Source organism: Streptomyces sp. NPDC006208 (assembly GCF_040613775.1).
Classification (GTDB): domain Bacteria; phylum Actinomycetota; class Actinomycetes; order Streptomycetales; family Streptomycetaceae; genus Streptomyces.
In genome coordinates, this window is record NZ_JBEXSW010000003.1 from 114924 (window position 1) to 213671 (window position 98748).

Annotated in this window: 77 protein-coding genes, 1 tRNA gene and 2 pseudogenes (1 of these 80 cut by a window edge); 49 read left to right on the top strand and 31 right to left on the bottom strand. The window is 70.3% G+C overall.

The features are described 5' to 3' along the window. Positions 1-437 carry the 5' portion of a GNAT family protein gene (locus tag ABZ208_RS03195; RefSeq protein WP_356907838.1) on the bottom strand. Its footprint begins 88 nt before the window's first position, so 437 of the gene's 525 nt are visible here — the first part of the coding sequence; it begins with the start codon at positions 435-437; its stop codon lies off the left edge, out of view. A 295-nt stretch (positions 438-732) separates the two neighbouring features. On the opposite strand from ABZ208_RS03195, the gene ddaH reads away from it, so the two are divergent. The 6 genes from ddaH to ABZ208_RS03225 all read left to right on the top strand — a co-directional run bounded on the left by ddaH (position 733) and on the right by ABZ208_RS03225 (position 8059). Then, on the top strand, positions 733-1545 hold the full coding sequence (gene ddaH, locus ABZ208_RS03200; protein ID WP_356907839.1) for a dimethylargininase: 813 nt from the start codon (positions 733-735) through the stop codon (positions 1543-1545). Further along, a complete protein-coding gene (gene rocD / locus ABZ208_RS03205) occupies positions 1542-2765 on the top strand; it encodes an ornithine--oxo-acid transaminase (protein WP_356907840.1) in 1224 nt (407 codons plus the stop codon). Before ddaH ends, rocD begins: the two co-directional genes overlap by 4 nt. A gap of 142 nt (positions 2766-2907) precedes the next feature. Beyond that, entirely contained in the window at positions 2908-3744 is an 837-nt protein-coding gene (locus ABZ208_RS03210; RefSeq protein WP_356907841.1) for a M55 family metallopeptidase, read from the top strand. Then, positions 3737-5074, top strand: a complete 1338-nt coding sequence (locus tag ABZ208_RS03215) for a M20/M25/M40 family metallo-hydrolase (RefSeq protein WP_356907842.1) — start codon at positions 3737-3739, stop codon at positions 5072-5074. Before ABZ208_RS03210 ends, ABZ208_RS03215 begins: the two co-directional genes overlap by 8 nt. 10 nt (positions 5075-5084) lie before the next feature. Continuing rightward, on the top strand, positions 5085-7121 hold the full coding sequence (locus ABZ208_RS03220; RefSeq protein WP_356907843.1) for a prolyl oligopeptidase family serine peptidase: 2037 nt from the start codon (positions 5085-5087) through the stop codon (positions 7119-7121). Then, on the top strand, positions 7118-8059 hold the full coding sequence (locus tag ABZ208_RS03225; RefSeq protein ID WP_356907844.1) for an LD-carboxypeptidase: 942 nt from the start codon (positions 7118-7120) through the stop codon (positions 8057-8059). Before ABZ208_RS03220 ends, ABZ208_RS03225 begins: the two co-directional genes overlap by 4 nt. 209 nt (positions 8060-8268) lie before the next feature. Here ABZ208_RS03225 and ABZ208_RS03230 read toward each other — a convergent pair whose 3' ends face one another. Together ABZ208_RS03230 and ABZ208_RS03235 are read right to left on the bottom strand one after the other, a co-directional pair. Then, on the bottom strand, positions 8269-9336 hold the full coding sequence (locus ABZ208_RS03230) for an adenosine deaminase (RefSeq protein WP_356907845.1): 1068 nt from the start codon (positions 9334-9336) through the stop codon (positions 8269-8271). A gap of 76 nt (positions 9337-9412) precedes the next feature. Continuing rightward, positions 9413-10159, bottom strand: coding sequence for a GntR family transcriptional regulator (locus tag ABZ208_RS03235; RefSeq protein WP_356907846.1), 747 nt, complete (start codon positions 10157-10159; stop codon positions 9413-9415). Between the two features lie 138 nt (positions 10160-10297). On the opposite strand from ABZ208_RS03235, the gene ABZ208_RS03240 reads away from it, so the two are divergent. From ABZ208_RS03240 to ABZ208_RS03255, 4 genes and pseudogenes are all read left to right on the top strand, one after another. Further along, a complete protein-coding gene (locus ABZ208_RS03240; protein WP_356907847.1) occupies positions 10298-10546 on the top strand; it encodes a LapA family protein in 249 nt (82 codons plus the stop codon). Between the two features lie 41 nt (positions 10547-10587). Beyond that, a complete protein-coding gene (locus ABZ208_RS03245; protein WP_356907848.1) occupies positions 10588-11139 on the top strand; it encodes a GNAT family protein in 552 nt (183 codons plus the stop codon). 151 nt (positions 11140-11290) lie between these two features. Beyond that, a pseudogene (locus tag ABZ208_RS03250) lies at positions 11291-11693 on the top strand (arginase family protein); the annotation flags it as partial. Between the two features lie 104 nt (positions 11694-11797). Then, positions 11798-13801: a DUF5107 domain-containing protein gene (locus ABZ208_RS03255; protein WP_356907849.1), complete on the top strand. Its 2004-nt coding sequence runs from the start codon at positions 11798-11800 to the stop codon at positions 13799-13801. Between the two features lie 420 nt (positions 13802-14221). Here the strand turns inward: ABZ208_RS03255 and ABZ208_RS03260 are convergent, their stop codons facing one another. The 3 genes from ABZ208_RS03260 to ABZ208_RS03270 form a co-directional block, all read right to left on the bottom strand. After that, the gene (locus ABZ208_RS03260; protein WP_356907850.1) at positions 14222-14575 is read right to left on the bottom strand and encodes a VOC family protein; all 354 of its coding nucleotides are present in this window, start codon (positions 14573-14575) and stop codon (positions 14222-14224) included. Positions 14576-14636: 61 nt separating this feature from the next. Continuing rightward, positions 14637-15446 carry a methyltransferase domain-containing protein gene (locus tag ABZ208_RS03265; RefSeq protein WP_356907851.1) on the bottom strand — a complete coding sequence of 270 codons (810 nt, stop codon included), beginning with the start codon at positions 15444-15446 and terminating at the stop codon, positions 14637-14639. Between the two features lie 340 nt (positions 15447-15786). Then, complete coding sequence (locus tag ABZ208_RS03270) at positions 15787-17292, bottom strand: phosphatase PAP2 family protein (protein ID WP_356907852.1); 1506 nt, start codon at positions 17290-17292, stop codon at positions 15787-15789. Positions 17293-17760: 468 nt separating this feature from the next. Between ABZ208_RS03270 and ABZ208_RS03275 the strand changes: the two genes are divergently transcribed. Beyond that, entirely contained in the window at positions 17761-18978 is a 1218-nt protein-coding gene (locus tag ABZ208_RS03275; protein WP_356907853.1) for an aminotransferase class I/II-fold pyridoxal phosphate-dependent enzyme, read from the top strand. An 82-nt stretch (positions 18979-19060) separates the two neighbouring features. Beyond that, positions 19061-20128, top strand: a complete 1068-nt coding sequence (locus tag ABZ208_RS03280; RefSeq protein WP_356907854.1) for an MBL fold metallo-hydrolase — start codon at positions 19061-19063, stop codon at positions 20126-20128. A 77-nt stretch (positions 20129-20205) separates the two neighbouring features. Here ABZ208_RS03280 and ABZ208_RS03285 read toward each other — a convergent pair whose 3' ends face one another. Both ABZ208_RS03285 and ABZ208_RS03290 read right to left on the bottom strand, forming a co-directional pair. Next, the gene (locus tag ABZ208_RS03285; RefSeq protein ID WP_356907855.1) at positions 20206-20868 is read right to left on the bottom strand and encodes a VTT domain-containing protein; all 663 of its coding nucleotides are present in this window, start codon (positions 20866-20868) and stop codon (positions 20206-20208) included. Beyond that, positions 20865-21647: an MBL fold metallo-hydrolase gene (locus tag ABZ208_RS03290; protein ID WP_356907856.1), complete on the bottom strand. Its 783-nt coding sequence runs from the start codon at positions 21645-21647 to the stop codon at positions 20865-20867. The genes ABZ208_RS03285 and ABZ208_RS03290 overlap by 4 nt, the downstream gene beginning before the upstream one ends. A 247-nt stretch (positions 21648-21894) precedes the next feature. Between ABZ208_RS03290 and ABZ208_RS03295 the strand changes: the two genes are divergently transcribed. Next, entirely contained in the window at positions 21895-24030 is a 2136-nt protein-coding gene (locus tag ABZ208_RS03295) for a phage holin family protein (RefSeq protein ID WP_356907857.1), read from the top strand. Positions 24031-24144: 114 nt separating this feature from the next. After that, complete coding sequence (locus ABZ208_RS03300) at positions 24145-25206, top strand: zinc-dependent alcohol dehydrogenase family protein (RefSeq protein WP_356907858.1); 1062 nt, start codon at positions 24145-24147, stop codon at positions 25204-25206. Positions 25207-25287: 81 nt separating this feature from the next. On the opposite strand, the gene ABZ208_RS03305 is transcribed toward ABZ208_RS03300, so the two are convergent. Next, positions 25288-26031 carry a class F sortase gene (locus ABZ208_RS03305; RefSeq protein ID WP_356907859.1) on the bottom strand — a complete coding sequence of 248 codons (744 nt, stop codon included), beginning with the start codon at positions 26029-26031 and terminating at the stop codon, positions 25288-25290. 74 nt (positions 26032-26105) lie between these two features. Continuing rightward, positions 26106-26606, bottom strand: a complete 501-nt coding sequence (locus ABZ208_RS03310) for a hypothetical protein (RefSeq protein WP_356907860.1) — start codon at positions 26604-26606, stop codon at positions 26106-26108. A 487-nt stretch (positions 26607-27093) separates the two neighbouring features. On the opposite strand from ABZ208_RS03310, the gene ABZ208_RS03315 reads away from it, so the two are divergent. The 3 genes from ABZ208_RS03315 to ABZ208_RS03325 all read left to right on the top strand — a co-directional run bounded on the left by ABZ208_RS03315 (position 27094) and on the right by ABZ208_RS03325 (position 29849). Next, positions 27094-27831 (top strand): class I SAM-dependent methyltransferase, encoded by a 738-nt coding sequence (locus tag ABZ208_RS03315; protein WP_356907861.1) that lies wholly within the window; start codon positions 27094-27096, stop codon positions 27829-27831. Positions 27832-28202: 371 nt separating this feature from the next. Next, positions 28203-29081, top strand: coding sequence for an enoyl-CoA hydratase/isomerase family protein (locus ABZ208_RS03320; protein ID WP_356907862.1), 879 nt, complete (start codon positions 28203-28205; stop codon positions 29079-29081). 336 nt (positions 29082-29417) lie between these two features. Further along, on the top strand, positions 29418-29849 hold the full coding sequence (locus ABZ208_RS03325; RefSeq protein ID WP_356907863.1) for a hypothetical protein: 432 nt from the start codon (positions 29418-29420) through the stop codon (positions 29847-29849). A gap of 24 nt (positions 29850-29873) precedes the next feature. Here the strand turns inward: ABZ208_RS03325 and ABZ208_RS03330 are convergent, their stop codons facing one another. The 4 genes from ABZ208_RS03330 to ABZ208_RS03345 form a co-directional block, all read right to left on the bottom strand. Then, positions 29874-30107 carry a hypothetical protein gene (locus ABZ208_RS03330; protein WP_356907864.1) on the bottom strand — a complete coding sequence of 78 codons (234 nt, stop codon included), beginning with the start codon at positions 30105-30107 and terminating at the stop codon, positions 29874-29876. 4 nt (positions 30108-30111) lie between these two features. Continuing rightward, a complete protein-coding gene (locus tag ABZ208_RS03335; protein WP_356907865.1) occupies positions 30112-30924 on the bottom strand; it encodes a helix-turn-helix transcriptional regulator in 813 nt (270 codons plus the stop codon). An 88-nt stretch (positions 30925-31012) separates the two neighbouring features. Then, positions 31013-31432, bottom strand: a complete 420-nt coding sequence (locus ABZ208_RS03340; RefSeq protein WP_356907866.1) for an SsgA family sporulation/cell division regulator — start codon at positions 31430-31432, stop codon at positions 31013-31015. 444 nt (positions 31433-31876) lie between these two features. Further along, complete coding sequence (locus tag ABZ208_RS03345; protein WP_356907867.1) at positions 31877-32938, bottom strand: phosphatidylinositol-specific phospholipase C domain-containing protein; 1062 nt, start codon at positions 32936-32938, stop codon at positions 31877-31879. A 209-nt stretch (positions 32939-33147) separates the two neighbouring features. Between ABZ208_RS03345 and ABZ208_RS03350 the strand changes: the two genes are divergently transcribed. Next, a complete protein-coding gene (locus ABZ208_RS03350; RefSeq protein ID WP_356907868.1) occupies positions 33148-34686 on the top strand; it encodes an ATP-dependent DNA ligase in 1539 nt (512 codons plus the stop codon). 54 nt (positions 34687-34740) lie between these two features. On the opposite strand, the gene ABZ208_RS03355 is transcribed toward ABZ208_RS03350, so the two are convergent. Further along, positions 34741-35247 (bottom strand): FBP domain-containing protein, encoded by a 507-nt coding sequence (locus tag ABZ208_RS03355; RefSeq protein WP_356907869.1) that lies wholly within the window; start codon positions 35245-35247, stop codon positions 34741-34743. A gap of 103 nt (positions 35248-35350) precedes the next feature. Between ABZ208_RS03355 and ABZ208_RS03360 the strand changes: the two genes are divergently transcribed. Both ABZ208_RS03360 and ABZ208_RS03365 read left to right on the top strand, forming a co-directional pair. After that, positions 35351-35653 (top strand): 4a-hydroxytetrahydrobiopterin dehydratase, encoded by a 303-nt coding sequence (locus tag ABZ208_RS03360; protein ID WP_356907870.1) that lies wholly within the window; start codon positions 35351-35353, stop codon positions 35651-35653. 21 nt (positions 35654-35674) lie between these two features. Further along, a complete protein-coding gene (locus ABZ208_RS03365) occupies positions 35675-36409 on the top strand; it encodes a class I SAM-dependent methyltransferase (protein WP_356907871.1) in 735 nt (244 codons plus the stop codon). Between the two features lie 299 nt (positions 36410-36708). Here ABZ208_RS03365 and ABZ208_RS03370 read toward each other — a convergent pair whose 3' ends face one another. Further along, a complete protein-coding gene (locus ABZ208_RS03370; RefSeq protein ID WP_356907872.1) occupies positions 36709-37161 on the bottom strand; it encodes a lamin tail domain-containing protein in 453 nt (150 codons plus the stop codon). Between the two features lie 153 nt (positions 37162-37314). Then, positions 37315-38151 (bottom strand): NmrA family NAD(P)-binding protein, encoded by an 837-nt coding sequence (locus ABZ208_RS03375; RefSeq protein ID WP_356907873.1) that lies wholly within the window; start codon positions 38149-38151, stop codon positions 37315-37317. 81 nt (positions 38152-38232) lie between these two features. Here ABZ208_RS03375 and ABZ208_RS03380 point away from each other — a divergent pair, with 81 nt between their 5' ends. Further along, complete coding sequence (locus ABZ208_RS03380) at positions 38233-39213, top strand: AraC family transcriptional regulator (RefSeq protein WP_356907874.1); 981 nt, start codon at positions 38233-38235, stop codon at positions 39211-39213. Between the two features lie 179 nt (positions 39214-39392). On the opposite strand, the gene ABZ208_RS03385 is transcribed toward ABZ208_RS03380, so the two are convergent. Continuing rightward, complete coding sequence (locus ABZ208_RS03385) at positions 39393-39812, bottom strand: DUF3592 domain-containing protein (protein ID WP_356907875.1); 420 nt, start codon at positions 39810-39812, stop codon at positions 39393-39395. Between the two features lie 189 nt (positions 39813-40001). Here ABZ208_RS03385 and ABZ208_RS03390 point away from each other — a divergent pair, with 189 nt between their 5' ends. Continuing rightward, a complete protein-coding gene (locus ABZ208_RS03390) occupies positions 40002-41117 on the top strand; it encodes a PP2C family protein-serine/threonine phosphatase (protein WP_356907876.1) in 1116 nt (371 codons plus the stop codon). Between the two features lie 225 nt (positions 41118-41342). On the opposite strand, the gene ABZ208_RS03395 is transcribed toward ABZ208_RS03390, so the two are convergent. The 4 genes from ABZ208_RS03395 to ABZ208_RS03410 form a co-directional block, all read right to left on the bottom strand. Beyond that, positions 41343-41801: a hypothetical protein gene (locus ABZ208_RS03395; RefSeq protein WP_356907877.1), complete on the bottom strand. Its 459-nt coding sequence runs from the start codon at positions 41799-41801 to the stop codon at positions 41343-41345. Positions 41802-41903: 102 nt separating this feature from the next. Next, entirely contained in the window at positions 41904-42737 is an 834-nt protein-coding gene (locus tag ABZ208_RS03400; RefSeq protein ID WP_356907878.1) for an aldo/keto reductase, read from the bottom strand. A 174-nt stretch (positions 42738-42911) separates the two neighbouring features. Next, a complete protein-coding gene (locus ABZ208_RS03405; RefSeq protein ID WP_356907879.1) occupies positions 42912-44711 on the bottom strand; it encodes a long-chain fatty acid--CoA ligase in 1800 nt (599 codons plus the stop codon). Between the two features lie 310 nt (positions 44712-45021). Next, positions 45022-45894 carry a LysR substrate-binding domain-containing protein gene (locus tag ABZ208_RS03410; protein ID WP_356907880.1) on the bottom strand — a complete coding sequence of 291 codons (873 nt, stop codon included), beginning with the start codon at positions 45892-45894 and terminating at the stop codon, positions 45022-45024. A gap of 126 nt (positions 45895-46020) precedes the next feature. Here ABZ208_RS03410 and ABZ208_RS03415 point away from each other — a divergent pair, with 126 nt between their 5' ends. Together ABZ208_RS03415 and ABZ208_RS03420 are read left to right on the top strand one after the other, a co-directional pair. Next, positions 46021-47073, top strand: coding sequence for a bile acid:sodium symporter family protein (locus ABZ208_RS03415; RefSeq protein ID WP_356907881.1), 1053 nt, complete (start codon positions 46021-46023; stop codon positions 47071-47073). Positions 47074-47541: 468 nt separating this feature from the next. Further along, the gene (locus ABZ208_RS03420) at positions 47542-47946 is read left to right on the top strand and encodes a (2Fe-2S) ferredoxin domain-containing protein (protein WP_356907882.1); all 405 of its coding nucleotides are present in this window, start codon (positions 47542-47544) and stop codon (positions 47944-47946) included. Between the two features lie 36 nt (positions 47947-47982). Here the strand turns inward: ABZ208_RS03420 and fdhD are convergent, their stop codons facing one another. Further along, a complete protein-coding gene (gene fdhD / locus ABZ208_RS03425) occupies positions 47983-48822 on the bottom strand; it encodes a formate dehydrogenase accessory sulfurtransferase FdhD (RefSeq protein ID WP_356907883.1) in 840 nt (279 codons plus the stop codon). Positions 48823-48827: 5 nt separating this feature from the next. After that, positions 48828-49013: pseudogene (locus ABZ208_RS03430) on the bottom strand (Fe-S-binding domain-containing protein); the annotation flags it as partial. A 199-nt stretch (positions 49014-49212) separates the two neighbouring features. Here ABZ208_RS03430 and ABZ208_RS03435 point away from each other — a divergent pair. From ABZ208_RS03435 to ABZ208_RS03515, 17 genes are all read left to right on the top strand, one after another. Continuing rightward, positions 49213-50160 carry a beta-ketoacyl-ACP synthase III gene (locus ABZ208_RS03435; protein ID WP_356907884.1) on the top strand — a complete coding sequence of 316 codons (948 nt, stop codon included), beginning with the start codon at positions 49213-49215 and terminating at the stop codon, positions 50158-50160. Between the two features lie 77 nt (positions 50161-50237). After that, positions 50238-50699, top strand: a complete 462-nt coding sequence (locus ABZ208_RS03440; protein WP_356907885.1) for an NUDIX domain-containing protein — start codon at positions 50238-50240, stop codon at positions 50697-50699. 251 nt (positions 50700-50950) lie between these two features. After that, positions 50951-52132: an ROK family transcriptional regulator gene (locus ABZ208_RS03445; RefSeq protein ID WP_356907886.1), complete on the top strand. Its 1182-nt coding sequence runs from the start codon at positions 50951-50953 to the stop codon at positions 52130-52132. A 122-nt stretch (positions 52133-52254) separates the two neighbouring features. Then, a complete protein-coding gene (locus ABZ208_RS03450) occupies positions 52255-53778 on the top strand; it encodes a sugar ABC transporter ATP-binding protein (protein WP_356907887.1) in 1524 nt (507 codons plus the stop codon). Further along, positions 53775-54806 (top strand): ABC transporter permease, encoded by a 1032-nt coding sequence (locus ABZ208_RS03455; protein ID WP_356907888.1) that lies wholly within the window; start codon positions 53775-53777, stop codon positions 54804-54806. Before ABZ208_RS03450 ends, ABZ208_RS03455 begins: the two co-directional genes overlap by 4 nt. Positions 54807-54871: 65 nt before the next feature. Continuing rightward, a complete protein-coding gene (locus ABZ208_RS03460; protein ID WP_356907889.1) occupies positions 54872-55918 on the top strand; it encodes a substrate-binding domain-containing protein in 1047 nt (348 codons plus the stop codon). A gap of 46 nt (positions 55919-55964) precedes the next feature. Next, a complete protein-coding gene (locus tag ABZ208_RS03465) occupies positions 55965-57182 on the top strand; it encodes a Gfo/Idh/MocA family oxidoreductase (protein WP_356907890.1) in 1218 nt (405 codons plus the stop codon). 23 nt (positions 57183-57205) lie between these two features. After that, entirely contained in the window at positions 57206-58213 is a 1008-nt protein-coding gene (locus ABZ208_RS03470) for a sugar phosphate isomerase/epimerase family protein (protein WP_356907891.1), read from the top strand. A 334-nt stretch (positions 58214-58547) separates the two neighbouring features. After that, complete coding sequence (locus ABZ208_RS03475; RefSeq protein ID WP_356907892.1) at positions 58548-62237, top strand: ThuA domain-containing protein; 3690 nt, start codon at positions 58548-58550, stop codon at positions 62235-62237. Between the two features lie 130 nt (positions 62238-62367). Beyond that, the gene (locus tag ABZ208_RS03480) at positions 62368-63513 is read left to right on the top strand and encodes an inositol-3-phosphate synthase (RefSeq protein WP_356907957.1); all 1146 of its coding nucleotides are present in this window, start codon (positions 62368-62370) and stop codon (positions 63511-63513) included. Then, positions 63510-65297 (top strand): UbiA family prenyltransferase, encoded by a 1788-nt coding sequence (locus ABZ208_RS03485; RefSeq protein WP_356907893.1) that lies wholly within the window; start codon positions 63510-63512, stop codon positions 65295-65297. The genes ABZ208_RS03480 and ABZ208_RS03485 overlap by 4 nt, the downstream gene beginning before the upstream one ends. Further along, on the top strand, positions 65294-66166 hold the full coding sequence (locus tag ABZ208_RS03490; protein WP_356907894.1) for a sugar phosphate isomerase/epimerase family protein: 873 nt from the start codon (positions 65294-65296) through the stop codon (positions 66164-66166). Before ABZ208_RS03485 ends, ABZ208_RS03490 begins: the two co-directional genes overlap by 4 nt. Further along, on the top strand, positions 66163-66813 hold the full coding sequence (locus tag ABZ208_RS03495; RefSeq protein WP_356907895.1) for an EboA domain-containing protein: 651 nt from the start codon (positions 66163-66165) through the stop codon (positions 66811-66813). The genes ABZ208_RS03490 and ABZ208_RS03495 overlap by 4 nt, the downstream gene beginning before the upstream one ends. Then, positions 66813-67661: a TatD family hydrolase gene (locus ABZ208_RS03500; protein WP_356907896.1), complete on the top strand. Its 849-nt coding sequence runs from the start codon at positions 66813-66815 to the stop codon at positions 67659-67661. Before ABZ208_RS03495 ends, ABZ208_RS03500 begins: the two co-directional genes overlap by 1 nt. A gap of 12 nt (positions 67662-67673) precedes the next feature. Next, positions 67674-68843 (top strand): metabolite traffic protein EboE, encoded by a 1170-nt coding sequence (eboE, locus tag ABZ208_RS03505; RefSeq protein WP_356907897.1) that lies wholly within the window; start codon positions 67674-67676, stop codon positions 68841-68843. Continuing rightward, complete coding sequence (locus tag ABZ208_RS03510) at positions 68840-70228, top strand: nucleotide pyrophosphatase/phosphodiesterase family protein (RefSeq protein ID WP_356907898.1); 1389 nt, start codon at positions 68840-68842, stop codon at positions 70226-70228. The genes eboE and ABZ208_RS03510 overlap by 4 nt, the downstream gene beginning before the upstream one ends. A 34-nt stretch (positions 70229-70262) precedes the next feature. Continuing rightward, positions 70263-71294 (top strand): sugar phosphate isomerase/epimerase, encoded by a 1032-nt coding sequence (locus ABZ208_RS03515; protein WP_356907899.1) that lies wholly within the window; start codon positions 70263-70265, stop codon positions 71292-71294. 303 nt (positions 71295-71597) lie between these two features. On the opposite strand, the gene ABZ208_RS03520 is transcribed toward ABZ208_RS03515, so the two are convergent. Beyond that, entirely contained in the window at positions 71598-75410 is a 3813-nt protein-coding gene (locus tag ABZ208_RS03520; protein ID WP_356907900.1) for a helix-turn-helix domain-containing protein, read from the bottom strand. 290 nt (positions 75411-75700) lie between these two features. Between ABZ208_RS03520 and ABZ208_RS03525 the strand changes: the two genes are divergently transcribed. The 4 genes from ABZ208_RS03525 to ABZ208_RS03540 all read left to right on the top strand — a co-directional run bounded on the left by ABZ208_RS03525 (position 75701) and on the right by ABZ208_RS03540 (position 79231). Then, positions 75701-75838 (top strand): hypothetical protein, encoded by a 138-nt coding sequence (locus ABZ208_RS03525; protein WP_356907901.1) that lies wholly within the window; start codon positions 75701-75703, stop codon positions 75836-75838. Between the two features lie 306 nt (positions 75839-76144). After that, positions 76145-76786, top strand: a complete 642-nt coding sequence (locus tag ABZ208_RS03530) for an HAD family acid phosphatase (protein ID WP_356907902.1) — start codon at positions 76145-76147, stop codon at positions 76784-76786. A 356-nt stretch (positions 76787-77142) separates the two neighbouring features. Continuing rightward, positions 77143-77568: a hypothetical protein gene (locus ABZ208_RS03535; RefSeq protein WP_356907903.1), complete on the top strand. Its 426-nt coding sequence runs from the start codon at positions 77143-77145 to the stop codon at positions 77566-77568. A gap of 121 nt (positions 77569-77689) precedes the next feature. Then, a complete protein-coding gene (locus ABZ208_RS03540) occupies positions 77690-79231 on the top strand; it encodes an aldehyde dehydrogenase family protein (protein ID WP_356907904.1) in 1542 nt (513 codons plus the stop codon). 48 nt (positions 79232-79279) lie between these two features. On the opposite strand, the gene ABZ208_RS03545 is transcribed toward ABZ208_RS03540, so the two are convergent. Then, on the bottom strand, positions 79280-80590 hold the full coding sequence (locus tag ABZ208_RS03545; RefSeq protein WP_356907905.1) for a DUF2254 domain-containing protein: 1311 nt from the start codon (positions 80588-80590) through the stop codon (positions 79280-79282). 177 nt (positions 80591-80767) lie between these two features. Between ABZ208_RS03545 and ABZ208_RS03550 the strand changes: the two genes are divergently transcribed. Beyond that, positions 80768-80855: transfer RNA gene (locus ABZ208_RS03550), tRNA-Leu, on the top strand. On the opposite strand, the gene ABZ208_RS03555 is transcribed toward ABZ208_RS03550, so the two are convergent. Beyond that, entirely contained in the window at positions 80817-82526 is a 1710-nt protein-coding gene (locus ABZ208_RS03555; RefSeq protein WP_356907906.1) for a recombinase family protein, read from the bottom strand. The two genes, ABZ208_RS03550 and ABZ208_RS03555, sit on opposite strands and share 39 nt — an antisense overlap. 1200 nt (positions 82527-83726) lie before the next feature. Here ABZ208_RS03555 and ABZ208_RS03560 point away from each other — a divergent pair. Together ABZ208_RS03560 and ABZ208_RS03565 are read left to right on the top strand one after the other, a co-directional pair. Continuing rightward, a complete protein-coding gene (locus ABZ208_RS03560; RefSeq protein ID WP_356907907.1) occupies positions 83727-90014 on the top strand; it encodes a hypothetical protein in 6288 nt (2095 codons plus the stop codon). Beyond that, on the top strand, positions 89986-90696 hold the full coding sequence (locus ABZ208_RS03565) for a hypothetical protein (protein WP_356907908.1): 711 nt from the start codon (positions 89986-89988) through the stop codon (positions 90694-90696). The genes ABZ208_RS03560 and ABZ208_RS03565 overlap by 29 nt, the downstream gene beginning before the upstream one ends. A 329-nt stretch (positions 90697-91025) precedes the next feature. Here the strand turns inward: ABZ208_RS03565 and ABZ208_RS03570 are convergent, their stop codons facing one another. From ABZ208_RS03570 to ABZ208_RS03585, 4 genes are all read right to left on the bottom strand, one after another. Further along, positions 91026-93275: a hypothetical protein gene (locus ABZ208_RS03570; RefSeq protein ID WP_356907909.1), complete on the bottom strand. Its 2250-nt coding sequence runs from the start codon at positions 93273-93275 to the stop codon at positions 91026-91028. Continuing rightward, a complete protein-coding gene (locus ABZ208_RS03575) occupies positions 93275-94129 on the bottom strand; it encodes a hypothetical protein (protein ID WP_356907910.1) in 855 nt (284 codons plus the stop codon). Before ABZ208_RS03575 ends, ABZ208_RS03570 begins: the two co-directional genes overlap by 1 nt. 25 nt (positions 94130-94154) lie before the next feature. Beyond that, the gene (locus ABZ208_RS03580; RefSeq protein ID WP_356907911.1) at positions 94155-94997 is read right to left on the bottom strand and encodes a vWA domain-containing protein; all 843 of its coding nucleotides are present in this window, start codon (positions 94995-94997) and stop codon (positions 94155-94157) included. Between the two features lie 287 nt (positions 94998-95284). Further along, a complete protein-coding gene (locus ABZ208_RS03585; protein ID WP_356907912.1) occupies positions 95285-96124 on the bottom strand; it encodes an IS5 family transposase in 840 nt (279 codons plus the stop codon). Between the two features lie 455 nt (positions 96125-96579). On the opposite strand from ABZ208_RS03585, the gene ABZ208_RS03590 reads away from it, so the two are divergent. Then, the coding region (locus tag ABZ208_RS03590; protein WP_356907913.1) for an NB-ARC domain-containing protein at positions 96580-98748 on the top strand (2169 nt) is incomplete at its 3' end.

A 98748-nucleotide genomic window follows, 5' to 3' on the forward strand; every position in this document is an offset into this window, starting at 1 on the left:
TCGACGAAGCCGACCTTCTCGTAGACGCGGTGAGCGGCGTGGTTCTCGGTGACCACGGTCAGTGTGATCTTGTGCAGCCGCATGTCGTCGAAGCCGTAGCGGCATGCCGTCCGCATGGCGTCGGTGGCGTAGCCGCCTCCCCAGGAATCCTTTTCGCCGAGGTAGATGTCGAGCTCGGCGCAGCCCTTCTCCGGTTCCGCGCCGTGCAGTGCGACGAGACCTATGAGCTTGCCGTCGCCGAGCACCTCGATGCCGAACAGCACGTCTGCGTACGTGTTCCGCGCCCGCTCGGTCATCCACTTCTCGACCTGGGCGAGTGACTGCGGGTAGGTGTCGTCCATCCAGCGCATCACATCCGGATCGTGGTTCCAGCGCCAGAGCGCTTCGGCATCCGAAGGCCCCATCGCCCGCAGCTTCACCAGGTCCCCAAGCGCCATGTCGTCCAGCCCTTCGCGTGCATCATGATCGGCATCCGTAAACCCGGTAGTGGTAGCACGGGCCGGACCCCGTGCTCAATCCGATAATCGGTTCACCGGGGCCGCTCGGCGGGTCCCTGAGCCGCACCGGCGAAACGATCCATCGCCGAGGGCCCGTTTCACGCAGCATTCCTGCGCACATGCGCAGGATCTGATTCTTGTCGCAGGTCAGCCCCGCTTTCTACCGTGGATGACGTCCGGGTCGTCCCCGGTCGTACCCCTTGAGCCGTCCCCTGGAAGTGGGAGGAAACACTCGGTGCCAGACAGCCGTCTGTCTCGCGCACGGCGCTATCTCGTGTGCGAGCCCCGGTACTTCGACGTGCAGTACGCCATCAACCCATGGATGAGCGAGAACGTGGAAGTCGATCTCGACCTCGCGCTCTCCCAGTGGAACACCCTCGTGGGCACCTACCGCGAGCTCGGCCACACGGTGGAGACAGTGGAGCCCGAAGCAGGCCTGCCCGACATGGTGTTCGCGGCCAATTCGGTACTCGTCGCCGAGGGCAAGGTGTTCGGCTCCCGCTTCCACGCACCGCAGCGCCGGCCGGAGGAGGCGCTGTACGCCGCGTGGTTCAAGGCCGCCGGCTTCGACGTCCACCAGTCGGAAACGGTCTGCGAAGGCGAGGGCGACCTCGTCCCCGTCGGCGGCCACATCCTGGCCGGCACCGGGTTCCGTACGACCCCCGACGCACACCGAGAGGTGCAGGAGTTCTTCGGCATGCCGACGGTCGGCCTGCAACTGGTGGACCCGTACTTCTACCACCTCGACACCGCGCTGTTCGTCCTCGACGACGAGAACATCGCGTACTACCCGGACGCGTTCTCCCCGGGCAGCCGGGAGGTACTTCAGCGGCTCTTCCCGCAGGCCGTGATCGCCACCCGGGAGGACGCCATGGCCTTCGGCCTCAACTCCGTCTCCGACGGACGGCACGTCCTCGTCGCCCCGCGTGCCGAAGCCCTCATCGAGCAGCTCGTCACCCACGGATACGTACCCGTCCCCGTCGACATGTCCGAGTTCCACAAGGCCGGCGGCGGCATCAAGTGCTGCACTCAGGAGATCCGCGCATGACCCTCACGCCCGTACGCACCGAGCGCTCCTCCGCCGAGCTGATCAGCGCCGAGGACACCGCACTGGCGCACAACTACCACCCGCTGCCCGTGGTCGTCGCCCGCGCCGAGGGCGTCTGGGTCGAGGACGTCGAAGGCCGCCGCTACCTCGACATGCTGGCCGGATACTCGGCACTCAACTTCGGCCACCGCCACCCCGAGCTCATCGCCGCCGCCCACCGCCAGCTCGACGAGGTCACCCTCACCTCGCGTGCCTTCCACAACGACCGGCTCGCCGGCTTCGCCGAGGGCCTCACCCGGCTCACCGGCCTCGACACCGTCCTGCCGATGAACACCGGCGCCGAGGCCGTCGAGAGCGCGATCAAGATCGCGCGCAAATGGGCGTACGAGGTCAAGGGCGTCGCACCCGACCGGGCCACCATCGTCGTCGCGGACGGCAACTTCCACGGCCGGACCACCACCATCGTCGGCTTCTCCAGTGACCCGGTGGCCCGCACCGGCTTCGGCCCGTTCGCGCCCGGCTTCCGTGTGGTCCCTTACAACGACCTGGACGCGATCGAGGCCGCCGTGGACGAGACGACGGCCGCGGTGCTGATCGAGCCCATCCAGGGCGAGGCAGGCGTCATCATCCCCGACGACGGCTATCTGACCGGCGTACGTGAGCTCACCAGCCGTACCGGCTGCCTGTTCATCGCCGACGAGATCCAGTCCGGCCTCGGCCGCACCGGTACCACCCTGGCCGTCGACCACGAATCGGTCCTCCCGGACATGCTGCTGCTCGGAAAGGCGCTCGGCGGCGGCATCGTGCCCGTCTCCGCGGTGGTCGCCCGGCGCGAGGTCATGGCCGTGCTGCGCCCCGGCGAGCACGGCTCCACCTTCGGTGGCAACCCCTTGTCCGCCGCGGTCGGTTCGGCCGTCGTCGACCTGCTCGCGACCGGCGAGTACCAGCGCAGGGCCACCGCCCTCGGCGACGTACTGAGCGAGGGTCTCACCGCCCTGACCGGCAAGGGCGTCGTGGGCTTCCGCTCCCGCGGCCTGTGGGCCGGCGTCGACGTCGACCCGCGGATCGGGACCGGCCGGGAGATCAGCGAGCGCCTGATGCGCGAGGGTGTCCTCGTCAAGGACACCCACGGGTCCACCATCCGGATCGCCCCGCCGCTGACCATCACGCCGGAGGAACTCCGGTCGGCCCTCGCCTCGCTGGAGAAGGTGCTCGGCTAGACGGCGGATTCCGGCGAAGCGACGCCCCTGGCATCACCGCCAGGGGCGAACCGCACAGTTGAGCAGCTGCCCTCCGGTCTACACTCACGCTCTGCGCTTCCGGCGCGCTTGGGCGGTGCGGCCGATGGGAACGGAGACAGCTGTGAAGATCCTGATCAGCGCCGACATGGAAGGCGCCACCGGCGTGACCTGGCCCGCCGACGTACTGCCGGGCACACCGCAGTGGGAGCGCTGCCGGGCCCTGTTCACCTCCGATGTGAACGCGGCGGTTCTCGGCTTCTTCGACGGCGGCGCCGATGAGGTACTCATCAACGAGGCGCACTGGAGCATGCGCAACCTGCTGCTGGAGCAGCTCGACGAGCGCGCCGAGATGCTCACCGGACGCCACAAGACCCTGTCCATGGTCGAGGGCGTGCAGCACGGCGACGTCGACGGCATCGCCTTCGTCGGCTACCACACCGGTGCGGGCACGGAGGGCGTGCTCGCCCACACCTATCTCGCCAACTCCATCACCGGCGTCTGGCTCAACGGCGTCAGGGCGAGCGAGGGCCTGCTCAACGCCCATGTCGTCGCCGAGTGCGGAGTCCCCGTCATTCTGGTCACCGGCGACGACCTGACCTGCGAGGACGCCCTCGGATACGCGCCCGGGGCACACAAGGTCGCCGTCAAGGACCATGTCTCACGGTACGCGGCGGTCTGCCGCACCCCGGCCCGTACGGCAGCCGACATCCGGGCCGCCGCCGCGTCGGCCGCGGCGCTCGCGGTCCGTCACGAGCCGGTCCGGGGCGGGCCGTTCACCGTGGAGCTGGAATTCGATGCCGAGCATCTCGCCGCCGCCGCCACGGTGGTGCCCGGAGTGGAACGCTCGGCCGCCGAGCGGCGCGTCGCGTACACCAGCGGGACGATGTATGAGGGCATTCGCACGTTCAAGGCGGTCACGACGATCGTCTCCGCAGCGGTGGAGGAGCAGTATGGCTGACGTGACGACGACCCCCATCGACAGCCGTGCGCTCGACGAAGTGGTGACCTTCACCTCCGAGCTCATCCGGATCGACACCACCAACCGTGGCGGCGGTGACTGCCGGGAGCGGCCCGCCGCCGAATACGTCGCCGAGCGGCTCGCCGACGCGGGACTCGAACCAGCCCTGCTGGAGCGCACCCCGGGCCGTACGAATGTGGTGGCCCGCATCGAAGGCACCGACCCGTCGGCCGACGCCCTGCTGGTCCACGGCCATCTGGACGTGGTGCCGGCCGAACCCGACGACTGGAGCGTCCACCCGTTCTCCGGCGAGGTCCGGGACGGCGTGGTGTGGGGCCGCGGCGCCGTCGACATGAAGAACATGGACGCGATGGTCCTCGCCGTCGCACGCGCCTGGAAGCGCGCCGGAGTCAAGCCCCGCCGGGACATCGTCATCGCCTACACGGCCGACGAGGAGGCGAGCGCGATCGACGGGTCCGACTTCCTCGCGAGCACGCACGCCGGACTGTTCGACGGCTGCACCGAAGGCATCAGCGAATCCGGAGCGTTCACCTTCCACGCCGGCCCCGGAATGGCTCTCTACCCGATCGCGGCGGGAGAGCGCGGCACCGCCTGGCTGAAGCTCACCGCTCACGGCAGGGCGGGACACGGATCGAAGGTCAACCGCTCCAACGCGGTGACCAGGCTGGCCGAGGCCGTCAGCAGGATCGGCGGGCACGAGTGGCCCGTGCGGCTGGTACCGACCGTGCGGGCCGCCCTGTCCGAGCTGGCCGCACTGCACGGAATCGACGCCGGCGTGGATGCCCCGGATTTCGACGTGGACGCCCTGATGAGCAAGCTCGGCCGGGCCGCCGCGCTCGTCGAGCCCGTCGTACGCAACAGCGCCAACCCGACCATGCTGGACGCCGGCTACAAGCTGAATGTGATCCCCGGCCATGCCACCGCGTACGTCGACGGGAGGACGGTGCCCGGCGGCGAGGACGAGTTCCGCGAGACCATGGACCGCCTCACCGGCCCCGACGTCGAGTGGGAGTACCACCACCAGGAGATCGCCCTTCAGGCGCCCGTCGATTCCCCGACCTTCGCCAAGCTGCGGGCCGCCATCGAACGCTTCGACCCCGACGGCCACGTCGTACCGTTCTGCATGTCGGGCGGTACCGATGCCAAGCAGTTCTCCCGGCTCGGCATCACCGGCTACGGCTTCTCGCCGCTGAAACTGCCGCCCGGCTTCGACTACGCGGCCATGTTCCACGGCGTCGACGAACGCGTCCCGGTCGACGCGCTGCACTTCGGGGTCAACGTCCTCGACCACTATCTGCGGTCCGCATAGGGGGTTCGGCATGGTTCCCACGGGTCCCTACGGAACGTGGCCTTCGCCGATCGACGCGGCCCTCGCGGCCTCGCACGACGGACGCCCCGACGGTCTCGGCACGGTCGGCGACGAAGTGTGGTGGACCGCTCCCCGGCCGGCCGAGGGCGGCCGGCGGGCGCTGATGCGCAGACGGGCCGACGGCACCGAGGAATCGGTTCTCCCCGCGCCGTGGAACGTCCGCAGCCGGGTCATCGAGTACGGCGGCATGTCCTGGGCCGGCGCGCAGCGCGCTCCGGACGGCGGCGGGCCGCTCATCGTCTTCGTCCACTTCCCCGACCAGCGGCTGTACGCCTACGAGCCCGATGTGCCCGGTTCCGAGCCGCGGCCGCTCACGCCCCTGTCCCCGGTGGGCGGCGGGCTGCGCTGGGTCGACCCGCAGCTGCGCGTCGAACAGGGGGAAGTGTGGTGCGTGCTCGAGGAGTTCACCGGCGAGGCACCCACCGACGTACGCCGCGTCGTCGCCGCCGTGCCACTGGACGGCGCGGCCGCCGAGGACCGCGGCGCGGTACGGGAACTGAGCGACGACCGGCACCGGTTCGTCACCGGGCCGCGGATCTCCCCCGACGGGCGGCTGGCGGCCTGGATCGCCTGGGACCACCCGCAGATGCCCTGGGACGGCACGGTCGTCATGATCGGCGACGTGACCGAGGGCGGCCCCTTCGGCGCCGTGCGGCCGGTCGCCGGGGGCATGGACGAGTCCGTCGCCCAGGTCGAGTGGGCCCCGGACGGCTCGCTGCTCTTCGTCTCGGACCGCACCGACTGGTGGGAAGTGCAGCGGATCCGGCTCGACGCATCCGTTCCGGACAGCGGTCCGGGTACGAGCCTGTGCCCCGGCCGCGCCGAGGAGTTCGGCGGGCCGCTGTGGCAGATCGGCCGTCAGTGGTTCCAGCCCCTCGACAACGGGCTGATCGCCGTCATCCATGGAACGGGCACCACCACGCTCGGGATCCTGGACCCGGAGTCCGGTGAACTCGTCGACGCGGCGGGACCGTGGAGCGAGTGGGCCCCCACCCTCGTCGTGCACGGCGACCGGGTGTTCGGTGTCGCCGCCAGCCCGCGCAGCGCGTACGAGATCGTGGAGCTCGACACGTCCACCGGCCGGGCCCGGGTGATCGGCTGCGCGCACGACGACCCCGTGGACCCCGCGTACTACCCCGAGCCGCAGATCCGCACCTTCACCGGCCCGGACAACCGCGAGATCCACGCCCATGTCTATCCGCCGCACAACCCCGACCGGATCGCACCCGACGACGAGCTGCCGCCGTTCGTCGTCTGGGCGCACGGCGGCCCCACCAGCCGGGTGCCGCTCGTCCTCGATCTGGAGATCGCCTACTTCACCTCGCGCGGCATCGGCGTCGCCGAGGTCAACTACGGCGGCTCCACCGGCTACGGCAGGCAGTACCGCAACCGGCTGCGCGAGCAGTGGGGCGTCGTCGACGTCGAGGACTGCGCGGCCGTCGCCGAGTCGCTGGCCGCCGAAGGTACCGCCGACCCGGCCCGCCTGGCGATCCGCGGCGGCAGCGCCGGCGGTTGGACCGCCGCCGCCTCCCTCGCCGCCACCGATGTGTACGCCTGCGGCACGGTCATCTACCCCATCCTCGATCTGCTCGGCTGGGCCACCGGCGAGACACACGACTTCGAGTCGCGGTACCTGGAGTCGCTGGTCGGCCCCTTGTCCCCCAAGACTCCGCATGGGAGGGACCCCCAAGTACCCGCCCGCTACCGTGAACGCTCACCGCTGAACAACGCCGAGCGGATCACCGCGCCCTTCCTGCTGCTGCAGGGCCTGGACGACGTCATCTGCCCGCCCGTGCAGTGCGAGCGCTTCCTCGCCGAGATGGCCGGGCGTGGCATCGCACACGCCTACATCGCCTTCGAGGGCGAGGGACACGGCTTCCGCCTGGCCGACACCATGGTCCGCGCCCTGGAGGCAGAACTGTCGCTGTACGCCCAGACCTTCGGCATCACCCGCCCCGACGTCCCGCAGCTGGAGCTCAAGCAGTGACCCTCACACCGCTCGCACCCCTGCTCCGCCCGGCCCGGCTGAGGCCCGGTGCCCGGGTCGCCGTCGTCGCGCCGAGCGGTCCGGTACCGGGGGAGCGGCTGGACGCCGGACTGGAGATCCTGCGCGGCTGGGACCTGGAGCCGGTGGTGATGCCCCATGTCCGAGAGCAGCACCCGCACTTGTGGTACCTCTCGGCGACGGACCACGACCGGGCCCGGGACCTGACCGAGGCCTGGTGCGACCCGACGGTCTCGGCGGTGATCTGCGCGCGCGGCGGGTACGGCGCCCAGCGCATGGCCGACCTGATCGACTGGGCCGCGATTCGGGCCGCCGGCCCCAAGATCTTCGTCGGCTACAGCGATGTCACCGCCCTGCACGAGGCCTTCGCCGTCCGCATGGGCCTGGCCACCCTGCACGGACCCATGGTCGGCGCCGTGACCTTCCTCAAGGATCTCGCCACCCAGGAATCGCTGCGGGCCACGCTGTTCGCACCCGAATCGGTCCGCACTCTCGGCCTCGACACGGCGCGCACGATGGCGCCGGGCAGGGCCCGGGGCATCACGCTCGGCGGCTGCGTCAGCCTGCTCGCCGCGGACCTGGGCACCCCTGCGGCCCGGCCGTCCGCCCGCGGCGGGCTGCTGCTCATCGAGGACGTGGGGGAGGAGGACTACCGCCTGGACCGCATCCTCACCCAACTCCTGCGCTCCGGCTGGCTGGACGGTGTCGCCGGCATCGCCCTCGGGTCATGGGCGGAGTGCGGGCCCTACGAGCAGGTACGTGCGGTACTGCTCGACCGGCTCGGGGGACTCGGTGTCCCCGTGATCGAGGAACTGGGCTTCGGACACTGCGAGAGCACGCTGACCATGCCACTGGGCGTCGGGGCGGTGCTGGACGCGGAGGCGCGGACCCTGACGCTGGACGAGCCGGCCCTGCGCTGAGGTGGCGCACGGGCCGGTTCCGGTGCCGGCGGCTGCGGGCCGGCCCGGATCCCCCGCTGTGGGTGCACTTCGATCTCGTGCCGCACCGGCGTGGTGCGGGCTGCCCGCACACCGCGATCGCCGTGGAGGCGGCCGGTCCTTGACGCGGGACGAGACGTGCACGCTCGCCGGCGGCCCGGATCTCCTGGTGCCGGCCGCGGGCGGGCCGGTCAGCGGGCGAGCGCCGCGTACCCCGGCCGTACCACCTCGCGGATCAGCCGCTGCCGTTCCGGCAGGGGCAGGAACGCCGACTCGATCGCCGCGACCGTGAACTCCTCGAAGACCTCGGGGCCGTACCCGAAGGCGTCCACCATGTGCTGGAACTCCTGGCTCATCGTGGTGCCGGAGACCAGGCGGTTGTCCGTGTTGAGCGTGATGCGGAAGCCGAGGCGGCGCAGCAGATCGATCGGGTGCGTTGCGTAGTCCTTGGCCGCGCCCGTCTGGAGGTTGGAGGTCGGGCAGACCTCCAGCGCGATGCCGTTGTCGCGGACGTACGAGGCGAGGTGTCCGAGCCGTGCCGTGCCGTCGTCATGCACCGTGATGTCGTCGGTGATGCGCACGCCGTGCCCGATCCGCTCGGCGCCGCAGATCTGCACGGCCTCGTGGATGGACTCGGCGCCGACCGCCTCGCCGGCGTGGATCGTGAAGTGGCAGTTGTGCCGCTTCAGATGCTGGAAGGCCGGCAGATGGCGGGCCGGCGGGTTGCCGATCTCGCCTCCCGCGATGTCGAATCCGGCGACCCCGCGCTCACGGTGGGCCACGGTCAACTCGGCTATCTCCAGGGAGCGTTCGGTGTGCCGCATGCCCGTGAGCAGCGCCCGGACCGTGATCCGTCCCCCGGCGCGGCGCTCGCCCTCGCGGAAGCCCGCGTTGACCGCGTCCACGACCTCGTCGAGGGTCAGCCCGCGCTCCTGGTGCTGCTCGGGCGCGTACCGCACCTCGGCGTACACGACACCGTCCGCCGCCAGGTCCTCGGCGCACTCCGCCGCGATGCGCTCCAGCGCCTCGCGGGTCTGCATCACCGCGCAGGTGTGGGCGAAGGTCTCCAGGTAACGCTCCAGCGAGCCGGAGTCCGCGGCGTCCCGGAACCAGACCGCGAGCGCGGCGGGGTCCTCGGTGGGCAGATCGCGGTAGCCGCACTCGCGGGCCAGCTCGATGATCGTGGCCGGACGCAGTCCACCGTCGAGGTGGTCATGAAGGACGGCCTTGGGCGCGCGAAGGATGTCAGACAAGTGCATCCCGGGAGTGTACGGCACGGGGCGGCGGGAGACGCACCGCGCGGGCCGGGCAACGACCGTGCCGGCCCGCGCTCTCTCAGTTCGACTGGAGCACCGGCAGTGCCGGTGCTCCCGTCGGGAGCATGTGCTTCGCCGCCAGGATCGGGGTGTCGCCCACCCGGACCACCTGTGTGACCAGTACCGCCGGGGTGTCCGCCGGCCGGTCCAGCAGGTCGCCGCGGCGCCTGCCCAGGAGGGTCGCGCTCACCGCGCTGTGGGCGGTCAGGGCCACGCCCTTCGAGGAAGCCGTCAGGACCGACAGCATCGACACCGGCGCGTCCTGCGCCGCCTCCAGGGCCTGCGCGAAGGCCGGGTGCCTGGCCTGCAGTGTCGCGTCCTGCGCCGCCCACTCGTGGCTGAGTGCCGTCGCCGCATCCTCGCCGACCAGCAATGATTCCCAGAAACGCAGCTCCGCCCGGGCCGGGGCCAGCAGGTGCTGCGTGGTGAAGTCGGTCGGCTCCTCCATCGCGCGCAGCAGCGGCCGCACCCGCAGCGGCGATCCCGAGGACAGCAGTTCCTCCAGCGGCTGGATGTGCTCGTAGCCGCGCCGCGGCGGCCGGTCGCTGACGGTCCGGCCCACGCCCCGGCGCACCGAGAGCAGTCCGTCCTCCTGGAGCAGCAGCAGCGCCTCGCGCAGGGCCGGCCGGCCGACCCCCAGCTCGGCGGCGAGCCGGGGCTCCGACGGCAGCGTCGATCCGGGCGGATAGGTGCCGTCGTGGATGGCGTCCGCGATCCGCTCGTACAGGACGACGACCGGTCTGCGTTGCTGCCCGCTGGCTGCCACTGATCCTCCTCGGCTCATGTGTCGACAGCAAACCTAACTTGTCTGACAAGGACGAGGGTGCAGCGCACGACCCCTTCGACTCACCCGTTCGGCCCGCCTGCGACGGTCATGCGACCGGGAACTCGCCATCCTGGTCGCATGACCGCCAAGAAAGCACCATCGGGCAGCGCGAGGAGAAGCGGCACGCGTGAGTGGCTCACGCCCTCCAGGATCGCCGTGATCGTGCTCACGGCCCTGGCGATCGTCTTCATCTTCGAGAACACCGACCAGGTCGAGATCCGGCTACTGGTCCCCCTCGTCACCATGCCGCTCTATCTGGCCCTGCTCGCGATGTTCGTGATCGGGGCCCTGTGCGGCGGCCTCTTCTTCCGGTGGCGGGAGCGGTGAGCGGATCTGCGGCTCGCGTACGGCGCCGATAGCCTGATCAGGTGTCCGAGACCTCGTCCGCTGTCCCTTTCGCCGCCACCGGCGCACGCGTCGGCATACGCCCCTTCACCTACGACGACGGCGAGGAGTTCACCGCCCTCGCGCGGCAGAGCACGCAGCACCACCACCCCTGGCTGTTCCCGCCGCTGACCGCCGAGGCCTATACCGCCTACGCCCAGCGGCTGATCGAGCGCCCGTCCAGCGCCGGTTTCCTCGTCTGCGAACGCCCGTCGGGCCGGATGGCCGGCTTCATCACCATCAACAACATCGTCCTCGGGGCGTTCCAGTGCGGGGCGGTCGGTTACGGGGCCTTTGCGCACGCGGCCGGCCGCGGACTGATGCGGGAGGGCCTCGGGCTGCTCATCGGCCACGCCTTCGGTCCGCTCGGACTGCACCGCCTGGAGGCCAACATCCAGCCCGGCAATGCCGCTTCCCTGGGGCTCGTACGCAGCGCGGGCTTCCGGCTCGAAGGCTTCTCGCCCGACTTCCTCTACATCGACGGTGCCTGGCGTGATCACGAACGCTGGGCCATCACCCGCGAGATGACGCGATGACCTCACAGGTCGCGGCGGCGGACGGCGGCCATGGCGATGATGGCTGCGGCGAGTGGCCAGGCCGCGTACACGATCCACGAACCGCCGATGGTCGCCGGGCATGTCCGGGACCCCCGACATCGACGTTGTGGCAGAGGCCGGAACCGGCGCGGAAGCGGTCCAGCTGGTCCGGGACGCCGAGCCCGACGTGGCGGTGACGGACATCCGCATGCCCGGCATGGACGGCACCGAGGCCACAGGGCTGATCACGTCGGGCCCTGGGGAGACGCGACCTCGCCGCCGCCACCGTGCGGTCCCTCGACGCACCCGAACTCGACGGCTTCTGGGTGCATCTGGACGCGGATGTGCTCGACCCCTCCGTGATGCCTGCCGTCGACAGCCCCGACCCGGACGGGCTGCTTCCGGACGAACTGACCGCGCTGCTCAAGGTGTTGGTCCACTCCGAGCGGTGCGTCGGCCTCAACGTCACCATCTATGACCCCGATCTCGACCCCGACGGCAGCGCGGGGGCTTTGCTCGCCGATCTGATCGTGGCGGCCTTTGCCGAAGACTGACGCACGGAACCCCTGGTCAGTGCGGCCTCCACCGTGTTCCATGGTCGCGGTGGGCGCCGGCCGACAGGAGCCGCCGGCGGCCGTGCGAGCGAAGCGAGGTTGACTTGGCCACCACTGTGCGCCGTGCTGTACTGACCCTGCCCGCAGCCCCGTTGGGCGCGCCGAACCCACTGCCGGCGCTGCGTCCGCTCGACGAAATGCACGTCATCGACGAGCGGAGCAAACAGGACCTGCCGAGGGACATGGCACGCCAGATCGGGTACCAGCCGCTGCGTGCGCTGCTGCCGGTGCCGGTGCTCGACGGGTACGGGCGCGAGCGCACCCCGACGGATCTCGACACCATCGTGATCGAGAACGAGAGGCTGCGGGTCACCGTGCTGCCCGGTCTCGGTGGCCGTGTCCACTCGCTGCACCACAAGCCGACCGACCGCGAACTGCTCTACCGCAACCCCGTCCTCCAGCCCGCCGACTTCGCCCTCAACGGCGCGTGGTACTCCGGCGGGATCGAGTGGAACATCGGGGCCACCGGGCACACCACGCTGTCCTGCGCCCCACTGCACGCAGCGGTCGTGCCCGCGCCCGACGGCGGTCGGATGGTGCGGCTGTGGGAGTGGGAGCGGCTGAGAGACCTGCCCTTCCAGGTCGATCTGTGGCTGCCCGCCGACTCCGACTTCCTCCACGTCGGCGTACGGATACGCAATCCGCACGATCGGCCCGCGCCCGTCTACTGGTGGTCCAACATCGCCGTCGAGGAGCACGCGACGACCCGCGTGCTCGCACCGGCCGACGAGGCCTGGCACTTCGGCTACGAGCGCAGCCTGCGCCGCGTGCCGGTGCCGGAATACAACGGCGCGGACCGCACCTACCCGCTGCGCAGCGAGTACCCGGCGGACTACTTCTACGAAGTGCCCGAGCACGCCCGCAAGTGGATCGCCTCGCTGGACGGCGCGGGAGCCGGTCTCGTGCAGACGTCGACCGATGTGCTGCGCGGCCGCAAGCTCTTCCTGTGGGGATCGATGCGCGGCGGGCGGCGCTGGCAGCAGTGGCTGACCGAGCCGGGCACGGTCGGGTACGCCGAGATCCAGGCCGGACTCGCCCGCACCCAGCTCGAGCATGTGCGCCTGGAAGCGGAAGGCGAGTTCAGCTGGCTGGAGTCGTACGGGCCGCTGGCCGCAGACCCCGCGGCCGTGCACGGCGACGACTGGGACGCGGCCCGCGCTGCGGTCGAGGCGCGGCTGTCCGAGGTGCTGCCGCGCGCGGACGTGGATGCCGCGTACGAGGCGTGGCGGCCGTACGCGGACACCGAACCGGGGGAGCGGCTCGCGACCGGTTCCGGATGGGGCGCGCTCGAGGTGCTGCGTGCCGGGTACAAGCTGCCTGGTACCCCGTTCGACGAGTCGACGCTCGGTGAGGAGCAAGCACCCTGGCGGGAGTTGCTGAGTACCGGCGTCATGCCCGCCCCGCCGGGCGCCACCCCGCCGGGACCCTCGCTCGTCGCCCCGCACTGGCGCGACATGCTCGAGACCGCGCCCGCCGAACCGCTGACCGAGTATCACCTCGGCATCGCCCAGTGGCACGGGGGCGACCTGGCCCAGGCCGTCCGCAGCTGGGAACGCGGCCTCGCCGCCTCTGTCTCGGGCCCGGCCACCCGGCCCGAGGCAGCTCCGTCCCGCTGGCCGATGCTGCGCTGCCTGGCAGTCGCGGACCAGGAGGGCGGCCACGCGGCCCGGGCGGCCGAACGGTACGAAGAGGCCTTTGACGACCTGTGCGCGCAGCGCCGCGACGACGGCGAGGCATGGACCGCGGCGACGGCGGCGCTCGGCAGGGAGGCCGTCGAGGCCCTGCTGGCCGCGGACCGGGTCGCCTCGGCCCGCGCCGTCTGGGACCGTCTGCTGCCCACGGTGCGCGCCCGTGGCCGCTTCCGCCTGCTCGACGCCCGCCTGCTCATCGCCGAGGGCCGCCCGGACGCGGCGCGCGCGGTCTTCGACGAGGGCTTCGAGGTGGCGGACCTGCGCGAGGGCGCGGAGATCCTGGAGGAGGTCTGGCGCTCACTGACGGACGACCCGCTCCCGGACGCGTACGACTACCGGATGCGGCCCCTGGGCTGAGTCGGGCGCGTGCCGGGGCCGGCTGCCCCGGCACGAACCTGTCCTGCGGACGGGCGTACTGTGGGTATCAGGTTGCGGCCCACCGGCGTTGCCACCGGGCCCGCGGCGATTGTCGCGCCGAGCGCGGTGAGTGTGGCGTACGCGCGTACGACTACCGGTGCGGCTCCAGGGCTGAGTCGGGCGTGTGCCGGGGCCGGCTGCTCCGGCACGAACCCGTCCCCCGGACGAGCGTGCTGCCGGTGCTGCGGGTTGCGGGCGGGCGCGGTCAGGCCGCGGTGCCCTCGTCTCCGCGCAGGGTAGGGCGGTACGGGCGTGGTGCCGGCGGGGGCGTGACGAGCCTGTGACGTTGGCGCGGGCGCGAGCGTCTGTCGGGCGCTCGGCGAGCACCGCGGTGCCGGCGGCCCGCGGCATGCTCGGCCGTCAGGCCGCCGGTTTGCGGTCGACGTACTCGAAGACCGCGCCGTCCGGGTGCACCGCGATCAGATTGCGGCCCACCGGCGTTGCCACCGGGCCCGCGACGATCGTCGCGCCGACCGCGGTGAGCGTGGCGTACGCGTCGTCCACGTCCTTGACCGCGATGGTCGCCGACACCTTGCGCAGGACCTCCAGCTCCGACTCCGGTCCGCTCATCAACAGGAAACAGCCGACCGCCGCCACCGACACCCCGCCGCGCTCGAAGCGCAACGGGGGCGCGCCGGTGAGGCGTTCGTAGAAGGCCACCGATGCCTCCAGATCGTCGACGCAGATACGGAGGGTGGTTCCCAGAATCTCCATACGGGCGAGCCTAGTTCGTGCGCACGACGGACGGCACCGGTTGTCGCGCACCGGGCGCCGGTCACACCCGGCACAGCACCTCGCCGTGCGGGACCATGAACCACGCGTCCTCGTCCGCGCCCCACGCACGCCAGGCGTCCGCGACGGCCGACAGCCTCTCCCGCGTGGTGTGGCCCCCCTCGACCGCAAGTCTCGCGTACACCGAGGCGACCGTGCGGTCCGCCCACAGACCGCTCCACCACGCGCGGTCCGCGGGGGTGGCGAAGCACCAGGCAGCGGCCGACGGGGTGATGTCGGTGAAGCCCGCGCCACGGGCCCAGGACAGCAGCCGGCGCCCGGCATCAGGCTCGCCGCCGTTCGCGCGGGCCACCCGTCCGTACAGCTCCTGCCACTCGGTGAGCGCCGGGAGTTCGGGGAACCAGGTGAACGCCCCGTAGTCGCTCTCGCGTGCCGCGACGACACCGCCGGGGCGGCAGACCCGCCGCATCTCACGCAGAGCCTGCACCGGGTCGCCGACATGCTGCAGCACCTGGTGCGCGTGGACGACGTCGAACGAGTCGTCGGGAAAGTCCAGCGCGTGGACGTCCGCGACAGCGAAGTGGACATTGTCCAGGCCTCGTTCGGCGGCATGGGCGCGGGCCTGGTGCAGTACGCCCTCGGCGGCGTCGACCGCAGTGACCCGGCCCGGCGCGACCAGGGCGGCCAGGTCGGCGGTGATCGTGCCGGGGCCGCAGCCGACGTCCAGCACGTCCAGGCCGGGGCGGAGCTCGCCGAGCAGATAGGCCGCGGAGTTCTCGGCGGTGCGCCAGGTGTGCGAGCGCAGTACCGACTCGTGGTGGCCGTGGGTGTAGACGGCGGTCTCTTCGGGCAAGGCCGGACTCCTTCTGCTGATGCTCCTTCAGCGGGTACGGCCAACGCTACGCGCACATCTCGTACCGCGAGACTTCTGTCTTGCGATACGGACACCGCCTGCCGTACGGGAGCCACACTCCATGTCGGCCTCGGCGACCGGCACCCCCGTGTCCGGCCGCCGAGGCGCGGTGAGCCGACCCGTGCCTTCGGTGCCTCGCGGCCGGGCCGACGGCACCGGACTCGTGCCGCGACGGCACCCGCCCGCCGCAACCTGCACCCGACACCGCGGGTCTGCGTGCGTTCATGGTGGAGGAGGCACCAGGAGTCCGTCGATCCGATTTTTCCAGCCGCCGCGGGGACTACAGGAGGGTCTGCGGACGGTAGACCGTGAGCGCCGCCACCTTCTTGTCGACCACCAACTCGCCCGAGATTTTGGTGACTTCACCGTCGTACGCCAGCGGTGTCCCGTCCGCGATCCCGGTGATGCGCAGGCGGTGCACGGGCCGCGCGGCATGAACCGGCGAGCGGCTCAGCGGCCCGGCCAGGGCCGCGGCCAGCAGCCGCAGACCGGGGAGACGGCCCGCGTGCACCACCCGGACGTCCAGCAGTCCGTCGGCCAGATTCTCCCGGTGACCGGGTGTCGGTCCGACCCCCCGGTACATGCAGTTCCCCGCGAACAGCAGCCACATCGGGCGCCTTTGGCCGTGCACGTCGACCTCCAGCGGGTGCTCACCCCGCAGGACGCGCGTCGCGGCCAGCACGCCGGCCGGCCAGCTGCCGATCCGTGCTTCCCAGCGTTCGCGGATGCGGACCAGCTCCGGATAGACGCCCAGGCTCAGGGTGTTGAGGAAATGACCGGACCGGGCACCGCCGTCCGGGCCGGGCGTGAAACGCCCGAGGTCGACCCGGACGGCGTCGCCCTCCGCGAGAGCCCGGCAGGTGTCCTGGACCGACTCGATGCCCAGGTCATAGGCGAAGTGATTGAACGTGCCGCCGGGGAAGACGGCGAGCGGGAGACCGTGGGCCGTGGCCACCGTCGCCGCGAGGTTGACCGTCCCGTCACCGCCGACGACGCCGAGGGCCCGTGCGTGACCCGCCGCGCTCTCCAGCGCACTCGTCAGCTCCTCGGGCGCGCACTCCACGACCTCGGCGAGCGGGAGTGCGTCGCGCACGGCATCCGCGGCGTCGGCCGTGCCGGACCGCGGGTTGACCACGACCACGAGACCGTCCCCGTCCGGCAGCGCGGGCGCCACCGCCGCCGAAGGGCTGGGCGGGGGCAGTTGCGACCTCGTCGGCACCAGCCCACGGACCGCGAACGCGGCACCCACGCCCAGCGCGGCGCCGACGAGCACATCGCTCGGATAGTGCACACCCGTGTAGACCCGGGAGAAGGCGACCGAGGCGGCCACGGGCGCGACCGCCGCGCCCCAGCCCTTGGACTCCATCGCGACCCCGGTCGCGAACGCCGCAGCCGACGCCGCATGCCCGGAGGGGAACGACGTGGTGAACGGCTGCCGCTTCAACTGCCGTATCACCGGCACCGCGTCCAGCAGCGGCCGCGACCTGCGCACGCTCCGCTTGGCGACCGTGTTGATGACGGCCGACGCCAGCGCGAGCGAAGCGACGCCTCGCACGGCCGCCCGCCGCGAGCGGGCACCGCGTCCGAGCGTGGCGATGGCAGCGGCCGTGCCGAACCAGAGCACCCCGTGGTTGGCGCTACGGCTCAGCCGCGGCAGCACGGGCTCGGAGCCGGGCCACTTCCGCGCGTGCACGGAATGCAGGACCTGCCGGTCCCAGCCACTGAGGAGCGCGCGGATGTGCCGCCGTAGGTTCGGGGTCGTGGTCGCCGCATGAGGGTGGGTCATGCATCGCGGGTACCCCGAGGGACCGCTCGCCACGCCGGACAGCCGCGCGACCGCGGGCGGGCCGGGGCTCGCGCTCGCGTCACAGCGGGACCGGCGGGCGCCGGGCGCGGCTGTCCGGGGGAGGGGGAGCCCTGTCTCCGGGGCCGGGGCGCCCCGGTCCGGGAGCATGCGCTGCCGGGGGCCGCTCAGGCGGGGGCGTCCGTGCGCGCCGGGCCCGGTGGCACCCGGACCCGTACCGCTTCGGACCACGGCGCGGCTCCCGGCGCGCACCTTCCGGTCCGTCTTCCCGGCCCGCGGAACGTGCCCGGCGCGCCCACGTGTAGCCCGGTCGGGTGGGGGCAGCGGCCCCGGTACGTCAGGGGGCGGGGCGGTGCAGGGCGTTCCCGCGGGGCGAGGTGGCGCAAACCTTCGTATAAAGGGCTCGTGGGCCGGCCTCGGCCCACAAGCGAGCGCGGTGGAGGTGACGGCATGCAGCGCACGGCTCCGGAAGGGCGCGGCCCCGTCCGATACGGGCCGCATGCTCCCGAACCCGGCCTGCCCGTACCGGACGAACTCGGTGCCGTGCTCTCGGCAGCCGCCGGACTCGTCGGGCCCGAGCCAACGGGCGGCGGGCCCGTGCTTCGGGAGGCGGCCGTCGGCTACTGGTGGCGCCGCGGACTGCACAGCCGGGCGAGCGACATCGTCGCCGCATCCGGAGCGCAGCCCCTCCTGTTCGCGCTGCTCGGCGCGTACGCCGGGGACGTGCTGATGCCCCGCCCCTGCCCCGCCTGGTGGACTCCGCAGGTCCGGCTGCTGGGGCGGCCCGCCTACCATGTGCCGACCCCGGCGGAGTGCGGCGGCGTACCGGACCCGTTCGCACTGCTGGAGACCGTACGCAGGGTGCGTGCCGAGGGTGGCAGACCCCGGCTGCTCCTGATCTCCGTCGCCGACGACCCGACCGCCACCGTCGCCCCGCCGGAGACCGTGCGCGAGGCGTGCGAGGCCGCCGTCGGCGAAGGGCTGCACATCATCAGCGACGAGACCTGGCGCGACACCCTGCACCGGCGGCACGACACGGTGCTGGTCAGCCCCGCCGAGATGTGCCCCGACGACGTCACCGTCCTCAGCGACCTCGCGGGCGCACTCGCCCCCGCCGCCTGGCCCGTGGCCGTCGCCCGCTTCCCGGCCACCGGTGCGGGCGCCGCCCGGCGGGCGCGGACCCTCGACATCCTCAACGCCCTCGGCGCGGTGGTGGCGGCCCCGATCGCCGCTGCCGCCGCGCACGCACTCGACGAACCCCCTGTCGTGGCCGACCGGGCCGAGAAGGCCGCCGCGCTGCACGGGCACGTGGCGGCCGCCGCGCACCGCGCGGTGCTCGTGTCCGGCGCGCTCGCCAGGCCGCCGCAGGCCGGCTGCCACCTCTACGCCGACCTCGGCCCGCTGCGCGCCCGCCTCGCCGAGCGTGGCGTCACCGACTCCATGGAACTCGAGGACCATCTCACCGACCGGCTCCAGGCACCCGCACCCGGCGGTCACCGGTTCGGCGACGAACTGGGGGCACTGCGGGTGCGGTTGTCCACCGGTCCGCTGCTGGGGGAGACCGAAGAGCAGCGGTTGGAGTCACTCGCCGCGCCGCAGCCCCTGGAACTGCCCCATGTCGCCGAGGCGTTGAGGAAATTCGCCTCGGCCTTCGACGAACTGCGCTGAAACGAGGCCTCGGCGCCCCGGACCTGCCGGACGTGCTGAAACCAACTGCGTGGAAAAGAAAAGCCGTTGATCGGAGACCCGGATGACGGAACAGACGGAGCGGACCGAACAGCAGCCCGAACAGCAGCCCGAGCAGCAGACGCAGCAGCGTCGGACAGCGAAAGCGAACTCCCACCCACGCACCACGACCACCCGCCGCCTCGGCGAGCGCCGCAGTTGGCCCCCGTCCTTCGCCGACCGGCTGACCGCCCCGCTTCCCGGCGTGCGCGCCATGGCACGGCTCGCCCGCGAGGGCGCCGTCCGCCCCGGGCCCGACGGTCTGTACGACATTCCGCTGCTGCCGTTCGAACCGGGTCCCCTGCCCGACGTGGACGCTGCCACCGTCGCCCTCACCTGGGCCGGGCACGCCAGCTGGGTGGTGCGCATCGGCGGGCTCACCGTGCTCACCGACCCCGTCTGGTCCCGCCGTATCCTCGGCACACCGGCCAGGATCACCCCGGTCGGCGTCCGCTGGGACGATCTGCCGCCCGTCGACGCGGTCGTCATCAGCCACAATCACTTCGACCATCTGGACGCGCCCACCCTCAAACGGCTGCCGCGCCACACCCCGTTCTTCGTCCCCGCGGGCCTGGGCCGCTGGTTCCGGCGCCGCCGGTTCGCCAGGGTGACCGAACTGGACTGGTGGGAGGGTGCGGAGCTGGGCGGCGTACGGTTCGACTTCGTACCGGCGCACCACTGGTCCAAGCGGACCCTCACCGACACCTGCCGCTCGCTGTGGGGCGGCTGGGTGCTCACCGACGAGGGCGGGCAGTCGGTGTACTTCGCCGGAGACACCGGATACGGGCACTGGTTCAAGGAGATCGGCCGCCGCCACCCCGATCTCGATCTGGCGCTGCTGCCGATCGGCGCGTACGCCCCGCGCTGGTGGCTCCGCGATGTGCACACCGACCCGGAGGAGGCCGTGTGCGCCTTCGACGACCTCGGGGCGCGGATCATGGTCCCGATGCACTGGGCGACATTCGTACTTTCCTCGGAGCCGGTGCTGGAACCGCTGCTGCGGCTGCGGGCCGCGTGGGAGCGCACCGGCCGCCCGCACGAGCAGCTGTGGGACCTGCCGGTCGGGGCCTCGCGCGTGCTGACCGCAGGCTGACCGCACCGGGAGGTGGCCGGCGGTGCACCCGACCGTGGCCGCCGGAGCCGCGGCCATGTCGCGCGAATCGCGGCCGCTCAGGCGTGCTGTCCGCCCGCCCATCCCCGCCGCAGCCGGCGCCACAGCGCCGGCGCTCCGCTGATCACCACCGTCAGTGCCACCGCCGCGAGCACGCCCTGCCACGGCTCCGCGAAGAGCGAGCCGCCCACAATGCCGATCAACCCGTACGTCGCCGCCCACGCGAGGCACGCCGGGAGGTCCCCGCGTATGAAGCGCCGCATCGGCATCGTGGCCAGCAGACAGGCCAGCATCACGGGAATCCGGCCGGCCGGCACCAGCCGCGAGAGCACCAGCACCAGCACCCCGTGCTCATCGAGCTTGCGCTGGGCCTGGTCGAGCCGGTCCGGTGCGGCACGCTCGCTCAGGGCGGCCAGCCCGCGCGAACCGTTCTTCGACCGCAGGCCGCGCTGCCCGAGCCAGTACAGGGCGACATCACCGAGGAACGCGGCGAGCGAGGCCACGAGGAACACGAACAGCAGCGCCGGCGGGGCCGTGTGATGGAAGGCAACCACGGCCGCCGAGCTGACCACCGCCCCGGTCGGCACCACGGGCACCAGCGCTCCCACGAAAACCAGCAGGAACAGCGACGGATAGCCCACGGCCTGCTGCGTCGACTCCGGGGGCAGCCGCCGCACCACTTCCGAAAGCTGCCCGAGCGCCTCGGTGAGCTGCGCTCTCACTGTGTGGCCCCCGGCCTGACCCGTTCGCCGTGGCCGAGCCTGTGCACCGTCACCTTCGGCGCCAGCCGCGCCGCCTTGCGCGCGAACTCGTCACCGGGGGCGTAGAACTCGTGCGGGCGGATCGCGTCCATCCCGATCGGCCAGTACGTGCCGTAGTGCACGGGTACGGCCGCGCGCGGCGCGAGCGCGGCAAGCGCCTGGGCGGCCCGGCCCGCGTCCAGATGCCCGTGTCCCAGATAGGGCCCCCAGCCGCCGACCGGCAGCAGCGCCACATCGACCGGTCCGACCTCGTCGGCCATCGAGTCGAACAGGCCTGTGTCCCCCGCGAAGTACGTGCGCTCCTCACCGCTGACGACATAGCCGAGCGCCGGCGACCGGTGCGGGCCGAGCGGCAGGCGGCGCCCGTCGTGCGCGGCCGGTACGGCCCGTACCACCAGCTCCTCCACCCGCACCTCGTCGCCCGGGGTGACCTCGGTGATCGGCAGCCCGGCCCCGGCGGCGAGCCGCCGCAGCGCCGGTACAGAGCGTGCCGCGCCGCACGGCACGATCAGACGCGTGCCGGGCGCGAGAAGGGCCAGCGAGGCGAGATGGAGGTGGTCGGAGTGCAGATGGGAGACGAGGACGGCCGAGGCGACCCTGGCCTCGACGGGTGGTAGTTTCCCGCGCCGTCTGCGCAGATGTGCCAGCCGCCGTACGAACAGCGGGTCGGTGAGCACCCGGACGCCGGAATCCTCGATCGTGCAAGTGGCATGCCCCCACCAGGTGACCTCGACCGGCACGTGATGCCTCCCTCGGTTCCCGCTCCCCGTACGTTCCTGCTCAGTATTCTCCGCCCGCGGGGACCCATGCCGGTCCGTCCGGCGACCGGGGCCAGGGCCGACGGCCGTACCCGCGCAGCACCGCCGATCCTCACGCCCCCGCCTCGCCCCAGGTCACCCGGACGGCTCCCCAGGGCGCGCGGGCCGTGTTGTGCCAGGCTGGAGGCCGAAGGGCGGGTGCCCCGGGGCGACGGCGAGGTGAGGCGGCGTGGGCGACGGTCGGTGGCGGGCCGGCGGGCGGGCCCTGTTCCGCGTGATCGCGGTGTGGGCCGTGTCGACGCTGACGATGCTCACGCTTGCCGGGCTGCTGCCCGAGTTCCAGCTGCAGTCCGACGACGGCGACAGTTTCACCAGGACCGCCCTCACCGCAGCCTGGGGCGCGGGAGTCTTCGGACTGCTGACCGCGCTCGTGTGGCCCGTCGTCGTACGCGCCCTGCTGCTCGTACCGGCCCTGATACTGGGCCTGTTGGTCTTCTTCCTCAACGGCTCGCTGCTGCTCATCGCGCTCTGGCTGACCCCGGATGGGCGCGGGGCCGCCGATCCCGAGACTGCCGTGGTCGTCGCCGCCGTCATGTCCGCGGTCGCCTCCGCGACCTCCACCGCACTCGCCGTCCGGGACGACAACGCCTACCGGCGCAGACTCTCGCGGCTCGCCGACCGCCGCAGACGCAGACGGGGTGACGACGGAGGGCGCTCGGGCCCGCCCGGCACCGTGTTCCTGCAGCTCGACGGCGTCGGCCACGACGTGCTGCGGCACGCCGCCGACCGTGGGGTGATGCCGACCGTCGCCTCCTGGGTCGGCGCCACCCACCGGCTCACCCCCTGGCGCACCGACTGGTCGAGCCAGACCGGCTCCAGCCAGCTCGGCATCCTGCACGGCTCCAACCACGATGTCCCCGCGTTCCGCTGGTACGAGAAGGAGCGAGGCCGCGTGGTCGTCAGCAACCGGCCGTCCTCCGCGGTCGAACTGCAGCGGCGCGCCATCGAGCGGACCGGGGACGGGGGGCTGCTCACCGTGGACGGTGCGAGCCGCGGCAATCTCTTCAGCGGCGGAGCGGACCAGCTCGCCCTGGTGCTGTCCATGGCGGCACGGCGCGGGCGGGCCAATCGCTCGCGGGCGGGCTACTTCGCGTACTTCTCCGACCCGGCCAACGCGGTCCGTACCGCGATGTCCTTCGTCGCCGAAGTCGGCCGTGAGATCGGCCAGTCGACCCGGGCGCGCCTGCGCGGCGACCGTCCGCGGGTCGGGCGCGGCGGGCTCTACCCGTTCATCAGGGCGTTCGCGACCGTTGTCGAGCGCGATGTGGTGGTCGCCGCGGTGATCGGTGACATGCTCGCCGGGCGCACCGCCGTCTACGCCGACCTGGTCGCCTACGACGAGGTGGCGCACCACTCCGGGCCGCACAGCAAGGACGCGGAACGCGTGCTGGAACGACTTGACCGCTCCCTCGCGCTGATCGCCAAGGTCGCCGAACACGCCCCGCGTACCTACCGGATCGTGCTGCTGTCGGACCACGGCCAGAGCCCGGGAGAGACCTTCGCGGGCGCGTACGGGCTCACGCTGAAGGATCTCGTACGCGCGGGTTGCGGCCTGCCGGTCTCCCGTCGCGCCGGGCGTTCCAGGAGCGGTGCGGAGGCACGCGACGCGGCCCGTCACGCGCTGCGCACGGTGCTGCATGTGCCGCTCGACGAGGAGGGCGGCGAAGAGCGCCCTCCGCACGGCTCCGACCCGATCGTGCTGGCGTCCGGCAATCTCGCCCTGATCTCGTTCCCCGACGTGCCCGGGCGGATGAGCCGCGAGGAGATCGACCGCCGCCACCCCGCGCTGCTGAGCACCCTCGCCAACCACCCCGGCATCGGCTTCCTGCTGGTCCACAGCGAGCAGCACGGCTCGGTCGTGATGGGGCGGGACGGTGCCCTCACGCCGGTGCCGGACCTGAAGGACGGGGACGGCGGACCGCTCGCCGACTTCGGCCCGGGCGCTGCCGACGCGGTACGCCGTACCGACACCTTCCCGCATGTCGCCGACATCATGGTCAATTCCATGCACGATCCGAAGGACGGTTCGGTGCATGCCTTCGAGGAGCAGATCGGTTCGCACGGGGGGCTGGGCGGCGAACAGTCCCAGCCGTTCCTGCTCTCGCCGTTCGACGTCACGCCGCCGGTCGGTGTCGGCCAGGAGCTGATCGGCGCCGAGCAGGTGCACCGGGTGCTGCGGCGCTGGCTGCGCGAGTGCCAGGGGCCGCAGGTGCCGATCCGGACACCGGAGATCACCCGGCCGGGCGGACAGGAGCAGGAGGGGACGCCCGCCTCCGGGCACCCCTTGCCGGACCCGCACGTGTGACGCCGCCCCCGGGCCGTCCATCAGGGCATGCCCTTCCCTTGTTCCAGAGCGCTGGTGTACGTCTGGGGTCTGCCCGGAGCATCCGGGGCCGCGGAGAGCAAGGAGCGTGTGCCGGTGCGTGCGGTGGTGTTCGAGGAGTTCGGCCAGAGGCCCGAGGTGCGTGAGGTTCCCGACCCCGTGGCGGCGGGCGACGGCGTGGTCGTACGGGTCGAGGCGACCGGGCTGTGCCGCAGCGACTGGCACGGCTGGATGGGGCACGACTCCGACATCACCCTGCCGCACGTCCCCGGGCACGAGCTGGCCGGCGTGATCGAGTCCCTCGGCGGCGACGTCACCGGTTGGCGTGCCGGCGACCGGGTCACCGTGCCGTTCATCTGCGCCTGCGGCCGGTGCGCCGCCTGCGCTCGTGGCGCCCAGCAGGTGTGCGAGCGCCAGGAACAGCCCGGGTTCACCCACTGGGGCTCCTTCGCCGAGTACGTTGCCGTACGCCACGCGGACACCAATCTGGTGGCGCTGCCCGACACCATGGCGTTCGCCACGGCCGCGAGTCTCGGCTGCCGGTTCGCCACCGCCTTCCGGGCCGTCGTCGGGCAGGGCCGGGTGCGCCCGGGGGAGTGGGTCGCGGTGCACGGCTGCGGCGGAGTGGGCCTGTCCGCGGTGATGATCGCCGCGGCGTGCGGGGCCCGCGTCATCGCCGTCGACGTCTCCCCGGCATCGCTCGAGCTCGCGAAGTCGTTCGGCGCGACGGTGTGCCTGGATGCGTCCTCGGTGCCCGACGGCGGGGTCGCCGATGCGGTCCGCGACGCCACGGGCGGCGGCGCGCACCTGTCTTTGGACGCGCTGGGCGCCCCCGTGACCTGCGTCAACTCCGTGCAGAGCCTGCGCCGCCAGGGCCGTCATGTGCAGGTCGGCCTGCTCCCGGACGGGGTGCATCTGCCCATGGACCGGGTCGTCCCGCTGGAACTGGAGATCCTCGGCAGCCACGGCATGGCCGCGCACGACTACCCGCAGATGATGGCGATGCTCTCCTCCGGCGCCCTGCGCCCCGACCTGCTCGTGACGTCGCAGATCGGCCTGGACGCCGTACCGGACGCCCTCATGGCGCTGGGTACGGCCTCGGGCACGGGGGTCACCGTGATCACTCCGCAGCCGACCGCCGCACCCGTCGGCCGCTGACGGGCCGCGGAAGGCGTGCAGTGGCGGCCCCGCCGCGTGTCCACCAGCGGGCCGACCCGAGCGGACTCTCCGACAGGACGGTCAGCCGGCCTTCGGAAGGCGAGGCGGTGTGCCCCGGGGCGGGGCCGGAGTCGTGCGGACCAGGGACGCGTAGACGACGACGTTGCCGCGGTAGCCGGTGGCCTTGGTGTAGCCGCCACCGCATGTGATGATCCGCAACTGAGGCTTGGCGGAGCTGCCGTAGACCTTCTGGTCCGGGAACTTGTTCTTCTGGTACATCTCGACTGCGTCGACGGAGAAGACCGAGGTGTGCCCGTCGCGGCGGGTGATCTCGATGGTGCTCCGCTTGGGGAGGACGCCGAGCAGGAAGAAGACGGCACGACCGGTCGGCGAGTCGACATGACCGGTCACGACGGCCGTGCCGCTCTCTCCGGGGACGGGCCCCTTGCTGTACCAGCCCGCGACGCCGGCCTTGGCAGCCGGCGGCGGTTCGAGCGCGCCGGACGAATTCAGCGCGAGCTTCACCATGGATGCGTTCACCCCGATGGCTCGGATGCGCATCCGGGCGGGATCGGAGACGGGCTGCGGTGCAGGGCGCACAGCGGGGCGCGGGCGTGGGGCGGTGGTCTGCGACGGCGGCTGGAGTTCGCCGGCCGGGCGCACCGGGTCCGGCGGCCGGGCAGCGGGCGTCGAATGGGCCTGGGCGGCGGACGGCTGCGGGGCCGTCTCGCCGCTCAGCCCCTGGTACAGGATCCAGATACCGGCGATCAGCATGACGACCAGCATCCTGGCCCGCAGGACAGGTCGGGGTTGCGTGGGTCCCATGGTGGTCCTGAGCTTCGGTCCGGGGTGTGCGGTGGGAGAGACGACCGGTCCCGCGCGGCCGTTTCGGCCGGCCGTCAGGCGGGATCGCCGGCTGCCCGACGCCTCATCATGACGAGACCGCCGGCGGCTGCACCGGCGATCAGCGCGGAGCCGATGGCGATCTGCGTGAAGTTCGTCCCCGTCGCTCCGCCGAAGCCGCTGTGCACAGCTCCGCTCGGCCGGTGGGCGACCTCGATGGTGGTCTCGACACGGGTCCTCGGCGGGCACTTGACCGTGATGTTGTAGATGCCGCCCTTGGTGTCGTCGGGGACGGTGAACTCGCCCGCCAGCTCGCCCTCGCGGTCGCTTTCGAGGAGATTGATCTGCCCACCGGCCTCCGCCTGTCCCTTGGCGTATCCGACGTCCGGACCACAGACGGCCGTGCTGACCCTGACCGTCGAGCCCGGGTACGCCACCTCGGGGCTGACGCTGACCTCGGACTCCTCGGCGGCGGCGGCGGTGGTGGCAGCCGAGGTGCAGAAAGCCATCATGGCCAGTGCGCCACCGGCCAGAACATGTGCAGTACGAGTGCGCATTTTCACCCTCCGACGGGCGCGGGGCAGGACTAGCTGTCCCGACGAGGGCGCCGCGCTCCACAGCCCAGACAACCAGCTCGCGCGGCCCGACGACCTGTCACGGACGGGCCGCCGGACGCTGCGACGGATTCTCCTGGCGAAAATTCATACAGGTCGCACGGCCTGCGATAGGCCCAATGACGGAATGTCAGAAGATCATGCCGAACGGGTGATGGGACGCCGCGCGGGCGCGTACGCCATAACGCCGCCGGCCGTGGGGACCCTGTCCTGCGGATCACTCAGAAACCAGTCCTGACACGGCTGCTGACACCGGTCAGGCGGCCTTCGGCGGGGGCACCGGCTTCCGTTGCTCACCCCCCGAAGGTGAAGGCCCGCCCACCCTCGGCCCCTCCCGTCACAGGGCCGTCGACAGCGCCTGCGACACCACCCTGATCTGCGCGTTTGTGCCATGTGGACCTACGATCTGCCCCCTGGGAAAGGAGACCGGATGGACCGGAACATCCGCACGACGGACGATGTGCTGCGACTCCTGGACGGACTGTTCGCGCCGGAGGCCGACCGCTGGACGGCCAACGGCGCCTCTTGGTGGGACGGTTTCTACGCCGACCGCTCCAAGCAGGTGCCGTTCTTCGTCGCCAAGCCGGACGAGAACCTGGTCTCGTACGCCGACCGCGGTCTGGTCACCGCGGGCCGCGCCCTCGACCTGGGCTGTGGCCCTGGCCGCAACGCGCTCCATCTCGCGTCGCTGGGTTTCGCGGTGGACGCCGTCGACCTCTCCCCGACGGCCATCGCCTGGGCGGAGGAGCGTGCCCGCGAGGCGCAGGCCGATGTCCGTTTCCACTGCGGGGACGCCTTCACGCTCTCCGGCGCCGAACTCGCCGGCCCGTACGATCTGATCTACGACTCCGGCTGCTTCCACCATCTGCCGCCGCACCGCCGCATCAGCTACCTCTCGCTGCTCGACAGGGCCTTGGCGCCCGGCGGCCACTTCGCCCTCACCTGTTTCGCGGCCGGCGGGATGGGTTCCGAGGTTTCTGACGCCGACCTCTACCGCGACTCCCATCTCCACGGTGGCCTCGCCTACACACCGGAGTCCCTGCGCCGGATCTTCTCCGACCTGACGGAGATCGAACTGCGCCGTATGCACGACGAACCAACGGAGTCCTCTCGGTTCGGTGAGCCCTTCCTGTGGACTGCTCTGTTCCGCCGTGAGGCACTGCCTTAGCCGCCGTGCAGCGCCGGCGTGCCGGACATCGAGCCCGCATGGGATCAGGCGCGGTTCACGGCCGGGCAGGCCGTCCCCGGCGCAAGCGGGCGTTCGCAAGGAAGCTGAGCGCGTCTGTGTGTTGACCGTGCTTCACCGGCCTGTCGGGCACGCGTCGGGCATGGCCGGTGGTCACCACTGCTTGAGGAGTAGGTCCGGACCATGCAGGGGAGCCTTCGGCGGGGGACGATATAGCATGTCAAACCAGGGTGAAAGGTTCACTTTCGTGCCAGGGCGATCTGGCGCGGCGCCATCAGCTTCGGCCTGGTCGCCATCCCCGTTCCAGGTCGTCGCAGCCGCCGAATCCCACGGCATCACCCTGCACTGCGTCCATGCGAAGGACGGTGCTGAGCGATGACAGGAAGACCGAGATGACCGCCTCGTACGAAACCATCAGGACCAGGCAGGACGGCAGCGTCCTGACCGCCACGTTCAACGCGCCGCCCATGAACCTCATCGGTCCCGAGGTCGTGCGGGACCTCGTCGCACTGCTCGAAGACCTGTCACAACCGACCGCCCCCCGCGTGGTGATCTTCGACAGTGCGGATGCCGACTTCTTCTTCCCGCACGTCGACATGACGAAAGTCCCCGAGTACACCGCTGAGGCCGCGAAGGCCGGAGGCCCCGGCGATGCCTCCCTGGGAATGCTGTTCCGCAAGCTCAGCCGGGTGCCGGCCGTCACCATCGCCAAGCTGCGCGGCCGTGCCCGGGGAGCGGGCAGTGAGTTCCTCCTTGCCTGCGACATGCGCTTCGCCTCCCGGGAGAACGCCGTCCTGGGCCAGCCCGAAGTGGGAATCGGAACACCCCCCGGCGCGGGCGCGATCCAGCACCTCACCCGTCTGCTCGGCCGGGGCCGTGCACTCGAAGCCGTGCTGACGTCGTCGGACTTCGACGCCGATCTCGCCGAACGCTATGGATGGGTCAACCGTGCGGTCCCTGACGCCGAACTGGACGACTTTGTAGCAGGCGTCGCCGCGCGGGTGAGCGGCTTCCCCCGCGATGCGCTGATCGCAGCCAAGTCGGCCGTCAACGCCATCAGCCTGCCGACTCCTGCCGAAGTTCGCGCAGACGCCGCGCTGTTCCAGCAACTCGTCCGAGGTGAGGGAGTGCAGCAGCGCACGGCTGAGCTGTTCAAACAGGGTTTCCAGACCCGTGGTGCCACCGAACTCGGTCTTGGAGACGCCCTGGGCGACTTGAAGGCCGTCGACTGATGAAAGACTGCGGTGAGGTCGGTGGGGTGGGTTCGGTCGGCGGTCTGGCCGATCGCGGGGATTCCCGGAAGATCCGCGTCGCGTCTGTGAGCCACGTAAGGGCTGGGGTGATGGCATGTGGCTCCCTTTCCGGCTCCCCGACGACGGTGCGAGTCGCGGGGCGGCTCCACAACCTGCGACGCGAACCTGCAGCGGGCCGCACCGCCATTACCTCCGGCGTAATCGACGCCCTCCATGCCGCGCGGCAGTCTGTGGTCACCGGGACTCGGGCGGCGCACTCCGCCCGAGCTTCGGTCCCTGACCAGCCCGTACGACCTCGATGGAGGCTGATCCGCCATGTCCGCCACCCTGCTCGCCGGCCTGTCCCGTACCACTGAGCCGCACACGATGCTGCGCCGCTTCCTCGCCGTGGACGCCGTCGTCACCGGTTTCAACGGACTGGCGTACCTCGTGGCCGCCGGACCGCTCGGCCGGCTGCTCGGAGTCGGGGAAGGCCTGCTGCTCGAACTGGGCGTCCTCTTGCTCGTGTTCGCCGGTGCCGTCGGCTCGCTCGCCGCGCGCAACAGGCCGCCGCAGCTGCCGGTGAAGCTCGTCGTCGACGCCAATCTGCTGTGGGCCCTGCTCAGCATCGTCGCGCTCGCGCTCTGGCTCGAGCCGACCACCGCCGGCGCAGTGTGGACCATGCTGCAGGCCCTCGTCGTTGCCGGCCTCGCCGTCCTGCAGTGGTCCGCCCTGCGCGCTGCCACCCCCGCCGGGGCCTCCCGCTAGGAGTGGCTGACGGCGACGGCGTGGTCAAGTCCCCAGGCCGCAGTCCTCGTCGTCCGGGTTGTCCTTCTCGAAGCGGTAGTTGGAACCCGTGACTTTGCCGCCGGTGAGGGCCGCGGCCTCGTTCAGGAGCCATTCGTGGTGTTCGTCGGCGAAGTCGACGTCATCGGAGTGGATGGACACGGCCACGTCGAAGGATTCGAGTGCGCCGGCGGCCTCGTAGCGTCGGCTGAACCACGCGAGATCATGTGAAGAAGACACTGCCCTAAGGGGCCTGGGACTGGAGGTACTTGACCGTCGCCGGGTCGGCCGGCAGCAACGTCTCGATGGCCAGCTCCGCGACCGTCACATCCATCGGGGTGTTGAAGGTGGAGATGGACGAGACGAAGGACAGCACCCTGCCTTCGTGCTCGATCCGCAGAGGAAGTGCGACATACGGATACGGCTGCGGTTCCGGTTCCGGTACGTCGCTCCCACCGCCCGCCTCCGCAAGAGGGTAGGCGGCGACCTCCTCGAACAGCTCGCGCAGCGCTTCCGAGCGCTCCAGCGCGATCTGACGCTTCATCTGGGCCAGCAGATGCTCGCGCCACTCGCGCAGATTGTGGATCCTCGGTGCCAGGCCCTCGGGGTGGAGGGTGATCCGCATGGCGTTCAGCGGCGGGGTGAGCAGATGCTCCGGCAGGCCGGCCAGCAGCATCGCGATACCGCGGTTGGCGGCGATCACGTTGTACGTGCCGTCCACGACGATCGCCGGATACGGCTCGTACCCCTGCAGCAGTCGCTCCAAGCCCTCGCGCAGCGCACCCATCGCCGGGTCGTCCAGCGGCGTCTGCGCGTACCGCGGTGCGTAACCGGCCGCCAGCAGCAGGGCGTTGCGCTCCCGCACGGGAACCTCGAGATGCTCCGCGAGCCGCAGGATCATCTCCTCGCTGGGGCGGGAACGGCCCGTCTCGATGAAACTGATGTGGCGGGACGAGGAATCGGCGCGGAGCGCCAGCTCCAGCTGGCTGAGGCGGCGCTGCTCGCGCCAGTCACGCAGCAGTCTTCCCACCCCCGTGCCGGTCGCGGCAGTTGTCATGGCTCGACCGTAGTACGCGGCGCGGCCCGGGCGCCTGGTTGCGGAGCCGTTCGATTGCGGTGCCGAGGGCTCCCGGGTCGCGCGGCGCTCAGCCCGCGGCCTCGCCGAGCAGGGCCGCCAGTGCTCCCTCGACGTCGATGGCACTGCTCTCACGGTCGGCGGACACGGTGGCGTACGAGTGGATCAGGAAGCGGCGCAGCCCCGCAGTGTCGAACTGGAGCAGGGCGACGCCCTCCGGCGAGCGCAGCTCAACCATCGTCTGGACCCGCCCGCACGGCCAGATGTGCACATCACCCGTGCCGGACGGGGTGCGCAGTCCCCTGTCGAGCAGGTTGCGGGCGAAGGTCCAGGTCACGCCGGTGTTGTTGAGGCAGACCTCGGCGGGGAAGACCAGACGGACGGCGAGCGGGTCGCGGGCGTTGTAGCGCAGGCTCACCGGCACTGCCAGGGAGTGCGGTGCGTCGCTGATCAGGCGGGCCGAAACGGATTGCTCGATGGTGGATGACATCGCTCGCTCCTCTGCTGCGGGGCGTTCAGCTCCTTTTGCACAGAGACGTCACGGGCCGGCTCATGCTGACGCGAGCTACACCAGTGGCGCGTGTGACCTGCATCACCAAGCGTCCGGCCGTGGGGGTGCTGATGGCTAGGCTCTTGCGCTCCCGCATATGTCCATAAAAGGGACGGAGAAGGGAGAGGCCCCGGCCGGACGGGGGTTTCCGGCCGGGGCGGTCAGGGGCGCGGGTGTGTGTGGCGGTCGCCTCTCGGTGCGGTGCACCGCCGGGGCTTCGGTCGAAGCGTCTTCCCTGCGGTCGCAAGGCGAGGCCCGGGACGCTGTCCCCTGCGCAACCCGCGTGTAGATGAACGATAAACCATCGAGGGCTGTTCCGAGGAATCCGCGGGCCCCTCTGTGATCTGTGTTACCCGCGGTCACTAGGGTCCGGGGCTGCGGCGCCTACCCGGTGGCGCCCCGTCCGACGACGGTGGCGAGGACGGACGGCAGCGGGTACCAGTCGGCCGAGACCACACTGGCATGGCGGCCGGCGAGCAGTGAGACCCGGTCCCGCGCCTGCGTCTCGGTCGGGTTCGTGCCGTCGATCGCGGGCGCGACACCGGCGGCGCCCGTCATGACGACGAGGTAGTGGTTGCGGTCGTACCAGGCGGTGTCGATCGACCCGCCCGTGTAGGTGGCGGCGTCCCCGTCGAAGACCACGAACCACGGGCGGATCGAGGCGTCCGCATACCGGGTGCGCGGGTCGCCCGATGCCGCCTTGAGCACCGCCGGGAACGCGCCCGCCTGGCCCAGCCGGCCCGCGCCCTTCAGGTCGCGCAGATGCTGGGCGTACTCGCGGTCGGTCCACAGGGAGTCGGCCGGGTTGCCCTGCTCGACGGTGCCCGGGATCAGCTCGATCACGAACTTGCCGGCGAGCGCCGAGCGGGCCGGCCAGCCGTTGGCACGTACCGCCGTGTCGAGATCGGGCTGTCCGCCGGTCAGGTCCCCCGGGCGGTACAGGGCGTCGCCGAGCTTCGAGGCCAGCAGCGCGTCGAGTGCCGCCGGGCCACGGCCCGCGTTGTTCTGGAAGCCGTCCTTGAGCTCCATCTTGATGAGGATGGGGCGGTGGCCGGGGTGGGCGTCGTGCCAGGCCCGCATGTCGGCGAGACAGCCGCCGAGATCCTGGTTCCTGGACTTGGTGCGCAGCTGGGCCGGGTTCGCGGCGTTCTCGCAGTTGTTGTTGTTCCCGAGCGGGTTGTTGTGGGAGACGCGCCACGATCTGCCGAACACATTGGTCCAGACGTCGATCTCGAGCATGCCGGCGCCGGAGTCGAGCGCGTCGGCGAAGTACCGGTACTTGTCCTTCTCGTAGGCGTTGTGCACGCCGACCCAGGTGGCGGAGGAGTAGGGCAGCTGCCCCGGGTCCGCCGCGCGGGGCGACGCCGCCTGGGCCGGAGCGAGTGCGACGGCGAGCAGGCCGGCCGCCGCGGCGCTGGTCAGGGCAGTGCGCGAAAACTTCCCCATGGGTCCCCATCTCTTGCGTCGAGTGGTCAAGTCGACCGAAGAGTAGGGGAGTTGCGTGAACCATGGGGAGACAGGGACCGGCCGATGAAAATGAGACGGGTGCGCCGGTCCTGCTTGGGTTCCCGGTGCCGGCACCGCCCGCCTGTCGGTGCACACGCGGACAGCGCGGCGAACGAGCGAGGCGCCGCACGGCGCGGCACGATGGGCGCATGCTGCTCGCCCGAGTCGCCGAGGTGTCCAAGGCGGTCGCCGCCACCTCGGCCCGTACCCGCAAGATCGCCGCCCTTGCGCAGCTGTTCGCCGAGGCCGGTCCCGAGGACGTCGCCCTGGTCATCTCCTATCTCGCGGGTCGCCTGCCCCAGGGCCGTATCGGCATCGGATGGAGCGTGCTCAAGGACCCCGTGCCGCCTGCGGTGGTCCCGGCCCTCACCGTCACCGGGACGGACGCCGCGCTCACCGCGCTTGCCGGGATCGCGGGCCCCGGTACCCAGGCCGAGCGCAGGAACCGCGTACGGGACCTCATGGCCGCGGCCACCACGGACGAGCAGCGTTTCCTGATGCGGCTGCTCACCGGAGAGGTGCGCCAGGGAGCGCTCGACGCCGTCGCTCTTGAGGCGGTCGCCAAGGCCGCGGCCGTCCCGGCCGACGAGGTGCGCCGTGCCGTGATGCTGGAGGGCTCGCTCCCGCGTGTCGCACCTGCGGTACTTGCCGAGGGCCCGCCGGCGCTCGAGCGGTTCGGGCTGCGCGTCGGCAGCCCCGTACAACCGATGCTCGCCCACACTGCCACGTCGGTGACCGAGGCGGTGCGTACGCTCGGCGCCGCATGCGCGGTCGAGGAGAAGCTCGACGGCATCCGCGTCCAGGTGCACCGCAGCGGAGATGCCGTGCGCGTCCATACCCGTTCCCTCGACGACATCACCGACCGGCTGCCCGAAGTGGTCGCCGGTGCACGGGAAATGACAGGGGATCACTTCATTCTGGACGGAGAGGTCATCGCACTCGGCCCTGGCGGACGGCCCGTCCCCTTCCAGGACATCGCCTCGCGCGTCGGCTCCCGCACCGACGTCGACGCCGCCCGCGCCACACTGCCGCTGTCCCCGGTCTACTTCGACGTCCTCGCAGCCGACGGCGAGCCGGTGCTCGACCTCCCGGGCAGCGCCCGCCACGAGATCCTCGCCCGCCTTGTGCCCGAACCGATGCGGGTACGCCGCACCGTCGTCGGCGACCCGGTGGACGAGCAGCAGATCGCCGCCGCCGAGGAGTTCTACGCCGCCACCCTGCGCCGCGGCCATGAGGGCGTCCTCGTCAAGGCGCTGTCCGCACCGTACGTCGCCGGCCGCCGTGGCCGCTCCTGGCTCAAGGTCAAGCCCGTCCACACCCTGGACCTGGTGGTCCTTGCCGCCGAGTGGGGCCATGGCAGACGCACCGGACTGCTGTCCAACCTCCACCTCGGCGCCCGCGCCGCCGACGGCGGCTTCGTCATGCTCGGCAAGACCTTCAAGGGGCTGACCGACGAGATGCTGCGCTGGCAGACCGACCGGCTGCGCGAACTGGCCGTCGACGACGACGGTTTCACCGTACGGGTCCGCCCCGAACTCGTCGTGGAGATCGCCTACGACGGGGTGCAGCGCTCCCCGCGCTACCCGGCCGGCGTCACACTCCGCTTCGCCCGGGTGGTGCGCCACCGTCCCGACAAATCCGCGGCCGAGGCCGACACCGTCGAGCAGCTCCTCGCGGCACACTCCTGACCGGGGCCGCAGCCGGGCGAGCCGGGACTCGACGAGCCGCTCGGCGGCGGGTGCTCAGCGCGCGCCGATGACCCGCTCGGCGAACCCCCACAGATTCGTCACCGTGCGGTCGATCTGCTCCTCGATGCTCAGCGACTCCTCGTAGCGGCCGCTGCGCAGCTTCGGCAGCTTCTTGCCCCGGACGTAGAGTGAGCAGTCGAGATCGGCACAGAGATAGGTGCCCACCGTGTTGCCCTCGCGTCCCGCGGGGCCCGCGAGCGGCGCGACGAAGAGGGTCACTCCCGAAGCCGCGTGGGCCGTCATGCACGCCTGGCACATGCTGGACTTCACCACGCTGGTACGGCTCGTGGCGGGGACGCGGAGGGTGATGCCGACCGGGCCGTGCTCACGGGGCAGCACCAAATGAGCGCGCAGCGGCGCACCGGGATCGGTCCAGCCCAGGAAGTCGAGGTCCTCCCAGGGGAGTTCGGCAAAGCCCGCAGGCAGTCGCAGGCGCGCGGCCTCCCCCTTCGTGCAGTTGACGAAGGATCTCCTGATCTGTTTGTCGGTCAATGGTTCCACGCGGTGGAACGTACCCAGCGCGTCTTGGTGCAGGCATCCGATTTATCGGGCATCGGATCTATGGTGTCCCCGTCCGCCGGCCCTCTCTTGGAAGGATTCCGCCATGCCCACCGAACCGCTGTCGCAGAAGGAGATCGAGGACCGGTTGAGGGAGCTCCCGGGCTGGTCCCTCGAAGGTGACCGGATCACCCGTTCCTACCGCCTGGCCTCGCACTTCGCGGCGACCGCGATGGTCGTTCACATCGCGCAGATCCAGGAGGAGCTGAACCACCACTCGGACCTCACCCTCGGCTACAACACCCTTGCCCTGTCGGTGGTGTCCCACGACGCGGACGCGCTCACCGAACGGGACTTCGCGCTGGCGCAGCGGGTGGAGGAGATCGCCCCGGGGCACGGCGCGGGCTGACCCATCTGGCATGCTCGGATCATGCTCGACTACGACCGGGAAGCAGTCCACTACGACGCGACTCGAGGCGGAGCGCCGAGGGCGGATGCCGCTGCCGCAGCCGTGCTCGGGCTTCTTCCGCGCTCCGCCCGCACCCTGCTCGACATCGGCTGCGGCACCGGCCTGGTGACGCAGCGTCTGGTTCGCCCCGGGCTGAGGGTGTTCGGCGTCGACGGCTCGCACGGCATGGCGTGCAAGGCGGTCGAGCGGACCGACGGCGACGTCGTACTCGGCGATGTACGGCGGCTGCCGATGCGCGCGGCGGCCGTGGACGCGGTGAGTGCGGTGTGGCTGCTGCATCTGGTGCGGGAAGCGGCGGCGGTCGTTGCCGAGGCGGCGCGGGTGCTGCGGCCGGGCGGGGTCTTCATCACGACCGTCGACAAGGACGCGGGCCACGACGTCGAGAGTGACATCGACGCCGTGCTCGCACCGTACCGCTCGTTCGGCGAGGCCTTCGACCGCAGTGACCTGATAGAGCGTCATGCTGCCGAGTGCGGTCTTCGGCCGGCGGGCCGGGCCCGTTTCGCGGGACACGGCCAAGGTCGCACCCCGCGCGCCGCAGCCGATGCGCTGCTCGCCGGCCGCTACCGCTCCTGGTTCGGCGACGACGCCGCGACAGCTCGCGAACTGGCCGCCGCACTTGCGCGGCTGCCCGGCCAGGAGGTCACGCGCGCCGAACCGTCGTACGTGCTGCAGGCCTTCCGCAAGGAGAGCTGACCCACTTCGCCGACGGCGACTGCCTGAGCGGGAGCTCCCTCACCGCCTCCGCCACCGAAGAGCGCAGGCACGTGCGCACATACGCGTGCAACTCCGCGTTGAACATGCGGGGGTCTGATCAGGGGTGCGGAGCCGTGGCCGGCTGCTTTGACGGACGGTTGGCCCCGCTGGTGCAGGTGGCTGGTTGCAATGACAGGGTCGTCAGCCGTCACGCTCAAGCAGGCGGCTGCCCCGCGGACATGCGCAGCGCCCCGTTCAGGATCCACGGCTCCTGGGCGGGGCGCTGCTGGTTCAGCGGCTCAGCACATCTTGTAGTCGACCCGGGTCGAGTTGTACGAGCAGGTGTCCACCTTGGTGCCCGACGGCTTCTTCAGGGTGGCGGTGTCCTTGCCGTTGTTCCACACGTACCACGAGCGCCCCTGGTAGCGGGTGGCCGAGGTGTTGGTGCCCTTGCCGGTGCGCACCGTCACCGTCTTGCCCTTGCCGAGGGTGTACGTGCCGAAGGTGTACTTGTGGTTGCTCGCGTCGACGAGCACCCAGCCCTTGAGGCTGACGGCGTGACCGGTGGTGTTGCGGATCTGGACGTATTCCGCGTTGAGGCTCGAGTTGGCGCCGCGGTCCGAGCCGGGGCTGTCGTAGTAGATCTTGTACAGGTGGACCGAGCCGGCGGCCTGCGCCGGGGAGGGCAGGGCGACGAGACCGGCGAAGGCCGCCACCGTAGCGGCAGCGGCCATGGTGCGAGTGCGGAGCATGAACGTCCCTTGGTGTCAGGCCGGGCACCCCCCAAATCGGGCCCGGCGACGCACATACTATGTACACATCTTCTTCACATGGCGCTGAAAGTTGAATACTGGACACCTTTGGGGGGCTGTCAGGCTCCGCTCGCACTCGGGCCGCGGGTGAACCTATGCCGCCCAGGCCCCCGCGGCCGCCGCGTCCTTCGCGAAGTCGGCGAAGTCCTTCGGCGCCCGGCCCAGCACCCGCTGCACGCCGTCCGTGAGCGAGGCGTTGTGCCCGTCGAGCAGTGTGTCGAACAGCCCGGCCAGCCACTCGGCATCTGGCTCCGGCAGGCCGAACTGCTGCAGCGCCTGCGCGTATTCCGTGGCGGAAACCGGCACATACCGCACGTCCCGGCCCGTGACCCGGCCGATCTCCTGGGCCACCTCCGCGAAGGTGAGCAGCCGCGGACCGGTCAGCTCATGGACCGCACCGCGGTGCTCCGGCTCGGTCAGCGCCGCCACCATGACGTCCGCCAGATCGTCGGCGTCGACGAACGGCTCCGCCGTCCCGCGCGCCGGGAACACGATCTCCCCGGCCTGCACTCCCTCCCGCATCGCTCCTTCGCTGAAGTTCTGCGCGAAGAAGGCGGCTCGCACCACCGTGAGTTCAAGACCCGACTCGCGCAGCGCGCCCTCCGCGACCACCGCGTCCGGTTCCCCGCGCCCGGACAGCAGCACCAGCCGCCGAACCCCGGCGCCGGCCGCCGCACGCCCGAAGGCGCGCATCACCTGCGGAGCGTCCGGGGCCGCGAGGTCGGGGAAGTAGTTGACGTACGCCGCGTCCGCACCGTGCAGCGCCGGCGCCCAGGTCGACTCGTCCGCCCAGTCGAACGCGACCGCTCCCTTGCGCGAGCCGGCCCTCACCCGCACGCCGCGGGCCGTCAGCCGCTCGGCCACCCGGCGGCCGGTCTTGCCCGTGGCCGCGGTCACCAACACCGTCTCGTACCTCGTGTTCTCTGTCATGACTCAAGGTTCGCGGCCCTCGGCTGGACTCTCCATGCTGCACAGGCTCAATGGCATACGTGTCCGTCTACCCTTGCCGTCATGGACGCTCTCGCCGGACTGCTGGACGGACCGCGGGCCAGGGGTGCCTTCCTGCTGCGGATGGTGATGGAACCGCCGTGGTCCGTGCGCATCGAGGATCATGCGCCGCTCTGCCTGATGTGCGTCACCGAGGGCGAGGCCTGGATCGTCCCGGAATCCGGTGTGCCCGTGCTGCTGCGCCCGGGTGACATGGCCGTCGCCCGTGGACCCGATCCGTACACCGTGGCCGACGCCGCGGACAGGGCACCGCAGGCGCGCATCGGCCCGGGCGGCACCTGCCACACCCTTCAGGGCGAGCCGCTCGCCGAGAGCATGCACCTGGGCATACGGACCTGGGGCAACGCCGCCGACGGCTCGACCACCATGCTCATCGGGACGTACCAGATGCGGGGCGAGGTCAGCGCGCGGCTGCTGGATGCCCTGCCCCCGCTGCTGTGGCAGCCTGCCGACGGCTGGACCTGCCCGGTCAGCTCGGTGCTCGCGGACGAGATCGGACGCGACGAACCGGGCCAGAGCGTGGTGCTCGACCGGGTGCTCGACCTGCTGCTGATCGGGGTGCTGCGGGCCTGGTTCTCACGCCCCGACGCCGCGGCCCCGTCCTGGTACCGGGCCATGGGCGACCCGGTCGTCGGCCGCGCGCTGCGGCTGCTCCAGGACGACCCCGCCCACCCGTGGAGCGTCGCCTCGCTCGCCGTCAAGTGCGGGGTCTCCCGGGCAGGACTCGCCCGCCGCTTCAACGACCTGGTGGGCGAGCCGCCGATGACGTACCTCACCGGCTGGCGGCTCACGCTCGCCGCGGATCTGCTGCGCGAGACCGACGCGACCGTGGAGGCGATCGCCAGGCAGGTCGGGTACAGCGGTTCGTTCGCGCTCAGCGCGGCCTTCAAGCGGGTACGGGGCATCAGCCCACAGCAGCACCGCACGGGCGCGGTGATGCCCGACCGGCGGCAGGCCGATCATGTCCGTGGACGTCAGCGCTGACGATCGTCAAGATCGGCTGTTGCCGTTCGGCTCGGGTTCTGGGGCTGTTCCCCCTTCTACGTTCGGCCCATGGAACGAGAACAGCGACAGAAGGCGTGGACCGGTCGGTCATTGACCGCACTCGGGATATGACCCTGTTCACAGCACTCCCCTCCGTGCGAGTCCGCACACCGCTCTCGTCATTCCTGCACCTGGTCGATCGCCACCCACACCATGCCCAGCAGCGTGAACATCCCCGTGACGAAGATGCCGAGCAGATGCCCGAACAGCGGCGACCACGCCCCGCCGGGGCCCATGACCGTGGCCGAACGTGCGGGATTGCCGGGCCGGTACCGGATCGTCACGGCCTCGCCCTGGGCGATCAGGAGCGCGTCCTCCTCGAACTCCACGTACTCCCCGGACGCGGTCGTGAAGCCGTAGACGTGGTGCCGGCTCGTCCCGCCGTCGTTGCTCTGTGTCGAGTACCGGCGTACGCAGCGGCCCTCCACGGCGATGCCGCCGATCAGCGAACGCAGCCGGCTGATGAGTCGCCAGGTCAGGTACCCGCAGAACAGGCCGAAGCCGGCGAGGAACAGTGCACCTGTCGCAAGAGTCGTCACCCACGCAGGCTGGAGGTGGTGCGGCCGCCCGACGGCAGTGGCTCTGGCGGACGGGAGCGACGGGTGCCGGGGGTGGGTGAGACGCGTCGAAGTGGTGCACAGGCTCGAACGGTGTCGATCGTGACAGCAGTTCCGGAGCCTCCACCGTGGCAGCGGGCGCCGGCCCACCGTGCGGTGTATCCAGTACATATGCTTCCTGGACGCCGCCGCGGAGACCTTCAGTGGTCATGGGAGCCACGCCCTGCGCTGCTGGCGGTACCGCTCGCGTTGATCGCGGTCGTCACGGTCGTCGACGTCCTTGCGCCGCCCGAAGTCCATCTCGGACCCTTCCTCGTCGCCGCCCCCGCCGTCACCGCGTCGTTCGCGGGGCCCCGCACGACCGCCGCGGTGGGCGCGCTCGCCGTGCTGGCCCAGTCCATGGTCGCGATCACGCGCACCAGCCTCACCGACCTCAATCACACGCTCCAGATCACCGCCCTGGTGCTCATCTCGGTGATCGTGACGTTCTTCGCCTATCTGCGGGAGCGGCACGAGAGGGAACTGACCCAGCTGCGCTCCATCGCCGAGGCCGCACAGCAAGTGGTGCTGCGGCCGCTGCCGCACCGGATCGGCCCGCTGCGCATCGCCTCCGTCTATCTCGCGGCCGAGGCCGAGGCGCAGATCGGGGGCGACCTGTACGCCGTGGCGCGTACGGCCGGAGCGACCCGGTTCATCATCGGTGATGTCAGGGGGAAAGGGCTGGAAGCGATCGGCGACGCCGCCCTGCTCCTCGGGGCATTCCGGGCCGCGGCGCACCGGCAGGCGACTCTGCCCGCGCTGGTGGCCCATCTGGAGGGGACGGTCTCGTCGGACCTCGACGACCCCTCGTCCGGCGGCGACGAAACGGAGGACCACGGCGAGTCGTTCATCACCGCCGCCGTGCTCGACGTGGCCGACCAGGAGTCGGCGCTGCACATGATCAACTGCGGACACCCCCCGCCGCTGCGGCTGCACGGTGGAAAGGTCACACCGCTGGAAGTGCGGCATCCGGCACCGCCGTTGGGGCTGACCGGGTTCGACCCGTCAGGCTTCACCGGTGAGGTGTTCGCCTTCGAGGCGGGGGACGTCGTCGTCCTGTACACGGACGGTGTCATCGAGGCGCGCGACACGAAGGGCGAGTTCTACCCGTTGGCCGAACGGGTGGCCGCCTGGTCCGGGATGCGTCCGCAGGCTCTCCTGAGCATTCTGTGCGAGGACCTGCTGCATCATGCCGGCGGGCATCTGGGCGACGACGCCGCGATGGTGGCGATCGAACGTATGGCATAGGGCGTGGGCCGGCGCGGTCGCGCCGATGGTGCGCCCGGCCCGGTCCGCCGGGCAGCGGCTCCGCCTCCTGCGATGCGACAACCAGCTACTTGACGTGGCTCATGTTCCGTCCCGGATCTCACGACGAGAAGGTCGGAGATTTCCTCGTCGGGGAAGCGGCGATGGCCGATGGTGCCCACCGGTCGAGTTCCCCGCCGTCGGCCGGTGGGCCTTGGAGAGCGCCGGTCACCAGCGCCACGTCAGACAACTGCCCTCCGCCACCACCGCCCAGCGCGCCGCAGCCGCGTCCAGGGCGGCTTGGGTGCGGGCGAGGTCCGCGGCTGCCAGCGGGCTCCGGCCGGTGCCACGGCCGTCGGTGGGCAGGCCGCGCCAGACGCGGTACGCCCAGTTGACGGCCATCTCCGCCGCCATCACCTTCTCGCCCTTGCGGCGCAGCACCTTCAGGCCGGAGCGGCGGTGCCTGCCCGGAACGACGTTCTCGAAGCCCTGGAAGGTGGCGCCCTGTGAGACGGCGCCCCAGAAGCCGTCGGTCAGACCCAGTGCCTGCTCGACGGCGGCGTGCACCAGATCGTGCGGCATGGTCGGGCCGGTCGGCTGCGCGGGCAGCCGGACATCGGGGCCGCGGCGGTCGCGCACCAGGATCTCGTGCTGATTGTCCGGCAGCTTCCGGAAGGAGATCTCCATCGCGCCCGACGGTAGGCCCGCCCCCTGCGGACCGCCAACCGCTTTTTCCGCGCCCCCGACGGGCACGGCCGCTCCTCGCGGCCGCACCCGTCGTGTCACGGCTCAGGCCATGTCGAACGTGGCCGGGTCCGGACCGAGACGCGTGCCCTCGTCAAGGGCCGCGAAGGCCGCCAGGTCGTCCGCGTCCAGCTCGAAGTCGAAGACGTCGACGTTCTCCCGGATCCGGGACGGGGTCACGGACTTGGGGATCGCCACGTTGCCGAGCTGCAGATGCCAGCGCAGCACCACCTGGGCCGGGGTGCGGTCGTGCTTCTGGGCGACGGCGACGATCGTCGGGACCTCCAGCAGGCCCCTGCCCTGGCCCAGCGGCGACCAGGCCTCGGTCGTGATGCCGTGCCGCTCGTGGACGGCGCGGGACGCGGCCTGCGCGAGCTGCGGGTGCAGCTCGATCTGGTTCACGGCCGGCACGACGGACGTCTGCGCGATCAGGCGCTCCAGGTGCTCGGGAAGGAAGTTCGACACGCCGATCGCCTTGGCACGGCCGTCCGCGTGGATCTTCTCCAAGGCCTTGTACGTGTCCACGTACGCGTCCTTCGACGGCACCGGCCAGTGGATCAGATACAGGTCGACGTACTCGAGACCCAGCCGCTCCAGCGACTTGTCGAAGGCGCGCAGCGTCGAGTCGTGGCCCTGGTCGCTGTTCCAGAGCTTGGTGGTGACGAAGAGTTCGTCGCGTGCGATGCCCGAGGACGCGATGGCCCGGCCGGTGCCCTCCTCGTTCCCATAGATCGCCGCCGTGTCGATGCTGCGGTAGCCGGCCTCCAGGGCCGTGGCGACCGTCCTGGCCGCCTCGTCGTCGGGTACCTGCCAGACACCGAAGCCGAGCTGCGGCATCGAGACGCCGTTGTTGAGGGTCAGGGAAGGGACCTTGCTCACGAGCCGTCGTTCCTTACGTCGTCGGTTGGTACGCACAGCGTCAACGATCACGATGCCCGTCGCATTCCCGCCATCGGGCCGGCGAGATACAGCTCCGGCCTTTCCGGTACAGACCATTGACCGCGTCTCGTCAAGCGGAACGCCGATCGGTCGGTACCGGGCGGGGGAGAAGGCTCACTGGTACAGGGCCTCCACCTCGACCGCGTACGCCTTCTCGATCGCCTTGCGCTTCAGCTTCAACGACGGGGTCAGCAGGCCGTGTTCCTCGCTGAACGGGTGGGCGAGTATCCGGAACGTACGGATCGACTCTGCCTTGGAGACCGACGTGTTCGCGGCCACCACCGCCCGGCGGACCTCCATCTCCAGGTCCGGGTCGCGCACCAGGTCGGCCGGCTGCAGCGGAGGCTTGCCCTGGATGTTCAGCCAGTGGTCCACGGCCTCCTGGTCGACGGTGACGAGGGCAGCGATGTAGGGGCGGTCGTTGCCGACGACGATGCACTGGGCCACCAGCGGATGCGCCCGCACCCGCTCCTCCAGGCCCGCCGGCGACACACTCTTGCCGCCCGACGTCTTGAGGATCTCCTTCTTGCGCCCGGTGATGGTCAGATAGCCGTCCTCGTCGAGCGCGCCGAGGTCACCCGTCGCAAGCCAGCCGTCGCGCAGTACGGCGTCGGTGGCCTTCGGGTCGCCGAGATATCCCTGGAAGATCTGGCCGCCGTGCACCCAGACCTCGCCGTCCTCGGCGATGTGGACGGTGGTGCCGGGGATCGGCTGGCCGACGGTGCCGTAGCGGGTGCGCTCGGGCGGGTTGGCGGTGGCCGCGGCGCACGACTCGGTCAGTCCGTACCCCTCGAAGATGGTGACGCCTGCGCCCTCGAAGAACAGTCCGAGTCTGCGGTCCATCCCCGAGCCGCCGGACATCGCGTGGCGCACGCGGCCGCCCATGGCTTCCCGGACCTTGCTGTACACGAGCTTCTCGAAGAACTGGTGCTGCAGCCGCAACGCCGCCGACGGCCCGGGGCCGAGGCCGAAGGCCCGGTGCTCCATGGCCTCCGCGTACCGAACGGCGACATCGACGGCCTTGTCGAACGGACCCAGCTTGCCTGCGGTCTCGGCCTTGCGGCGGGCCGCGTTGAAGACCTTCTCGAAGATGTACGGCACGGCCAGGATGAACGTCGGCCGGAAGGAGACCAGGTCGGGCAGCAGCGCCGCCGCCTGGAGCACCGGCTGATGGCCGAGCTTGACCCGCCCGCGGATCGCGGCGACCTCCACCATCCGGCCGAAGACATGGGCGAGCGGCAGGAAGAGCAGCGTCGCGGCCTCGTCGCCGGGGCGGGAGTGGAAGACGGGCTCCCAGCGCCCGATGAGGGTGTCGGTCTCGTACATGAAGTTCGCATGCGTGAGGACGCAGCCCTTGGGGCGGCCGGTGGTGCCCGAGGTGTAGATGATGGTGGCGATCGAGTCCGGGGTCACCGCGCGCCGGTGCCGGTGCACCACTTCGTCCTCGATGTGGGCGCCGGCCTCGAACAGTTCGGCCACCGCCCCGGCGTCCAGCTGCCACAGCCGTTTCAGCCGGGGCAGCCGGTCGATCACCGAGCCGATGGTCATGGCGTGGTCCTCGTGCTCCACCATGCAGGCGGTCACCCCGGCGTCGTGCAGCATCCAGTGGACCTGCTCGGCGGACGAGGTGGGGTAGATGGGCACGGACTGGGCGCCGACGGTCCACAGCGCGAAGTCGAAGAGCGTCCACTCGTAACGCGTGGGGCACATCAGCGCGACCCGGTCCCCGAACCGGACACCCTGTGCGAGCAGGCCCTTGGCCAGTGCCAGTACCTCGTCGCGGAGCTGGGTGGACGTCACGTCCTGCCACTCGCCCGCGTCGTCCTTGCGGCCGAGCGTGACCCGGTCCGGATCGTCCACGGCATGGTCGAAGACCGCATCCGCCAGCCCGCCGACCAGAGGCGCTGCGGCCATGGGTGGGACAGTGAACTCGCGCAATGGCCTGCTCCTTGTGGCGCTCCGCACAGCGCCGTGACGGTACCCCACCTCTTGCACGGGCGGGAGGGCCTGCGTGAACTGCGGACTAATCGAATCTTCACAGGTCAGCCCAGGCGAGGAGCCCCGGTAGGGGAACCTGTGTACGGATTACTGACCCTCGAGTAAGCAACGGGGGCCGGAATCTGCACGGAATCTGTACGGGGTGCTCACCGCCGCTCTACCGGGTGACGGCCTGGTTCGTACCTGCTGGAGCCGCTGCGGGCGGCTCGCCCTCCGGACTGGGCCCTCAGCGCCCGGCCGGCCCGTGCAGGCGGTCGCCTGCGGCGAGCAGCGCGGCGGCGAGAGCGGACGCGGCCTCCTGGGCGGCGGTACGACGGTGGCCGTGCAGCAGCACGAAGTCCACGGTGCCGAGATCGGGCAGGCCTGCCCGGTCGGGCACCGGGACCAGGCCGGGCGGGATCAGACCGCGCGTGTGCGCCATCACGCCGAGTCCCGCGCGGGCCGCGGCGACCAGGCCGCTGAGACTGCCGCTGGTGCACGCGATGCGCCAGGCGCGGCCGTCGCGCTCCAGCGCATCGAGGGCGCGGGCCCGGGTGACGGCAGGCGGCGGGAAGAGGATCAGCGGCACCGGCCGGTCGGGGTCCAGCCGTACGCCGTCGGCCGCGATCCACACCATGCGGTCCCGCCAGACCAGTTCGCCGTGTGTCGCGCCCGCCTGGCGCTTGGCGAGCACCAGGTCCAGCCGCCCCGCCTCCAGCCGCGCGTGCAGTGTCCCGGAGAGCTCGACCGTGAGCTCGAGGTCGACCTCGGGGTGGTCGCGGCGGAACGACTCCAGGATCTCGGGCAGTCGGGTCAGCACGAAGTCCTCCGACGCCCCGAACCGCAGCCGGCCGCGCAGGCGCGTGCCGGTGAAGAACGCGGCGGCCCGCTCATGTGCCTGCAGGATCGTCCGGGCGAAGCCGAGCATCGCCTCGCCGTCCTCGGTGAGCTCCACGCTGTGCGTGTCCCGCGTGAACAGCTGCCGCCCCGTCGCCTCCTCGAGCCTGCGCACATGCTGGCTCACCGTCGACTGGCGCAGGCCGAGCCGGCGTGCGGCCTGGGTGAAGCTGAGCGTCTGTGCGACAGCCAGAAATGTGCGCAGCTGGGTCGGGTCGTACATGAAACCGACCCTAGCCCGTCATCGCGATACGTGATGACAGTGAGAGCGGTGTACCGGATTCCCGATCTGCGCGGACGAAGGGACCATGGAGCGGGCACGTCCTGAACCGAAAGCAATGTGGAGCACATGAGCCGCCGCCGTACCCCGAAGCTGCCGTCCTGGCTGCCGATCGACCCGTACATACTGGCGCTCCTGGCCACCGTGCTTCTCGCGGCGCTGCTGCCCGCGTCCGGTACCGCGGCCCAGGTGGCCGGCGGGGCTTCGACCGGAGCGGTGGCCCTGGTCTTCTTCCTCTACGGGGCACGGCTGTCGACCCGCGAGGCACTCGACGGGCTGCGCCACTGGCGACTGCATCTGACCGTGCTCACCGCGACCTTCGTCGCATTCCCGCTGCTGGGGCTGGCGGCCTCGCAGGGACTGCAGCCGCTGATGCTGACCCCGGAGCTCGCCGCAGGTCTGCTGTTCCTGTGCATGGTGCCGTCGACGATCCAGTCGTCGATCGCCTTCACCTCCATGGCCCGCGGCAACGTCCCGGCGGCGATCTGTGCCGGTTCCTTCTCCAGCCTCGCCGGCATCGTCCTCACGCCGCTGCTCGCCGCCCTGCTGCTCGGCGCCGGGGCGGGCGGCTTCTCCGCGGACTCGCTGCTGAAGATCGTGCTTCAGCTGCTGGCGCCGTTCCTGGCGGGGCAGCTGCTGCGCCGGTGGGTGGGCGGGCTGCTGGCCCGCCACAAGCAGGCGCTCGGCTTGGTCGACCGGGGCTCGATCCTGCTGGTCGTCTACACGGCCTTCAGCGAGGGCATGGTCCAGGGCGTCTGGCACCAGGTCACCCCCGCCCGGCTGGGCGCGCTGCTCGGTGTGGAGGCGCTGCTGCTCGCGGCGATGCTGACGCTGACCTGGCTCGGTGCGAAACGGCTGGGCTTCGGGCGGGCGGACCGTGTCGCCATCCAGTTCGCCGGCTCGAAGAAGAGCCTGGCGGCGGGGCTGCCGATGGCGGCGGTGCTCTTCGGGGCGCAGGCGAGCCTGGCGGTGCTGCCGCTGATGCTGTTCCACCAGATGCAGCTGATGGTGTGCGCGGTGATCGCCAAGCGGCGCGGCGGCGACGCGGAGGCGTCGGAGCCGCCTGCTTCCACCGGGTCGCGGACCCCGGACCGCCGGGTGCCAGAGCCCACGGGTCTCTGATCTCGGCCGCCGGGACAAGGGCACGGCGCCGGACGTCCGATGGGACAGCGTCATGCGGTTCCCACGTGTGGTTGCAGAGGAGGGCCGGGTTCGTGGCCTGGGTGACTGTTGTCAGCGTTTCCATCAGCGACGAGCCCGTTGGGGGACGCGGATCGTCTGCAGCGGCTCTTCGGCATCGGGCAGCGTCGAGCGCGTCGAACAGGCTCGGCCCGGCGAGGTCACGGTCCTGCCGGAGGAGGGGAACGGTGCGCGCTTCCTCGTGCTCAGCGGCGAGAGCCCCCGGCCATGAGATCTGCGTCCCGTGGCTGTTGGTGGAGAAGGAGGGCGCTGGTACCTCGACGGGACTCCGCCCCTCACCGGATCATCGTGCAACGACTGATGCCCACACCCGCAGGACGTGACCAACGACTCGCCCTGGCGGCACGCCTCGCCGATCCGGACGCGCGCCGTGGCTGACAAGATCGCCGGGTGACGACGTACGCCCTGCGCCCCTTCGGACCCCGCCCCTGCACCCTGGTCGTGTGCCGCGGCTGCTGCTGCGGTGACGCACGCAAGAACCCCGGGACCGATCATGAGGGCCAACTGGCCCGGCTGCGCGAGGCGGCAGCCGCCTCGGGCGGGCGTCTCGCCGTGCGGACCAGCGACTGTCTGGGCCCCTGCGGACAGGCCAACGTGATCGTGGTCCAGCCCTCCACCGAGGGCCGCCGCCGCGGCGCCCGCGCCACCTGGATCGGCTGGGCCCTCGACGACGATGCGACCGACGACGTCATAGCCTGGGCGAACGCCGGCGGGCCCGGTCTCGCCGCCGTCCCGGCCACGCTCGAACTCCAGTTGATCCCGCCGCCCGCTGACGCCCGCCGTCGGATGCGCTGAGCGGACCCGTCGCGTGCCTGCCGCAGCATGCGCGCATCAGACCCCGGTGCCGAGGGCGATGCGCTCGTCGCCCGCATACACGTTCATGTTGGATCCGCGCAGAAAACCGACCAGGGTCAGCCCGGTTTCCACGGCCAGGTCCACCGCGAGCGACGACGGCGCCGACACGGCGGCCAGCACCGGGATGCCCGCCATCACCGCCTTCTGGACCAGCTCGAACGACGCGCGCCCCGAGACCAGCAGGATCGACCGGCTCAACGGCAGCCTGCCCTCCTGCAGAGCCCGCCCGACCAGCTTGTCGACCGCGTTGTGCCGGCCGACGTCCTCGCGTATGTCGACCAGTTCGCCCTCGGGCGAGAAGAGGGCCGCGGCATGCAGGCCCCCGGTCCGGTCGAAGACCTGCTGTGCCGCCCGCAGCCGATCGGGGAGGCCGGCGAGCAGAGCGGGCGCGATCCGGACCGGGGGAGAGTCGTCGATCGGGAAGTGGGCGGTCGTACGGACGGCATCCAGGCTCGCCTTCCCGCACAGCCCGCACGACGACGTCGTGTACACATTGCGCTCCAGCGTGATGTCCGGCAGCGGCACGTCAGGTGCGAGCTGCACATCCACCACGTTGTAGGTGTTCGACCCCTCGTCCGTGGCGCCCGCGCAGTACACGATCGAGCGCACCTGCGAGGGCGAGGAGATCACGCCCTCGCTCACCAGGAAGCCCACTGCCAGCGCGAAGTCGTCGCCCGGGGTGCGCATGGTGATGGCGAGCGGCTTGCCGTTCAGCCGGATCTCCATCGGTTCCTCGGCCACCAAGGTGTCCGGACGGGCCGAGACGGCTCCGTCCCGGATACGGATGGTGCGGCGGCGCTCGGTGACCCGTCCCATGGTGATCAGTCCCGATTCTGAACGTGTTGGAAGCCGAAGCGGCCCTTGATGCGGAGGTTGCCGTGGGTCACCGGGGTGTCGTGCGGCGAGGTGACCTTGACGGTCTCATTGTCCTGCACGTGCAGCGTGAGGTTGCCGCCGGCGCCGCAGTACGCGCAGACCGTGGTCGTCTCCGTCCGCGCCGCTTCGTCCGGCGGAGTCGAGGGCACCACAAGTCGCCGTCAGGAGTCGTCGGCGGTTGCCGCCGACGCCGTACCCGCCGTCCTCGGACCCTTCGGGAAGCTCCAAAGTCCGGACCCCGAAGCTTGTGGGATCACCTGCCCCTGTACTGGCAGGTAGCAGCCAAGACTGGGTGGCTCCTACATTCTTTGCTGAGGGGACCCTCCATCCATGACCGGCTCACGTGTCGTCGCCCTCGGGCACCATCAGCCCGCCAAGGTGCTCACCAACGACGATCTCGCGGCCATGGTCGACACGAGCGACGAGTGGATCCGCACCCGGGTCGGCATCGAGACGCGGCATGTCGCCGGCCCCGACGAGCCGGTCGACGAGCTCGCCGCACACGCCGGTGCCAAGGCGCTGGCCTCCGCGGGCTTCCTGCCCGAGGACATCGACCTCGTGCTGGTCGCCACCTCCACCGCGATCGACCGGTCGCCCAACATGGCGGCGCGGGTCGCGGCCCGCCTCGGGATGCGCTCGCCCGCGGTGATGGACCTCAATGTCGTGTGTGCGGGCTTCACCCATGCGCTCGCCACGGCCGACCACACGCTGCGGGCAGGAGCGGCCACCCGCGCCCTGGTCATCGGCGCGGACAAGATGGCCGAGGTCGCCGACTGGACCGACCGCACCAGCTGCGTACTCGTCGGCGACGGCGCGGGCGCGGCCGTGGTGACGGCGACGGATCCGGGGCAGGAGCCGGGCATAGGCCCGGTGCTGTGGGGTTCCGTACCGGAGATGGGGCATGCCGTACGGATCGAGGGCACTCCGCCGCGGTTCGCGCAGGAGGGCCAGGCCGTCTACCGCTGGGCGACCACGCAGCTGCCCCCGATCGCCCGCAAGGTCTGCGAACGGGCGGGCGTCGCACCCGAGGAGCTCGCGGCCGTGGTGCTGCATCAGGCCAATCTGCGGATCATCGAGCCCGTCGCGCAGAAGATCGGTGCCGTCAACGCGGTGATTGCCCGCGATGTCGTGCAGTCCGGCAACACATCGGCCGCCTCGATCCCGATGGCGCTGTCCAAGCTGGTGCAGCGCGGCGAGATCGGGACGGGCGATCCGGTTCTGCTCTTCGGCTTCGGAGGGAACCTCTCGTACGCGGGGCAGGTCATCCGCTGCCCCTGACGGTCGCTCGCCGAGCCTGCCGGCCGTCCGTCCCCGGCCGACGGCGGCCGGACGTGCGCCGGGGCAGACTGAACGGCATGGTGACGAAACGAAGTGCCGGGCTTCTGCTGTTCCGACGTCGTGACGATCGCGTCGAGGTCCTCCTCGGCCACATGGGCGGCCCGTTCTGGGAGTCCCGCGACGAGGCGGCGTGGTCGGTGCCGAAGGGTGAGTACACCGAGGACGAGCAGCCGATGGCCGCAGCACGGCGGGAGTTCGAGGAGGAGCTCGGACTCGAGCCGCCCGACGGCGACTGGCGGCCCCTCGGCGAGTCCCGCCAGGCGAACGGCAAGATCGTGACGGTGTGGGCGATGGAGGGTGACCTGGACACCGCCCTCGTCGTGCCGGGCACCTTCACGATGGAGTGGCCGCGCGGCTCGGGCGTCGTGCGGGAGTTTCCCGAGATCGACCGGGCCGAGTGGATCGGCATCGACGAGGCACACCAGAAGCTGGTGGCCGGTCAGCGGGTGTTCCTGGAGCGGCTGGACCCGCTGCTGTAACCCGCGGGTTCGGGCCGGCCTTACCACCCTTGTGCCACGCGGGCCGACATCGCCGGCGGCCCGCTGTGCTGTGTCCGGGCGCGGTCACTCACGAACCTTTGTCCCGGGTGTGGAGAAAGTTGTGCCGGAACTGCGCTCAAGTTCTTCCCAGTTGGGCAAAGCGCTGCTACTTTCCCCTCGAAAGCACGACGGAACGGCCTACTGGGGTCCCCACGCCGAAGGCCAGGGGAGGGGAGGGGCTAGTGAGACGTATGACGGCTCGACCCGCGAACGCGCACCAGGCGCGACTGCTCCGGCTACTGCGTGACGGCGGGCCCAACTCCCGCGCGCAGCTGGGCGACCAGGTGGACCTGTCCCGCTCCAAGCTCGCCGTGGAGGTCGACCGACTTCTGGAGACCGGCCTGATCGTCGCGGACGGACTCGCCGCATCCCGCGGCGGCCGCCGCTCCCACAACATCCGGCTCGCGCCGGCACTGCGCTTCCTCGGCGTCGACATCGGCGCCACCTCCATCGACGTGGCCGTCACCAACGCGGAACTGGAGGTGCTCGGACACCTCAACCACCCCATGGACGTACGAGAAGGACCCGTCGCCGTCTTCGAGCAGGTGCTGTCGATGGCCGCCAAGCTCAAGGCGTCCGGGCTCGCCGAAGGCTTCGACGGTGCCGGCATCGGGGTGCCCGGCCCGGTCCGCTTCCCCGAGGGCATACCGGTCGCACCGCCGATCATGCCCGGCTGGGACGGCTTCCCGGTCCGTGAGGCGCTCAGCCAGGACCTCGGCTGCCCCGTCATGGTCGACAACGATGTGAACCTGATGGCGATGGGGGAGCAGCACGCGGGCGTCGCACGCTCCGTCGGAGACTTCCTCTGCATCAAGATCGGGACCGGTATCGGCTGCGGCATCGTCGTCGGGGGCGAGGTCCACCGCGGTACGACGGGCAGCGCCGGCGACATCGGGCACATCCAGGTCGAAGCGGACGGCCGGGCCTGCGCCTGTGGCAACCACGGCTGCCTGGAAGCCTACTTCGGCGGAGCCGCCCTCGCCCGCGACGCCGAGGACGCGGCCCGCAGCGGCCGCTCACCGGAACTCGCTCTCCGGCTCGAGGCGGCCGGCCGCCTCACCGCCGTCGACGTGTCGGCCGCCGCGGCCGCGGGCGACGCCACCGCCCTCGACCTGATCCGCGACGGCGGCAACCGCGTCGGCCAGGTCATCGCGGGACTCGTCAGCTTCTTCAACCCGGGTCTGGTAGTGATCGGCGGCGGTGTGACCGGCCTCGGACACACCCTGCTGGCCAGCGTACGCACCCAGGTCTACCGGCAGTCCCTGCCGCTGGCCACCGGCAATCTCCCCATCGTGCTGGGCGAGTTGGGACCGGCCGCCGGAGTGATCGGCGCCGCCCGGCTCATCAGCGACCACCTGTTCTCACCGGCCTGATTCCCCGGACCGGCCTGCACCCCGCGCCACCGCACCCCGCGCCACCGCACCGCCGCACCCCGCACCGCCGCACCTGGTACCACCCTGCCCGCTCACCGGCCGCACCCGCCGAGGGGAACGTCATGGCACCAGAACCACCCCTGCTCACCATGTCCGGCATCACCAAGTCCTTCCCCGGCGTCCGCGCCCTCGACGGCGTCGACCTGGAGGTCCAGGCCGGCGAAGTCCACTGCCTCCTCGGCCAGAACGGCGCCGGCAAGTCCACCCTGATCAAGGTGCTGGCCGGAGCCCACCAGCCGGACGGCGGAGAGATCACATGGCAGGGCGAGCAGGTCACGCTGGGGTCCCCGATCGCCGCCATGCGCCTCGGCATCGCCACCATCTACCAGGAACTCGACCTGGTCGAAGGGCTGTCGGTCGCCGAGAACGTCTTTCTCGGACACGAACCCACCACCGCCGGCTTCGTCGTGCGCTCCGGTACTGCGCGCACCCGGGCGGCCCAGCTTCTGAAGCGGCTCGGCCACCCCGAGATCGACCCGGCACGCCTCGTCGGCTCCCTCTCCGCCGCCCAGCAGCAGATCGTCTCCATGGCCCGCGCCCTCTCCCACGAGGTACGCCTGATCGTGATGGACGAGCCGTCCGCCGCCCTTGACCCCGACGAGGTGGACAACCTCTTCCGGATCGTGGGCGATCTGACCGCCGACGGCGTCGCGGTCGTCTACATCTCCCACCGACTGGAGGAGATCCGCAGGATCGGCGACCGGGTGACCGTCCTCAAGGACGGGCGGGCGGTCGCCGTGGGTCTGCCCGCCAAGTCGACCCCGACGCGCGACGTGGTCGCGCTGATGACCGGACGCCATGTCGAGTACGTCTTCCCGCCGCGCCCCGACAACGCTGTCGCCGCCACCGGTGAACCGATTCTGCGGGTCGAAGGGCTCAGCCGGGATGGCGAGTTCGCACCCGTCGACATGGAACTGCGCCCCGGCGAGATCGTCGGCCTCGCAGGCCTCGTCGGATCCGGCCGCTCCGAAATCCTCGAGACGATCTACGGAGCCCGCCGGCCGAGCGCCGGCCGTGTACTCGTCGACGGCAGCCCGCTGCGCCCGGGCAGCGTACGCTCCGCCGTCCGCGCCGGCATCGGACTCGCCCCCGAGGAGCGCAAGGCGCAAGGGCTGCTGATGCTGGAGTCCGTCACCCGCAACGTCTCCCTCTCGACCCTCCCGCGGTTCGCCCGCGGCGGCTGGCTCGACCGGCGCCGCGAGCGCGCCGCCGCCCAGCAGGCCACCCGGGAACTCTCCCTGCGTCCCGACGACCCCGACGCCCGCATCCGCACCCTGTCCGGCGGCAACCAGCAAAAGGCAGTACTCGCCCGCTGGCTGCTGCGCGGCTGCCGCGTGCTGCTGCTCGACGAGCCCACCCGAGGCGTCGACGTCGGTGCCCGTGCCGAGCTGTACACCGTGATCCGCCGGCTGGCCGACGAAGGCCTTGCCGTACTCCTCGTCTCCAGCGAAGTGCCCGAGGTCCTGGGACTCGCCGACCGGGTGCTGGTGCTGCGCGAGGGCAGCGTCGTACACACGGCCGACGCCCGGCAGCTCGACGAGCACCGCGTACTCGACCTCGTGATGGAAGGGAGCCCGACGGCATGACGCAGCCAGCCTCTCCGGCGCAGCAGGACGCGCCTGTGACCACCGCCAAGTCCGCACCCGCGGTATCGGGCAGGCGACCCCTCGGACTGCACCTCGATGTCCGCAACCTCTCGCTGCTCGGCGTCCTCGCCGCCCTGATCGCGGTCGGCGGAATCACCAAGCCCGACGAGTTCCTTGCCACCAGCAACCTCCAACTGGTCCTCACCCAGGCCTCCGTCATCGGCGTGGTCACCGTCGGCATGACCTTCGTGATCACCAGCGGCGGCATCGACCTGTCGGTCGGCGCCATCGTGGCGCTCGCCTCCGTATGGGCGACGACCGTCGCCACCCAGGAGTACGGTTTCGCCGGCATCCTCTTCACCGCGTTGATCGTCGGTGTCGGCTGCGGGCTGGTGAACGGACTGCTCATCGCCTACGGCGGGATGGTCCCCTTCATCGCCACCCTGGCCATGCTCGCCGCCGCACGCGGACTCGCCCTCCAGATCACCGACGGCAAGACCCAGATCGTCACCGTCAACTCCGTGCTCGACCTCGGCATCAAGGACGCCTACATCCTCGGCATCCCACCGCTGGTGCTGGTCTTCGCCGCGGTGACCGCCGTCGGCTGGCTCGTCCTCAACCGCACCACCTTCGGCCGCCGCACCGTCGCCGTCGGCGGCAACGCGGAAGCAGCCCGGCTCGCAGGCATCGACGTACGCCGCCAACGCCTCTACCTCTACCTGCTGTCCGGACTGTGCTGCGGCATCGCCGCCTTCATGCTGATCGTCCTTGCCGGCTCCGGCCAGAACACCAACGGCAACCTCTACGAACTCGACGCCATCGCCGCCGCGATCATCGGCGGCACCCTCCTCAGCGGCGGCCGGGGCACCATCGCCGGCTCGGTCCTCGGCGTCCTCGTCTTCACCACGATCACCAACATCTTCGCGCTCAACAACCTGGAGAGCGCCGTCCAGCAGATCGCCAAGGGCGCCATCATCGTCGCCGCCGTACTGATCCAGCACCGCACCCTGCGCGGCGGCGAGGCCTGACCTCCCCGCTCGCCCCTCACGTCCCCCACCCCTGTTGCACCGCCCAGCCGAAGGGTTGATCCGTCATGCCAGAAATCCCCGCCACCAGCCGCAGAGGACTGCTCTTCGGCACCGCCGCCGTCTCCGCCGGCGCGCTGCTGACCGCCTGCACCAGCAACGAACCCAAGAAGCAGGAGCCGGCCGCCCAGAACGCGCCCTCCGCCGACGACAAGCCGGGCAAGCCCGTCACCATCGGATTCGCCGGCCCCCAGGCCGACCACGGCTGGCTGAACGCCATCAACGACAACGCCAAGTCCCGGGCCAAGAAGTACTCCGACGTGACCCTGGAGATCACCGAAGGTTCCAACGACACGGCGATCCAGATCGGCCAGGTCCAGACCCTGATCAACAAGAAGGTCGACGTGCTGGTGATCCTGCCCGCCGACGGCAAGGCGCTCACCCAGGTCGGCCTGCAGGCCATGAAGGCGGGTATCCCCGTCGTCAATCTGGACCGGATCTTCGCCACCCCGCAGGCCTACCGCTGCTGGATCGGCGGCGACAACTACGGCATGGGCCTCAACGCCGGCAACTACATCGGCGAGCAGCTCAAGGACAAGCCGAACGCCAAGGTGATCGAGCTCGCCGGAATGGACAACCTGGAGCTCACCAAGCAGCGCACCCAGGGCTTCGACGACGCGCTGAAGAACTACCCCAACATCAAGAAGGTGGCCCGGCAGGCCGCCGACTTCACCGTCGAGTCGGGCCAGGCCAAGATGGCCCAGCTGCTCCAGGCCCAGTCGAAGTTCGACGCCCTGTGGAACCACGACGACGACCAGGGCGTGGGCGCGCTGCGCGCCATCGCCCAGGCCGGCCGCAAGGACTTCCTGATGGTCGGCGGTGCCGGCGCCAAGTCCGCGATGGACGCCATCAAGGCCGACAACAGCGTCCTCAAGGCGACTGTCCTGTACCCGCCGACCATGGCGGCCTCCGCCATCGACCTCGCCCGCGCACTCGGGCAGGGCAAGGGCATCAGCGGGATGTCCGAACTGGAGATCCCCGCCTCGCTGACCCTGTACTCGGCCGTCGTGACCAAGGACAACGTCGACGAGTACCTGCCCACCGGCTTCAGCTGACCGGCGCGCCCGCCCCCACCGAGCACACCGACGAGGAGGAATCCGTATGGAGCACACGGACAGCGAGGCCGCGCCGCCGACACTCGGCGTCGGCATGGTCGGCTACGCCTTCATGGGCGCCGCCCATTCGCAAGGGTGGCGCACCGCGGGACGCGTCTTCGACCTGCCGCTGCGGCCGGTCCTCGCCGCGATCGGCGGCCGTGACGCGCAGGCCGTGCGGGCCGCGGCCGGCAAACACGGCTGGGCCGCGGCGGAGACCGACTGGCGCGCCCTCGTGGCCCGCGACGATGTGCAGCTGGTCGACATCTGCACACCGGGGGACAGCCATGCGGAAATCGCCATCGCGGCGCTGGAGGCGGGAAAGCACGTCCTGTGCGAGAAGCCGCTCGCCAATTCGGTGGCCGAGGCCGAGGCCATGGTCACGGCCGCCGAAGCGGCAAGGGCGCGTGGCCAAGTGGCCATGGTCGGCTTCAACTACCGGCGGGTGCCGGCCATCACCTACGCCCGGAGCCTGATCGCCGAGGGCAGGCTGGGCACCCTGCGCCATGTCCGGGTGACCTACCTCCAGGACTGGCTGGTCGACCCGGAGTTCCCGCTGACCTGGCGGCTCAAGGCCGAGCGCGCGGGCTCCGGGGCGCTCGGCGATCTCGGGGCGCACATCGTCGACCTCGCGCAGTACCTCGCGGGGGAGCTGCTGGTCGGCGTCTCGGCGCAGTTGGAGACCTTCGTACGAGAACGGCCGCTGCTCGCGGGCGCCTCGGCCGGACTGTCCGCGTCCGGCGGCATCGAGCGCGGTCCGGTCACCGTCGACGACGCCGCCCTGTTCACCGGCCGGCTCGCCTCGGGGGCGCTGGCCTCCTTCGAGGCGACCCGGATGGCGTCGGGCCGCAAGAACGCGCTGCGGCTCGAGATCAACGGTGAGCTCGGCTCGCTCGCCTTCGACCTGGAGCGGCTGAACGAGCTCTCGTTCCACGACCACAGCGAGCCCGCCACCACGGCCGGATTCCGGCGGATCCTGGTCACCGAGGCGGAGCACCCGTACCTCGAGGCCTGGTGGCCGCCGGGCCATGCGCTCGGCTACGAGCACACCTTCGCCCACCAGGCCCGTGACCTGGTACTCGCGATCGCCGCGGAGGCCGACCCGGCGCCGTCGTTCGCCGACGGGCTACAGGTGCAGCGCGTGCTCGCGGCGGTGGAGGAGAGCGTCGCGAAGAACGCCGCGTACACCCCCGTACCCACAGCACAAGCGGCCCCGGCCGCGTAGACACAGCCTCAGGAGGAGGTCCGATGCCACGCCCGTTCACGCTGTTCACCGGCCAGTGGGCCGATCTGCCGCTGGAGGAGGTCTGCCGGCTCGCCCGGGACTTCGGTTACGACGGTCTCGAACTCGCCTGCTGGGGCGACCACTTCGAGGTCGACAAGGCGCTCGCCGACCCGTCCTACCTGGACGGGCGGCGTGCACTCCTCGACAAGTACGGACTCAAATGCTGGGCGATCTCCAACCATCTGGTCGGCCAGGCCGTCTGCGACAACCCCATCGACGAACGGCACCAGGGCATTCTGCCCGCCCGTATCTGGGGCGACGGCGAAGCGGAGGGCGTACGGCAGCGGGCCGCAGCGGAGCTCAAGGACACCGCCAGGGCCGCGGCCGCCTTCGGGGTGCGCACGGTCATCGGCTTCACCGGCTCGTCCATCTGGCATCTGGTGGCAATGTTCCCGCCGGTCCCGGAGCGGATGATCGACCGTGGTTACGAGGACTTCGCGGAGCGCTGGAACCCGATCCTCGACGTCTTCGAGGCCGAGGGCGTGCGCTTCGCCCACGAGGTGCACCCCAGCGAGATCGCCTACGACTACTGGACGACCAAGCGTGCCCTGGAGGCGGTCGGCAACCGGCCCGCCTTCGGGCTCAACTTCGACCCGAGCCACTTCGTGTGGCAGGACCTGGACCCGGTCGGCTTCCTGTACGACTTCCGGGACCGGATCTACCACGTCGACTGCAAGGAGGCCCGCAAGCGCCTCGACGGGCGCAACGGGCGGCTCGGCTCCCATCTGCCGTGGGGAGACCCGCGGCGCGGCTGGGACTTCGTCTCGGCCGGGCACGGTGACGTGCCCTGGGAGGACGTGTTCCGGATGCTGCGCTCCATCGGTTACGACGGCCCGGTCTCGGTGGAGTGGGAGGACGCGGGAATGGACCGGCTGCAGGGCGCCCCGGAAGCGCTTGCCGGTCTGAAGCGGTTCGACTTCGACCCGCCCAGCGCCTCCTTCGATGCCGCGTTCGGCGGTGGCGACCAGTAGAAAACAGCAGGTGCCGAGCCCGGCGGTGCATCCGCCGCCGGGCCGGTCCGGCCTGCCTCGACCCGGCTTTGTCCTGATCCGGGAGAAAGTTCAACTTCCTTGCTGCACAAGGGCTTTCCGTCCAGGACGAACCCGGCTACCGTCCCTTCAGGCGTACAGGACACAGGTGGTCCCCGGTGTGACGGCGCACTCCGGTTCCACGGAATCAGCCCGGCGCGCGGTGCGAACAGCACCGTCACGAGGGCCGGCAGCGCGGCTCCGCGCGACCGGTCCGGCCCGGCTCAGCACTCCACGGCAACCCGCCCGTTCGACCGGCCACTACCGGAGGACATACGTGCACAGCAAACGGCACAGAGCCCGCAAGGCACTCGCACTCCTCACCGGCAGCCTTCTCGCCGCCACCTCACTCGCCCTCACCGCGCCGCAGGCAACCGCGGCCGACCCGGAAGCGGCCGCAGCGGCCGCCGCGGAATTCCAACAGGTCACCCTCGCCAAGGGCGGCGAGGAGACCGGTGAACCCATGTCGCTGGCCGTACTGCCGAACCGCAGCGTCCTGCACACCTCCCGCAACGGGGAGCTGCGCATGACGGACGCCGCGGGCAACACCCGCGTGGTGGGCAGCATCCCCGTCTACTCGCACGACGAGGAAGGGCTCCAAGGCATCGCCCTGGACCCGAAGTTCAGCGAGAACCGGGCCGTCTACCTCTACTACGCACCCCCGCTGGACACTCCCGCGGGCGATGCCCCCAACGAGGGAACCGCCGCGGACTTCGCCAGGTTCGACGGAGTCAACCGTCTCTCCCGCTTCGTCCTGAAGGCCGACGGCACACTCGACAACGCCAGCGAGAAGAAGGTCATCGACGTTCCGGCGACCCGCGGCATCTGCTGCCACGTCGGCGGCGACATCGACTTCGACGCGGCCGGCAACCTGTACCTGTCGACCGGCGACGACTCCAACCCCTTCGCCTCCGACGGCTACACGCCCATCGACGACCGGCCCGGACGCAACCCCGCCTACGACGCCCGTCGCACCTCGGGCAACACCAACGACCTGCGCGGCAAGATCCTGCGGATCAAGGTGAACGACGACGGGTCGTACTCCGTCCCCGAGGGCAACCTCTTCGCTCCCGGCACCGACAAGACGCGGCCCGAGATCTACGCCATGGGCTTCCGCAACCCCTTCCGGTTCAGCGTCGACAAGAAGACCGGCATCGTCTACGTCGGTGACTACGGCCCCGACGCCGGTGCCGCCGACCCGAACCGCGGACCCGCCGGCCAGGTCGAGTTCGCCCGTGTCACCGGCCCCGGCAACTTCGGCTGGCCGTTCTGCACCGGCAACAACGACGCCTACCGCGACTACGACTTCGCCACCAAGACCTCCGGTCCGGCGTTCGACTGCGACGCCCCGAAGAACGACTCCCCGTACAACACCGGACTCGTCGACCTGCCACCCGCGCAGAAGGCATGGATTCCGTACAACGGCGGATCGGTACCCGAGTTCGGCACCGGCTCCGAGTCCCCCATGGGCGGACCCGTCTACCGCTACGACGCCGCATCGACCTCGCCGGTGAAGTTCCCCGAGGAGTACGACGGGGACTTCTTCGCCGGTGAGTTCGGCCGGCGCTGGATCAAACGGATCGAGCAGGGTGAGGACGGCGCCGTCCAGTCGATCAACCCCGTGTCCTGGACCGGAACGCAGATCATGGACATGGCGTTCGGGCCCGACGGTGCGCTGTACGTCCTGGACTACGGCACCGCCTGGTTCGGCGGCGACGAGAACTCGGGCCTCTACCGCATCGAGAACGCCACCGACGGACGCTCCCCGGTCGCCGAAGCGGCAGCGAACAAGACCTCCGGCAAGGCGCCGCTGCGCGTCTCCTTCTCCTCGGCCGGCACCACGGACGCCGACGGCGACGACCTCACGTACTCCTGGGACTTCGGTGACGGCGGCACCTCCACCGCCGCCGACCCCACCTACACCTACAAGAAGAACGGCACCTACACCGCCACCGTCACCGCCAAGGACCCGAGCGGCCGTACCGGATCCGCCAGCGTCCATGTCGTCGTCGGCAACACCGCACCCAAGGTGACCCTCGAACTCCCCGCTGAAGGCGCGCTGTTCAGCTTCGGCGACGAGATCCCCTTCAAGGTCACGGTGACCGACCCGGAGGACGGCACCATCGACTGCGCCAAGGTCAAGGTGACCTATGTCCTCGGCCACGACAGCCACGGACACCCGGTCACCTCTGCCAACGGCTGCACCGGCACCATCAAGACCTCCGCGGACGGCGGTCACGACCAGGACGCCAACATCTTCGGAGTCTTCGACGCCGAGTACACCGACGGCGGAGGCGGCGGCCAGGCCGCGCTGACCAGCCACGACCAGTCCCAGCTCCAGCCGCGACACCGCCAGGCCGAGCACTTCAACGGCTCCGCCGGCATCAAGACGTACGACAAGACGGCCGCGCACGGCGGCAGGACGGTCGGCGACATCGACAACGGCGACTGGATCTCCTTCAAGCCGTACAACCTCACCGGGTCCACCAAGCTCACCGCCCGGATCTCCTCCGGCGGTGCCGGCGGCTTCCTCGAGGTGCGCACCGGCTCCGCGAGCGGCCCGATCCTCGGCTCGGCACCGGTACCGGTGACCGGCAGCTGGGAGACCTTCCAGGACATCGACGTGCCGCTACGGGCCGTACCGACGAAGACCACCGAACTCTTCCTCGTCTTCAAGGGAGGAGCCGGGGCCCTGTACGACGTCGACGACTTCGAACTGTCCGACACGCCCGTCGACCGGAGTGCCAAGCGGGTCCTCGTCTTCTCCAAGACCGCCGGCTTCCGCCACGACTCCATCGCGACCGGTGTTGCCGCACTGAAGGAACTCGGGGCGGGCAGCAACATCACGGTCGACGCCACCGAGGAGGCCGGGCAGTTCACGACCAGCAACCTGGCCCGCTACGACGCGGTGGTGTTCCTGTCCACCACAGGTGACGTGCTGAACGCCGACCAGCAGAAGGCGTTCGAGAACTACGTGGCCACCGGCGGCGGCTACATGGGCGTGCACGCCGCGGCCGACACCGAGTACGACTGGTCCTTCTACGGGGGGCTCGTCGGCGCCTACTTCCAGTCCCACCCCCACATCCAGAAGGCGACCGTCCGGGTGGAGGACCACGACCACCCGGCCACCTCCCACCTGGACGAGGCCTGGGAGCGCACCGACGAGTGGTACAACTACCGGACCAACCCGCGCTCGCAGGCCCGGGTCCTGGCCACCCTGGACGAAACCACCTACCAGGGCGGCACCATGAAGGGCGACCACCCGATCGCCTGGTGCCAGACCTACGAGGGCGGCCGCGCCTTCTACACCGGCGGGGGCCACACCAAGGAGTCGTACGCCGAGCCCGCTTTCCGGCAGCACCTGCTCGGCGGACTGCGCTACGCGGCCGGCCAGGTGAGCGCCGACTGCAAGCCGCGGACCGGCTACCGGCCGATCTTCAACGGCAAGACCCTCGAAGGGTGGAAGCAGGCCGGGCCCGGCACGTTCGACGTCGTCGACGGCGAACTGCGCTCCCAGGGCGGCATGGGCATGCTCTGGTACCAGGCCAAGGAGCTGAAGGCGTACTCCCTCAAGCTCGACTGGAAGATGGCGGGCGACGACAACTCCGGTGTCTTCGTCGGATTCCCGGCCTCCGACGACCCGTGGTCCGCGGTGAACAACGGCTACGAGGTGCAGATCGACGCCACGGATGCCGCCGACCGCACCACGGGCGCGGTCTACGGCTTCAAGTCGGCGAACATCAAGGCCCGCGACCAGGTCCTGCGGCCGCCCGGCCAGTGGAACAGCTACGAGATCCGGGTCCAGGGCGAACGGCTCCAGGTCTTCCTCAACGGAGTGAAGATCAACGACTTCACCAACACCGACCCGGCCCGCAGCCTCAGGGACGGCTACATCGGCATCCAGAACCACGGGGCCGCCGACCAGGTGTCCTTCAGGGACATCCAGCTGAAGGAGCTGCCTTCGTAGGCGGCCCGCAGACCGACGGCGGGCGGGGAGGCGCCGTACCCTCCGCCCGCCGTCACCACCACACCGAAGGGCAGGGAGGGCAGCCGTGACCAACGGAAATCGACGTTCCGAAGGCACCGGGCGAACCGGAATCACCGGGCGGACCGCTCACAACGGTCGCACCGGGCGGACCGGTCGCACCGGAGTCTGGTTCGTGGGAGCACGCGGATCGGTGGCCACCACAGCCGTCGCGGGCTGGGCGGCCGTCACAGCCGGACTGCACCCGCCGACCGGCATGGTCACCGAGACGCCGGCCTTCGCCGACGCCGGTCTGCCGCCCCTGCCCTCACTCGTCTTCGGCGGACACGACACCGCCCACTGTCCGTTGCCCAAACGGGCCGAGAAACTCACCGGAGCCGGGGTGCTGCCGCACGGGCTCGTCAAAGCCGTCCACGGCGAACTGGCCGCCGCCGACGAAGAGATACGCGCCGGGGGACCGCAGCCGGGAGACACCCGCACCGACGAGGAACTCATCGCCGCTTTCAGCGACGACCTGAGCTCCTTCCGTGAGCGGCTCGGGCTCGCCCGGGTCGTCGTCCTCAACGTCTCCTCCACCGAGCCGCTGCCGGAACCGGGCGCCGTGCGGCTGGCGCCCAGCTCGCTGTACGCGGCAGCGGCACTCCGCGCCGGCTGCCCGTACGTCAACTTCACCCCCTCCACCGGGCTGCGTACACCTGCCCTCCAGGACGCCGTCGTGGCCAGTGGACTTCCCCACGCGGGCCGCGACGGCAAGACCGGCCAGACGCTGCTGCGCGCCGTGCTCGCCCCGATGTTCGTGCAGCGGGCGCTCTCGGTCAGGGCCTGGTCCGGCACCAACCTGCTGGGTGGCGGCGACGGTGCGGCGCTGGCCGACCCGGGCGCGGCGGCCGCGAAGAACGCGGGCAAGGAGCGGGTGCTCGCGGACGTGCTGGGCAGCGCGCCCGAGGGTGAGGTCCACATCGACGACGTCCCTGCGCTCGGCGACTGGAAGACGGCGTGGGACCACATCGCCTTCGAGGGCTTCCTCGGATCGCGGATGATCCTCCAGACCATCTGGCAGGGCTGCGACTCGGCCCTCGCCGCGCCCCTCGTCCTGGACCTGGCCCGTCTGGTGGCCCGCGCCCACGCTGCCGGCCTGTCCGGGCCGCTCCCGGAACTCGGCTTCTACTTCAAGGACCCGGACGGCGGCCCCGCCGCGCTCGCCGACCAGTTCGGTGAGCTGCTCTCGTTCGCAGACCGCCTGCGGGAGGCCCAATGATCCGGTCCCTGCTGACGCGCCTCGCGCCCGCCCGGCTGCGGCCTCGCGCCGAAAGAACCGCAGGGTCCGAGGACCCCGCCCGTCCGGCCGGCCCGGCGAAGCTCGCCGGTCCTGCGGGTCCAGGGCGTGCCGCCGGTCCGGCGAAGCTCACCGGTCCCGCCGGTCCCGCCGGCCCCGAGGGTGCCGCAGGTCATGTGGGCCCGGCCCACACCTCCGGTCCTGTGGGCCAGTCGGGTCCCGCCGGTCCCGAGGGAATCGGCGGTCCCGTCGGTCCCGAGGGTGCCGCAGGTCCGGCGGGCCCGGCCCGCACTTCTGGTCCCGCCGGCCGTGCCGGTCCGGCGGGACCGATCCCCGAGCCCCGCACCGCCCGGGCCGGACTTCGTGCCTGGGCCGAACTGCTGCGTATCTCCGCCCTGTTCACGGTCCCGGGCGATGCCCTCGCAGGCGCCGCAGCCGCAGGCGCGCGCCCGAACCGGGGCACGGCCTTCGCCGTGGGCGCGTCCTTGTGCCTGTACGAGGCGGGCATGGCACTCAACGACTGGTCGGACCGCGCCGAGGACGCCGTCGACCGCCCCCACCGCCCGATCCCCTCCGGCCGCATCACCCCGGCCGCGGCGCTCACCGCCTCGGCGGCCCTGACAGCAGCAGGTCTGGCCCTGGCCGCCAGGGCGGGCCGCCCGGCCCTGGCGGTGGCAGCGGCCCTGTCGGCGACGGTCTGGGCCTACGACCTCCGCCTGAAGCACACCAAGGCGGGCCCGGCCGCAATGGCGGTGGCCCGCGGCCTGGACCTGCTGCTGGGTGCGACGGCAACGTTGTCCGGCGGGTCCGCGAACGCGGTCCACAACGGCCCTGGCGCGCCTCGCGGTTCGGACCGTCGGGGGCCGGCCGTGCCGGCGGCGGCCGGCGTTCGGCGCACGCGGGCCGCGCACCCGGACACGCCACCCAGGACACCGCGCACCTCTCGTCCGGCGTCCCCGTCCGGTGCTGCGGGCACCATCGCGGCCACCCGGGCGGTCCGCGGCGTCACCTGGCCGCTCACGCGTGCCCTCGACGCCCCGCCCGGTGTCGCGACCGCACCCGGCACCGGGCTCGCACGGGCCGCCCGCACGGCCTGGCCGACTCCGCTTGCCGCAGCCGCCGCGTCCCGCGGTGCCGGTCGCGCTCCGGCCGACGGAGCGCAGCGCACCGTCCAGCCGATGGATGTGGCAACGCCCGGTCTGTCGCGTCCGCCGGGCGCGGACGATGCAGCGGCCGCTCTCCGGGCGCTGCCCGCCGCCGCGCTGCTCGCCGCACACACCTATGCCGTCACCTCCGTGTCCCGTCATGAGGCGCAGGGCGGATCCACCCTCGCACCTCTGGCGGCCCTCGCCACCACGGCCGCCATCGCTGCCGCGGTGTCACGGCCCGGCACCCGGCAGGCCCTCCCGGCCGGCGCCCGTCGGCGGTACGCCGCGCCGCGCCGCGGGCCCGACCCCGCCCGGGGCCGCGCACGACAGAGCCTGCCCCCGAGCGTCGGCACCGGCCGGGCAGGGGAGAACGCCTCGCGGCTGGTCACCTCCCTCCTCACCGCCGCCTACCTCCGCACCACCACCCAGCCTCTCCTCCACGCCGCACTCAACCCCTCCCCGCCCCTCACCCAACGGGCCGTCGGTGGCGGAATCCGGGCCATGATCCCCCTCCAGTGCGCCCTCGCCGCCCGCGCCGGCGCCAACGTCACCGGCCTCGCCGTCATGGGACTCGCACCACTCGGCCGAACACTCGCCCGGAAAGTGAGCCTGACATGAGTCCCGCGCCGGCCCCCGCGCCCCACCTCCGCCTCGGCTACGGCACCAACGGCCTCACCGACCTCCGGCTCGACGACGCCCTCGCCCTCCTCGCCGACCTCGGGTACGACGGCGTCGGGCTGACCCTCGACCACATGCACCTCGACCCCCTCGCCCCCGACCTCGCGGCCCGCACCGCCCGCGTGGCCCGCAGGCTCGGTGAACTCGGCCTCACCGCGACCGTCGAGACCGGCGCCCGCTATGTCCTCGACCCCCGTCGCAAGCACGGCCCGTCCCTCCTCGACCCCGACCCGGACGCCCGGGCCGCCCGCACCCGGCTGCTGATCACCGCCGTGCGCGTCGCTGCCGACCTCGGTGCCCATGCCGTGCACTGCTTCAGTGGCATCACCCCGCCCGGCACCGACCCCGACACCGCCTTCAAGCGCCTGGAGGAGGCGCTCCTGCCCGTCCTCGACGCCGCCGCGACCGCGGGCGTGCCGGTCGCGATCGAGCCCGAACCCGGCCACCTGGTCGAAGCCCTCGCCGACTTCCACCACCTGCGCACCTGCCTCGGCAACCCCGCGCCCCTCGGCCTCACCCTCGACATCGGCCACTGCCAGTGCCTGGAACCCCTGCCCCCTGCCGACTGCATCCGCGAGGCCGCGCCCTGGCTGCGACACGTCCAGATCGAGGACATGCGCCGGGGCGTCCACGAGCACCTGCCCTTCGGTGACGGCGAGATCGACTTCCCGCCCGTGCTCGACGCCCTCGCAGCCACCGGCTACCAGGGCCTGACCGTCGTCGAGCTGCCCCGTCACTCCCACGCGGGCCCCGAACTCGCCCGTGCCTCGATCGAGTTCCTCCGCCCGAAGGGAGCACCGGCATCATGACCCCCTCCCGCAGGGACATCGACGCCCGTCTCGACGAACCGGCTCGCACATGGCTCGGCGACGCCCTCGCCGAAGCCATCCGCGCGGCCGCCGAGGCGGCCCCGTCGCCCTCCCCGTACGCCACCCACACCTGGGAACTCCGCTTCGCCGCCGCCGGACGGCACTGCGGCCCGGCCAACGCCGACTCCGTGCGCACCCTCCTCCTCGTCGCAGCGCACGCGGGCGTGGAGACCCTCACCCGCCTCTACCAGCAGGGCACCGCAGCCGAACGCCGCGCCGTGCTTCTCGCATTGCCCGCCCTGATCGACGGCCCCGTCGCCCTGCCCCTGGTCGAGGACGCCCTGCGCACCAACGACACCCGCCTCGTCGAAGCGGCCGTCGGCCCCTATGCCGCCACCCACCTCGACACCCACGCCTGGCGACACGCCGTCCTCAAGTGCCTGTTCACCGGTGTGCCCCTCGACGCCGTCGCCGGATTGGACCGCCGCGCCCAGGGCGACGGCGAACTCTCCCGGATGCTGACCGACTACGCCGCCGAGCGCACCGCCGCCGGCCGCGACATCCCCCACGATCTGACGCGCGTGCTGGCCCTGACCGGCGGAAAGTCCGAGCAATCCGAGCACTCCGAGCAGTCCGAGGAGTCCTGATGCGTATCTTCGACCCCCACATCCACATGACCTCCCGCACCACCGACGACTACGAGGCCATGTATGCCGCGGGCGTACGCGCGCTCGTCGAGCCGTCCTTCTGGCTCGGCCAGCCCCGTACCTCGCCCGCGAGCTTCTTCGACTACTTCGACGCACTCCTCGGCTGGGAACCCTTCCGCGCCGCCCAGTACGGCATAGCCCACCACTGCACGATCGCCCTCAACCCCAAAGAGGCCAACGACCCCCGTTGCACCCCGGTCCTGGACGCACTGCCCCGCTATCTCGTCAAGGACTCCGTCGTGGCCGTCGGCGAGATCGGCTACGACTCCATGACCCCCGCGGAGGACTTCGCACTTGCCGCGCAGCTCCAACTGGCCGCCGACCACGGCTTGCCCGCCCTCGTCCACACCCCGCACCGGGACAAGCTCGCCGGGCTGCACCGCACCGTCGACGTCATCCGCGAGTCGGACCTGCCGGCCGACCGCGTCCTGCTCGACCACCTCAATGAGACCACCGTAGAACCCGCCACCGACAGCGGCTGCTGGCTCGGTTTCTCCATCTATCCCGACACCAAGATGGACGAGGACCGCATGGTCTCGATCCTGAAGACCTACGGGACCGAGAAGGTCCTGGTCAACTCGGCCGCCGACTGGGGCAGGAGTGACCCGCTCAAGACCCGCAAGGTCGGCGACACGATGCTCGCGTCCGGCTTCACCGAGGACGACGTCGATCAGGTCCTGTGGCGCAACCCCGTCGCCTTCTACGGTCTCAGCGGCCGTCTCCAGCTCGACCTGCCCGGACCGGAAGGTCTGCACGAAGGCAACTCGATCCTCCGCGGCGGGGAATGAGGAGGCCACAGGATGCGCTTCCGCCACCCCGACGGGTCCACCGTCCACCTCTCCTACTGCACCAACGTCCACCCCGCCGAGACCCTCGACGGTGTCCTCGCGCAGCTGCGTGACCACTGCGAGCCCGTGCGCAGACGGCTCGGCCGCGACCGCCTCGGCATCGGCCTGTGGCTCGCCAAGAACGCCGCCCACTCCCTGATCACGGACCCGGCAGCACTGCGCGGCCTGCGCGCCGAGCTGGAACGCCGCGGCCTGGAGGTCGTCACCCTCAACGGATTCCCGTACGAGGGATTCGGGGCCGAGGAGGTCAAGTACCGCGTCTACAAGCCGGACTGGACCGATCCGGTACGCCTCGCCCACACCACCGACCTCGCCCGCCTCCTTGCCGCGCTCCTCCCCGACGACGTCACCGAAGGCACCATCTCCACGCTGCCCATCGCCTGGCGCACCCCCTTCGACGAATCCGCTGCCGCCACCGCCCGCACCGCCCTGATCACCCTCGCCGAACGCCTGGACGCGCTCGAAGAACTCACCGGCAAGTCCATCCGGATCGCTCTCGAACCCGAGCCCGGCTGCACGATCGAGACCACCTCCGACGCGATAGGCCCCCTCACCGCCGTCGCCGGCAGCCGTATCGGCATCTGCATCGACACCTGTCATCTCGCCACCTCCTTCGAAGACCCGGAAATCGCAGTCACCGCTCTCGCGGCGGCCGGCATCGCCGTGCCCAAGGCACAGCTGTCCGCCGCTCTCCACGCCGAAAACCCCCATCTGCCCGAGGTACGCAAGGCTCTCGCGGCTTTTGCCGAGCCTCGCTTCCTGCACCAGACCCGCACCCGAACCGCCGCCGGCTTGCGCGGCACCGACGACCTCGACGAAGCCCTGACCGGCCGGGCGCTGCCCGAGGGAGCCCCCTGGCGTGCCCATTTCCACATCCCTCTGCACGCGCCGCCCGCCCCGCCGCTCACCTCTACGCTGCCCGTGCTGCAGGACACCCTGACCCGGCTCGTAGGCGGCCCGGCCCCCCGCACCCGCCACCTCGAGGTCGAGACCTACACATGGCAGGCGCTCCCGACCGCGCTGCGCCCCCGCAACCGCACCCAGCTCGCCGAGGGGATCGCCGCCGAACTCACCCTGGCCCGCGACCTGCTGACCGATCTCGGCCTCAAGGAACTGCCATGACGGACACCGCGCAGCCCACCCCCCTCCTCGTGCTGGACGTCGTCGGTCTCACCCCCCGGCTGCTGGAGCACATGCCCCACCTCAAGGCACTTGCCGGCTCCGGCTCGCAGGCCGCACTGTCGAGCGTCCTGCCTGCCGTCACCTGCGCCGCCCAGTCCACCTTCCTCACCGGCGCGCTGCCCGCCGAGCACGGCATCGTCGCCAACGGCTGGTACTTCCGCGAACTCGGCGACGTCCTGCTGTGGCGCCAGCACAACGGCCTGGTCTCCGGCGACAAGGTCTGGGACGCCGCCCGCCGCGCCCACCCCGGCTATACGGTCGCCAACATCTGCTGGTGGTACGCGATGGGCGCCGACACCGACATCACCGTCACTCCCCGCCCCGTCTACTACGCCGACGGCCGCAAGGAACCCGACTGCTACACCCGGCCCCCGGCACTCCACGACGAACTCACCGAGACATTCGGCACCTTCCCCCTTTTCCACTTCTGGGGCCCGGGCGCCGACCTCGTCTCCAGCCGGTGGATCGCGGACGTCACCCGACACGTCATGCGCACCCGCCACCCCGACCTGACCCTGTGTTACCTGCCGCACCTCGACTACGACCTGCAGCGCTACGGCCCCGACGACCCCCGCTCCCACCGGGCCGCCGCCGACCTCGACGCCGTCATAGCACCCCTGCTGAAAGACGCCGAGCAGGAGGGCCGAACGGTCGTCGCCCTGTCCGAATACGGCATCACCCGTGTCAGCCGCCCCGTCGACATCAACCGCGCGCTGCGCCGCGCAGGCCTCCTCGAGGTCCACACCCAGGACGGCATGGAGTACCTCGACCCCATGGCCTCCCGCGCGTTCGCCGTCGCGGACCACCAGCTCGCGCACATCTACGTCCACCGCCCCGAGGACCTCGACGCCACCCGCGACGCCCTCGCGGACCTGCCCGGCATCGACCGCCTCCTCGACGACGAGGGCAAGAAGGCCAACGGCCTCGACCATCCGCGTTCCGGCGAACTCGTCGCCATCGCCGACCCCGACGCCTGGTTCACGTACTACTACTGGCTCGACGACGACCGCGCCCCCGACTTCGCGCAGCTCGTCGAGATCCACCGCAAACCCGGCTACGACCCCGCCGAGCTGTTCATGGATCCGCTCGACCCCTACGTACGAGTCAAGGCGGCCAAGGCGATCGCCCGCAAGAAGCTCGGCATGCGCTACCGCCTCGCGGTCGTGCCCCTCGACCCCTCACCTATTCGCGGCAGCCATGGCCGCATCCCCACGAGCGATGACGAAGGTCCGCTCATTCTGTGCTCCACCCCCCGCGCTGTAAGCGGCCGCGTCGCGGCCACCGAAGTGAAGTCCCTGCTGCTTCAACTCGCTGGTCTCCACTGAATCACAGCCCACTGACAACGAGGAGTTATCCACCATGAGCCGCACGAGCAAGCACGACGATCCCGAGCTCGCCCACAAGCTCACCAGGCGAGGCATGCTCGGCGTGGCCGCGGGAGCCGGCGTCGCAGCCCTCCTCGGCGCCGCCGCCACCCCGGCCACCGCTCACGGCCACGGACGCGGCCGTCCCGTCCTGCCGCCCGGCCGGCTCGGCATCCAGCTCTACTCGCTGCGCGACAAGGTCTCCACCCTCGGCTTCGCGCCCGTGTTCGCGGAGCTCGAGAAGTACGGCTACGACGAGATCGAGTTCGCCGGCTACACCCAGGGCTCCGCCGGCCCCATCACCCTCGCCCAGCTCAAGCGGCTCGCCCGCGACCACGGCCTGAATCCCATCGGCAGCCACGTCAACTACTACAACGACAACGACCCGAACGCGTACAGCTTCGCCCAGAACCTGGACAAGGTCCTCGACGACGCCCAGGCCCTCGGCCTCAAGCACATCGGCACCGCGTCCGGCCCCTGGCGCTACGGCGCCACCGTCGACGGCTGGAAGCGCTGCGCCGAGGACTTCAACCACTACGGCGCCGAGGCGAAGAAGCGGGGCATGAAGTTCTACCAGCACAACCATGCCGAGGAGTTCTCCTTCGCCACCGACAGGCCCGACGTCCGCCTCTACGACGTCCTGCTCGCCGAGACCGACCCGGATCTCGTCTACCTGGAGATGGACATCTACTGGGCGTACGCGGGCCAGTTCCGCTTCGGCAAGCGCGCCGACGGCACCCCCGCGCCCTTCGACCCGCTGCGCTACGTCCTCGATCAGCCCGACCGCTACCCCCTCTTCCACGTCAAGGACGGCGAACACGACCCGGGCACCCGCGACGGCTACCGCATGGTCGACGTCGGTGACGGTGACATCGACTACAAGCGCTTCATCTCCGCGGTGACCCGGACCCGCGGCGGGCGCCTCGCGCACCACTGGCAGGCGGAGCACGACAACCCTGTCGAGTCCTTCACCTTCGCCCGCAGGTCCAGTGCCCATCTGCACTCGCTGCGCGAGAAGGACTGCTAGCCAGGGTCCGCCGGCCATGTGAACTCGGCTGGTGGATCAGGACCAGGCGCCATGCCGCCATGAACTGACCGATGTCGAGCGGGACTTCGTGCGGCTGTCGCTGCCACGGACGCCGACGGGGCGGACTCGGCCGGACGTTCTCACGAGGCTACTCGACGGGATCGTGCCGGCCAGGTCCGCGACCGCGCACGAGGCGGCAATTGCGCGGTGTCCGCCCTCCGGTTCGACAAGACCTCCAGGACCCCTCGAGCTGCCGACACCCCTCGCATCACCCCTGATGCGGGAGTGACACGCCGACGGCAATTACTGGAGGGACGGCAAGTTCGGGCACAGACGCTCGTAACGGTCGTCGCCGACGTAGAGACTCCACTCGTCCTGAGTCAGGTTGCGGCCCGCTCGACGGCACAGTTCGGAGGCCCACACGCGTGGCACGGGGGTCAACCGGGCGGTGCGGTCCCAGGAAGCGGTGGCCAGTGTGTTGCCGTCGGGGCTGAACGCCACCGCCGTCACCCAGCCCGTATGGCCGCCGAGTGTGGCAACCGGGCGGGCGCGAGCGGTGGCCCACAGGCGTGCCGTACCGTCCCGGCTGCTGGTCGCGATCGTCTCTCCGTCGGGGCTGAACGCCACCGCGGTCACCTCGTCGCTGTGGCCGGTGAGCGTGGCGACCAGTCTTTGGGTGGTGACGTCCCACAGCTGGGCGGTCCCATCGGTGGGGACGGTCGCCAGCGTTGCCCCATCGGGGCTGAACGCGACCGCGACCATGAGTTCGGTGCTGCTGTTGAAGGTGGCGGTCGGCCGGTGGGTACGGGTGTCCCAGAGGCGAGCGGTGCCGTCGGTGGAGGCGGTGGCCAGCGTGCGGCCGTCGGGACTGAACGCCAGTGCGTCGACCCAGCCGCTGTGACCGCGCAGCACAGCGGTCGGCCGGTGGGTACGGGTGTCCCAGAGGCGAGCGGTGCCGTCGGTGGAGGCGGTGGCCAGCGTCCGGCCGTCGGGACTGAACGCCACAGCGTCGACCGTCGCGCTGTGACCGCGGAGCACAGCCGTCGGCCGGTGCGTACGGACGTCCCACAGCCGTGCGGTCCCGTCCTTGTTGCCGGTTGCCAGTAATCGGCCGTCGGGACCGAACGCAACCGCGAACACCCGGCCGGCCGAGCCGGTCATGGTGGCAGTCGATCGGTGGGTACGGGCATCCCACAGCCGTGCGGTCCCGTCTCTGCTGCCGGTTGCGAGTGACCGGCCGTCGGGGCTGAAGGCCACGGCGTCGAGGTAGTCCTGGTGACCGGTCAGAGCCGTGATCGCCCGCCGGGTTTCGGTGCCCCAGAGGCGGGCGGTGGTGTCGGCGGAGCCCGTGGCGAGCGACTTCGCGTCAGGGCTGAAAGCGACCGCACGTACCTCACCCGTGTGCCCGGTGAGCGTGCCGGTCGCCTTGCGGGTCCGCAGATCCCACAGCCGGGCGGTGTCGTCCCAGCTGCCCGTCGCCAGCGTGCGACCGTCGGGCGCGAACGCCAGGGCACTCACGACACGTGTGTGCCCTCGGAGGGTGGCAACGTGTCGACGGGTACGCGCATGCCACAGCCTCGCCGTGCCGTCCGCGGAACCGGTGGCGAGCGACCTTCCGTCAGGACTGAACGCCACCCCGTACACCTCGCCGCCGTGCCCGGTGAGCGTGCCGGTCGCCTTACGGGTACGCAGATCCCACAGCCGTGCGGTGTCGTCCCAGCTGCCCGTCGCCAGTGTGTGGCCGTCGGGACCGAACGCCACGGCACTCACCCTGCTCGTGTGGCCGCGCAGGGTGGCGACGGGCCGGCCGGTACGCACGTCCCACAGCCGCGCGGTGCCGTCTGCGGATCCCGTGGCCAGGGTTTTCCCGTCGGGAGCGAATGCCACCGCCAGCACCTCACCCGTATGACCGGTAACCGTGACGATCGGACGGCCGGTACGCACGTCCCACAGCCGCGCGGTGCCGTCTGCGGAACCTGTGGCCAGGGTTTTCCCGTCGGGAGCGAATGCCACCGCCAGCACCTCACCCGTATGACCGGTCAATGTGGCGGTCACTCGACGGCTGTTGCCTGCCCACAGACGGACGCTCCTGTCCTTGCTCCCGGTAGCCACGGTGTGCCCGTCGTTGCTGAATGCCACCGCGGTGACCTCCCCGGTATGACCGATGAGCGGCCGAACAGGATGCATGGGGCTCGACAGGGCAGATTGGGCAGCCGCGTCGGTCCCAGGGACGGCCGCCTTGCGCAGACCGGCCAGGGCAAGGAGGTTCGCGAGGTCGGGCCGGCTTCCCAGGGTTGTGCGCGACTGTGCGGCGAGACTGCTCGCAGCGGCCAGCCGGCTCTTCCGGTCGGCCGATCTGCGCTGTCCTTCGGCGGTCTGCCACTGCCACACCGCGACACCGGTGGCCACCACCGACGCCACCACCAGCAGTGCGAGGGCCGCGGTGAGCCGCCGCAGCCTTTCGTTGCGGCGCCGGGTCGCTTCGGCCTCGGCCTCGGCCGCGGTGATCTCGGCCTCTGCCGCCACGACGCTGTCCGCCAGGAACTCCCTCTCCAGCGGGTTGAGGTCGGCACGGTGCTGCGCGGCCATGTCCGTGGCCTGGGCCAGCCGGTGCCCCCGGTACAGAATCCCGTGATCACGTTGCAGGGCCTGCCAGGTCTCGGCGGCCGCGGTCAGGTCGCGGTGCACGCGCAGCCAGTCGCGGTCCTCCACCAGCCACTCCCGCAGCTGCGCCCACGCTCGCACGAGTGCTTCGTGGGTGATCTGTACCGCTCCGTCGTCCGCGGTGACCAGGCGCTCCGCGATCAGGCGTTGCAGAGCGACGCGGGCAGGTCCGCTCTCGTGTGCGAGCTCCTCCTCGCGGACCCGGCGGCGCACGGCCCCACCGCCGTCGTCCACGGCAACGAGGCGGAGCAGCATGCGGCGTGCCGCTTGCTTCTCGTCCGGATCCAGGGCGTCGTACACCCCCTGAGCCGTGTGGGCCACCGCGTTCTGGATGCCTCCGGAGGCGTGGTAACCGGCGAGCGTCATACGGCGGCCGTCGCCCTGGGCCCACGTGGCCTGGAGCGCGTGAGCCAGCAGCGGCAGCGTGCCTGCTTCGTAGCTGCCGCCCCGCACGTCCAGGTCGCGCAGCAGCATCTCCACCAGTCCCGGCTCGAGTTCCACGCCTGCCGCGCGAGCCGGACCGGTGATCGCCTGCCGAAGATCGGGCTCGGTCATCGGTCCGAGCACGATGTTCCCCTTGGTCACCATCCCGGCCAACCCGGGTAAGGCGATGCAGCGGTGGAAGAAGTCGGCGCGAACGGCCGCCACTACGGGGACGGGCCGGCGATTCGTACCTCCGGCCGCCTGTGCGACGAGCGCGGACACGAAGGCGCGCCGCTCCTCGCTGTCCTCGCACTGGGAAAAGATCTCTTCGAACTGATCCACCATCAGCACCCAGGGCCCGTCGATGCCGTCCTTCGTCCTCCTCAGCTGCTCATGCAGCGCGTCCAACGGATGCGCCCCCGGCGTGAGCCGGACCGCCGTTGCGGGGGCCGAAGCGTCCGGCGACAGACGTCCCAGGCGCAGCTGGGGGACCAGGCCCGCGTCGAGAAGGGACGACTTGCCGGCGCCCGAGGCGCCGATCAGGAACAGGGGCGGCCCGCCCTCGACGCGGGTGCGAAGCAGCCGCAGCAGTTCCTCGGTCTGGGCCCGGCGGCCGAAGAACCACTCGGCGGTGTCCTCGGTGAAGGACTCCAGTCCGGGATAAGGGCACCGGCCGGCGGAGCGGCCGGGTGTGGTGCTGACCGCACCGGCGCGACCGTCCTGCGCATGTTCCAGCAGGAGCTGCAGAACCTTGTAGTCCCCACGCAGGCTCACCCATCGCTCTTGCTGTACGACCCTGCCCGCCTGCGACCGGGCCAGGCAGGCCTGTACGTACTTCTCGAACATGCCGTGGTGGGGTGCGCTTCTGCCCTTGCCGTTCTCGAGATCGGAGATCGTCTGCTTGGCGGAACCGATGTGTTCGGCCAGGTCGGTCTGGGTCAGCCCGGCTTCAAGACGCAGAGCTCGCAGCCGCTTCCCCAGCCGGCGCCGCTGCTCCTCGGCCGCGTCGGCTCCGCCCCCTTCGCTCATCCGCGTCCCCCGGTCCGGCTGTCCGGCGCAATCCGGCGCCGGTGGTTGTCGATCGCCTGCTGACCTGCCCCTTCGGCGTCCCTATCCGGGGTCGACCGCCACCGGTGAACCGCGGCGCTTCCCGGGTGCACGCTGGGCGCCGTTCCGATCCCGTCGGCCGAGCCGCCGAGCAGGAGATTACGGGCAACACGCCTGCTGCTGCCGCCACTTCGGCCAACACGAGCTCCGCACCCTGCCGGTGCGAAGGCCTTGGGGACCGGACCTGTCAATCTCCGACCGAAAGGATCACGGTGAACAACAAAGGGAACAACAGGTACTCCGTCCGGCGACTCGGGCCCACGGCCCTCTTCGGTCTGGTGCGAGGAATCGCCACCGCCGCGGGCTCGGGCGTGGTCGTGTGGATCACCTGGTGGCTTCAGGGCCGGTAGCCGTCCCGGCCGGCTCGATGGCGCCTCAAAGGGAACTCAGGCGTCCGCCTTCTCCGGACATGTGCCCGACATGTAGCGGAAATGCCCCCGAAACCGTCTCCGCCCGCCGTGCCGCTCCCGTCGGTGCACTGCCGTCGAAGGGTGCGGCACGTCACCAGGAACATCTCTCCAACTAATTGACGCTACTGACCAGTAGAGGGAATGTTTCATTCCGTACATCATTGGACGCGAGCATGCCAACGCCTGTTCGTTGTCCCGACGAACGGGCTCTTCCCTGCGCAGCATCGAGACCCAGGAGAACCCCCCATGCATGCACGTCAATGGAGGACGGGCACCGCGGCCACCCTCGCCGTGGCGGCTCTCACCACGGCCGCCCCTGCGGCCACGGCCGCCCAGACCGCCGCCCCCGCTGCACCCAAGACCGCAGCCGCCGCGTCCACCTTCAAGACCGACGTCGACTACGCCACCTGGCAGCGCGATGTGGCGGCCGTCATCAACGTCGCCCGCCCCTACATCGAGCAGAGGACCGCCAACGCGTCCGGCGAGAAGCAGGCGATCGTCCTCGACATCGACAACACCTCGCTCGAGACCGACTTCCACTACTTCTGGGAGCTGCCGACCCCCGCGGTCCGGCAGGTCCGCGACCTGGCCCGCTACGCGGACTCCCGCGGCGTCGCCATCTTCTTCGTCACGGCCCGTCCCGGCATCATCTACTCGCTCACCGACTGGAACCTGAAGAAGGCCGGCTACCCGGTCGACGGCCTTTACGTGCGCGACCTGCCCGACCTCTTCGACGAGGTCAGCGCCTACAAGACCGAGAAGCGGGCGGAGATCGAGGCCAAGGGCTACACGATCATCGCCAACATCGGAAACAACACCACCGACCTGGTGGGCGGCCACGCCGAGCGCACCTTCAAGCTGCCCGACTACGACGGCGAACTGTCGTAACACGCACACGAAAACGGCCGGGTGGCCGCGGTGACCGGTCTCCCGGCCGCCGCGGCCCCTTCCGCGTCCGGGCCGTCCGTCGTCTTCGGCACCGTACGGGAGGCAACCGGCGCCGATGTCGGGGTCGTGATCGTGTCCCGCCTGCCGATCGCCAGGACCGCCGTCACCGAGGCCGCCGGCGCACGTATCGGGCTCGCCGTCTCCGTTACGGAAGGCATGCCCGTCCGAACGCGGCGCCCGCGTCAGGACCGATCACCTTCGGCCAGTCCTGCGCCAGGATCATCACGGCCGACATCGCCGCGCAGCCCGGCCGCTTCGACGCCCTCCCGAAGCCGGGCACTCTCACGTATCAACTCATGTACGAGCTTCGGGAGATAGGTTGCTCGTCCGCGGTCGGCATCGGCGGCGACCCGGTCGTCGGCACCACCCACACCGACAGCCTCGCGCCCTTCGAGAACGACCCGGACACCGAACTCGTCGTGCTCATCGGAGAGATCGGAGGTGACGCGGAGGAGCGCGCGGCGGTGTACGTCGCCGAGCACGTCACCAAGCCCTTCGCCGGCCGCATCGCAGGCTTCACCACCCCGAGAGCAGGACGACGGGCCACGCCGGAGCGATCATCCCGGGCGCCCGGCGGCACGGCCGAAGCCGAGCAACGCGCCCCGAAGCGGCGGGCGTCCGTGCCGGTTCGACGCCGACCGGGACCTCACGCCTTGTGCACGCGCGCCTTGCGCAGTCCGCAGGCTGAGAACTCTCACTCATTCAGCGGCAGTTGTGAGTAAGCCTGTTACTTACGGGTAACGCTTCGGGCGAATCTCCTGGGGCGACCCGGCGTGTGCGAGCCGGCCGCCCACCCCCTTCGTGATGGCCACCTCCCGCCCCGAACGAGCGGAGAACCACCTCATGACACCCACCCTCAGCCTCAAGCCGGGCACCGCCTGGCCCGACGCCTGGCAGCGCTGCATCGTCACCGCGCCCGAGTCCTTCCGCGACGACCGCGTCCTCAACCTCTGGGGCGCCGAGTGGCATGCCGACGGCCGCGCCCTGCCCGCCACCAGCCCGATCGACCTCAGCCCCATCGCCGGCCCGCCCCGATTGGGCGCGGCCACCGCCCGGCAGGCCGTGCGCGCCTCGCTCGACCAGCACCGCGCCTGGCGGCACGTCCCTCTGCCGGAGCGCCGCGCTCGCGTCGCCGCGGCCCTCGACGCCCTGACCGAACACCGCGAACTGCTCGCCCTGCTTCTCGTCTGGGAGATCGGCAAGCCCTGGCGGCTCGCCCAGGCCGACGTCGACCGTGCGATCGACGGAGTGCGCTGGTACGTCGAGGGCATCGAGCCCATGCTCGAGGGCCGCTCCCCGCTGGACGGCCCCGTCTCCAACATCGCCAGCTGGAACTACCCGATGTCCGTCCTGGTCCACGCCATGCTGGTGCAGGCCCTGGCCGGCAACGCGGTCATCGCCAAGACCCCGACCGACGGCGGCGTCGCCTGCCTCACCCTGGCCTGCGCGCTCGCCGCCCGCGAGGGCATCCCCGTCACGCTGGTCAGCGGCAGCGGCGGCGAACTGTCCGAGGCATTGGTCCGCTCCCCGGAGATCGGCTGCGTCTCCTTCGTCGGCGGCCGCGACACCGGCGCCCGTATCGCCACCGCCGTCGCCGACCTCGGCAAGCGCCACATCCTGGAGCAGGAGGGCCTCAACACCTGGGGCATCTGGCACCACACCGACTGGCCGGCCCTGACCTCGGTCATTCCGAAGCTGTTCGACTACGGCAAGCAGCGCTGTACGGCGTACCCGCGCTTCGTCGTCCAGCGCGAGGCGTTCGCGGACTTCCTGGCCGCCTACCTCCCCGCCGTACGCGACATCCGCATCGGTCACCCCCTCGCGGTCGAGAACCCTGCAGACCCACTGCCCACCCTGGACTTCGGCCCGCTCATCAACGCCGCCAAGGCCAAGGAACTCGCCGACCAGGTGGCCGAGGCCATCGACCGCGGCGCCGTCCCGCTCCACCGGGGCGCGCTGACCGACGGTCACTTCCTCGAGGGCCAGGACACCTCCGCCTACCTCCCGCCCGTGACCCTCCTCAACCCGCCCCCGTCCTCCCCGCTGCACCACGCGGAACCTTTCGGCCCCGTCGACACCATCGTCCTGGTCGACACGGAGGCGGAACTTCTCGCCGCGATGAACGCCTCCAACGGCGCCCTCGTCGCGACCCTGTCGACGGACGACCCGGCAACGTTCGAGCGCCTCGCCCCGCAGATCCGCGCCTTCAAGACCGGGCATGGCAAGCCGCGTTCCCGCGGCGACCGCGAGGAGCTGTTCGGCGGCTTCGGCGCGTCCTGGCGGGGCGCGTTCGTCGGCGGCGAACTGCTGGTCCGCGCGGTGACGGACGGACCGGCGGGGGAGCGGCTGCCGGGCAACTTCCCCGAGTACCAGCTCAACGCGTAATACGCAGCCCCCCTCTACGCGTACCTCTGCGCAATCCCCATGAGGTCCCTATCCGATGCCCTGGCGGTCGGGCTCCAGCGCGAAGGCGCGCTCGGCCGCCTCGGGTACGGTCCTCTCCACGGCCTGCACGAGCAGCGCCCGATGCCGCTCCAGCGGTTCCCGCCGCTCCGCGGGGACGAACCGCAGCAGATCGTCGATCCCGGCCACCATGCGCCGGGACACCTGCGGGCTCCCCACGGCGCACCCCCGGATCTCCGTGAACCCGAGATCGACGAGATCACCCCACTCGGGCACGTCCTGCACCAGCCGAACCACCCCCTTGCTGTCCCGGTGGTGCACAGCTCCCAGCGGCCGGTTCGAGACCATCGCCAGGAACAGCACGATCCGGTCCAGGCACTGCACGGCGGTGGTCGGGTCGTTCACGGCCGGCGAGAGCGCCCGCAGCGCGATGTCGGACAGCTGCCGCAGCCCGAACCCGAGATCCTGGTGGAACGTACGCTCCACCCCGACCGACACGGTGGACCGCAGGGCCCACCGGACCGGCACGTGCCCCGGCTCACCGTGCACGGCGATCACCGGCATCCCCGGCACCACGAAGTCCCCGATCCGGGGGATCAACCGCAGTACGACTCCGCGGCGCCGCGCGATGCGTACGAGCCGCGCCACGTGCACATCCCGCAGCGTCCCGGACCGCCCTTGGTGATTCACCCTGGCGACCTCGGCGGCCAGCGGCTCCCCCTCCGCCGCCTGCACCGGCATCTTGGCCAGCACATGGAGCGACTCCTTGGTCACCCGCTCCACCACGGGTCCCACCTTCATCAGCTGCAGCGTCTGCGTCACATAGGCGATGAACAGCAGCAGGCTGAGCGCCACCATGAGCAGGGTCAGCGCGCTCTGCACCAGCGGGACGGATTTCACCAGCGCCGGATCACTCTCGCTGTCGTACGCCGTCAGTACCAGCAGCGAGAGCAGGAACGTCGCCAGGAACACCGAGAAGGTGAGCTTGCTGATCCGGCTCCGGATGAAGATCCGCACGACACGGGGGCTGAAGTTCCCGGCGGCCATCTGCACGGCCACCAGCGAGATGCTGAAGACGACACCGATGAAGGTCATCATTGCCGCGCTGATCGTGGTGACGATCGTCTTCGCGTCCTCGGCGATCCCGGTGAGGTAGTGGACGTCGTCGTACTGCCCGGCCTCCTGGAGAGAGTCCAGGATCAGGGCGTCGAGAGAGTCGGCCGCCCACCACAGCACACAGACGAGCACGAGCGCCAGGGTGGGCGCGAACCAGAAGGTGTCCCGCAGATGCTCACGCAGAGGGGAGAGCGCCCTGGGCCGTCGATAGCTGCCATCACTCACGCACCCGACGGTAGTCTCACGCAGCGCATATGCACCGGTACACGCTGTATGCACCCTGCTCCCGACGCCCCAGCACACCCCACTGACCACCGGATATGCAGGTGAGAGGCGCCTCGAACCCCTGGTATTGTTGTCCATGTCGCCGCCGGGGATCATTCTCCGGTGCGACAGCACCTGGTCCGGGTGGCGGAATGGCAGACGCGCTAGCTTGAGGTGCTAGTGCCCTTTATCGGGCGTGGGGGTTCAAGTCCCCCCTCGGACACCACCATTGACGATACGTAGACGAGGGCCTCGACCTGACGGTCGCGGTCCTCTTCTCGTGTTCGTAACTGACGGTGATGCCCAGGGCTTCGTACAGTGGGCCTTTCTTGTCGGCGTCGGCTGTCTGGATGCGCTGCGCAATGTCTCCAAGGCTCTCAGTGATCTCCCGGATCTGCTGCGCGTCGAGTGGAGCTCCCTTCTTTCGAGTGGTGGTGGGAAGCGCGTCGAGCTTCTTTCGCGCCGCCTCTTTGTCCTTCTGTGCCTCGTTGATCCACTGGGTGACGACCAGGGGGTCGGCACCGGCGTCGAGGGCGGCTTGGTAGCGGGTGAGCCGTCGCTCGCAGTCCTTGATCGCCTGGCGTGCCTGCGCCTGCTCGGGTGTGTGAGTCTCTGCGGTGATCGCTGCGGTGCTGGCGAGGGCGAGCGCTTCAATGGTGGCGGTGAGCCGGTCGGGGACGAAGGCCCGGGCGATCCACCGGTCCAGGGCCCGGCAGACGGCGTCTTCGCGCAGGTAGACGGTGCGCGGGTGGGTGAGGTCGGGGTAGAGGGCCTGTTCCTGGTTTTTGAATTCGCAGCGGTAGTAGACGTGGTCGCGGATGGTGGCGGGCTGCATCTTCCGTCCGCACAGGGTGCAGCGGACCCGTCCGCGCAGGGTGTAGGGGCGTGCGCCGTGTTTTCCGGCTCGTTCCTGGCGGCCCTGGCTGCGGGCCCGCTGTCGGCGGACGGCGCGGGCGGTGTCGAAGAGATCGGGGCTGATGATGGCTTCGTGGGCGGGTTCGTTGGAGCGGATCCACTCCTCGACCGGGTTGTGGGTCATGCTGGTGCGGTGGCCGAGGGTGACGTCGTCGACGTCGAGGAGGCGTTCTTCCTTGCGTTGCTTGTTCCAGATCTCGTAGCCGGTGTAACGGGGGTTGAGCAGGATGGCGCGCACGGCGCCCTGCTGCCACGCGGTTTTCAGGCGGTGCGGGTTGCGGGCGGCGTCGTGGGCGGAGGGGCAGGGGACGCCGTCGCGGGTGAGCTGGGCGGCGATGGCTTTGTCGCTCATGCCGTCGACGTACTGGCGGAAGATCCGTTGCACGACGGGTGCGGCGGCGGGGTCGGGTTCGAGTTTGTGGATGCGCTGGCCAGCGGCGGCCTTGGAAGGGTTGGGGTGGGGTCCGGCGTCGGCGATGCGGTAGCCGTAGGGCGGTCGTCCGCCGAGGTAGCGGCCTTGGAGCTTGGCCTGGGAGCTCATGGCGGTCCGCACCCGGATCTTGATGCGGTTGCGTTCTCCTTTGCTCATGCCGCCGAAGACGGACATGACGAGGTCGTGGGCCTCGTTGTCGGGGTCGATCGGGCCGCCGACCTCGGGCACCCACAGAGGGATGCGGAAGTGCACGAACACGGGGAACGTGTTGCCGAACTGGTTGCCGTAGAAGGTGCGCTGCGGCTCGCCGATCACCACCGCGTCGAACCCGCGGTCGGGATTGCGCAGTGCTGCGAGGAGTTCGTTGGCGCGGGGGCGGCGCTGCCAGGGCAGGGAGCGGCTGTGGCCGATGTCGAAGTATTCGGTGACGATCTGGCCTCCGGCGGGCTCGATCAGGGCTTGGGCGCGGGTCAGCTGCCAGTTCCGCGAGGCCTCGGGATCTTGAAGGTCCTCGGTGGAGCAGCGTCCGGCGAACGCGAAGCGGATCACGTGCGGTGAGACCCCCAGTCTGTGCGCGGCATGGAGCGCGTTGCGGGCTGTCGTACCTTGAAGCGGGCGAGAAGAGCCAGCCGCCGCCCGCACCTCCCAGCTAGCCGTTTCCGGTCTCGGGGCACGGCCAGCTTGGATCGGCGATCAGGACGCGCAGGAGGGCGGCGGCGACGGACTTGGTCACGTCGGGTAGCTCCTCGGGTAGGAGCACGCGGATCTTCCGGGACTTGTCAGGGCCCGAGTACCGCTCGGATGGGGGCCGGGGCATGCGCTGTTGGGCACGGGGGCCAGAGAACGGTGCTGACACATCCCCTATAGAGATGTCGCACGACAGATTTGTCGTCCTGCGCCGGCCGGAATTCAAGGAGTGAGCTGGGGCCCCGTGGCCACGGGGCTCTGCGGGGGCTCCGATCGTGTGGATCGCGGGTGTCGTTGATGTTCATACTTCTCGTCTAGCTGTCTGGAGCCGGTCGCGGTAGGCATGGCTGAGTGATGCACACCGTGCTCTGTGTCGCTGGTCACGCGATCTGATGCATTGTCTGATCAAGCAGCAGTGCCCAGAATTTCGTGGTGCCGAGCGTTTGAGTCCAGCAACTTGCGCGGAGCGCCCAGCAGGTTCTTGGTCTGCTGGTGGTACGGGCTTAGCACGCTACTGACTTGCTGAAACAGAGTCTGCTGGGGCAGGTGACGGGTGGCTGGCCCGGGCATGGTCCGGATCTTGGTCCGCGTTGGCCTGAACATTCCCGCGTCTACGGGGACGACCTCCAGTCCCAGTTCATCGGGATCTCCGGGTACGGAACACTCCAGTGCGTTCGGACCTGACCTCGCCTATCGAGTTCGGGACCCCGATGCGGCGCGAGTGTTCCACAAGAACTGAAGCGGCGATTCCCGAATCGGCGTGTGATTTCTGCCGGGTGGGGCCTTCTCCTCGACGGGTGGTGCTGCGTGCCGTTCATCCCAAGGCCGACCGCGGTGGCACCGCTGGTGCGGCTGACCCGGCAATGACAGTCGTCCCCGGTAGGCGGCGCCGTGTACGTCGTTTCGATCTACGTCCATCCAACTGGACACGATGCGTCGTAGACGCGTTGCCTGACTCAGGGAGGGGTGGATAGCGTGTGCAGGCTTATACCGTCTTGATCTGGTGTGATGTGAGGAGACCCTTGCCCTGTTCCGTCGCTCTGAGGTCTGCCGGGAGTGGGCATGGCTGACACCGATCTTCTGCGTGCCAGCCGGGACGGTGATCAGTTCCACTATCACTGGGCGGCTCGGCAGGCGCTGAAGCTGCTGCTCCCTGGTGCCGATCTGACTGCCATCGCCATCGAGGGCGTGTCGCACGACGACACGGAGGGTCGCGATGGCGAGGACGTCATTGACATCGCCGAGTACTACGGCGCGACCGGGCTTCGCGAAGCGAACCGTGCGGTGTATCGGCAACTGAAGCATTCAACAACGCGGGCCACGGAGGAGTGGACCGTGTCGGGTCTTGCGGGGACGGTCAGCGGGTTCGCGGAGAAGTTCAGACAGATCCGGCTGGAGTCGCCGGGGTTTGAGCGGAAGGTGACCTTCGAGTTTCTTTCCAATCGGCCGGTCCGCGACTCCGTACTGCGAGCGATCGGGATCCTGGCAGCAGGCGGTGAGCATGGCACATACGCCCACGAGGTCAAATTCCTCAAGCAGTATGCGGGGTTTTCCGACGATGCGGACGGCGAAGCCGAGTTCTTCAATCGGCTGCAGGTGGACCCCACGGCTCCGGGCCTGCTACGGCTCGAAAGGCTGTTCCGGCTGGATTTGGCCGGATTTCTGCCCGGCGCCCCCGATGTGCAGCCTCTTCTGCTGAAGGAGATGATTGCGAGACGGGCGACTTCGCTCGAGACGAATCACGTCGTCGACCGCTCCACTGTGCTTACTGCTCTCGGGGTCCCCCCGGAGCGCGTTCTGCCTACTCCCAACCTCATTGACCGGCCCGGGCGCGTCATCGTGACTCCGCAGACTCGCGCGATCGCCGACGACATCGTGGGGTCCACCCAACGGCCGGTCATTGTCCACGCCGCCGGAGGCGTCGGCAAGTCCGTGCTCACCACGCAGATCGAACGGAACTTGCCGGCCGGATCCGTCACCCTCGTCTACGACTGCTTCGGGAACGGTGGTTACCGGCGCTCCAGCTCACCTCGCCATCAGCATCAACAAGGTTTGGTCCAGCTGGCCAACGAGCTTGCTGCGCATGCTCTGTGCGATCCACTGATTCCGGCCGGTACGGCCCAGCCGGCCGACTACGCGAAGGCGTTCATGGTCAGAGTCAGGGGCGCGGCAGAGGCCATCGCGGCCTCTACTTCCGGAGCGCTCCTGGTTCTTGTCGTGGACGCGGCCGACAACGCGGCTCTCATTGCGAGAGACGCTGGTGAGCGAACCTTCGTCGCAGATCTGCTTCGGGAGGCCCTGCCAGACAACGTGCGACTCGTCATGCTGTGCCGCACCGAACGCGTCGATCTGCTGGAACCGCCGCCTAGCGTCCACAGAATCGAGCTCGCGGGGTTCGGTGTCGTCGAATCCAGACAGCATCTGGAATCGGTGTTTGGCGCGGTCACCGAGGCGCAGGCGGCTGAGTTCCACCGTCGCACCGGCGGCAACCCCCGGATCCAGGCCCTCGTTCTCAGTACGGCGTCGGACCTCGACTCCTGTCTCGCCTCTCTTGGGGAGGCGAGACATCCCGACGTTTCCTTGTTCGACGAACTCCTGCAGAGCTTGGTGGACCACTGTAAGGACGCCAACCACCACCTGAGTGCGGAGATCGACCGCCTGTGCGAGGCCATGGCCGCACTCCGGCCGAGGATCCCCGTAGGGGTTCTGACCGAGCTGTGCGGGGTGCCGGCCGCGCTCATCCACAGCTTCGCAGCCGATCTCGGACGCCCGCTGCTCGTCGACGGTGACACCTTGCAGTTCCGTGATGAGCCGACCGAGACGTGGTTTCGAACGAGGTATCGGCCGACCGGCCAGTCCCTGATCGACTTCATCGACCGCCTGACGCCGCTCGCCGCAGGCGAACCGTATGTGGCGGCCTCTCTGCCTCAACTGCTGTGGGAGGCCGGCCAGGTCGACACCCTGGTCGAGCTGGCGATGACCGACGGCGCCCTCCCCGAAGGTGACGATCTGGAACAACGGGAGATCGCTCAGCAGCGGGCCCAGTTCGCCCTCAAGGCCACACTGCGCGTGGGAAAGGAGTGGGAGGCAGCCCGGCTGGCCGTCAAGGCTGGAAGCCTGGCCGCCGGACACTCCCGCCGACTTCATCTACTGAGGAGCAATACCGATCTAGCGGGCAAGTTCCTGGACGCCATCACAGTCGAAGACATAGTCGCGAACCGCAGCCTTGCCGCGGACTGGCCAGGTTCCAACCTTCACTTCGAAGGCGCCCTGCTCTCGTTCGCCGCAGGCCAGACCGACTTCGCCCGCAGTCGGCTACGCAACGCGGCGGAATGGCTCAAAGCGTGGGTGCAGCAGCCCGACGACGACAATCCGCATCGCCACCGCGTCACCGCGACGGATATTGCCGAAGTCGCCTTCGGACTCCTCAACACCGACGGCGTCGAGGCATGCGTCGGATACCTGGCCCGATGGCGCCCCAATTGGGTTGGCTTCGAGGCCGGAGTGATCATCACCACCCGGCTAGCCGACTCGGGTCGAACCGAGGAACTGGAGGCCCTCGGCCACGCGGCGACGCGCTCGAAGTACCTCCAGTTCGCCGTCGCCTACGCCGCCTGGCAGGCCAACCTCGTCTGCCAGGCACAGCTTGCGCGGCGCCTGGTGAGAATGCTGAAGCGCCAACGCAGACCTGTCTCATTTCGCCGGCATCGGGGTCTCCCGGAGGAGAACAAGGCGCTTCCGGCGGTCGGTTGGATTATCGCCATGGGCCTGCGCCACGGCGTGCTGCCTGACACGGAGGCCGAAAGGATCCTGCGCCTCAATCTCCCTGACGACCTGGGCCGGGGTGCCGGAAGCCGCTACGGCCATAACACCGACACACTCGCACTCCTGTGCGGCTTCGCGCTGATGTCGAAGATCCGGAGACTGCCCTTCGACCCAGACGTGGTTGCGGGCGACGACGTTCTGGATGCGCGGCAACATCCCCATACGTACTCGAGCACACTCAACGACCACGAGCAGAGCGTCATACCCCTCGGCGCCTGGGCCAGCCTGTGGATCGAATGCCTAGTCGGAGCCTCCGGCGACACAAAAGTACCGTTCCGAGATCTCGTGGCCGCCATACCGAGGAAGCATGGCGGACAAGAGTTGCCGTACTTCCTCTATCGAGGTGTCGCGCGACTCGGTGTCCGGATTCTCGCCTTCGGCTCTTCCGAGGTGACGCGTCGGCTCCTGCTCGACTGGTATCGGGCTGCGCAGAGGCACATTGCAGACGAAGTCCTGATCGACGCCGTCCGAGCAGCCGCCCCCGTCGACGAACTGCAGCACATCGCCATCGAACTCGCACAGTCCGTCGCCGCGTCGCTCGACACCACCCACGACAGTGCTGAGTACAAGGCGGAGCAGATGGTGAAACTCGCCCGCGCTGTCCAACGATTCGACACGAATGAGGCTCACGCCTACTTCACCCGGGCAATCGATCTGACCGACCGCGTGGGCGACGACGTACACCACCTGTGGCGGGCCCTCCTCGCCGTCGCCCGCCGAGCCTCCGAGGGAAATCACGAGGACGATCGCCGCGCGTATCGCGTTGCCCAGCTCGCTGAGAGCCTTCAGCCCTATCTCGGGGACGCAATGGACCACTCCACGGTCCTGAGCGCCATGGGCCACTTGGACCCTACGACCGCGACAGTCGTCGCTTCCCGCTGGCGTGACCGTCGCTTGTGTTCCGAAGGCCCGTTCCTCCAGGCACTTCTCGGCGAGGAGGCGGGCCCGCTTGCTCCATCCGCGGTCACTGCTCTGGCGATGGTGCCGTTCGACGGGCACCGTGTCGGCTCCCTCGACCTCGTCGAACGGGCCCTGCGCGAGGCCCCCCGCGACGGGGAACGCATCGCCGGGACGCTGGGAGAGTTCCTGCGGGCACGTCGCTTCAGCACCGCATCCTTCGAACGCCTTGACCAGACCGCCAGCGAATTGGGCATCGACCTCTCTGGAACGTTGTTCGCCGTCGGGTCCCGCCACATCGCGTTTCCGGCGTCATCCGGCTCCAGCTCTCCCCGATGGACGCGGGGTGAGGAGGACGATGCGCGAGCGACGCGTGCGCGACAGTTGGAGCACTCCCTGGCAGCGTGTGATCTCTCCACCGACGAGGGCTGGGAGAAGGCCCGCCAATTGGTACACCGTTCGAACCACCTGCTACGTATGGAGCAGGTCATCGACCGAGCGGTCAGGGTGCCCCTGCGCGAACTCGACGACGTGCTTGCCGCGTTCCAGTCCAATCCCCACCTCAGCACCTTCGACTACACACATCTGGTCAAGAGGCTGGCCGAGCTGCCCCTGCTTCCCCTGGCCGCACGCCGGCAACTGCGTCATCTTGGGGGCACGGTCGCCACGCGGTTTAGCCGGGAGCTGACCACAAAAGGCTACGAGCCGATCGACCTACAAAGCCTCGCCGACCTGGCCGGCACCCCTGATGCGGATCTGCTCGGAACAGCACTTCGGGAACTCGGTTCGCGGCCCGCAGCGTTCCTCCCCGAGGAGTGCCACCACCTGGCGGCCTGGCTCGCTCCACGGCTCACCGGCGTACAGGCGCAGGTCGTCCTGGATGACTTCGGGACCATGCTCGCCGACCTCGCTCCCCAGGACTCGGCCGACGGCGTGTTCACCGATCTTCCCGCCAAACCGGCAAAGGCCGCGGAATGCCTCGCAGGCTATCTGTGGGCGGTCCTCGGCGACTCCGAGCACGACGCAAGGTGGCGGGCCGCGCACTGCGTCCGGCTCCTCGTCGAACTCGGCTGCAAAGAAGAACTCGACGCGCTGCAGCGCTTCGCGCTGGGCACTCTTGACGTGACCCCGTTCCACGACGCTCGTCTGCCCTTCTACGGCCGACACGCCCTCCAATGGCTGCTCTTCGCCCTCGCGCGTGCCGCTCAGAACGCGGCAACGCATCAGGAACTCGCGGAATTCGAGCCGTTGCTGCGGAAGGTGATCTTCGATGACGGACCGCATGTCGTGATGCAGGAAAACGCGAAAGCGATCTGCCTCGCCCTGGCCTCTTCCGGCTCCGGAAGTCTGACAGCCGACGAACTCGACATCGTGCGCGGGATCAACAGCCCCAAGAAGGTTGTCAGCCAGTCATGGGCTGAACGCAGTGCAAGAGCACGGAATGAGACGGATGAGGGACCCCTCGCACCTGAGCCGAGCGACTTCCATTTCTTCGTGGACTTCGGAGACCGCTGGTGCAAGCCGCTCGGGGAAGCTTTCGGAATCTCCGAGGAGATGGTCCTGCGACTCGTGGGGCACACCATCACGGACACCTGGCAGCTCTCCTGCCGTGGCGCCCATGAGGACGATCCGCGCCACACCCTGAAGCTGTACAGGGAAGGAAGCACCTTCGCCCACCAAACGACCTGGCCGGACGCGGACGATCTGGACTTCTATCTCTCCACCCATGCCTTGTGGACCGTTGCCGGGGAGTTGCTGAAGACGCATCCCGTGTACCGGGACAGTGAGGCGGACTGCGACTTGTTCACCGACTGGCTCAGTGACTTTCTCCTCGCGCGCGGCGACGGCAGATGGCTTGCCGACCGGCGCGACCCCTCGCCGCAGAGCGTCTTCCGGGGGCTAGACGACTCACCAAAGCCCGGCTGGATCTGGCAGTTGAACAGCCGGCACTTCAGTGAGCGTCTCCTGGCGAGCGACGGATGGGTCACGGTCTGGGAAAGCTCCGACGACACGAGCTACGAGGCCGCGCAGCAAGTCCTGATCCGCAGCGCTCTGGTCACTCCCGAAAAGGCCAGGGCGCTCGCGCTCGCCCTGCAGACCGCCCCTTCGTATATGGCGTATCGCATCCCGGACGCCAACGACAGCGACTACCAGTTCGATGCCCAAGGCTTCCAGCTGAGCGGTTGGATTGTCGTCCCGGATGGGCGCGAAGGTCAGGACAACAGAGACCCTCTGGCCGCTCGGGTCAGGTACCCGCCGTATCGGCCCGCTGACGAATTCGTCGGTCTGCTGGGGCTGCAACCGGACTCAGATATGCGGGAATGGACTCGTGCCGGTAGCGCCGCCCTCCGCAGCACCGTCTGGGACGACACGGCCGCGACTAGTTCGGACCGAGTGACAGGAACGGAGGGACAGCGGCTGGAAATTCGGTTTGATGCCCTCCAGGAGCTCCTTTTTCTGACCGGACGCAGCATGATCGTCGAAGTGATGATCGACCGTACTCACAAAGACCACAGTCAGCCCTATTCGGTGAGGTATGACCACGACGATGACGAATCCCTACCCCCACGCGAAAGGTCCTACAAGATTTACCTCTACGATGACTCCGGAGGATGTCGCGAGCTTTGAGCGGACCCTCGAACTGGGCAAGGAAGTGGCCGCTGGCCTTGCGGAGCACGATGTTCTTGGCCGCTGGATGGCCCATCACGTCGGCGACTTGATCATCCGCGCGGAGACCACCCCAGAGGCGGACGCCGACGCCATTCGGAGTGAAACGGCGACCGCCGTCCTCGCACTCTGGAACCAGCGGGCCACACTCCCCATGCCCAATCCGCCGCTCAACGCGTTCGAGCCCGTATTCAAAGCGCTGGAACGGCTGAGCGAGGCCCAAGACCCCTGGGGCTTCTACCGGATGTTCCCGCGTGGGCATGAGCCCGATCAGGACGACATGGTCGCCGTACCGCTGCTACGGAACGCACTCGTCCTTGAGGATGCCGTCCGCCGCGTAGTACGAGAGATCGTCGTACTCGCTGCACGGGAAGCCGCCGACAATGAGGCGAAGTGGCTCAAGCTTTCGGAGCATCTCGAAGAGGACGAACAACGAGCGGCGCGGGATGCCGTCCTTGAGCTGGCACGCACCCTCGCAATGTACACCGGTGACGCCGTCGCCGAACCGGTTGTGGAAGCCGGTCACTCGAAGCTGATCACCACTCTGCTGAATGCCGAGGCGCAGCTGGCAGAAGTCCGCCGGGTTCTTGAGGCACGTCGGTCCAGGACGTCGTCAGATGGGGAGCCCGGCGCGCCTGCGTGAGGGTGCGCGACAGGTCTCACAGCATCCGAGCTGCTTTGGAACCACGGAGCAGTGCCGCCCAGCACCTCCACCGTGCCCAGCGTCTGGACCAGGTCGGACGTGGGCTGCCCACCGTTGCCCAGCCCACTGATCACTGGTGCCGCCATCCACCTCGCCCAGGTGCGCCCACTCTCGCGCAGCCCTTGGGCGTCGGTGCCGCCCTCATGGGCGCGTTCGCTGGCCTTCTCGGCGCCGCGGCCCGGGTCATTCGACGGAGCGGAAGAGCCATCTCGTCAGCCTTCGCCATCCACTGCTTGCTGCCCACGGTGCACGCTCGCCCCGGGCCTGCTTCAATGGCCCGTCAACAGGAATGTGACGTATTTCCGGACACCGAGGTTGCGGCGGGTCTCCGTCCGTGCGGTGCTGAGTTCGCCCGTCACCCTCGCTCGTTCCGCCTCGGCACCGCTCAGCTGCTTCTGGCGTCGCAACAGGTCGGCACGCTTGCGCTGGGTCTCCATAGCGCGCTGCTGGCGGTCGGCCGTCAGCCGCTGCCGTTCGTCGGTAATACGCTTCTGGAGGGCGTCCCGGTCCCGCTGGGCCTTGTTCTCCGACTGCTTTACCTCCCGGTCGTACTGCGCCCGCAGCGTGGCGATCTCTGCGCGGATCCTCGTCAGGGCTGGCCCCGGCAGCTTGGCGGGTGCGGAAGCCCTTGCCCGTTGCTCCAGGGACCGGCGCCATGCGTCGAGGGCGGTCGCCCGGGCTTCGCCCACGCCGGCCACGCGGACGTGGTGGCCGCCTGGGCGGACGAAGTAGGCGACACGGCTCCCGGAACCCTGGCTTTGGGAGTAGGACACCCCCGTGAAGTCGGCCGCGGTGCGGATACCAGCCTGCACCAGAGCCCCGACCGTCTTGGCGCCCATGTTCGACAGTGACCGCGCTTCCTGAATCGAAGTGGCGCGCAGCTTCGCCTCGACGTGCTGGCGCACCGCCGGTTCCAGCGCGGCGGCGATCATGCTCTGCTCTCTGGCGGGAAGCTCCGCCTTGCGCTTGCGGGACTGGTCGGTGCGGCGGTTCAGCTCCATAGTGATGCGAGCCAGTCCGTCGCGCAGGTCGGTCTGCAGGGTCTGGATGCGCTTGTCAGTGGCCGCGCCATCCTTGGCAGTGGCGGCATCCAGCTTCTGGATCTCCTGCTCCAGCCGCCTGTGGGCGCCGGCCGGATCCTTGAGTTCGCGGGCCCGGCGACGTAGTCCCCGGACCCGTTGGCGGGCGGTTCGATACTCCGGCCTGAGCCGCCGGCCTACGCCGATCATGGCGGCCGAGGCGAGTAGGGCGGCCCCCTGCGCGGCGGGCAGGTAGCCCTCCGGCTGTCCGACAGTGACCGCGAGCACGGCGGGGGCGGCGGTGCTCAGTACGGCGGTGGCCGCGGCCGCCAGGTCGCGAGGGCGGCGCCCGGTGAAGCCCGCGGAGGCGGGGGCCGGAGCGCTGGTCGGCACCGCTCTGGCGGGTGCGGACGCCACGCGATCCACCAGCCAGGCTGGGATGCCACCGGAAGGTGCATTTGCCGGGGCGGCGGCACCCGTCGTACCGCCGGTCGCCGAGGGAGCCGCGGCGCCGCCCTTTCGCTTGCGGGGTGGGGCGGGGAGAGTGAGCGCGTCGGCGGTCAGGCGGGGCAGCGTAGAGCAGGGTTGCCTGAGGAAGCCCCGGACACGGGCGGCCTCCGTGCGGAGCCGTTGGTCGGAGTGGCCGAGGAGTAGGGGCCAGGCCAGTGAGGTCGCCGGGTCCTTGAAGTCGGGCTCGGAGAGGATTAGATACTCACCCTGGGTGTCGTGGAGCTGGGTCCACAGGCCGGGGTCGCTGGCGACGGCGAGCAGGGAGAGGTGGATGAGCCAGGCCGAGAAGCGGTCCATGGCGGGCCCGAAATCGGCGGCGCCGCGCTCCGGCGACTGGTAGTTGCGGTGGCCGTTCTCCGTCGCCGCCTCGCCCCTGAGGGCGGGGACATACATGCCGTCGTAGTCGACAAGCCTAAGGGTGCTGTCGTCCGCCACGAGGATGTTGCCGTGCTGCAGGTCGCCGTGGGCGATGCCGTGGTCCTCCAGGTCGCCCGCCATCGCCAGGAAGCGGTCGGCGAGGGCGTGGACGGCAGCAGAGTCGTGGCGGTGGCGGTCGATCCATGAGATGAGGTCGGTGCCCTGCACCCACGCCATCCGGACCACCGGGAACCAGTCGCCGAGAGCCAGCACGCCCTGCTCCAAAAACTCGAAGCGCACAGGCCACGGCTGGGAGAGGCTACCGGTGTCGAGCGCGCGCAGGGCAGCGCTGATTGCGGTGTAACGGGCGCCGATGGCGGAGGTGTCCCGGGTGAAGCACTTGAGCGCGTAGCGCTGCCCGTCCAGCGTGGTGACGGAGAAGACGCTGGCAAAGTTGCCGGAGATCGCCTTGGGCCCGAGGACGGGGCTTTGCTGGACGGTTCCGTGCTGGAGATCGGGATCGCGGAAGCAGAGTTCGGGGTGCTGCAGGGCCTCCGCGTAGTTTGCGCCCGTGGGGAACTTCCGGACCCCACCGGTTGCGGTGGCGGGGCGACCGCCGCGGGACACAGCCATCACGCCTCCGTTCTCACCCGTATCCGGATAAGGGTCACGTCGTCGTTGCGCATGAGCCCGCGCGCCCGCTGGTCCTCCACCCACTCCGTGAAGGGCTCATCGCCCAACTCGGCAAGCGTGGCCAGCAGGGTGCCTGGCGCCCGGTGCCCGTGGTGAGGGGACAGCAGCCAGGCGGCCAGTGCGTCGCTGGCCAGCAGCACTTCGTCGCCTGGCGCCAGGGTGCCGTGGGCGAGCTGCAGCCGCTCGGCCACCAGGGCCGTGTCGTGGTTACGGCTCCCGAGGAGCTGGGGGGTGATGCCGAAGCCCTCGACGTCCTCGAGGGGGAAGGCCCGCCGGACGACACCGTCCCGCACATGGAACAGGCAGCTGTCGCCCAGGGCGAAGGCGTGCCAAGACCAATCGGCCCTACCGTTACCGGGCACGGTGGCTCGAACCTCCGCCCCCAACACGGTCGCGAACGCACCCTTCTCCAGGCCAGGTTGCTCGTACCAGGTGATTGGTCGGCCACGGGCGTCGCGCTCCGCCCGGTACCACTCGAGGTACGCCTCCCAGCGAAGCGCGGACCGCTCCATAAGGTCGACGACGAACGTGTCCACGTCGTCCCACCAGTCACGGCCAAAGGACATTGACTCAACGGCGTCCGCGACGAGGCGCTCCGCCCAGGCGCCCGCGAGCAGGCTCTCTGAGGCGCCGTCGGACACCGCCGCGTACAGCGGGCGGAGGGTACGGCCCTCGTCGTCGGCCCGTGCGTCGCCGAACCAGGACAGTCCCGCGTCCTCGCACTCCTTGAGCGAGTTGCCCGCCTTGGGTACCCGCAGCAGCTGGCATTCCGGCAGAGCCGAAACGTCCTCCATGGTCAGCGCAGCTCCGTCTCGGTGGTCAGCGCAGCTCGGTGGCGCGGGTGCCAATGTCGAGGAACTCCACGATGGAGGTGATGTCCGCGTTGTAGACGAAGCCCCGGGTGGTCTCGCTGACACGGTGCCCCTGTGAGGCCGCGTAGGAGCGCATGTGGCTGGGCAGCACGCTGGACATCTGGAACAGCAGCCGTGCGTACGTGTCCGGCAGCCCGTCATCGCTGTCCGGGAAGGTGACCGGTGTGCCGCCGCTGCCGGACACGTGGAGGTTGAACAGGAGGACCGCGCCATCGGCGGTGGCGTGCGAGGCCAGCGCGATGGCAGCGCTGGTCGGGTCACCGTCGGTGGACTCGCCGTCGGTTAGGTTGAGCACGATCGGAGGGAAGCCACTCGGGTGGGCCTCGACCCAGTTCGCCACGAGGCTGTCCGCGTAGCCGAGGGCGCGTGTCATGGGCGTGCCGCCGTTGGTCACCGGGTCCATCCAGACCGGGAACTGCACCGAGGTCTCGACCAAACCGCCGACGCCATCGGGCACCTTCTTGGTACGGCTCTCCACCCGCGCGGGGTTGTTGGCGACCTCGCTCAGCGGAACGAGGTCGCGCCCGGCCAGCGTCCCCTGGAACGCGGAGCCCACGTGATTGTGTCCGTACCCGATCACGGCCACGTGGAAGTAGTCCCGTACGCCTTCCTCTTTGGCACACTTGACGGACAGTTCGGTCAGCAGCCGGTTGATCGCGTCGGACACGACCTCGGCCCTCTGCTGCGTGACCTCACCGGCGCCCATGGGATCGCTCATGGAGGCGGACTGGTCCACGAGGAAGATGAAGCAACCTGGATTGGTCCGGCTGATCTCTGCGGCGTATGGCACTGCGCCCCCCTCTTGCTTTGAAGGGAATCACCATATCGAATGACCAGCGCTTTCACACTGCCTTCACCATCGGCGCTGGGGAGGTGACCGTCGCTCATATGCCGTTCCACAGGCCGTCCGACTTGGCCTCAGCAGCTTGGTGGCCCTGCGCCGGACGGTCTGCTCGACGAGGTTCGGATCCAAGTGCTCCTCGGCGTTGGGGAGGACGTTCTCGATGTCTCCGGAGTCGAGGCTAGTGCCTTCCCTTAAAGAGCGTTTTGTCCTGGCGGGAGTGTTTGGTTCGAGGTTCAGGTGTTGCGCCAGTTCGGGGTGGATTCCCGGGTGAGCCTGCGGCTTATGAGGTCGATCATCGCGACGTGGATTATGGCTTCGGAGCGGTGGGAGTGGGTTTCGTAGTCGCGGGCGAGGCGGCGGTGGTGCATGAGCCAGCCGAAGGTCCGCTCGACAACCCAGCGCCGGGGAATCACCTTGAATCCCTTGACGCCGGGGTCGCGTTGGACGACCTCGACGTCGATGCCGAGGCGTGCGCCGTGGTCGATGACCTTGGTCCGGTAGCCGGTGTCGGCCCAGGCCTTGGTCACGCGGGGGTTCTCGGCAGCGATACGGGACAGCACGTGGATACCGCCGCTGTTGTCGGAAACGCTCGCGGCGGTTACCCAGACCGCCAGCAGGAGGCCGAGGGCATCGACACCGAGATGGCGCTTGCGGCCTGCGATTTTCTTGCCGGCGTCGATGCCTTGGCCCGTCGCGTGCACGTTGGCGGAGGTCTTGACGCTTTGTGCGTCCAGCACGCAGGCACTGGGCTCGGCGTTGCGGCCTTCGGCTTCGCGCACGAGGCGACGCAACACGCCGTTGAGCTGGTCGAAGATGCCCTCTTTCTGCCAGGCGGCGAAGTATCCGTAGACCGATTCCCACGGTGGGAAGTCGTGCGGGAGGTAGCGCCAGGGGATCCCGGTGCGGTCGACGTAGAGGATGGCGTCCATGATGCGGCGCAGGTCGTGCTCGGGTGGGCGTCCGATGTGCAGGCCCTTGCTTCGTCGCTCGGCCCGCCAGGCTGACAGCGTGGGTTCCAGCAGTTCCCAGCGGGCATCGGACAGATCGCTCGGATACGGGCGGTGTCGCGTCATGTTTCGGTAGTACCGTCGGGCGCGGTGCTTCCCCAGGGCGCAAACAGCGCCAAGCGGGGGCGCCTTGGGATCAGACAGGAGCGATTCTACGAAAACGGGCTGGTACACAATGCCCCCTGTCACACGAGGCGCAACAAGCCCATCCATCTCGACAGCCACAGGCCAACTCGCCCCATAGAGCACCACCAAACACCCCTGCCGGGACAAAACGCTCTTTTAGACGAACGCCCCGACATCACCCATTCAAGTTCAGTAGCGTCAGCGGTCGGCGGGTTTGAGGTGACATCACCTACGGCCTCATGCCGGCAATTGGTGCGTCCATGGCGGGTAGCGATATACAGGCGGCTCCGGAAGGCGTCAGGCTGGAGATGCAGAGAGTGTTCCTGCGAAACGCTGCGTGCTAGCTAACTGCACCGCTACGGTCCTGATGACGCCAGTGGGGGGAGGTGCGCGGAATGCTGGACGAAGCCTTGGTGGCACTAGCTGCGGCCAGTGGCACCGCGGTGGTCGCGGCTGCGAATACAGATGCGTGGACCGGATTTCGGCGAGCATTGGCGCGGTGGCTCGGTCGGGGTAACAGCCAGCGCGAGCAAGCTGAGCTGGAGCGTTTGGGCCGGACCGCCGCCGCCTTGCAGGCCGCCGAACCGGCACAGGCGGAACTGACACGCCAGGAGGTGTCCTGGCAGACTCGCATTGAGTACATGCTGGAGAGTCTGGACGCCACGGAGCTAGACCAAGCCGCCGACGAATTGCGGGCCGTGCTCGCCCGGCACGCTCTGCTGGGCGGGGTGTCGGCCGGGCGGGACGGGGTGACCGTAGCTGGAAATGTAGACATCCGCGCCGACGCGGGCTCGATTGCGGCCGGGTTGATCTATGGCGTGCACATTGGTTCTACTGCCAGCTCGGGGACTTCTAGCCCACCCCGGACCGTGCCACCTGCGAGCGCAGGTACGCCGGGCGGCACTCCCATCCGCGTTCGCGGCAGCAGCGGCAGCGTGGCGATTGGCCACGTCAACCATCAGGTCACTTACTACGCTGGACCCCCTCCTGCGGTGACCTGGCCGCTCCAGATTGGTGTGTTGCCTCGACAGGCTGACTGCTTCCAGGACCGTGCCTCTGCTGAGCGGCTGGAGCAGGTGATGGCGGAGGAAGGTACCGAGGCGACAAGTCAGGTGCTGGTCGGCTTAGGGGGCTCCGGAAAGACCCAGCTTGCCGCTCACTACGCCCGCGCCCAGTGGCACGCGGGACAGCTGGACCTACTGGTCTGGATTGGCGCCAGCACCCGCGCCGAAGTGGTGGCTAGCTACGCCCAGGCCGCGGCTGAGGTGCTCGGCGCGGCTCTGGAAGACCCGGAAGAGGCTGCGCGCGCGTTTCTGACTTGGTTGGCATTCAGGCCTAACACCGCGCAGCGCCGTTGGCTGATCGTTCTTGACGATGTCGCCGACCCCAATGACCTGCTTGGCCTATGGCCGCCTGCCAACCCGATCGGCCGCACCCTCGTCACCACCCGCCGTCGCGATGCCGCCCTACTGGGCGGGGGGCGGCACATGATGTCATTGGGCCAGTTCACCGACGGCGAGGCCGTTGACTACTTGACCAGCGCACTTGCCGCCCACGGCCGCCACGAGTCCCCCGAAGACCTTGGGGGGTTGGCCGGCGATCTGGGCCACTTGCCGCTGGCTCTCTCGCAGGCAGCCGCCTACCTCATCGACACTGACCTGTCCTGCGCCGCCTATCGTCGCCTTCTCGGGGACCACACGGGAAATCTCAATGATGTGCTGCCCGAGCAGTCTGGGCTGCCCGACGACCACACCTCTACCGTGGCCGCTGCATGGTCCCTGTCAATTGATCGCGCCGACCAGCTCCGGCCTGCGGGGCTGGCCCGCCCTATGCTGCAGCTGGCTGCGATGCTGGACCCCAACGGCGTCCCTGAGCCGGTCCTGACCAGCCAACCCGCCCTCGATTACCTGACACAGCACCGTGGTTCCGGCCCAGGCCTGATGTATGAGGATGAAGTCACGTCCCAGGACGCCACTAGCGCACTGCGAGCCCTACACCGCTTCAGCCTAGTCGATCACGATCGCCAGGATGACAGAGCCGTACGCGTCCACGTGGCAGTTCAACGCGCTGTTCGTAGCGCGCTCACACACCAAGATCGCGAATGGCTGGCCCGCGTCGCTGCCGACGCGTTGATGGCGACCTGGCCAGAGGTCGAACGTGACAGCCACTTGGTGCAAGTCCTGCGCGCCAGCGCTGAAGAGCTCGCTCGTAACGCCGAAGGCGCCTTGTACCTGGCTGACGGCGCTCATCCGCTTCTCTTCCGCGTTGGCCTCAGCCTTGGGGAGGCTGGCCAGGTCTCGGCCGCGATTCGTCACTTCCAGCACTTGGCCAGTACGAGCAGACACCGCCTCGGGTCAGATCACCCTTCCTCGTTGCAAGCCCGCGGCAATGTTGCCCGGTGGCGGGGGGAGGCAGGAGATGCGGCCGGTGCTGCGAGGGCGTTTGCCGAGCTTCTGGACGACGAGCTGCGGGTGCTGGGCCCTGACCATCCAGCCACTTTCACCACCCGGGCTGATCTTGCCCGGTGGCGGGGGGAGGCAGGAGATGCGGCCGGTGCTGCGAGG

What these genes read in the sequence shown, in the direction of transcription:
- rocD (WP_356907840.1), top strand. Translation starts at nt 1,542, where the DNA reads ATGACCCTCACGCCCGTACGCACCGAGCGCTCCTCCGCCGAGCTGATC.
- ABZ208_RS03215 (WP_356907842.1), top strand. Translation starts at nt 3,737, where the DNA reads ATGGCTGACGTGACGACGACCCCCATCGACAGCCGTGCGCTCGACGAA.
- ABZ208_RS03220 (WP_356907843.1), top strand. Translation starts at nt 5,085, where the DNA reads ATGGTTCCCACGGGTCCCTACGGAACGTGGCCTTCGCCGATCGACGCG.
- ABZ208_RS03230 (WP_356907845.1), bottom strand. Translation starts at nt 9,336, where the DNA reads ATGCACTTGTCTGACATCCTTCGCGCGCCCAAGGCCGTCCTTCATGAC.
- ABZ208_RS03240 (WP_356907847.1), top strand. Translation starts at nt 10,298, where the DNA reads ATGACCGCCAAGAAAGCACCATCGGGCAGCGCGAGGAGAAGCGGCACG.
- ABZ208_RS03260 (WP_356907850.1), bottom strand. Translation starts at nt 14,575, where the DNA reads ATGGAGATTCTGGGAACCACCCTCCGTATCTGCGTCGACGATCTGGAG.
- ABZ208_RS03270 (WP_356907852.1), bottom strand. Translation starts at nt 17,292, where the DNA reads ATGACCCACCCTCATGCGGCGACCACGACCCCGAACCTACGGCGGCAC.
- ABZ208_RS03275 (WP_356907853.1), top strand. Translation starts at nt 17,761, where the DNA reads ATGCAGCGCACGGCTCCGGAAGGGCGCGGCCCCGTCCGATACGGGCCG.
- ABZ208_RS03280 (WP_356907854.1), top strand. Translation starts at nt 19,061, where the DNA reads ATGACGGAACAGACGGAGCGGACCGAACAGCAGCCCGAACAGCAGCCC.
- ABZ208_RS03305 (WP_356907859.1), bottom strand. Translation starts at nt 26,031, where the DNA reads ATGGGACCCACGCAACCCCGACCTGTCCTGCGGGCCAGGATGCTGGTC.
- ABZ208_RS03310 (WP_356907860.1), bottom strand. Translation starts at nt 26,606, where the DNA reads ATGCGCACTCGTACTGCACATGTTCTGGCCGGTGGCGCACTGGCCATG.
- ABZ208_RS03315 (WP_356907861.1), top strand. Translation starts at nt 27,094, where the DNA reads ATGGACCGGAACATCCGCACGACGGACGATGTGCTGCGACTCCTGGAC.
- ABZ208_RS03320 (WP_356907862.1), top strand. Translation starts at nt 28,203, where the DNA reads ATGCGAAGGACGGTGCTGAGCGATGACAGGAAGACCGAGATGACCGCC.
- ABZ208_RS03325 (WP_356907863.1), top strand. Translation starts at nt 29,418, where the DNA reads ATGTCCGCCACCCTGCTCGCCGGCCTGTCCCGTACCACTGAGCCGCAC.
- ABZ208_RS03335 (WP_356907865.1), bottom strand. Translation starts at nt 30,924, where the DNA reads ATGACAACTGCCGCGACCGGCACGGGGGTGGGAAGACTGCTGCGTGAC.
- ABZ208_RS03340 (WP_356907866.1), bottom strand. Translation starts at nt 31,432, where the DNA reads ATGTCATCCACCATCGAGCAATCCGTTTCGGCCCGCCTGATCAGCGAC.
- ABZ208_RS03345 (WP_356907867.1), bottom strand. Translation starts at nt 32,938, where the DNA reads ATGGGGAAGTTTTCGCGCACTGCCCTGACCAGCGCCGCGGCGGCCGGC.
- ABZ208_RS03350 (WP_356907868.1), top strand. Translation starts at nt 33,148, where the DNA reads ATGCTGCTCGCCCGAGTCGCCGAGGTGTCCAAGGCGGTCGCCGCCACC.
- ABZ208_RS03360 (WP_356907870.1), top strand. Translation starts at nt 35,351, where the DNA reads ATGCCCACCGAACCGCTGTCGCAGAAGGAGATCGAGGACCGGTTGAGG.
- ABZ208_RS03365 (WP_356907871.1), top strand. Translation starts at nt 35,675, where the DNA reads ATGCTCGACTACGACCGGGAAGCAGTCCACTACGACGCGACTCGAGGC.
- ABZ208_RS03370 (WP_356907872.1), bottom strand. Translation starts at nt 37,161, where the DNA reads ATGCTCCGCACTCGCACCATGGCCGCTGCCGCTACGGTGGCGGCCTTC.
- ABZ208_RS03375 (WP_356907873.1), bottom strand. Translation starts at nt 38,151, where the DNA reads ATGACAGAGAACACGAGGTACGAGACGGTGTTGGTGACCGCGGCCACG.
- ABZ208_RS03380 (WP_356907874.1), top strand. Translation starts at nt 38,233, where the DNA reads ATGGACGCTCTCGCCGGACTGCTGGACGGACCGCGGGCCAGGGGTGCC.
- ABZ208_RS03390 (WP_356907876.1), top strand. Translation starts at nt 40,002, where the DNA reads ATGCTTCCTGGACGCCGCCGCGGAGACCTTCAGTGGTCATGGGAGCCA.
- ABZ208_RS03395 (WP_356907877.1), bottom strand. Translation starts at nt 41,801, where the DNA reads ATGGAGATCTCCTTCCGGAAGCTGCCGGACAATCAGCACGAGATCCTG.
- ABZ208_RS03405 (WP_356907879.1), bottom strand. Translation starts at nt 44,711, where the DNA reads ATGGCCGCAGCGCCTCTGGTCGGCGGGCTGGCGGATGCGGTCTTCGAC.
- ABZ208_RS03410 (WP_356907880.1), bottom strand. Translation starts at nt 45,894, where the DNA reads ATGTACGACCCGACCCAGCTGCGCACATTTCTGGCTGTCGCACAGACG.
- ABZ208_RS03415 (WP_356907881.1), top strand. Translation starts at nt 46,021, where the DNA reads ATGAGCCGCCGCCGTACCCCGAAGCTGCCGTCCTGGCTGCCGATCGAC.
- fdhD (WP_356907883.1), bottom strand. Translation starts at nt 48,822, where the DNA reads ATGGGACGGGTCACCGAGCGCCGCCGCACCATCCGTATCCGGGACGGA.
- ABZ208_RS03435 (WP_356907884.1), top strand. Translation starts at nt 49,213, where the DNA reads ATGACCGGCTCACGTGTCGTCGCCCTCGGGCACCATCAGCCCGCCAAG.
- ABZ208_RS03440 (WP_356907885.1), top strand. Translation starts at nt 50,238, where the DNA reads ATGGTGACGAAACGAAGTGCCGGGCTTCTGCTGTTCCGACGTCGTGAC.
- ABZ208_RS03445 (WP_356907886.1), top strand. Translation starts at nt 50,951, where the DNA reads ATGACGGCTCGACCCGCGAACGCGCACCAGGCGCGACTGCTCCGGCTA.
- ABZ208_RS03450 (WP_356907887.1), top strand. Translation starts at nt 52,255, where the DNA reads ATGGCACCAGAACCACCCCTGCTCACCATGTCCGGCATCACCAAGTCC.
- ABZ208_RS03455 (WP_356907888.1), top strand. Translation starts at nt 53,775, where the DNA reads ATGACGCAGCCAGCCTCTCCGGCGCAGCAGGACGCGCCTGTGACCACC.
- ABZ208_RS03460 (WP_356907889.1), top strand. Translation starts at nt 54,872, where the DNA reads ATGCCAGAAATCCCCGCCACCAGCCGCAGAGGACTGCTCTTCGGCACC.
- ABZ208_RS03465 (WP_356907890.1), top strand. Translation starts at nt 55,965, where the DNA reads ATGGAGCACACGGACAGCGAGGCCGCGCCGCCGACACTCGGCGTCGGC.
- ABZ208_RS03470 (WP_356907891.1), top strand. Translation starts at nt 57,206, where the DNA reads ATGCCACGCCCGTTCACGCTGTTCACCGGCCAGTGGGCCGATCTGCCG.
- ABZ208_RS03485 (WP_356907893.1), top strand. Translation starts at nt 63,510, where the DNA reads ATGATCCGGTCCCTGCTGACGCGCCTCGCGCCCGCCCGGCTGCGGCCT.
- ABZ208_RS03490 (WP_356907894.1), top strand. Translation starts at nt 65,294, where the DNA reads ATGAGTCCCGCGCCGGCCCCCGCGCCCCACCTCCGCCTCGGCTACGGC.
- ABZ208_RS03495 (WP_356907895.1), top strand. Translation starts at nt 66,163, where the DNA reads ATGACCCCCTCCCGCAGGGACATCGACGCCCGTCTCGACGAACCGGCT.
- ABZ208_RS03500 (WP_356907896.1), top strand. Translation starts at nt 66,813, where the DNA reads ATGCGTATCTTCGACCCCCACATCCACATGACCTCCCGCACCACCGAC.
- eboE (WP_356907897.1), top strand. Translation starts at nt 67,674, where the DNA reads ATGCGCTTCCGCCACCCCGACGGGTCCACCGTCCACCTCTCCTACTGC.
- ABZ208_RS03510 (WP_356907898.1), top strand. Translation starts at nt 68,840, where the DNA reads ATGACGGACACCGCGCAGCCCACCCCCCTCCTCGTGCTGGACGTCGTC.
- ABZ208_RS03515 (WP_356907899.1), top strand. Translation starts at nt 70,263, where the DNA reads ATGAGCCGCACGAGCAAGCACGACGATCCCGAGCTCGCCCACAAGCTC.
- ABZ208_RS03520 (WP_356907900.1), bottom strand. Translation starts at nt 75,410, where the DNA reads ATGAGCGAAGGGGGCGGAGCCGACGCGGCCGAGGAGCAGCGGCGCCGG.
- ABZ208_RS03530 (WP_356907902.1), top strand. Translation starts at nt 76,145, where the DNA reads ATGCATGCACGTCAATGGAGGACGGGCACCGCGGCCACCCTCGCCGTG.
- ABZ208_RS03535 (WP_356907903.1), top strand. Translation starts at nt 77,143, where the DNA reads ATGTACGAGCTTCGGGAGATAGGTTGCTCGTCCGCGGTCGGCATCGGC.
- ABZ208_RS03540 (WP_356907904.1), top strand. Translation starts at nt 77,690, where the DNA reads ATGACACCCACCCTCAGCCTCAAGCCGGGCACCGCCTGGCCCGACGCC.
- ABZ208_RS03560 (WP_356907907.1), top strand. Translation starts at nt 83,727, where the DNA reads ATGGCTGACACCGATCTTCTGCGTGCCAGCCGGGACGGTGATCAGTTC.
- ABZ208_RS03565 (WP_356907908.1), top strand. Translation starts at nt 89,986, where the DNA reads ATGACTCCGGAGGATGTCGCGAGCTTTGAGCGGACCCTCGAACTGGGC.
- ABZ208_RS03570 (WP_356907909.1), bottom strand. Translation starts at nt 93,275, where the DNA reads ATGGCTGTGTCCCGCGGCGGTCGCCCCGCCACCGCAACCGGTGGGGTC.
- ABZ208_RS03575 (WP_356907910.1), bottom strand. Translation starts at nt 94,129, where the DNA reads ATGGAGGACGTTTCGGCTCTGCCGGAATGCCAGCTGCTGCGGGTACCC.
- ABZ208_RS03585 (WP_356907912.1), bottom strand. Translation starts at nt 96,124, where the DNA reads ATGACGCGACACCGCCCGTATCCGAGCGATCTGTCCGATGCCCGCTGG.